This is a genomic window from Paraburkholderia adhaesiva (assembly GCF_021390575.1).
In the GTDB taxonomy this organism is placed as follows: domain Bacteria; phylum Pseudomonadota; class Gammaproteobacteria; order Burkholderiales; family Burkholderiaceae; genus Paraburkholderia; species Paraburkholderia adhaesiva.
The window spans coordinates 2,003,153-2,118,495 of the sequence record NZ_JAJEJQ010000001.1; the positions used below are offsets into that span (position 1 = coordinate 2,003,153).

The 115,343-nt window shown below is 62.5% G+C and carries 103 protein-coding genes, 2 tRNA genes and 2 pseudogenes (2 of these 107 running past the window's edge); 41 read left to right on the forward strand and 66 right to left on the reverse strand.

Annotated features, from left to right (window positions below):
- The 14 genes from astE to hpnI all read right to left on the reverse strand — a co-directional run.
- Window positions 1-281 carry the 5' end (the start) of a succinylglutamate desuccinylase gene (gene astE / locus L0U80_RS09055; protein WP_233863609.1) on the reverse strand. 760 nt of this gene lie to the left of the window's left edge, so 281 of the gene's 1,041 nt are visible here — the first part of the coding sequence; its start codon is at window positions 279-281; its stop codon lies beyond the left edge, outside the window.
- Window positions 265-1,605: an N-succinylarginine dihydrolase gene (gene astB / locus L0U80_RS09060; protein ID WP_233863610.1), complete on the reverse strand. Its 1,341-nt coding sequence runs from the start codon at window positions 1,603-1,605 to the stop codon at window positions 265-267. The genes astE and astB overlap by 17 nt, the downstream gene beginning before the upstream one ends.
- A 9-nt stretch (window positions 1,606-1,614) precedes the next feature.
- Complete coding sequence (gene astD, locus L0U80_RS09065) at window positions 1,615-3,078, reverse strand: succinylglutamate-semialdehyde dehydrogenase (protein ID WP_233863611.1); 1,464 nt, start codon at window positions 3,076-3,078, stop codon at window positions 1,615-1,617.
- 11 nt (window positions 3,079-3,089) lie between these two features.
- Window positions 3,090-4,115, reverse strand: a complete 1,026-nt coding sequence (astA, locus tag L0U80_RS09070) for an arginine N-succinyltransferase (RefSeq protein ID WP_233863612.1) — start codon at window positions 4,113-4,115, stop codon at window positions 3,090-3,092.
- Window positions 4,112-5,191, reverse strand: a complete 1,080-nt coding sequence (aruF, locus tag L0U80_RS09075; RefSeq protein WP_233863613.1) for an arginine/ornithine succinyltransferase subunit alpha — start codon at window positions 5,189-5,191, stop codon at window positions 4,112-4,114. The genes astA and aruF overlap by 4 nt, the downstream gene beginning before the upstream one ends.
- A gap of 47 nt (window positions 5,192-5,238) precedes the next feature.
- On the reverse strand, window positions 5,239-6,453 hold the full coding sequence (locus L0U80_RS09080) for an aspartate aminotransferase family protein (RefSeq protein ID WP_233863614.1): 1,215 nt from the start codon (window positions 6,451-6,453) through the stop codon (window positions 5,239-5,241).
- Between the two features lie 168 nt (window positions 6,454-6,621).
- Window positions 6,622-7,593 (reverse strand): GlxA family transcriptional regulator, encoded by a 972-nt coding sequence (locus tag L0U80_RS09085; RefSeq protein WP_233865798.1) that lies wholly within the window; start codon window positions 7,591-7,593, stop codon window positions 6,622-6,624.
- Between the two features lie 175 nt (window positions 7,594-7,768).
- Window positions 7,769-8,590 (reverse strand): ABC transporter ATP-binding protein, encoded by an 822-nt coding sequence (locus tag L0U80_RS09090; protein ID WP_373322129.1) that lies wholly within the window; start codon window positions 8,588-8,590, stop codon window positions 7,769-7,771.
- A gap of 108 nt (window positions 8,591-8,698) precedes the next feature.
- On the reverse strand, window positions 8,699-9,679 hold the full coding sequence (locus L0U80_RS09095) for a patatin-like phospholipase family protein (protein WP_233863615.1): 981 nt from the start codon (window positions 9,677-9,679) through the stop codon (window positions 8,699-8,701).
- Between the two features lie 16 nt (window positions 9,680-9,695).
- Entirely contained in the window at window positions 9,696-10,265 is a 570-nt protein-coding gene (gene bamE / locus L0U80_RS09100) for an outer membrane protein assembly factor BamE domain-containing protein (protein WP_233863616.1), read from the reverse strand.
- Between the two features lie 113 nt (window positions 10,266-10,378).
- Window positions 10,379-11,440, reverse strand: a complete 1,062-nt coding sequence (locus L0U80_RS09105; RefSeq protein ID WP_233863617.1) for a lysylphosphatidylglycerol synthase domain-containing protein — start codon at window positions 11,438-11,440, stop codon at window positions 10,379-10,381.
- Complete coding sequence (hpnK, locus tag L0U80_RS09110; RefSeq protein WP_233863618.1) at window positions 11,437-12,345, reverse strand: hopanoid biosynthesis-associated protein HpnK; 909 nt, start codon at window positions 12,343-12,345, stop codon at window positions 11,437-11,439. Before hpnK ends, L0U80_RS09105 begins: the two co-directional genes overlap by 4 nt.
- Window positions 12,345-13,766 carry a hopanoid biosynthesis associated radical SAM protein HpnJ gene (hpnJ, locus tag L0U80_RS09115; RefSeq protein ID WP_233863619.1) on the reverse strand — a complete coding sequence of 474 codons (1,422 nt, stop codon included), beginning with the start codon at window positions 13,764-13,766 and terminating at the stop codon, window positions 12,345-12,347. The genes hpnK and hpnJ overlap by 1 nt, the downstream gene beginning before the upstream one ends.
- Window positions 13,767-13,872: 106 nt before the next feature.
- Entirely contained in the window at window positions 13,873-15,120 is a 1,248-nt protein-coding gene (gene hpnI, locus L0U80_RS09120) for a bacteriohopanetetrol glucosamine biosynthesis glycosyltransferase HpnI (protein ID WP_233863620.1), read from the reverse strand.
- Between the two features lie 727 nt (window positions 15,121-15,847).
- Between hpnI and L0U80_RS09125 the strand changes: the two genes are divergently transcribed.
- Entirely contained in the window at window positions 15,848-16,843 is a 996-nt protein-coding gene (locus tag L0U80_RS09125; protein WP_233863621.1) for an LLM class flavin-dependent oxidoreductase, read from the forward strand.
- A gap of 763 nt (window positions 16,844-17,606) precedes the next feature.
- On the opposite strand, the gene L0U80_RS09130 is transcribed toward L0U80_RS09125, so the two are convergent.
- Window positions 17,607-18,635: an alpha/beta fold hydrolase gene (locus L0U80_RS09130; RefSeq protein ID WP_233863622.1), complete on the reverse strand. Its 1,029-nt coding sequence runs from the start codon at window positions 18,633-18,635 to the stop codon at window positions 17,607-17,609.
- Between the two features lie 528 nt (window positions 18,636-19,163).
- On the opposite strand from L0U80_RS09130, the gene glgC reads away from it, so the two are divergent.
- The 4 genes and pseudogenes from glgC to L0U80_RS31650 all read left to right on the forward strand — a co-directional run.
- Window positions 19,164-20,429: a glucose-1-phosphate adenylyltransferase gene (glgC, locus tag L0U80_RS09135; RefSeq protein WP_233863623.1), complete on the forward strand. Its 1,266-nt coding sequence runs from the start codon at window positions 19,164-19,166 to the stop codon at window positions 20,427-20,429.
- A 213-nt stretch (window positions 20,430-20,642) separates the two neighbouring features.
- Window positions 20,643-22,115, forward strand: a complete 1,473-nt coding sequence (glgA, locus tag L0U80_RS09140) for a glycogen synthase GlgA (RefSeq protein WP_233863624.1) — start codon at window positions 20,643-20,645, stop codon at window positions 22,113-22,115.
- 175 nt (window positions 22,116-22,290) lie between these two features.
- Window positions 22,291-23,154 carry a pyridoxal kinase PdxY gene (gene pdxY, locus L0U80_RS09145; protein ID WP_233863625.1) on the forward strand — a complete coding sequence of 288 codons (864 nt, stop codon included), beginning with the start codon at window positions 22,291-22,293 and terminating at the stop codon, window positions 23,152-23,154.
- 135 nt (window positions 23,155-23,289) lie between these two features.
- Window positions 23,290-23,739: pseudogene (locus tag L0U80_RS31650) on the forward strand (hypothetical protein); the annotation flags it as partial.
- Window positions 23,740-23,791: 52 nt separating this feature from the next.
- Here the strand turns inward: L0U80_RS31650 and L0U80_RS09150 are convergent.
- Complete coding sequence (locus L0U80_RS09150; protein WP_233863626.1) at window positions 23,792-25,720, reverse strand: DUF3857 domain-containing protein; 1,929 nt, start codon at window positions 25,718-25,720, stop codon at window positions 23,792-23,794.
- A gap of 300 nt (window positions 25,721-26,020) precedes the next feature.
- Window positions 26,021-27,271, reverse strand: a complete 1,251-nt coding sequence (locus L0U80_RS09155) for an aspartate aminotransferase type Ic (RefSeq protein ID WP_233865808.1) — start codon at window positions 27,269-27,271, stop codon at window positions 26,021-26,023.
- Window positions 27,272-27,390: 119 nt separating this feature from the next.
- Here L0U80_RS09155 and L0U80_RS09160 point away from each other — a divergent pair, with 119 nt between their 5' ends.
- Window positions 27,391-28,260, forward strand: a complete 870-nt coding sequence (locus tag L0U80_RS09160; RefSeq protein WP_233863627.1) for a LysR substrate-binding domain-containing protein — start codon at window positions 27,391-27,393, stop codon at window positions 28,258-28,260.
- A 14-nt stretch (window positions 28,261-28,274) separates the two neighbouring features.
- Here L0U80_RS09160 and L0U80_RS09165 read toward each other — a convergent pair whose 3' ends face one another.
- The 3 genes from L0U80_RS09165 to hutH all read right to left on the reverse strand — a co-directional run bounded on the left by L0U80_RS09165 (window position 28,275) and on the right by hutH (window position 31,405).
- Window positions 28,275-28,931, reverse strand: coding sequence for a hypothetical protein (locus L0U80_RS09165; RefSeq protein ID WP_233863628.1), 657 nt, complete (start codon window positions 28,929-28,931; stop codon window positions 28,275-28,277).
- A 232-nt stretch (window positions 28,932-29,163) separates the two neighbouring features.
- Entirely contained in the window at window positions 29,164-29,859 is a 696-nt protein-coding gene (hutC, locus tag L0U80_RS09170; RefSeq protein WP_233863629.1) for a histidine utilization transcriptional repressor HutC, read from the reverse strand.
- A gap of 19 nt (window positions 29,860-29,878) precedes the next feature.
- Complete coding sequence (gene hutH / locus L0U80_RS09175; protein ID WP_233863630.1) at window positions 29,879-31,405, reverse strand: histidine ammonia-lyase; 1,527 nt, start codon at window positions 31,403-31,405, stop codon at window positions 29,879-29,881.
- A gap of 366 nt (window positions 31,406-31,771) precedes the next feature.
- Here hutH and L0U80_RS09180 point away from each other — a divergent pair, with 366 nt between their 5' ends.
- Complete coding sequence (locus tag L0U80_RS09180; RefSeq protein ID WP_124153898.1) at window positions 31,772-31,954, forward strand: hypothetical protein; 183 nt, start codon at window positions 31,772-31,774, stop codon at window positions 31,952-31,954.
- Between the two features lie 30 nt (window positions 31,955-31,984).
- On the opposite strand, the gene L0U80_RS09185 is transcribed toward L0U80_RS09180, so the two are convergent.
- Genes L0U80_RS09185 through L0U80_RS09195 form a run of 3 tightly spaced genes read right to left on the reverse strand, consistent with a single transcriptional unit; the run spans window position 31,985 to window position 33,573 of the window.
- A complete protein-coding gene (locus tag L0U80_RS09185; RefSeq protein WP_233863631.1) occupies window positions 31,985-32,725 on the reverse strand; it encodes a DUF899 domain-containing protein in 741 nt (246 codons plus the stop codon).
- A 48-nt stretch (window positions 32,726-32,773) separates the two neighbouring features.
- On the reverse strand, window positions 32,774-33,232 hold the full coding sequence (locus L0U80_RS09190; protein WP_233863632.1) for an SRPBCC family protein: 459 nt from the start codon (window positions 33,230-33,232) through the stop codon (window positions 32,774-32,776).
- Entirely contained in the window at window positions 33,118-33,573 is a 456-nt protein-coding gene (locus L0U80_RS09195) for an ArsR/SmtB family transcription factor (protein WP_308444850.1), read from the reverse strand. The genes L0U80_RS09190 and L0U80_RS09195 overlap by 115 nt, the downstream gene beginning before the upstream one ends.
- A 169-nt stretch (window positions 33,574-33,742) precedes the next feature.
- Between L0U80_RS09195 and L0U80_RS09200 the strand changes: the two genes are divergently transcribed.
- Together L0U80_RS09200 and L0U80_RS09205 are read left to right on the forward strand one after the other, a co-directional pair.
- Entirely contained in the window at window positions 33,743-34,759 is a 1,017-nt protein-coding gene (locus tag L0U80_RS09200) for a PRC-barrel domain-containing protein (RefSeq protein WP_233863634.1), read from the forward strand.
- Entirely contained in the window at window positions 34,756-36,009 is a 1,254-nt protein-coding gene (locus tag L0U80_RS09205; RefSeq protein WP_233863635.1) for an MFS transporter, read from the forward strand. The genes L0U80_RS09200 and L0U80_RS09205 overlap by 4 nt, the downstream gene beginning before the upstream one ends.
- Window positions 36,010-36,274: 265 nt before the next feature.
- Here L0U80_RS09205 and L0U80_RS09210 read toward each other — a convergent pair whose 3' ends face one another.
- Window positions 36,275-36,748 (reverse strand): DUF3331 domain-containing protein, encoded by a 474-nt coding sequence (locus L0U80_RS09210; protein ID WP_233863636.1) that lies wholly within the window; start codon window positions 36,746-36,748, stop codon window positions 36,275-36,277.
- A gap of 752 nt (window positions 36,749-37,500) precedes the next feature.
- Window positions 37,501-38,394, reverse strand: a complete 894-nt coding sequence (locus tag L0U80_RS09215; RefSeq protein ID WP_233863637.1) for a LysR family transcriptional regulator ArgP — start codon at window positions 38,392-38,394, stop codon at window positions 37,501-37,503.
- A 98-nt stretch (window positions 38,395-38,492) separates the two neighbouring features.
- Here L0U80_RS09215 and L0U80_RS09220 point away from each other — a divergent pair, with 98 nt between their 5' ends.
- Both L0U80_RS09220 and L0U80_RS09225 read left to right on the forward strand, forming a co-directional pair.
- Window positions 38,493-39,110: a LysE/ArgO family amino acid transporter gene (locus tag L0U80_RS09220; protein WP_233863638.1), complete on the forward strand. Its 618-nt coding sequence runs from the start codon at window positions 38,493-38,495 to the stop codon at window positions 39,108-39,110.
- A 594-nt stretch (window positions 39,111-39,704) separates the two neighbouring features.
- Window positions 39,705-40,706: a ferritin-like domain-containing protein gene (locus tag L0U80_RS09225; RefSeq protein ID WP_233863639.1), complete on the forward strand. Its 1,002-nt coding sequence runs from the start codon at window positions 39,705-39,707 to the stop codon at window positions 40,704-40,706.
- A gap of 95 nt (window positions 40,707-40,801) precedes the next feature.
- Here L0U80_RS09225 and L0U80_RS09230 read toward each other — a convergent pair whose 3' ends face one another.
- Entirely contained in the window at window positions 40,802-41,647 is an 846-nt protein-coding gene (locus tag L0U80_RS09230; protein WP_233863640.1) for an HTD2 family dehydratase, read from the reverse strand.
- Between the two features lie 150 nt (window positions 41,648-41,797).
- Entirely contained in the window at window positions 41,798-44,137 is a 2,340-nt protein-coding gene (locus L0U80_RS09235; protein WP_233863641.1) for a cytochrome P450/oxidoreductase, read from the reverse strand.
- Window positions 44,138-44,260: 123 nt separating this feature from the next.
- Between L0U80_RS09235 and L0U80_RS09240 the strand changes: the two genes are divergently transcribed.
- Window positions 44,261-45,166 (forward strand): IclR family transcriptional regulator, encoded by a 906-nt coding sequence (locus L0U80_RS09240; RefSeq protein ID WP_233863642.1) that lies wholly within the window; start codon window positions 44,261-44,263, stop codon window positions 45,164-45,166.
- A gap of 243 nt (window positions 45,167-45,409) precedes the next feature.
- Window positions 45,410-46,768 (forward strand): NYN domain-containing protein, encoded by a 1,359-nt coding sequence (locus L0U80_RS09245; RefSeq protein WP_233863643.1) that lies wholly within the window; start codon window positions 45,410-45,412, stop codon window positions 46,766-46,768.
- 228 nt (window positions 46,769-46,996) lie between these two features.
- On the opposite strand, the pseudogene L0U80_RS09250 reads toward L0U80_RS09245, so the two are convergent.
- The 5 genes and pseudogenes from L0U80_RS09250 to L0U80_RS09270 form a co-directional block, all read right to left on the reverse strand.
- Window positions 46,997-47,272: pseudogene (locus tag L0U80_RS09250) on the reverse strand (hypothetical protein); the annotation flags it as partial.
- A 77-nt stretch (window positions 47,273-47,349) separates the two neighbouring features.
- Window positions 47,350-48,174: a bestrophin-like domain gene (locus L0U80_RS09255; protein ID WP_233863644.1), complete on the reverse strand. Its 825-nt coding sequence runs from the start codon at window positions 48,172-48,174 to the stop codon at window positions 47,350-47,352.
- 86 nt (window positions 48,175-48,260) lie between these two features.
- Window positions 48,261-48,848: a LutC/YkgG family protein gene (locus L0U80_RS09260; RefSeq protein ID WP_233863645.1), complete on the reverse strand. Its 588-nt coding sequence runs from the start codon at window positions 48,846-48,848 to the stop codon at window positions 48,261-48,263.
- A complete protein-coding gene (locus L0U80_RS09265; RefSeq protein WP_233863646.1) occupies window positions 48,835-50,229 on the reverse strand; it encodes a lactate utilization protein B in 1,395 nt (464 codons plus the stop codon). The genes L0U80_RS09260 and L0U80_RS09265 overlap by 14 nt, the downstream gene beginning before the upstream one ends.
- Complete coding sequence (locus tag L0U80_RS09270) at window positions 50,226-50,969, reverse strand: (Fe-S)-binding protein (RefSeq protein WP_124153882.1); 744 nt, start codon at window positions 50,967-50,969, stop codon at window positions 50,226-50,228. The genes L0U80_RS09265 and L0U80_RS09270 overlap by 4 nt, the downstream gene beginning before the upstream one ends.
- Window positions 50,970-51,551: 582 nt before the next feature.
- On the opposite strand from L0U80_RS09270, the gene L0U80_RS09275 reads away from it, so the two are divergent.
- Window positions 51,552-52,298: an SDR family oxidoreductase gene (locus tag L0U80_RS09275; protein ID WP_233863647.1), complete on the forward strand. Its 747-nt coding sequence runs from the start codon at window positions 51,552-51,554 to the stop codon at window positions 52,296-52,298.
- Window positions 52,299-52,441: 143 nt separating this feature from the next.
- On the forward strand, window positions 52,442-52,822 hold the full coding sequence (crcB, locus tag L0U80_RS09280; RefSeq protein WP_233865810.1) for a fluoride efflux transporter CrcB: 381 nt from the start codon (window positions 52,442-52,444) through the stop codon (window positions 52,820-52,822).
- A gap of 52 nt (window positions 52,823-52,874) precedes the next feature.
- On the opposite strand, the gene cfa is transcribed toward crcB, so the two are convergent.
- Window positions 52,875-54,044 (reverse strand): cyclopropane fatty acyl phospholipid synthase, encoded by a 1,170-nt coding sequence (cfa, locus tag L0U80_RS09285; protein WP_233863648.1) that lies wholly within the window; start codon window positions 54,042-54,044, stop codon window positions 52,875-52,877.
- A 203-nt stretch (window positions 54,045-54,247) separates the two neighbouring features.
- On the opposite strand from cfa, the gene L0U80_RS09290 reads away from it, so the two are divergent.
- Both L0U80_RS09290 and L0U80_RS09295 read left to right on the forward strand, forming a co-directional pair.
- Window positions 54,248-54,664, forward strand: coding sequence for an HIT family protein (locus L0U80_RS09290; protein ID WP_233863649.1), 417 nt, complete (start codon window positions 54,248-54,250; stop codon window positions 54,662-54,664).
- 553 nt (window positions 54,665-55,217) lie between these two features.
- A tRNA-Ser gene (locus tag L0U80_RS09295) sits at window positions 55,218-55,308 on the forward strand.
- Window positions 55,309-55,540: 232 nt separating this feature from the next.
- Here the strand turns inward: L0U80_RS09295 and L0U80_RS09300 are convergent.
- Window positions 55,541-55,909, reverse strand: coding sequence for a hypothetical protein (locus L0U80_RS09300; protein WP_233863650.1), 369 nt, complete (start codon window positions 55,907-55,909; stop codon window positions 55,541-55,543).
- A gap of 608 nt (window positions 55,910-56,517) precedes the next feature.
- Window positions 56,518-56,775, reverse strand: a complete 258-nt coding sequence (locus L0U80_RS09305) for a PAAR domain-containing protein (RefSeq protein ID WP_233863651.1) — start codon at window positions 56,773-56,775, stop codon at window positions 56,518-56,520.
- Window positions 56,776-57,428: 653 nt separating this feature from the next.
- On the opposite strand from L0U80_RS09305, the gene L0U80_RS09310 reads away from it, so the two are divergent.
- Window positions 57,429-57,578, forward strand: a complete 150-nt coding sequence (locus L0U80_RS09310; RefSeq protein ID WP_233863652.1) for a hypothetical protein — start codon at window positions 57,429-57,431, stop codon at window positions 57,576-57,578.
- A 151-nt stretch (window positions 57,579-57,729) separates the two neighbouring features.
- On the opposite strand, the gene L0U80_RS09315 is transcribed toward L0U80_RS09310, so the two are convergent.
- The 3 genes from L0U80_RS09315 to acs form a co-directional block, all read right to left on the reverse strand.
- Window positions 57,730-59,748, reverse strand: a complete 2,019-nt coding sequence (locus L0U80_RS09315) for a sodium:solute symporter family protein (protein WP_233863653.1) — start codon at window positions 59,746-59,748, stop codon at window positions 57,730-57,732.
- A complete protein-coding gene (locus tag L0U80_RS09320) occupies window positions 59,745-60,110 on the reverse strand; it encodes a DUF4212 domain-containing protein (RefSeq protein ID WP_233863654.1) in 366 nt (121 codons plus the stop codon). The genes L0U80_RS09315 and L0U80_RS09320 overlap by 4 nt, the downstream gene beginning before the upstream one ends.
- A gap of 99 nt (window positions 60,111-60,209) precedes the next feature.
- The gene (acs, locus tag L0U80_RS09325) at window positions 60,210-62,192 is read right to left on the reverse strand and encodes an acetate--CoA ligase (RefSeq protein ID WP_233863655.1); all 1,983 of its coding nucleotides are present in this window, start codon (window positions 62,190-62,192) and stop codon (window positions 60,210-60,212) included.
- A gap of 351 nt (window positions 62,193-62,543) precedes the next feature.
- Here acs and L0U80_RS09330 point away from each other — a divergent pair, with 351 nt between their 5' ends.
- The 6 genes from L0U80_RS09330 (at window position 62,544) to L0U80_RS09355 (ending at window position 68,002) form a co-directional block, all read left to right on the forward strand.
- Complete coding sequence (locus L0U80_RS09330) at window positions 62,544-63,434, forward strand: DMT family transporter (protein ID WP_233863656.1); 891 nt, start codon at window positions 62,544-62,546, stop codon at window positions 63,432-63,434.
- 278 nt (window positions 63,435-63,712) lie between these two features.
- Window positions 63,713-64,336 (forward strand): TIGR00645 family protein, encoded by a 624-nt coding sequence (locus L0U80_RS09335; RefSeq protein ID WP_233863657.1) that lies wholly within the window; start codon window positions 63,713-63,715, stop codon window positions 64,334-64,336.
- A 51-nt stretch (window positions 64,337-64,387) separates the two neighbouring features.
- A complete protein-coding gene (locus L0U80_RS09340) occupies window positions 64,388-65,911 on the forward strand; it encodes a fumarate hydratase (protein ID WP_233863658.1) in 1,524 nt (507 codons plus the stop codon).
- A gap of 214 nt (window positions 65,912-66,125) precedes the next feature.
- On the forward strand, window positions 66,126-66,605 hold the full coding sequence (gene bfr, locus L0U80_RS09345; RefSeq protein ID WP_233863659.1) for a bacterioferritin: 480 nt from the start codon (window positions 66,126-66,128) through the stop codon (window positions 66,603-66,605).
- Window positions 66,606-66,674: 69 nt separating this feature from the next.
- Window positions 66,675-67,529, forward strand: coding sequence for a glutamate racemase (gene murI, locus L0U80_RS09350; protein ID WP_373322130.1), 855 nt, complete (start codon window positions 66,675-66,677; stop codon window positions 67,527-67,529).
- Window positions 67,530-67,750: 221 nt separating this feature from the next.
- Window positions 67,751-68,002 carry a (2Fe-2S)-binding protein gene (locus L0U80_RS09355; protein WP_233865818.1) on the forward strand — a complete coding sequence of 84 codons (252 nt, stop codon included), beginning with the start codon at window positions 67,751-67,753 and terminating at the stop codon, window positions 68,000-68,002.
- 1,007 nt (window positions 68,003-69,009) lie between these two features.
- Here L0U80_RS09355 and L0U80_RS09360 read toward each other — a convergent pair.
- Window positions 69,010-70,041 (reverse strand): LysR family transcriptional regulator, encoded by a 1,032-nt coding sequence (locus tag L0U80_RS09360; protein ID WP_233863661.1) that lies wholly within the window; start codon window positions 70,039-70,041, stop codon window positions 69,010-69,012.
- Window positions 70,042-70,163: 122 nt separating this feature from the next.
- Here L0U80_RS09360 and L0U80_RS09365 point away from each other — a divergent pair, with 122 nt between their 5' ends.
- The 4 genes from L0U80_RS09365 (at window position 70,164) to L0U80_RS09380 (ending at window position 72,601) form a co-directional block, all read left to right on the forward strand.
- The gene (locus tag L0U80_RS09365) at window positions 70,164-71,045 is read left to right on the forward strand and encodes a pirin family protein (protein ID WP_233863662.1); all 882 of its coding nucleotides are present in this window, start codon (window positions 70,164-70,166) and stop codon (window positions 71,043-71,045) included.
- A gap of 173 nt (window positions 71,046-71,218) precedes the next feature.
- Window positions 71,219-71,617, forward strand: a complete 399-nt coding sequence (locus L0U80_RS09370) for an OsmC family protein (protein WP_233863663.1) — start codon at window positions 71,219-71,221, stop codon at window positions 71,615-71,617.
- Window positions 71,618-71,654: 37 nt separating this feature from the next.
- On the forward strand, window positions 71,655-72,140 hold the full coding sequence (locus L0U80_RS09375) for an SRPBCC family protein (protein ID WP_233863664.1): 486 nt from the start codon (window positions 71,655-71,657) through the stop codon (window positions 72,138-72,140).
- A 194-nt stretch (window positions 72,141-72,334) separates the two neighbouring features.
- Window positions 72,335-72,601: a hemin uptake protein HemP gene (locus L0U80_RS09380; protein ID WP_233863665.1), complete on the forward strand. Its 267-nt coding sequence runs from the start codon at window positions 72,335-72,337 to the stop codon at window positions 72,599-72,601.
- Between the two features lie 286 nt (window positions 72,602-72,887).
- On the opposite strand, the gene L0U80_RS09385 is transcribed toward L0U80_RS09380, so the two are convergent.
- The 6 genes from L0U80_RS09385 to uvrB all read right to left on the reverse strand — a co-directional run bounded on the left by L0U80_RS09385 (window position 72,888) and on the right by uvrB (window position 79,008).
- Window positions 72,888-73,295, reverse strand: coding sequence for a GlcG/HbpS family heme-binding protein (locus L0U80_RS09385; RefSeq protein ID WP_233863666.1), 408 nt, complete (start codon window positions 73,293-73,295; stop codon window positions 72,888-72,890).
- 30 nt (window positions 73,296-73,325) lie between these two features.
- Complete coding sequence (locus L0U80_RS09390) at window positions 73,326-74,681, reverse strand: 4Fe-4S binding protein (RefSeq protein WP_233865820.1); 1,356 nt, start codon at window positions 74,679-74,681, stop codon at window positions 73,326-73,328.
- A 59-nt stretch (window positions 74,682-74,740) separates the two neighbouring features.
- On the reverse strand, window positions 74,741-75,586 hold the full coding sequence (locus tag L0U80_RS09395) for an FTR1 family iron permease (RefSeq protein WP_233863667.1): 846 nt from the start codon (window positions 75,584-75,586) through the stop codon (window positions 74,741-74,743).
- Window positions 75,587-75,623: 37 nt separating this feature from the next.
- Complete coding sequence (locus L0U80_RS09400; protein WP_233863668.1) at window positions 75,624-75,980, reverse strand: cupredoxin domain-containing protein; 357 nt, start codon at window positions 75,978-75,980, stop codon at window positions 75,624-75,626.
- Between the two features lie 80 nt (window positions 75,981-76,060).
- A complete protein-coding gene (locus L0U80_RS09405) occupies window positions 76,061-76,609 on the reverse strand; it encodes an iron transporter (protein ID WP_233863669.1) in 549 nt (182 codons plus the stop codon).
- Window positions 76,610-76,926: 317 nt separating this feature from the next.
- The gene (uvrB, locus tag L0U80_RS09410; RefSeq protein ID WP_233863670.1) at window positions 76,927-79,008 is read right to left on the reverse strand and encodes an excinuclease ABC subunit UvrB; all 2,082 of its coding nucleotides are present in this window, start codon (window positions 79,006-79,008) and stop codon (window positions 76,927-76,929) included.
- A gap of 445 nt (window positions 79,009-79,453) precedes the next feature.
- On the opposite strand from uvrB, the gene L0U80_RS09415 reads away from it, so the two are divergent.
- A complete protein-coding gene (locus tag L0U80_RS09415) occupies window positions 79,454-80,653 on the forward strand; it encodes an amino acid aminotransferase (RefSeq protein ID WP_233863671.1) in 1,200 nt (399 codons plus the stop codon).
- Between the two features lie 170 nt (window positions 80,654-80,823).
- Here the strand turns inward: L0U80_RS09415 and L0U80_RS09420 are convergent, their stop codons facing one another.
- Together L0U80_RS09420 and L0U80_RS09425 are read right to left on the reverse strand one after the other, a co-directional pair.
- Window positions 80,824-82,098 (reverse strand): DUF3734 domain-containing protein, encoded by a 1,275-nt coding sequence (locus L0U80_RS09420; protein ID WP_233863672.1) that lies wholly within the window; start codon window positions 82,096-82,098, stop codon window positions 80,824-80,826.
- Window positions 82,099-82,128: 30 nt separating this feature from the next.
- On the reverse strand, window positions 82,129-82,932 hold the full coding sequence (locus L0U80_RS09425) for a 3-hydroxybutyrate dehydrogenase (RefSeq protein WP_233863673.1): 804 nt from the start codon (window positions 82,930-82,932) through the stop codon (window positions 82,129-82,131).
- Between the two features lie 203 nt (window positions 82,933-83,135).
- Between L0U80_RS09425 and L0U80_RS09430 the strand changes: the two genes are divergently transcribed.
- Together L0U80_RS09430 and L0U80_RS09435 are read left to right on the forward strand one after the other, a co-directional pair.
- A complete protein-coding gene (locus L0U80_RS09430) occupies window positions 83,136-84,107 on the forward strand; it encodes a potassium channel beta subunit family protein (protein ID WP_233863674.1) in 972 nt (323 codons plus the stop codon).
- Window positions 84,108-84,279: 172 nt separating this feature from the next.
- On the forward strand, window positions 84,280-85,125 hold the full coding sequence (locus tag L0U80_RS09435) for a 23S rRNA (adenine(2030)-N(6))-methyltransferase RlmJ (RefSeq protein ID WP_233863675.1): 846 nt from the start codon (window positions 84,280-84,282) through the stop codon (window positions 85,123-85,125).
- Between the two features lie 12 nt (window positions 85,126-85,137).
- On the opposite strand, the gene L0U80_RS09440 is transcribed toward L0U80_RS09435, so the two are convergent.
- The 3 genes from L0U80_RS09440 to cueR all read right to left on the reverse strand — a co-directional run bounded on the left by L0U80_RS09440 (window position 85,138) and on the right by cueR (window position 86,566).
- Window positions 85,138-85,512, reverse strand: coding sequence for a hypothetical protein (locus L0U80_RS09440; protein ID WP_373322132.1), 375 nt, complete (start codon window positions 85,510-85,512; stop codon window positions 85,138-85,140).
- A gap of 188 nt (window positions 85,513-85,700) precedes the next feature.
- A complete protein-coding gene (locus L0U80_RS09445) occupies window positions 85,701-85,847 on the reverse strand; it encodes a DUF3563 family protein (protein ID WP_233863676.1) in 147 nt (48 codons plus the stop codon).
- Window positions 85,848-86,140: 293 nt separating this feature from the next.
- The gene (gene cueR, locus L0U80_RS09450; protein ID WP_233865834.1) at window positions 86,141-86,566 is read right to left on the reverse strand and encodes a Cu(I)-responsive transcriptional regulator; all 426 of its coding nucleotides are present in this window, start codon (window positions 86,564-86,566) and stop codon (window positions 86,141-86,143) included.
- A gap of 154 nt (window positions 86,567-86,720) precedes the next feature.
- On the opposite strand from cueR, the gene L0U80_RS09455 reads away from it, so the two are divergent.
- Window positions 86,721-86,930, forward strand: coding sequence for a heavy-metal-associated domain-containing protein (locus L0U80_RS09455; protein ID WP_233863677.1), 210 nt, complete (start codon window positions 86,721-86,723; stop codon window positions 86,928-86,930).
- A 63-nt stretch (window positions 86,931-86,993) separates the two neighbouring features.
- Here L0U80_RS09455 and L0U80_RS09460 read toward each other — a convergent pair whose 3' ends face one another.
- The 3 genes from L0U80_RS09460 to imuA are packed head-to-tail and all read right to left on the reverse strand — an operon-like array spanning window position 86,994 to window position 92,904.
- Window positions 86,994-90,494, reverse strand: a complete 3,501-nt coding sequence (locus L0U80_RS09460) for an error-prone DNA polymerase (RefSeq protein ID WP_233865835.1) — start codon at window positions 90,492-90,494, stop codon at window positions 86,994-86,996.
- A gap of 15 nt (window positions 90,495-90,509) precedes the next feature.
- Window positions 90,510-92,162, reverse strand: a complete 1,653-nt coding sequence (locus L0U80_RS09465; RefSeq protein WP_233863678.1) for a Y-family DNA polymerase — start codon at window positions 92,160-92,162, stop codon at window positions 90,510-90,512.
- Window positions 92,047-92,904, reverse strand: coding sequence for a translesion DNA synthesis-associated protein ImuA (imuA, locus tag L0U80_RS09470; protein WP_233863679.1), 858 nt, complete (start codon window positions 92,902-92,904; stop codon window positions 92,047-92,049). The genes L0U80_RS09465 and imuA overlap by 116 nt, the downstream gene beginning before the upstream one ends.
- A 519-nt stretch (window positions 92,905-93,423) precedes the next feature.
- Here imuA and L0U80_RS09475 point away from each other — a divergent pair.
- Window positions 93,424-94,335 (forward strand): proline dehydrogenase family protein, encoded by a 912-nt coding sequence (locus L0U80_RS09475; RefSeq protein WP_233863680.1) that lies wholly within the window; start codon window positions 93,424-93,426, stop codon window positions 94,333-94,335.
- A gap of 139 nt (window positions 94,336-94,474) precedes the next feature.
- Here the strand turns inward: L0U80_RS09475 and L0U80_RS09480 are convergent.
- Window positions 94,475-94,578 (reverse strand) — tRNA-Pro (locus tag L0U80_RS09480).
- A gap of 113 nt (window positions 94,579-94,691) precedes the next feature.
- Between L0U80_RS09480 and L0U80_RS09485 the strand changes: the two genes are divergently transcribed.
- The 3 genes from L0U80_RS09485 (at window position 94,692) to L0U80_RS09495 (ending at window position 98,212) form a co-directional block, all read left to right on the forward strand.
- Entirely contained in the window at window positions 94,692-96,134 is a 1,443-nt protein-coding gene (locus tag L0U80_RS09485) for a tyrosine-type recombinase/integrase (RefSeq protein ID WP_233863681.1), read from the forward strand.
- 709 nt (window positions 96,135-96,843) lie between these two features.
- Complete coding sequence (locus L0U80_RS09490) at window positions 96,844-97,095, forward strand: helix-turn-helix transcriptional regulator (protein WP_233863682.1); 252 nt, start codon at window positions 96,844-96,846, stop codon at window positions 97,093-97,095.
- Entirely contained in the window at window positions 97,085-98,212 is a 1,128-nt protein-coding gene (locus L0U80_RS09495) for an AAA family ATPase (protein ID WP_233863683.1), read from the forward strand. The genes L0U80_RS09490 and L0U80_RS09495 overlap by 11 nt, the downstream gene beginning before the upstream one ends.
- A 206-nt stretch (window positions 98,213-98,418) precedes the next feature.
- Here L0U80_RS09495 and L0U80_RS09500 read toward each other — a convergent pair whose 3' ends face one another.
- Window positions 98,419-98,862, reverse strand: coding sequence for a hypothetical protein (locus L0U80_RS09500; protein WP_233863684.1), 444 nt, complete (start codon window positions 98,860-98,862; stop codon window positions 98,419-98,421).
- 99 nt (window positions 98,863-98,961) lie between these two features.
- Between L0U80_RS09500 and L0U80_RS09505 the strand changes: the two genes are divergently transcribed.
- Window positions 98,962-99,588, forward strand: a complete 627-nt coding sequence (locus tag L0U80_RS09505; RefSeq protein ID WP_233863685.1) for a hypothetical protein — start codon at window positions 98,962-98,964, stop codon at window positions 99,586-99,588.
- 34 nt (window positions 99,589-99,622) lie between these two features.
- Here the strand turns inward: L0U80_RS09505 and L0U80_RS09510 are convergent, their stop codons facing one another.
- A complete protein-coding gene (locus L0U80_RS09510; protein ID WP_233863686.1) occupies window positions 99,623-100,108 on the reverse strand; it encodes an HAD domain-containing protein in 486 nt (161 codons plus the stop codon).
- A gap of 12 nt (window positions 100,109-100,120) precedes the next feature.
- Window positions 100,121-100,567, reverse strand: a complete 447-nt coding sequence (locus L0U80_RS09515) for a hypothetical protein (protein WP_233863687.1) — start codon at window positions 100,565-100,567, stop codon at window positions 100,121-100,123.
- Between the two features lie 119 nt (window positions 100,568-100,686).
- Between L0U80_RS09515 and L0U80_RS09520 the strand changes: the two genes are divergently transcribed.
- Window positions 100,687-101,148, forward strand: coding sequence for a hypothetical protein (locus L0U80_RS09520; protein ID WP_233863688.1), 462 nt, complete (start codon window positions 100,687-100,689; stop codon window positions 101,146-101,148).
- Window positions 101,149-101,171: 23 nt separating this feature from the next.
- On the opposite strand, the gene L0U80_RS09525 is transcribed toward L0U80_RS09520, so the two are convergent.
- Window positions 101,172-101,408 carry a hypothetical protein gene (locus L0U80_RS09525; protein ID WP_233863689.1) on the reverse strand — a complete coding sequence of 79 codons (237 nt, stop codon included), beginning with the start codon at window positions 101,406-101,408 and terminating at the stop codon, window positions 101,172-101,174.
- Between the two features lie 85 nt (window positions 101,409-101,493).
- Between L0U80_RS09525 and L0U80_RS09530 the strand changes: the two genes are divergently transcribed.
- The gene (locus L0U80_RS09530; RefSeq protein ID WP_233863690.1) at window positions 101,494-101,724 is read left to right on the forward strand and encodes a hypothetical protein; all 231 of its coding nucleotides are present in this window, start codon (window positions 101,494-101,496) and stop codon (window positions 101,722-101,724) included.
- 71 nt (window positions 101,725-101,795) lie between these two features.
- On the opposite strand, the gene L0U80_RS09535 is transcribed toward L0U80_RS09530, so the two are convergent.
- A complete protein-coding gene (locus L0U80_RS09535; protein WP_233863691.1) occupies window positions 101,796-102,002 on the reverse strand; it encodes a hypothetical protein in 207 nt (68 codons plus the stop codon).
- Window positions 102,003-102,024: 22 nt separating this feature from the next.
- Window positions 102,025-102,480 carry a hypothetical protein gene (locus tag L0U80_RS09540; RefSeq protein WP_233863692.1) on the reverse strand — a complete coding sequence of 152 codons (456 nt, stop codon included), beginning with the start codon at window positions 102,478-102,480 and terminating at the stop codon, window positions 102,025-102,027.
- 917 nt (window positions 102,481-103,397) lie between these two features.
- Here L0U80_RS09540 and L0U80_RS09545 point away from each other — a divergent pair.
- Window positions 103,398-104,474: a replication-relaxation family protein gene (locus L0U80_RS09545; protein WP_233863693.1), complete on the forward strand. Its 1,077-nt coding sequence runs from the start codon at window positions 103,398-103,400 to the stop codon at window positions 104,472-104,474.
- A 62-nt stretch (window positions 104,475-104,536) separates the two neighbouring features.
- The gene (locus L0U80_RS09550; protein WP_233863694.1) at window positions 104,537-104,836 is read left to right on the forward strand and encodes a DUF4131 domain-containing protein; all 300 of its coding nucleotides are present in this window, start codon (window positions 104,537-104,539) and stop codon (window positions 104,834-104,836) included.
- A gap of 705 nt (window positions 104,837-105,541) precedes the next feature.
- Here the strand turns inward: L0U80_RS09550 and L0U80_RS09555 are convergent.
- From L0U80_RS09555 to L0U80_RS09580, 6 genes are all read right to left on the reverse strand, one after another.
- Entirely contained in the window at window positions 105,542-105,919 is a 378-nt protein-coding gene (locus tag L0U80_RS09555; RefSeq protein ID WP_233863695.1) for a hypothetical protein, read from the reverse strand.
- A 99-nt stretch (window positions 105,920-106,018) separates the two neighbouring features.
- Window positions 106,019-108,757, reverse strand: coding sequence for a DEAD/DEAH box helicase (locus L0U80_RS09560; protein ID WP_233863696.1), 2,739 nt, complete (start codon window positions 108,755-108,757; stop codon window positions 106,019-106,021).
- On the reverse strand, window positions 108,757-110,457 hold the full coding sequence (locus tag L0U80_RS09565; protein ID WP_233863697.1) for a site-specific DNA-methyltransferase: 1,701 nt from the start codon (window positions 110,455-110,457) through the stop codon (window positions 108,757-108,759). Before L0U80_RS09565 ends, L0U80_RS09560 begins: the two co-directional genes overlap by 1 nt.
- Before the next feature lie 10 nt (window positions 110,458-110,467).
- Entirely contained in the window at window positions 110,468-112,264 is a 1,797-nt protein-coding gene (locus L0U80_RS09570; RefSeq protein ID WP_233863698.1) for an AIPR family protein, read from the reverse strand.
- Window positions 112,264-115,158 (reverse strand): SNF2-related protein, encoded by a 2,895-nt coding sequence (locus L0U80_RS09575; protein WP_233863699.1) that lies wholly within the window; start codon window positions 115,156-115,158, stop codon window positions 112,264-112,266. The genes L0U80_RS09570 and L0U80_RS09575 overlap by 1 nt, the downstream gene beginning before the upstream one ends.
- Window positions 115,159-115,225: 67 nt before the next feature.
- Window positions 115,226-115,343 carry the 3' portion of a reverse transcriptase family protein gene (locus tag L0U80_RS09580; RefSeq protein WP_233863700.1) on the reverse strand. 782 nt of this gene lie beyond the right edge of the window, so the window shows 118 of its 900 coding nt (coding positions 783-900); the start codon falls outside the window, past its right edge — the gene reads right to left on this strand; it ends in the stop codon at window positions 115,226-115,228.

Consider the following 115,343-nt stretch of genomic DNA (forward strand, 5'->3'; position numbering starts at 1 on the left):
CGGCAGGCGAGCGCTGTGCGCCCCGCCGCAATATCGGCGATAAGTTGCGACAGCAGTTCGATCGGCGCAGTTTCGTCGCCATGGACGCCAGCTGAAAGCAGCACGCTGCGCGTTTGCGTGTCCACTCGTTCGGGCTCGAACTGCAGCACGCCGTCGTCGAGCCACTGCCAGCTGGCGCCTATGCCACATCGTCCATGCGCGTCTTCGGCGCTCGCCGGTCGGGAAAGCGCCAGCGTGTAGCCGAGAAAATCCAGCAGCAACGGTTCAGCGCTGGAAGTCATAGAGCGATCCGAGGCCGAGGATCTGCGTGAGTTCGTCAAGTGCCGTGCGCGACTCGACGAGCAGCGTCGGGTCAGTCAGATCCTGTGGCGCGAGGCGGTCGCGATAGTGCTTTTCGATCCACGCGTCGAGACGCGTGAAGAGCGCATCGTTGATCCAGACACCCGGCGCCACCGCTGCACGTTCTGCCTCGTCCAGCACCACGCGCAGGCGCAGGCACGCAGGCCCGCCGCCGTTCTTCATGCTCTCGCGCAAATCGAACGCCAGCACTTCGCCGATCGGACCAGCCTTTGCAACGAGTTCGTCGAGATAAATGGCCACACGCGGATTTTCGCGGCACTCCTGCGGCACGATGAGTATCTGCGAGCCATCCGCGCGGCTCAGCAACTGACTATTGAAGAGATACGACGACACGGCGTCCGCGACGCTCACCTGCGCATCCGGCACCTCGATCACGTCGAATGCCGAGTCATGTTTTGCCAGCTTCGCGCGCAGTTCGTCGCACACGCCCTTTTGCCCCACGAAGGCACGCTCGTGGCAAAAGAGTGTGCTGCGATTGCCTACCGCGATCACGTCGTTATGGAACACGCCCGCGTCGATAACATCAGGATTCTGCTGGGCAAATACGGCCGTGTCTTCGGTAAGGCCGTGGCGCTGCGCCACGGCGCGGCTCGCTTCGAACGTCTGACGAGCCGGGAAGCGCTTCGGCTCCGGTCCGTGGCGATATTCACTGCGCCCGTACACGAAAAATTCCACACCGCGCGAGCCATATTGCGCGCAGAAACGTGTGTGATTCGCTGCGCCTTCGTCGCCCAGTGCGGGTGTACCCGGTAGTGCCTCGTGCACCACGAAATGCGACGGAGACGCGAAAATCGCGCCGAGCGTGCGGTGGGTCGCCTCGTGCTCGATCGCGCGATGCAGCTTGCTGCACAGATTCGCCGGGGTGAAATGAACGCGGCGGTCGGGCGTGTCAGCGGACGGGCTCACCGTCGCCGCGTTTGCGGTCCACATCGCCGACGCGGAGCTTGCCGCCGCGAGCAATTCGGGCGCCTCTTTCGCTGCCTTCGCGATGGCATCGGCATCCTTACCGCTAAAACCAAGCTCGCGAAGCAGCCGGATCGACGGCCGCTCTTGAGGCGGCAGCACGCCCTGGGCGAAACCGAGATCGGCGAGCTGCTTCATCTTTCGGAGTCCCTGGCGTGCAGCGGCCTTCGGGTTCGCCACGGAATGCTCGTTTTTCTGTGATGCGACATTGCCGAACGACAGACCCGCATAGTTGTGCGTGGGGCCGACGAGTCCGTCGAAGTTGGCTTCAAGGGTTTGCATCGTCGATCCTCAGAAGTGAAGGCCCGGCGAAACATTCGCGGGCATCTGCAATTGCGCGCTTTCCACCGAGGCCATCGGGTAAGCGCAGTAGTCGGCTGCGTAGTACGCGCTCGGTCGATTATTGCCCGAGCGCCCCGTGCCGCCGAACGGCGCGCCGCTCGACGCACCGTTGGTCGGGCGGTTCCAGTTCACGATGCCCGCGCGGATCTCGCGGGAGAATCGCTGCCAGAGCGCATCGTCGTCGGCAAGGAGACCCGCCGAGAGGCCGAATGCCGTGTCGTTGGCTTGTGCGATCGCATCGGCGAAGCTCGCGTAGCGCACGACCTGCGCGAGCGGGCCGAAGTGTTCTTCGTCGGGCAAGTCCGCCACGCCGGTCACGTCGAGAATCGCGGGGCTCGCAATGCCAAGCGACGCGTCGCGCTGCGTCATCGGTAGCAACGCGCGTGCGCCACGCTCCAGCAGCATCGATTGCGCGGCAACGAGCTTCGCCGCCGCGCGTGCCGAAATCACCGCTCCCATGAACGGCTGCGGATCGGCGTCGTATTCGCCCACCGTGATGCGCTCGCTAACCTCGACGAAGCGCGCGAGGAAACGGTCGCCGAACTCGCCGGCCGGCACGAGGATGCGGCGTGCGCACGTACAGCGCTGCCCTGCCGAAAGAAACGCCGACTGGATCGTGTGATGCACGGCGGCATCGATATCCTCGACAGGCGCGACCACGAGCGGATTGTTGCCGCCCATCTCGAGCGCGAGCACGATCTCGGGACGCCCGCCAAACTGCCGGTGCAGCAGCGTGCCCGTGTCCGAACTGCCCGTGAAGAACAGACCATCGATCTGCCGATGATTCGCGAGCGCAATGCCCGTCTCGCGTTCGCCCTGCAAAAGGTTCAGCGCGCCGGCAGGCAATCCCGCTTCGCGCCAGATTTCCACGGTCACGCGCGCAACGTCGGGCGCGAACTCGGACGGTTTGAACACCACGGCGTTACCGGCAATCAGCGCGGGCACGATATGCCCGTTCGGCAGGTGGCCCGGAAAGTTATACGGCCCGAACACGGCGACGACGCCATGCGGACGATGGCGCAGCACAGCCACGCCGTCGGCCATCGGCGTGCGTTTTTCGCCCGTGCGCTCGCCGTAGGCTGCGATCGAGATCGCGACCTTCGCGGCCATCGATGCCGCTTCGGTACGCGCCTCCCAGAGCGGCTTGCCGGTCTCGCGCCCGATCGCGTGCGCGAGTTCCTCCTTGCGCTCCGTGACGAGCGCCGCAAAGCGCTTGACGATCTCGCAGCGCGTCTCGAACGGTGTCAGCGACCAGTCGCCGAACGCGCGGCGCGCGGCCTTCACGGCGCGATCGACGTCGTCAGCCGTTGCAGCGTTGCCACTCCATACCTTCGCGCCGGTGCCGGGGTTGTGCGAGGCAAACGCGAGGCCCGAGGCCGCACACCATTGCCCATCGATGAAAAGTTCGTTCATGGGGATCCCCGTTAATGCTTTTGTGCGGCGCCGAGCACGCGCACCTCGTCGCCCGCCGCGACGTTCAGCGCCAACGCTTCCCGCGCAGTCAGCGTAAATACGCCGTCGTGCACGACGCCCGCGGCGAACCCCACGCGGAAGTCGGAAAGCGATGTGTTCGATACGAGCGACCGCTCGCCATCGTGTGCGTCGCGTTCACCGATCTCGACCGGCACGACCTTGCTCTCGCGCACGGTGCGCAAGTCGGCGATATGGCATTCGAGCACCGGACCCGCGTCGAAGATATCCACGTGGTTCTCGTAGCGCAGACCTTCCGCTTCGAGCATCCGCCGAGCGGGAATCGTGTCGGCATGTGTGAGACCCACGCACGCCTGCGCCTCGTCGGGCAGCAGCTCGACGTACACGGGGTGGCGCGGCATCAGTTCCGCGAGGAAGGCCTTGCGACCGTGCGAACTGAGGTAATCGGCGGCGTTGAAATCGATCTGGTAGAAATGCGAACCGACTGCACGCCAGAATGGAGACGTACCGCTTTCGTCGAAATGGCCGCGCAGTTCCGCACAGATTCGCTCGGGGAAGCGGTCCCGGAACTGCGCGATGAACATGAAGCGCGAGCGCGACAGCAATCCCCCGATGCCGCTCGTGCGGTGACGCGGCGAGAGAAACAGCGAGCACACCTCCGCATAACCCGTGAGGTCGTGCGAGATGTTCAGCGCGCGCATGCGCGTCCAGATGCCGAGATCCTGGCTCGCGTGCACCACCGTGCTCACGCGATAGTTGTAGAATGGCTGCTGCAGGCCCACCGCCGTTTCGATGCCGCAGACGCCCGCCACGTCACCCGTCGACGTGTCTTCCATCACGAAGAAGTAGCCTGCTTCGTGCGGCGCGGCATGTCCCGCCAGCGTGCGCCTCGTACGCTCGACGCGCGCCATCAGCGCGTCGCGGTCCGGCTTGAACGTGGTAAGGCCGGGACCCGTTTCCTCGGCGAGCGCGACGAGCGCGTCGATATCGCCCGTCTGCACGACGCGAACCACGATCATTGTCCGTCTCCCATCGATTGATCTTCCTTTTCCGGCGTCTCGCGCCATAGCGGTGCGACGCGCACGAGGTCGCCATCCTGCACGTCGAGCGCAGCGCGTGCGTTCGCGTCGAGCGGGGCGTCGGCGCGCGCCCTGTGCTGCTCCGGTCGCGGCGCTTGCGCCGCGAGGACACAGCGGAACTCGCCGTCGCGCTGGCTTGCGACCATGTACGACGCACCCGGCGCCGCGCTCGCCGCCTCGCGCACCGTGCGGCTCTCGTTTTCCATCACGGATGTCGTGCGATCGACCTGCGCGGTCAGCACTGGACCCGCGTCGAAGATATCGACGTAACGGTCCGGTTCGAAGCCCTCTTCCAGATGGATCTCGTAGGCGAGCAGCGCACTCGCATCGGGCTCGCCGAGCACGCGCTGCGCGGCTTCAGGCAGCAGCGGCACGTAAATCGGATACGCGGGCATCACTTCGGCGATAAAGGTGCGGCTGCGCCCGCCCGAAGCCATTTCGATGTCCTTGAAATCGCGCCCGAAGAACTTGCGCCCCACGGCCTCCCAGAACGGCGAGACGCCCGCTTCGTCGGTGACGCCCAGCAACAGCGTGAACACCTCGGACGTAAAGCGCCGGCGATTCATCGCCACGTACATCATGCGTGCGCGCGAGATCAGGTGCGCGGCGGCATCGCCACGCAACGACGGGTCGATATAGAAGCCCGCGAGACGGCTTTTGCCCGTCAACTCATGCGACATCTGCAGTGCGTGAATCTTGCGGTTCACGTGCAGTTCGCGCGATGCGTGAATCAACGCGTCATTGCGGAATGCGTAGAACGGCTCGGCGTAACCCGCCGACGCGACGAGACTCGACGTGCCAACGAGCCGCCCCGTAGACGAATCCTCGAGCACGAAGAGATAGAACTCCTCGCCGGGAAAATCGACTTCGGCGCGAAACGAGTCCTCGGAGAGCGCGATGCGCGCCTCGAGCGCCGCGCGGTCGTGCGGGAGCGAATGCAACACAGGCTGCGCGGTGCGCGCCATATGGGCGATGGCATCGAGATCGGCCAGTCGGGCGGGGCGAACGAAGAGCATCGTCGGTCCTGTTGGTTCTGTCGGTCAAAACAACACGCGCTGCTCGCTCAACGGCCGAGAACGTCTTCAAACGCCTGTTCGAGACGCGCGAGGCCTTCGGCCAGATCCGCTTCCGGAATGATGAGCGACGGCGCGAATCGCAATACGTCCGGACCCGCGATCAGCATCATCACGCCGCGATTCGCGGCTGCCGCCAGGAAGTCCTTGGCGCGGCCCGCATGACGCGACGTCAATTCCGCGCCGATCAGGAGGCCCTTGCCGCGCACCTCGTTAAACACGTCGAAGCGCTCGTGCAGTTCGCCGAGCTTCGCGCGAATCCGCTCGCCTCGTTCGCGCACACCCGCGAGCACCGCCGGATCGCTCACGAGATCGACCACCTTGCCCGCGATCGCCGCCGCCAGCGGATTGCCGCCGTAAGTCGTGCCGTGCACGCCCGGCTGGAAGTGCGCGGCGATGGGCTCGGTCGTCAGCATCACGCCGATCGGGAAACCATTGCCGAGCGACTTCGCGCTCGTGAGGATATCGGGCGTCACGCCGGTATCCTGATACGCGTAGAAGTGGCCCGTTCGTCCGACACCGGTCTGCACTTCGTCGAAGATCAGCAGCGCGCCGTGCGCATCGCAGGCCTCGCGCAGTGCACGCAGGAAAGCCGGATCGGCGGGGATCACGCCGCCCTCGCCCTGCACCGGCTCGACGATCACCGCGCAGGTCTTCGCGCCGATCGCGGCGCGCGCGGCCTCGATGTCGTTGTACGGAAGATGGCGGATACCGGCCGGCACGGGCCCGAATCCCTCGAAATATTTTGGCTGCCCGCCCACGCTCACCGTAAAGAAGGTGCGGCCATGGAACGACTGCTCGAACGAGACGATTTCAAACTTGTCTTCGCCAAAACGCTCGAACGCGGCGCGGCGCGCGAGCTTGAGCGCGGCCTCGTTAGCCTCGGCGCCCGAGTTCGCGAAAAACGCGCGGTTGGCAAACGTGAGCGCTTCGAGTTTCTGCGCAAGGCGCAGCACGGGCTCATTCGTGTAGCCGTTGCCGATGTGCCAGAGCTTGCCGCCCTGCTCGTTCAGCACGCGCAGCAATTCAGGGTGCGCATGGCCGAGCGCCGTCACGGCAATGCCGCCCGCAAAATCGATGTAATCGCGGCCCTCGCTATCCCACACGCGCGACCCGAGGCCACGAACGGGCACGAACGGCGCCGGGGAAAAACACGGCACCATCACTTCGTCGAAAGTCTTGCGGGTCACATGCTGGTCGTTCATGACGGATCCTCTCAGGCTCTGAATGCGGGCGGTGTGCACTGGGCTCTCGCCCTGCGCGTCGATGACAGGAGCAGTGTAGGCAACCGTGCGACAAACGTCTTGCGCATGCGCGACACGTTCTTTCGTGGTCTGCCTGTGCGCGGCGCAGGCCGACGCGCTCATTCGCGCTTACTGGCGCTCAGGCGGCTCCATAAGCGCCCCTTCGCGCGAGCCGGACTCCAAAGCGCCATGCTGGCGTTCGATCCAGTTGCGACGGTCCTCGCGCGGCGTCACGCCGAAGCGCTCGCGATACGCGTTCGAAAAATGCGCCGCCGACGAAAACCCGCACGCGAGGCTGATCTGCACCACCGACTTGCTCGTGCGTTGCAGTTGCGACCGCGCTTTCGACAAACGCAGTCCAAGGTAGTACTTCGACGGCACCGCGCCGAGATACTGTTTGAAGAGCCGCTCCAGCTGCCGCCGCGAGATGCCGACGAGCGCCGCGATGTCGTCGGTGGTGAGCGGATCCTCGATGTTCGCCTCCATCAGCTTCAGCGCGTCGTTCAGGCGCGGATGGCGCTCGCCCGGCGCGGTCACGAATGGAATGCGCTGGCGCTCGTCGCCGCTCTTCAGCGTGCTCGCGCCGAGTACGTCGGCGATACGCTCGGCGAGTTCGGGGCCGTGGTCGCGGCCGATCATGGCGAGCATGAAGTCGAGCGTCGCCTGGCCCCCGGCGCAGGTCGCGCGATCGCGGTCGATCTCGTAGATGTGCTGCGTGACGATGGTCTGCTCGAACTGCTCGGCGAACTGCTGATACGTCTCCCAGTTCGCCGCGACGCGATAGCCCTGCAACTGACCCGCCATCGCGAGCCACCAGATGCCGTGATGGATGCCCATGACGAGCGGCGTGCGCTGGCCCACGCGCGCGAGGCCGGCGAGAAAGGCGCGATGCTCGGCAAACGGCTGGAAGCGCTCGGTAACGACGATCAGCCAGTCGCACGCGAGCGTGTCGTCGAACGTGGCATCGGCCGGCCATTGGGCACCGCCCGATAGCGGCACCGTACGCCCGTTCCACGACACCACCTGCCAGCGGTAAAGCGCGCGACCGTCGATCTCATTGGCGAGATTGAGCGCGTCGACGATGGGCCCGACGCCAGACATCGACACGGGCGGCAGCGCGACGATTGCGACCTGTGTCGTACCGCCCGCACGCACGCGAGCGCTGGATGCAGCCGTCTGCGGCGCACCATCGGGTACCGGCGAACTGGAAGAACTGGAGGAATTGACGGAGCGGGTCATCGAGGGCGTGCAGGCTTCTGGCGCGACGGCTGCACCCTCACTTGAGGCTGCCGGAAAGGAACTGTCGCAGCCGCTCGCTCACCGGATTGACGAGCACGTCCGCGGGCGAGCCCTCTTCTTCGGTGCGGCCCTGATGCAGGAACATCACGTGATTCGACACGTTACGCGCGAAGCCCATCTCGTGCGTCACCACGATCATCGTGCGGCCCTCCTCCGCGAGCTTCTGCATGACTTTCAGGACTTCACCCACGAGTTCGGGGTCGAGCGCCGAGGTCGGTTCGTCGAACAGCATCACGTCGGGGTGCATCGCGAGCGCGCGCGCAATCGCCACACGCTGCTGCTGGCCGCCCGATAGATGCGACGGATACTGCTTCTCCACGCGCGGCGCGAGCCCCACCTTCTCCAGATATTCGCGCGCGCGGTCTTCAGCCTCGCGTCGCGGCACGCCAAGAACGTGCACGGGCGCCTCGATCACGTTCTCGATCACATTCATGTGCGACCAGAGATTGAAGTGCTGGAACACCATCGCAAGCTTCGTGCGAATGCGCTGGAGCTGCTTGTGGTCGGCGACGTCGAGGGCGCCGTGGCGATCCACCTTCGTGCGCACGGTCTCGCCGTCCACGATGATCTCGCCCGCATTCGGCCTTTCGAGGAAATTGATGCAACGCAGGAACGTGCTTTTGCCCGAACCACTGGCACCGATGATGCTGATCACGTCGCCCTTTTTCGCATCGAGCGAGACGCCCTTGAGGACTTCGTTATCGCCATAGCACTTGTGGATGTCGCGTGCCACCAGCTTGCTCGAATTGCCTTGCGACGCGGACGGGGTCGCGGTCCGGGTCGGGGTCGTATCGGACACGATCGTCTCCTCTGGATTTCCAGCCGTCACTGTACCGTACCGCCTGGCGGGCGAGTGCCACAGGTGCGCCCGGCTCGGCATGCCACAGCGCCGCATCCTGTACCCGCGTTATTCGATCCCGAGTTGCGCGCGTATTGCGGGCAGCATGTACTGCACGGCCGCGCGTCCTTCCGCGATGGCAGGCCCGGCGCGATGAAAGTCGAACAGACCCATGCCGCCGAGGCGCGGCTGGATCAGCACGTCGGCGGGTTCGCCCGCAAGACGGCTGCGCGTGATCCGCACCTGCATGATGTCGATGCTTTGCGCGACCGAACTAAGCAACGACGGCACGCGTGCACTAGGCGGCGGAGCGACGCGCACGTCGGCGCCGTTCGTCGCGCCGCGTCCCGAGGGCTGGAGCCAGCGAGGAAAGCGCTTGCCGTTGCGGCGCAGCAGCACGTGCGGTTCATCGCTCACCGCCGGTTCGTCCTCTTCTGGCGCCTCGCGCAGCACGGTGTCGATCGCGCCGCCGAGGTCGCGACCGTTCAGGATGTCGTGATTGAGATCGACAGCAATCACACAATCGGCACGCATGGCCCGTGCGGTCGATACGGGAACCGGATTGCTGAGCCCGCCATCCACGAGCCACACACCGTCGTGCCAGATCGGCGTGAAAAGACCCGGAATCGCGATCGACGCGCGTACCGCATCCACCACGCCGCCGTCGCGCAGCCAGACTTCGCGGCCCGTGTCGAGTTCGGTCGCGACAGCCGCAAACGGGAGCTGCAACTCGTCGATGCCGCGCCCGTTGAACTGATTCGCGAACACGTCGAAGACCTTGCGGCCGCCCAGCAGCCCGCCCGAGAGACGCACGTCGAGCAGCCGCACGACCGTCTGCCACGTGAGATGGCCGACCCACTCTTCAAGCCAGTCGAGGTCCCCGTTCGCATAGACAGCGCCGACGAGCGCGCCGATCGACGTACCGCATATGACATCGGGCTTGATCCCGGCCTCTTCGAGCGCGCGGATCGCCCCGATGTGCGCCCAGCCGCGCGCGGCTCCCCCGCCGAGTACGAGGCCAATGCGCCGGTTGCGCCGCCGGTTCATCATGCTTTTCCCCCGCGTGTCAGTGCCCACGGATCACGTCCGAACGCGAAGTCGTAGTGACCCGGCCGTCCGGTCCGAAATGCACGTTGAAAAATGCCTCCTGCTCGACCCCGCCTTCGCGCCACTTCCAGCTCCACACCGTCTCCTTCTTGAGCCGGAACGCGGCCACCTGACCGGGCTTGCCGAGCATCTGGCGCACCTCGTCCTGGCTCATGCCGATGCGGATCTTCGCGAAGTTTTCAGCGACGAGTACCTGGGTGATCGCAACGAGCCGCCCGTTCGGCCCGATGTCCACCATGTAGGTGTTGAGGCCCTCGGGGCCACGCGGATATTCGAGGCGGCGCGAGAAGTCGTCGAAAACGCGCTCGGTTTCAGGCTTGCCCATCTGCCTGCGCACGTCGTCGAGTGTGGACACGCCCGGCGTCAGGCCCTTGAGCAAAAGCACGTCGGGTTTAACGGAGTCGAAGAAGGCCTTGAGTGTCTGCCACATGGAGTCGATCTGGCGGTCCTCGCAGCCGCCGAGCGCGACCGCCGCCAGCATGGCGATGACGACGACGAAAAACCGCGTCGGATGTAATTTGAGTTTCATGGTTCAGCAACCGCACTCACACAAACAAATGCCGATGCGCACCACGACGGCACACCGCAGGCGGGGCGTCGGCCCCGCAGCGCCGCGCGCGCTCCCTGCCTGCAATGTACCGCTTACTGCACTTCTTCGTGTTGCCTGGACGGAACGGTATCGGGTGCAACGGCTTGACCATCACGCGCAAGCGTGCTGCCAGTGAGCAGATTGCGACGCGTACGCAAAATTTCGGCGCCTTGCCAGGAAACGAGCGCGAGACAGCCGAAGACGACTTCACGCATCCGTTTGACGAGTGCAAGCGACAGCGCCACTTCGTGTCCCACGCCGAAAAGCTGCGCGAGCAGCACCACGGCCGCCTCCTGGATGCCGAGGCCCGCAGGCACCATGAACGCCGCGTGGCGCACGGCCTGGGTCAGTGCCTCGATGGCGAGCGCACCCTCGATCGACACCTGGAAACCGAGCAGGCGCAGCGCCAGCCAGGTCTCGAACGCGCCGACCATGTAGCCCGCCAGTTGCCAGCAGAAGGTACGGAACATGAGGCCGGTGCGCGACATCAGCGCGTCGATGTCCCGGTCGAGCTGATGGCCGTCGATGCCGGACACGAGAGGATGCTCACCACCGAACATGCGCCCCGCCCAGCGTTCGATCGCGTGAAAGATGCCGCCGCGCCGCAGAAGCACCACCGCGATAATCGGCATCGGTGCCGAGAGCAGGAGCGCGAGCCCGATCGTGGTGATGGTGCGCATCGAGCTGCCATCGCCGGTCGCGGCGACGATCAGCACGAGGCCGAGCGCCGAGAACGCGTACTGCACGGCGATCGTGATCATCACTTCGACGATCACCGTCGCCGTGACGAAACTGCCCTCGCGCATGCGCCAGCGCGCGAGCCGGATGCCGACGATTTCCCCGCCCACGCCCACCACGGGCAGAAGCCGGTTGACGGCCTCGCGTATGGCGGCGATCCACAAAAGGAAGCCGATCGGCAGGCGCTTCGCGAGCAACAGGCGCCAGCCCTGCGCGTCGAGCAGCAGCGGCAGCACATGGAACGGGATGAGCCAGAGCAGCGCCGGACCCGCCATGCCGATGATGCGGATGACGTCATGCGCGCCGTTGTGGACGACGAGCGCAATCAGGATCGCAATCCCGACCGGCAAGCCGAGCCATTGGACCCACTTCATCACGCGCCTGCCCCTTGCGTCAGCGCGGATGCGCCGGATTGGCCCGGATCGCCGAAAAACACATCGGTGAAACCGCCATGGCGTACACCGGCCGCCGCGAGCGCCGCCGCAACGCGCGGCGAGACGAGCGCGTCGAGTTCGTCGGCGTGACGGTAGGTTTGCATCGACGGTGTAATGGCGCCCTCGCCCGCAACGGCGGGATGGCAATAGATCTCGCCGACGCCCTGCGCCGGCAGATTCGCGATTGCCGAAAGCAGCACGGCCTCGTCCATCGCGCCGGTTTTGGCCATGCCCACGACGAAGTCGTTGTGCGCGATGCCCGCGCGCGCGAGCCGCGTGCGCACGAGATGAAGCCAGGGCTTGAGCGCAAGCGGCGCACCCGCTTCCAGCGGCAGGCGCATCGCACGCAGCCCGAACTCGCGGCCGATCTCGAGGATCAGCGAAAGCACGGTGGGATGCAGATGGAAATGCTTGTGCGTGTTGACGTGATCGAGCGCGAGCCCGGTCGCAGCAAACGCCTCGAACTGCGCGCGGATCTCCTTCGCGAGTTGCGCGCGCACGTGCGGCAGAAAGAAGAAGCGCACGCCGTCGAGCGCCATGTTCTCGCCGAAGCGGCCGTTTTCGTCGACGAGCGCCGGAATTTGCGCGCGCGGCAGCATCGACGCACCGTCCGCCAGCACGAGATGCAGACCCACGCGCAAGCCCGGCAGACGCCGCGCGCGCTCTACGGCATCGGCGGCCGCGGGGGCCGCCACCATCAGACTCGCCGCATCGAGCACGCCCTCGCGATGCCCGCGCTCGACCGCCGCGTTGACCCGCTCGTGCAGGCCAAAGTCGTCGGCGGTGAAGATCAGCGCGCGCTGGTGCGGCCCACTGAGCTGCCCACTGCGGCGAGACGGCCCAACCATCACGCCTCGTGAGCGCGCAGGAAGCGGAAGAACTCCACGCCCTCGCGCAGGCGGCGCTTCATCATGTCCCAGCTCGTGAGCATTTCGCGCACGATTTCCCAGATCTTCGAGGGCCGGAAGTAGAACTCGCGATAGAACTTCTCGAGGTTGTGATAGATCTCGTCGCGCGTAAGGTGCTTATAGCCGATCGCGGCGAGCTGCACGCCTTCGCGGGACACGAGGTTGATGACCTTGTTCTCTTCGAGCCAGCCGTTATCGACGGCCTGCTTGTAGAGCACCGTGCCCGGATACGGCGCGGCCAGCGACACCTGGATCGTGTGCGGATTGATTTCCTTCGCGTACTCGATCGTCTTCTTGATGGTTTCCTGCGTCTCGCCCGGCAGACCGAGAATGAAGGTGCCGTGAACCTTGATGCCGAGCTTCTTGCAGTCCGCGCTGAAGCGGCGCGCGAAGTCCGTGCGCACACCCTTCTTGATGTTCACGAGGATCTGGTCGTCGCCCGACTCGAAGCCGACCAGCAACAGGCGCAGGCCGTTTTCCTTCATGACCTTGAGCGTCTCGTACGGCACGTTGGCCTTCGCATTGCACGACCACGTCACGCCGAGCTTGCCGAGACCGCGTGCGATTTCCTGGACGCGCGGCAGATCGTCGGTGAAGGTGTCGTCGTCGAACATGATCTCCTTGACTTCAGGCATGTTGTCGCGAATCCACTTCACTTCTTCGATCACGCTCGCAACAGAGCGCGTGCGGTAGCGATGGCCGCCCACCGTCTGCGGCCACAGGCAGAACGTGCAGCGCGACTTGCAGCCGCGACCCGTGTAGATCGACACGTACGGGTAGTTCAGGTAGCCGATGAAATAGTTCTCGATCTTCAGATCGCGCTTGTAGATCGGAGCGACGAACGGCAGTTCGTCCATGTTCTCGATCATCGGACGATCTACGTTGTGCTCGATCGAGCCGTCCTTCGCGCGCCAGCTCAGGCCCTTGATTTCGGAGAACGGCTTGCCTTCGGCCACTTCCTTGCAGGTGTAGTCGAATTCTTCGCGGCAGACGAAGTCGATCGCCTCGGTCGCGGCGAGCGAGTTGTGTGCATCGACTGCGACCTTTGCGCCCACCATGCCGACGAGAATCGACGGCTTGCGCTTCTTGAGATCCTGCGCGAAGAGCGCATCGGTCGGGAACGACGGCGTGCTCGTGTGGATGATCACTAGATCGAAGTCGTCGGCGATCTTGAGGGTCTCATCGACGGACAGGCCATCGGCCGGCGCGTCGATCACGCGGCTGTCCGGCACGAGCGCCGCGGGCTGCGCAAGCCACGTCGGATACCAGAACGAACGGATCTCGCGCTTCGCCTGATAGCGCGAACCTGCGCCACCGTCGAAGCCGTCATAGGACGGGGCCTGCAAAAACAGCGTTTTCATGCGATGAAAGCTCCGGCAACCCGGGTTGTATCGGGCAAAAAAGTGAAAATATATAAATTAAACGCGACGCGCGCCGCCCTTGCGGCACGCGCGAGAAACCTGAAGATCAACGGCCGTCCGACACCTCGACAGCCGGACGCTGCCCCGACGCCGCGACGCCGGCATTCGCCACCGGCACCCGCACGCCCCGCCAGACCACATGCGAGCCGAACCCGGCAGCGAGCCATTGCAGCATGAGCAACGTGTCGCGCAACGGGACGAGCGGCAAATCGCGCCAGAACGTGCGCCAGTTGGCGCTGCTTCGTGCGTGCAGCACCGAACGCGCGATGATACCCCCTATCGTGCTGAAACCGAGCGCAGCCATGGCGGCAGAATTGGTACCGGCGCCCGCGAACGCGGATGAGCCGCCCGAGGCCAGCGCGAGCGCAAGCACCGCGCCGAGCACAATCCACGGCGACGTAAACGTAATAAAGAGCGAGGCGAAGCCCGCCGGATTCACCGAGCGGATCGTACGCATCCAGCGCGTCTCGCGCAGCCACAACGAGCCAAAGGTCGGCTCGATGACGTCGGTGGCGACGACGACGGGCGCGAGCACTGTCGCAAGGCCATGGTCGCGCGCGAAGCGGGCGAGCAGATAATCGTCGGCGAGGCAGTCCTTGAGCGACGCGAATCCGCCGATGCGCTCAAGCGTCGCACGCGAAAGCGCGAGCGTCGCACCGAAGCCGAACGCGCGCGAGCCCGTGCTATGCGCGACGCGCACCGAGGGTGCGAACCACTCGTTGATGAAAAGCGCGCCGACGCGCGGCCAAAAGCCGCCGACACTGCGTGCGTAATAGAGACAGGTGACCACGCCGACCGAAGAATCGGCGAGCGGCGCCGTGACGATGTCGAGGTAGTCGGGCTCGACGGCAATATCGCTGTCGGCGACGATCAGCGCGTCGTAGCGCGCACGCGACGCCAGGTTGATCAGATTGCTGACCTTGAGGTTACTGCCGTAGACGCGCGCGTCGATGACGAGTTCGATGTCGTGGCCGGGATAGGCGGCCTGCAACTGGCGCACGACGGCGATGGCTGGATCGGTGGGCGACGAGACGCCGAATAGCAGCTGAAAACGCGGGTGGTTCTGTTCGCAGAAGGTCGCGAGATTTTCGTAGAGACGCGGCTCGGCCCCACATAAAGGCTTGAGCACGCTCACGGGCAGGGGCTTGCGCGAGCGTGCACGGCGCGCCGCCGCGCGCACCTGGGCCGCGGAGCCGTGGCGCGGCATCGTCAACGCGGCGAAGACGGCGTAGAGCGTCACCACGCAGCACAGCACGATCGCAAACCACCAGAGCGATGGCAACTGCACCGTCATGCCTGCCCCCCCGGCAGTTCGATCCGCATGGCCCGCTTCTGCCCAGCAGCGGATCCGGTGGTTCCGGTGGTTCCTGTGGTTCCGATACCCACACCGCTCACGCCACCCACGCTGGTCAGATCAGGCGAATCGCCTAGTACCATTTACACAACCCTGAATTTCGGAAAAAAGCACACGCACAATCGCGCAGCAACGCGCGTTCCCAACCGGAAACTGGCCGCAGAAACGCGCCTTGGCGGATGCATCGGGACTTGACGGATTAACTGATCAAGTGGCAACTGAAATATGCCGTAACATGCGGACTGCTCGCGCCCCGGTTCGACGCGGAAAAAATTGTATCAGCAACCCCCCCGGCCCGCTTCAGGCCACGCAGCAAAACTGCTTCTCACCGTTGCAATTACGGGAAATATTTCATCTTCCGGGCATTTCGCCTCCGTTTAGCGGATTTTTTGAAATGCGATTGAAAATAAATTGAAATATCCATTTGACGAATCCGCGTCAAAACTGCGCGGCAAACGTTGCCGCATTCGAATTTCAGCTACTCCCACTCGCCAACCGCGACAACCCGTCGCATACCGTAACCATGCCGTCGTCATGGGCTCCGGTACGGCGTCGGCAGGCACCGGGCCCCTCGGGCACAATGGCCGCACCTCACGCACGGCTTGCGTCGCCTCAAGGCGGCCACCCGGCCGGCGCCTCGCTGGCGCCTCACCACACACGAAACACCATGATCCCGTTCTCAGTCCTCGATCTCTCGCCGATTCCTGCCGGCTCTGACGCCGGTGCCGCGTTGCGCAACACGCTCGACCTCGCCCAGCACGCCGAACGCTGGGGCTACCGCCGCTACTGGCTCGCCGAGCATCACAACATGGCCGGTATCGCCAGCGCCGCGACTTCGGTCGTGATCGGCTACGTCGCGGGCGGCACGCGCACGATCCGGGTCGGCGCGGGCGGCATCATGCTGCCGAACCACTCGCCGCTCGTGATCGCCGAGCAGTTCGGCACGCTCGAATCGCTGTACCCCGGGCGCATCGATCTCGGGCTCGGCCGCGCGCCCGGCACCGATCAGACCACGGCGCGCGCGCTGCGACGCGACCTGCAGTCGAGCGGTGATGCCTTCCCCGACGACGTCGTCGAACTCCAGCGCTATTTCGCACCCCCAGTGGAGGGCCAGCGCGTGCGCGCGGTGCCCGGCGCGGGACTCGGTGTGCCGCTTTATATCCTCGGGTCGAGCCTGTTCGGCGCGCAGATGGCGGCGGCCATGGGTCTGCCATTCGCGTTCGCTTCGCACTTCGCACCGGACCATCTGCTGACGGCGCTGCGGCTCTACCGCTCGCAGTTCCGGCCGTCGGCCACGCTGGCGAAACCTCATGCGATCGTCGGCGTCAATGTGTTCGCCGCCGATTCGGACGATGAAGCCCGCTTCCTGTTCACGTCGCTCCAGCAGCAGTTCATCAACCTGCGGCGCGGAACGCCAGGGCAACTGCAGCCACCCGTCGAAAAAATCGAGGCGACTGAGATGGAACTCGCGAGTGTCGCGCACTCGCTCGCGTGCTCGGTGGTGGGCACGCGCGATACCGTGCGCGCGGGACTCGCTTCGGTCATCGAGCAGACCAGCGCGGACGAGCTGATCGTCACCGCGCAGATCTACGACCACGCCGCGCGGTTACGTTCGTTCGAGATCACTGCGGAAGTGCGCGAGGAGTTGGGCGCGGGGCGGTGAGTTCCATCGGTGTGGACACTGCTGCCATCGGCGGCAGGTCGAATTCGCTGGACTGGCCGCTACCTTGAGTGAGGAAAACGCTCCCGAAAGACCTAAACTAATATCCGATGCAGCCAGTTTGTGATACTGGCCAGCACCTTGGGCCAGGATTCAATTGACGCGGAAAATGCCTCGGCTGCCGCAGCCCTCGGCGGGGGATGTTCATGAAGACTTTGATAGTACTGGCATGCGTAATGCTGTCCGCGAACGCCTTTGCAGAATGTGCGACGAACGCCCGTGGGGTGACGGCCTGCGGCAACGGACAGACGGCCGGCGGCTATAACCGGAACACGGGTACGGCCTGGACGTCCCAGAAGAACCAGAATGGAGTGCGGACGACTCAGACCAACCGGGGCGTCCAGGCGGAGACGATGAACGGCAAAGGCGTGGTTCACGGCCCGGGCGGAACCACCTGTTACCGGAGCGCGAACAGTCACGGTTGCAACTGACAACCTTTCGACGCCCACTGTTGCGTTCCCCTCAATGGTCCGCTGCGATTGCCTTAACTCCGACGGAGCGACAATCAGAGTGACGTTCCGATGGACTTCACTCGTCATCGAAGCTGGTCATTGGCAGCCCACGATCCGCTGTCCAACGGCAATCCTGATGCTTGAACGCTCACAAGCGGGTTGAGGGGAATGGCCGCTTCTGGCCGTGGATTCAACCGGTCCGCAAGCGCCCTCCCCGGAAAATACGACAATGGGACAGAAACCCGTTTGAACGCTCAGTGATTCGTCGGCGCCGCTGCCAGCCAGTCCATCAGCGCCTTATGAAACGCCTGCGGATCCTGGATCTGCGGCGCGTGCCCAAGCTCCGGGAATTCAACCAGCGTCGCGTGCGGAATCGCTTTCGCGGCCGCCTTGCCGAGTTCCGGGTAATGGCCGATCTTCGCACGCACTTCGGGCGGTGCAGCATCCTTACCGATCGCGGTGTTGTCCTTCTGACCGATCAGCAGCAGCGTCGGCATCTGCAGCTGGCCGAATTCATAAACGACCGGCTGCGTATAGATCATGTCGTAGAGCAGCGCCGAGTCCCACGCCACCTGTGCCTTTCCCGGCCCCCGGTTCATTCCCGCCAGCATCTGCACCCACGGTTCATACGACGCTCGCCACTGTCCCGCGTAGTACGTGGCCTGCTCGTAACGGCGGATGCCATCCGCGCTCGTTTTCAGTTCGCGCGCGTACCAGTCATCGACGGAGAGGGACGGCACGCCCAACGCCTTCCAGTCCTCGAGGCCGATCGGATTCACCAGCACGAGCTGCTCCGTCGCCTGTGGATACATCAACGCATAGCGGACCGCGAGCATGCCGCCCGTCGAATGTCCGATCATCGTTGCGCGCTCGACACCGATCGACACAAGCAGCGCGTGCGTGTTGCGCGCGAGTTGCTGGAAGCTGAACTGATACGCGGCAGGCTTGCTCGATTTGCAGAAACCGATCTGATCCGGCGCGATCACACGGTAGCCGGCATGGGTCAGTTCGTCGATTGTCGCGTCCCAGGTGGCGGCGCAGAAATTCTTGCCGTGCAGCAACACGACTGTACGGCCATTGGGCTTCTCAGGTTGCACGTCCATGTACGCCATATGCAGCGACTGCCCCTGCGACGTGAACGCGAAATCGTGAACCGTATGCGGATAGCTAAAGCCCTCGAGTTCGGGGCCATAGGCGGGACCGTCGTCGGCCAGAGCGGCATGGCAGAACGCAGCCGCAAAGCACGCGGCGGCAAAGGCGGAAAACTTGCGGATCAAGGTCATGAGCGGGTCAATTGGACAGTCGTCGGATCGGTCTGTTGGGAACGTGGCAGGATGCGCTGTACCGGGCAAGCTGCGGCCCCGGTCTGCGACGGCAGGACCGCCGTACGTCGCCGCAAGATGGTGCCGCATGGCCGGATGGCGCGCACGCACTGCACGCGATTCTAGCCCCCAGGGCTTCCGGAGCGTTCACCCGCCGCCGCTAGTGTTCGCGGCGCGCCGCTAACTGATCGCCGACATGTGCTCGCGATTCGCACTGCGCGCCATTCGGTGCTAGAACAGATATTGCAGGTGAACAGCTACGCTGGCGGCGCAGACAGGCATAACGCGAACGCGCCGGCTTATCCGGGGGCATCAGGTGGAACAACGACCATCTTTCATGCGATCGGAGCAAGCACGAAAGCGCTAACTCGGGTCGACAGCTTTGCATGGGACCCAGGTAAGCACAAAAGCGCTAACTTGGGTCGACAGCTTTGCATGGGACCCAAGTAAGCGCTAAAGCGCTAACTTGGGTCGACACAGGAGAGGCCCATGGACACTCCGGCAACCCGCACCGACCTGCAACGCGCAACGCTAGCAATCGTGCTCGCGGGCGGACGCGGCACGCGGCTCGGCCCGCTCACCAACAAGCGCGTCAAGCCGGCCGTCTACTTCGGCGGCAAATACCGCATCATCGATTTCGCCCTGTCGAACTGCCTGAATTCGGGCATCCGGCGCATCGCCGTCGTCACGCAGTACAAAGCCCATTCGCTGCTGCGCCACCTGCAACGCGGCTGGGGCTTCCTGCGCGGCGAGTTCAACGAGTTCCTCGACCTGTGGCCCGCCCAGCAGCGCGTCGAAGGCGCGCACTGGTACCGCGGCACCGCCGACGCCGTCTACCAGAACCTCGACATCATCCGCTCCATCGCACCGAAGTACGTGGTCGTGCTGGCCGGCGACCACGTCTACAAGATGGACTACACGCGCATGATTGCCGACCATGCGGCCAGCGGCGCCGACTGTACCGTCGGTTGCATCGAGGTGCCGCGACTCGAAGCGCGCGCGTTTGGCGTGATGGCCGTCGACGAATCGCGTCGCGTGACCGGTTTCGTCGAAAAACCCGACGATCCGCCCGCGATGCCGGGCCGCCCCGACATCGCGCTCGCCAGCATGGGCATCTACGTGTTCGAGACGCCCTACCTCATCAAGCTGCTCGAAGAGAACATCTCGCTATCGGCGACCGATCACGATTTCGGCAAGGACATCATTCCGCGTGTGGTCACCGAAGGCCACGCGATCGCGCATCCATTCAGCCTCTCGTGCGTCACTTCGGACGCCACCACCGAGCCGTACTGGCGCGACGTCGGCACCATCGACGCCTACTGGTCCGCGAACCTCGACCTCGCGTCGACGATACCCACACTCGATCTCTACGACCGCACGTGGCCGATCTGGACCTACCAGGAGCAGTTGCCGCCCGCGAAATTCGTGCGCGACCTGAACGGTCTTCAGGGCTCGGGCACGAACCTGATCGTCTGCGGCGGCTGCGTCATCACGGGGTCGCAGATTTCGCGCTCGGTGCTCTCGTCGAATGTCGTCGTGAAGTCGTTCTGCAACATTGCCGAGGCAGTCTTGTTGCCACAGGTGACAGTCGGCGCGAGTTCCCGCCTGCGCATGGTCGTGGTCGACCGCGGCTGCGAAATCCCGGACGGCACCGTGATCGGCGAAGACCCGACGCTCGACGCCGAACGGTTCTATCGCACTGAAAGCGGCGTCGTGCTGGTCACGCAGGATGCACTGGCGCGAATGCGGAAATGAAGCATGCGGCGGCGTGCGCGTCGATGTGCGCGACATGACCGCTGGCCGTGTTTCAAGCAGCGCGCGAGCGCGAGGCGCATCGCTGGCACGCGTACCCGTTAGCAACGCGCGGCGCAGGCACCGCTCATCGGGCACGCGGTACGCCCGCGTGTCGGCAGCAAACCCGAACCCGCCCTGAACCGCGTCGCCCAGCACCGAGAGGACACCCGAGCGATGACCATCCGCGTCCTGCATGTAGCCAGCGAGCTCTACCCGCTCCTGAAGACCGGCGGACTCGCCGACGTCACCGCCGCCCTGCCCGCCGCCCTGATCGAACAGGGTGCCGACGCCCGTCTGCTGCTGCCCGGCTTCGCGAGCATCGCGCAGGGACTCGCCGACTTGCATCCCGTGGCGCGGCTCGAACGCACGTTTGGGGCGCCACAGGCATCGCTCGAACTGGGCCGTGTGCCCGGGAGCGATCTGCCCGTCTACATGATCCGGGCCGACGCGTTCTACTCGCGCCCCGGCAACCCGTATCTCGACGACGAGCACGTCCCCTATGGCGACAACGCTCAACGTTTCGCGCTGCTCGGCTGGGCGGCCGCGCAACTCGTGCAGCACGCCGATCCCGCGTGGGCGCCACAGATCGTGCAGGCGCACGACTGGCACGCTGGTCTCGTTCCCGCCTACCTGCGCGCGGCGGCGCGCGAGCGTGGCCTGCCGCAAGGTCGCTCGCTAGCGCGTACGGTCTTCACGGTTCACAACCTCGCCTACCAGGGCATTTTCCCCGCACAGCAGTTCGCGAATCTGGGCCTTCCCAGCGATTTCTTCGACATGCACGGCATCGAGTTCTACGGACAACTTTCGTTTTTGAAAGCCGGCCTCTACTACGCCGACAAGATCACGACGGTCAGCCCGACCTACGCACGCGAGATCCAGACGGTCGCCCAGGGTGGCGGCCTCGAAGCGCTGCTGCGGGGCCGCTCGCACGATCTCGTCGGGATCCTCAACGGCGTGGACTACACGGTCTGGAACCCGGCCACCGATGGATCGATCGCCGCGCATTTTTCCGCCGACCACATGAGCGGAAAATTGCGCTGCAAGACGGCGCTGCAGGCACGCCTGAAGCTGGCCCAGAAACACGATGCACCGGTGTTCGGCGTGGTGAGCCGCCTCACCGAACAGAAGGGCCTCGATCTGCTGCTCGGTGCGCTGCCCGAGATCGTCTCGCGCGGCGGCCAGCTGGTCGTGCTCGGCACCGGCGATGCGAGTCTCGAACAGGGATTCACGCGCGCCGCACGACAGCATCCCGACGCGGTCGCGGTCGAACTCGGCTTCGATGAGGCGCTCGCGCATGCGATCGTCGCGGGCTCCGATGTGATCGCCGTGCCTTCGCGCTTCGAGCCGTGCGGGCTCACGCAGCTCTACGCGCTCGCTTACGGCGCGCTGCCACTCGTGCATCGCGTCGGCGGACTGGCGGACACCGTCGTCGACGCGTCGCTCGAAAATCTTGCCGATGGCTTCGCCACCGGTTTCGTGTTCGAGCGCTTCGAACCGGACGCGCTCACGGCTGCGATCCGCCGCGCCTTCGCGCTCTATGCGCGCAATCACGACTGGCGCGATACGCGCACGCGCGCGATGCAACAGGATTTCGGCTGGGCGGCGTCGGCCCAGCGGTATCTCGCGCTCTACCGCGAGTTGCTCTGAATTCCAGACGCGCCACACTCGCCACACTCGCCGCGAACGCGCTGCCTGCCTCGCGCAACAACACCTGCATAAGCCAGTCGACTACACGCGCAGAATTCGGTTATCGTTGCTGCATTGCACTCAACGCGATCCGGACGCCGTCATCGTCAACGAGAGCGTATCCAGCGGACCAACCATGATCAACGTTCTGAGCATCCAGTCCCACGTCGTGTTCGGCCACGCTGGCAACAGCGCCGCCGTGTTCCCGATGCGCCGGCTCGGCGTGAACGTCTGGCCGCTGAACACCGTGCAGTTTTCCAATCACACGCAATACGGCCACTGGACCGGCAGCGCGATCGACGCACAGCAGATGTCCGACCTCGTCGACGGCATGGGCGCAATCGGCGTTCTGCCGCGCTGCGATGCCGTGCTCTCGGGCTACCTCGGCGCGCCTGAACAGGCCGAGGCCGTAATCGACATCGTGCGCGCGGTGAAAGCGGCCAACCCGCACGCACGCTATTTCTGCGACCCGGTGATGGGGACTACCGACGGCTGCCAGGTGTCGCCAGGCATCGAGACATTCCTCGTCGAGAACATGCCCGAAGTGGCTGACGTGATGATGCCGAACCACGGCGAGCTGCAACGCCTCGTCGGCCGCGAGATCGAAACCGCCGAGGAAGCCGTCATCGCGTGCCGGGAAGTGATTCGGCGCGGCCCCGCGTTGATGCTCGTGAAGCACCTGCTCGACCGCAACAGCCCCGCCGACCGGTTCAACATGCTCGTCGTGACCCGCGACGAAGCGTGGGTCGCGCAGCGTCCGCTCTATCCGTTTGCGCGCCAGCCCGTCGGCGTCGGCGATGTGACAAGTGCCGTGTTCGTCGCGCGGCTGATGCTCGGCGACCCGCTGCGCCACGCGCTCGAGCACACGCTCGCAGCCGTCAACGCCGTGGTCAAGACGACGTGGGACGCCGGCCGCTACGAGCTCGAGATCGTCGCTGCGCAGGATCAGATCGCGAGGCCGCGCGAGTGGTACGACGCGTGGGCCGTCGATACGGTTTGATATCGCCGCGATAAGACGCGGTGCGCCCGGGCACACACCGGCGGCAAACAGCGTGCTGCATTCGGCCCGTTCGCTGAACCAGAGCCTATAATTCGGGCCGCGCGCGTTGCGCACCACGATTGAAGAGATTGACCGATGTCCCACCCCATCCGCAGCGAACAGGAAGAACATTTCGAGCAGCTTTGCCTTGACGTCGACGCTGGCGTTACGCACGAGCAGGAAGCCATCGAATACTTCGAGACGCAAAGCCACGACCCCGATTTCGATGCAGCAATCTGGCTCGACATCGCGCTCTATCACGCGCCCGAAGTGGCGCGCGGCATCATCGACTTCGTCGACGAAAGTGACCGCGCACGCAGCGACATCGCCCAGACGATCGCGGACAACCTCGACATTGCATACGGCGACGACGACTGCGAGCGTTTCGCGGAAACGCTGAGCTTTGCGCTCGCTAACGGCGTGCCGGTCGATCTCGACGTGTTGCTCGACGGCTGCAACCGCGCACTCGACGACCTCGAAGACTGGGCCGACGAAGAAACGAAGGAGCCGCTCGTGCGGCTTCGCGAAACGCTGATGGAAATGCAGAGCGGTCATGGAGCCGCCCGCCGCCATTTCCTTGACGACACGCGGTTACTGATCACCCGCCCTGTGCGCGCACGACGATTTGTGCGTGCGTATCGCGCTGGATGCGCACCAGGGCGTCGCGCATCTGCGCGAATTCCTCCGCCGAGCACATCTGATGGCCGAAGCGCGCCGTGAGGTGGCGCAGGATTTGCACCGTGCGAGAGGCCGGATCGAACACGTACTGCGCCGAATAGGCGAGAGGCACATCAGCCGTGCCCTGCACGCTCGCATCGCGCGGCATGTCAGTCACGCGCACGTTCACGGGCAACTGTATCTGCGACGACTCGTCGAACTCGCCGCCGACGCAGGTCCACGGCTGCGTGCGGCGCGGCTGCGCGAGCCAGTTATCGATCTGCGTGGCGATGCCTCCCGAGAAACTCGAAAGCGCAGGCAGCGCCGTGGTGCCATCGGGCCAGACGAAATGGTCGAGCGTGCCTTCGGTCGTCGTCGAAAACGGGCCTGAGGTCGCGTCGGGCGCGCTCGTCGTGATGCGTGCCGTGCCGTTGAGTCCTGTCTGCCGCAAACGTTGCGTCGCTAACTGGTGCGCCGCCTCGCGCGTTGCGCGGCGAAACGTGTTGCGCTCGATCTCCGCGGTGGCGCCGTCGTCCTCGACGTAATAGCGGTATGCGGCGTTGCCATCACCGCCGACGCCGATCGCGAGCTTCGCGTTGCGCGCACGCGGCTGCGTCGCGGGTGTGCGCACGAGCACGCCGTCGTCCACCAGCAGCGCGGGGCGGTCCATCACGCCTGCTGGCAGATAGCCGAACGCGACACCTCCCGAAGTCGTATCCGCGAACAGCCCGAGATCGGGCAGCCACGCGATCACGTGATCGATCCCCGCGTCGCCGTATCCCGGCACTGCGGCCAGCGTATAGACGGGGCCAATGCTCACCAGCGCGGCCTCTGCACGGATGCCCGCCGCCGCCAGCAGCGCAGTAAATAGCGCGACATGGTCCTTGCAGTCGCCATAGCGGTTGCGCAGGATATCGACGGTGCGATGCGGCACGGTCGCGCTCTCGCCGAGAAACAGCGCCACGTAGCGAATGTTGAAACGCATCCAGTCGTAAATGCGCGCCGCCGCTTCCCGCGGACCGCTCGTGCCCGCGATGAGCGCTTGCGCGAGCGCCGCGATCGACGGATCGGTCGCGCCCGGATCGGCGGCCGCCTCGCGGTAGCGCGTCGCAAAAGCCGCGAAATCCGGCAGGGTCGTCACCATCAGGCGGTCGCCCCAGTTCGCGTAGCCCACCGCGCCCGGTTCGAGCGGCGGATAGGGTCCATGACGGTAGTCGAACGCGTAGAGCGTGCGGCCATTCGCGGTGACGGGCGGGAGCGCGATATAGCCGCGCGCATCGACGTGGAGCGGCATGTCGGCGGGCAAATCGAAGGTGAGTCGCTGGAACTCGACGGGGTCGCCAGTCGGTTCGACGGAGTACGAAAATGCGCCCCTTTCCGGCGGCTTCGTCCGGCGCTTGCCGAAGGATAGATGCACCCGCGATCCCGGCTGCACGCCGGGGAAGATCACGGCGCGCAGCACACCCTCATCGAAAGTCGGCGCGCCCGCTGGGCGCGGTTCCTGCACATCGCGGATGCCCTCCGGACCAACGGGATGAACGGCACCGTCCGGCCCGATGGTTTCGGCCGATAGTTCCGTTATTGCTTCGGCCTCCTTATTGAACCAGACGTAGCGCTCCGCCACCTGATCGACGCCCGCGGTCGTATTCGCACGCATCACATAGTCGTCGTGCTCGACGATCGAGCCGTCCTTCTGGACGATGAACAAATGTACGTCGCGTTCAAGCGTGACCGGCGCTACGACTGTCACGTCGCTCTGCTCGCGTACGCTGGATGTTTGAGCCAGCGCCGGTCCCGCGGCAACCGCCAGCGCGAGGCAAAGTGCGCCTGAACCAGGCGCCGCGACCGTCGCAAACCTACGCCCGAACATACTGTCCGCGCACCGCACCGGGCGGCAAGATTACCGCTAGCCGACGCGCAAGTTGAACTGCACGCCGAGCGTGCGCGCCGGGCCTGCGGGCCACGCTTTCGGCCAATCGGTCGGCGTCGGCAAAAAGTATCCTTCCGGTCGGCGGTCTGACGATTGCGTCGCGCCTTGGCTCCGCGAGCGCGCGTTTCAGTCCAGCGGAGAGTGCGTGCACGTCAACCTCCAACGACGATAACCACGTCTGTCGTTGTAGCACATCGACGCGCGCGGCGCTGATCGCGCCCATCCCCCGCGAATAGCGAATTACGAGGGCGCGCCGCGCCCTTCTTCAATCGCACGCAGCAGTGACAGCGCGATACCCTCGGCGGCGAGCCGCACGTCTTCGAGAGACGGATACGATGGCGCGATGCGCAAATGACTGTCCTGTGGATCGACGCCGTACGGAAACGCCGCACCTGCTGGCGTGAGGATCAACCCGGCGAGCGCCGCGAGTTCGACCGTGCGCCGCGCGCAGCCCGGTGGCGCATACAGACTGATGAAATAGCCACCGCGCGGCACGTTCCAGTGCACGCCCGGCACGCGCGAGAGACGTGCGCGAAACACGGCATCGACGGCGTCGAATTTCGGTTTGAGCAGCGCGCGATGCTGCTCCATCAGCGCTTCGAGCGTCGCCCGGTTGCGAACGAAACGCACATGACGCAACTGGTTCAGCTTGTCCGGGCCGATGCTGCGAACCACCGTATGCCGCTGCCACCACGCGACGTTGCGCGGCGATGCTGCGAACCACGCGAGCGCGCCGCCGGCAAACGTAACCTTCGATAGCGACGCGAACATCAGCAATCGATCCGCGTGACCCGCCTCGGTGCAAACCTGCAACGCGTTGAGTGTCGTGAGCCGTTCGTCACCGAGGTGATGGAAGCGGTAGGCGTCGTCCCAGAACAGGCGGAAATCCGGCGCGGCTGTCGGCATCGACGCGAGACGGCGCACCACGTCGTCCGAGAAGATCGCGCCCGTCGGGTTGCTGTAGAGCGGCACGCACCAGATACCCTTGATCGACGCGTCGTCGCGCACGAGCTGCTCCACCGCGTCCATGTCGGGGCCGTCGTCGCGCATCGGCACGGCGATCATACGAATGCCGAGCGCCTCGCGGATCTGAAAGTGACGGTCATAGCCCGGCGCCGGACACAGGAACGCGATCTCCCCCTGTGCGCGCCACGGGGCACTACTACCCTCTTCCACCGGCACACCGTGCAACAACGCGAACACGAGTGCGTCGTGCATCAGTTCGAGGCTCGAGTTGCCCGCTGCGATCACCTGCGCAGCCGGTACGCCGAGCAACGTTGCGCCGAGTTCGCGTGCCTCGGGCAACCCCGACGGCAGCCCATAGTTGCGGCAGTCGAAGCCGTCACGCGCAAGATGCCCTGCCTCGTTCGCCGTCTCGATCAGCGCACGCGAGAGATCAAGCTGCTCGGGCGCGGGCTTGCCGCGCGACATGTCGAGTTGCAGTTTCAGTTCCCTGAATCGTTCGTAAGTCAAAGTATCCGGCGGCGTCATCAACATGTTGTTCTGGCCGTCACGCGGCGCGCTCAGTGAGTGGAGCCTCAGTATGGGGTCGGGGTTATGTTCAGACAAACGCGTTATATTGATGTTTTGAATCAGTTTTTCTTATACCAATGAAGACCCTCGATCTCGACGTGCTCGCGATGGTCGTCGCCGTGGCCGACGCGGGCAGCTTCGTGCGCGGCGCGACGCTCGTGCATCGTTCCCAGGCAGCCGTGAGCATGCAGATCCGGGCGCTGGAAACGTCGCTCGGCAAGCCGCTGTTCATTCGCGCACCGCGAAATGTCACGCCCACGCAGGACGGACACACGCTCATCGCCTACGCCCGGCGCATGCTCGCGCTGCGCGATGAAGCGTGGGCCACGCTCGCCCATCCGGAGCTGAAGGGACGCGTGTCGATCGGCGTGCCCGACGACTATGCCTCGTCGCTGCTGCCGCCCGTGTTGCGCAAGTTCTCCGCAAGCTGGCCCAAGGTCGAGATTCAGGTAATCGGATTGCCGAGCAGCGCGCTCGCACCGCTAGTGAAGGACAACAAGATCGATCTCGCCTGTGTGACGCGCACGCGTGGGCTGCCGGGCGAATTCATCCGGCTGGAACCCATGGTGTGGGCCGCGCCGCCCGCGGCCGCCAGCGCGGCGACCGGTCGTGAGATCTGGCGCGAACGACCGCTCCCCGTAGCCCTGTTCGGCGCGGGCAGTGTGGCGCGCGCGAACGCCATCCACGCGCTGGAGCGCGCGAAGATCGCCTATCGTACGTCGTACGAAAGCCCGAGTCTGATGGGGTTGTGCAGTATGGTCGCGGCGGGTCTCGCGATTGCGCCCCTCGCGCGCTGCGCGGTGCCGGACACGTTCGTGACGCTCGGCCGTGCACAGGGGTTGCCGAAGTTGCCCGACCTCGAAGTGGTGCTCGCGCGCAGCGCACGCTCAAACCGGGCGCCGTGCGATTTTCTCGCCGAGCAGATCCTCACTGAACTACGCGTTTAGTGCGTGCGCGGCGTTCAGTCGTCGCCGAGGCGCGCGAGCAGCTCGTAGAGCTTCGACACGTGGCGCAACAGCAATTCGCGATGTTTCTCGATCTGCTCGATCCGGCCCATGAGATCCGCGCAGACACGTCCGTCGGGGTCGGTTGCGGCGATCGCGTCTTCGATTCGCGCGCGCAGGACGTTCGGCTCGACCGGCGGCACGCTCAGATGGCGTTCGAGTCTGCGCACGTCCTGCACGGCGAGATCCCGGATCTTGCGCACGCCCGCCATGCGGCGATGCGATTCCATGTCGGCCGAGCCCTCGTCGCGTCTGGCCGACGCGTTCAATCCGAAGATCGGTTCCGCTCGCAACACGGGCGGCTTGCGCACCGGATGCGCCGTGCCGTGAAAGCGCGCCCGCGGCTGCTCGTTGTCGATCGATTCGCGCGCCGTGGACGGTACCTCGCCCGCGTAATGCGGCACGTCCATCCATCCCTCCGGCAGCCCCGTCACCGCTTCGACGCCGCGCACGAACTCGCCGCTGAAGTCGCGCTGCCCCGAAAGGATCAGCTTCATGTAGGTCGACGAGAGCGTCATCATGCGTGCAAGCCGCGTGGCCGCCCCCACCTGGCGGGTCAGTAGCGCAAGATTCGCGCGCCATACGGGCAAGAGTCTTGCGCCGGTATCGTCCATCGCCCGGATCCTCCCTCGTTCGTGCGCACGGCGGCATCCCAGCCTGAAACCGCGCCAATGGCGGGGTCCGGGCGCGCTGTGCCACGATGCGTCGCCATCCGGGCCGGTGAATGAAGGGTAGCCGTTGCACGCGGCAGTACGCAACCCGCGTGAAAAAAAGCGGATCGGCACGAGAGAAAAGGGAACGGATGCCGCTTTACCAGAGCGCTGGTCTGCGGCGTAGCCAGAACGGCTAGAAATGCCCCGTGAACCGGTACCGGCTGCCCGGATGCCAGAGATTCGCGACCGAGGCCACGACCCCGCGCGACCACGTGCGCCGGTGCAGCACGAGGCACGGCTCGGTCTGGTTCATCGAAAGATGCTCGCGCGTATCACCCTCGGGCGCGAGCGCCTCGATGCGGTACTCCACGCGCTGCAAGGGGGCGACGCGCACGAGATACTGGTTAGGTGTGGTCTGTGTGAAGTCCTGCGCCACATAGTCGGGCGCCACGACGGGGCTGACCCAGCGTTCTTCGAGCTGCACGGGCTCGTCGTTCTCGAAGTGCAGCACGCGCGAATGAAAGACGATGTCGTTCGCACCAAGCTGCATTTCTCCGGCGAGCGAGGCGTTGGCGCGCAACGGGCCGATCTCGAGGACGTGTGCGCGATAGCGATGGCCGCGCGCAGCGATCTCGTCGGAAATGCTGCGGATCGCCACGACCGTCGATTCGTACTTCGGCCGCGCAACGAACGTGCCCGCGCCCTGCACGCGCGTGAGCACCTGTTCGGCAGAGAGCTCACGCAGCGCGCGGTTCACGGTCATGCGCGCGACCTTGAACTCGCGCGCCAGCTCGTTCTCGGAAGGCACCTGGTCGCCCTCACCCCACTCGCCCGAATCGATGCGTGCCTGGATGAAGTCCTTGATGCCCTGATACGCGGGTGCGTTCATCGCACGGCTCTCCTGGCCGTTATTCCGCGGCTTCCGATTCGAACTCGAACGGGCTATGCGCCGCGATCGCCCCGCCCTGCACCATCCGCGTGATCGCCGCGATATCCGGTGCGAAGTAACGGTCGAGATCGTAGTGCGGCACCTCGCTGCGCACGGCCTGCATCACGCGCGCGAGCGCCGGGCTCGTCGGATGCGGCGCGCGCAGGTCCACGCCCTGTGCCGCGGCGAGCAGCTCGATCGCCAGGATGTTGGCCGTGTTCTCCGCGATATCGGCGAGCTTGCGCGCGGCGAACGTCGCCATCGACACGTGGTCCTCCTGGTTCGCCGACGTCGGCAGCGAATCGACCGAAGCCGGATGCGCGAGCGTCTTGTTCTCCGAAGCGAGCGCGGCCGCCGTCACATGCGCAATCATGAAGCCCGAATTCACCCCACCGTCCTTCACGAGGAACGGCGGCAGCCCCGAGAGCGTCGCGTCGATCAGCAGCGCGATGCGCCGCTCGGCCAGCGCGCCGATCTCGGCGGCCGCGAGCGCGAGATTGTCGGCGGCGAACGCCACCGGCTCGGCGTGGAAGTTGCCGCCCGAGAGCACTTCGCCGGTGTCCGGGAAGATCAGCGGATTGTCCGACACCGCGTTCGCTTCCACGAGCAGCACCTGCGCGGCGTGGCGCATCTGGTCCAGACACGCGCCCATCACCTGCGGCTGGCAGCGCAGTGAGTACGGGTCCTGCACCTTGCCGCAGTCGCGGTGCGAGAGGTTGATCTCCGAGCCGTCGAGCAGCGTGCGGTAGGCCGCGGCCGCCTCGATCTGGCCGCGATGGCCGCGCAGCGCGTGGATGCGCGCATCGAACGGCTTGACCGAGCCCGCGGCCGCATCCACGCACAGCGCGCCCGACACGAGTGCCGTGCGGTACAGGTCCTCGATCGCGAAGAGGTTGTAGAGCGCGAGCGCCGCCGAGGCCTGCGTGCCGTTGAGCAGCGCGAGGCCTTCCTTCGCCTGCAGCGCGAGCGGCTTGAGGCCCACCGAGGCGAGACCCGCCGCGGCGCTGGCTCGCTCGCCGCGGATGAACACCTCGCCGATGCCGAGCAGCACCGCCGACATGTGCGCGAGCGGCGCGAGATCGCCCGAGGCGCCCACCGAGCCCTTCACGGGAATCAGCGGCAGCACGTCGGCGTTGAACAGCGTGATGAGTGCGTCGATCACCTCGCGACGGATGCCCGAGTGGCCGCGGCCGAGACTCGAGAGCTTCAGCGCCATGAGCAGGCGCACAACCGGACGCGACATCGGCTCGCCCACGCCCACAGCGTGCGAGAGCACCAGATTGCGCTGCAGCAGTTCGAGCTGCTCGCGCGGAATGTGGGTACTGGCCAGCCGGCCGAAGCCGGTGTTGATGCCATAGGCGGGCTCGCCCTTCGCGGCGATGTCGGCGACGGCTTGCGCGCAGGCATCGATCGCGGCAAAGCTGGCCGGATCGAGTTCGAGTTTCACCGTTTCGCGCGCGATCTGGCGCAGTTGCGGGAGAGTCAGGTGGCCGGGCGTGAGTCGCATTGTCGAATCCTGTATATACAAGTGAGCCGAAGTCTAGCCTGGCCGGCTTGTCTATACAACACGTCCGATGTGTCCGGAGACCTGGGATTATCCATGAGTCCCGTCTTTTTCTAGTACTCCAGTCCAGCCCCAATAAAAGCGAAGGTCGGGAGGCATCGAATGCGCGCCATGCGACACGCGGCGTCCGCAACACCTGACAGCCCCACCACACCGCCGCTACGGACTGGCCCCGCCGGAAAATCCACTTATCTCAAACACAAGTGCGCTTCTGCACGTAACTGTTGCGTATCCGTAAGGTCGGTCCGCTAGAATCCCGGCCATTATTCCAACCGCCCAGACGGCCTGAGCCGCGCCACGGATACGCCGATGCTCCTCGCGCTGAACTTCTACTGGCTGACCAATCTGCTCGCCATTCTGTTCATCGTCGCGTGCGTGTACGACACGTTCTACGATGAATACGGCACGCTGACGCTCGCCGCTGGCGCGATGGGGCTTATCGTGATGGCGATCGAGGTTCTGCTGCGGCCAGAGTTCGAGATGGCACTCTAGCCGACCCCACCCCGGCCTTCACGCGTTGCCTCAAGCCTTCTCCTCGTGCGCGCAGCATGCCGCCTGCGGCGCACTTTCGTAGCGATCGTGATGGCGAATCCACTCGCGCATGTCGCTCTGCTCGTTACGTCCTTTCGGCGTGAACTCGAGCATCGCGTAGGTGCCAAGCAGCAATTCCGCACCTCGTGCATACGCCGAATACGTGTGATAGACGTTGCCCTCGTCGTCGCGATAGAACGCGCTCACGCCCGGTAGCTCGTCGCTCGCGTAGTCCTGTTCCACGAAGTTATAGAGCGCCTTGCCGCGTGCCTTGTCGGCTTCGCTGAACGACACGTGATAGTCGAAATTGAAGTCGCTCCCGTTCGACGACACCCACGGAAAACGCCACCCCATTCGCTTTTTGAACGCCTCGATCTTCGCGAGCGGCGCGCGGGACACGGCCACGTATGAGACGTCGTGATGTTCCAGATGCGGCAGCATGCCGTCGATGTGGTCGGAAAGGAACGAACAGCCCACGCAACCCTCTTCCCAGTCCGGGCCCAGCATGAAGTGATACACGATCAACTGGCTGCGTGGGCCGAACAGATCCGTCAACGTTCGCGGCCCATGCGGCGAATCGAACGTGTACTGCTTCTCAAGCTTCACCCACGGCAACGCCTGGCGCTTCGCGGCCAGCGCATCGCGCGCGTGCGTGAAGGCTTTCTCCTCTGCGAGCAGCGCCTTGCGCGCCGCCAACCATTCGTCCTGCGAAACAACCTTGTGCGATTCCATCGTCGGTTCCTCCGTCTGCGTTATCGAGAGTCGAGAGCCGCGCCACCCTCACGAATGACGAAACTGCTCCACCAGGTTATCGAGCGAACTCGACCAGCCGCCTTGATGCGCGTCGCGCGCAGCGTCGTCGAAGAAGCGTTCGTGCTTGAGCGTGAGCTCGGTCGCGTTGCCGTCGGCGCGCAGCATGACGGTCACGAGCGATTCGCGCTCAGGTGTGCTGCGCCACGCCCACGTGAATACGAGCCTCGCGTCGGGCACCACTTCGAGATACTTGCCGCTCACGTCGTGGTCTTCGCCGTCTGGCGCGCGCATGATCACGCGAAAATGCCCGCCCACGCGCACATCGGCTTCGGCGTGAATACAGGTCGTGTCGAACGGGTGCATCCACTGCATCAGTTGCGACGGCTCCGTCCATGCCGCGTAGACCTTCGCGGTGCTGGCGTTGAGGCGCCGCCGGAGCGTGAGACTGGGGCTGCTGGCGAAGCCAGTGTCGGGGTTGGCTGACATGCATCTTCCTCCACGAAAGCGGCAAGGCGATCAAGCTGTTCAGTCCAGAAACGTTGATACCGCGAAAGCCAATGCATCGCCTCCTCCATTGGCCCTGCAGCCAGACGGCACGTAACCGTGCGACCCGTCTTTTCGCGCGTGACGAGGCCTGCCTCGGCGAGGACGTCGAGGTGCTTCATCACCGCGGGTAGCGACATCGATAGCGGCTGCGCGAGTGCGCTCACCGAAAGCTCGCGCTGCTCCGCAAGACGCGCAAGCAGCGCACGCCTCGTGGGATCGGACAGCGCCGCGAAAGTACGCGTCAGAGCGTCGTCTTCATACTTAACCATGCGGTTAAGCATAGAAAACGCGCGAGGAAAGTCAAGCAGTAACGATCGAAACAAGCGCGACGCCAGGGCGGCAGGTAAAACCGACACGGTGCGCCCGCCCGCGCAGGTTAAACTCTCGGGCACCCTACCCGGTTTTCCCTGCCGCGCGCGCCGCGCCGGCCGCTCCCAGGAGTTTCCGTTAATGAGAGGCGGTTTCACACGTCCCGTTGTAACCCTCCCGCACGCCCTGACCCTGTTGCTGCTGCTCGCGCTTTCGGGCTGCAGCCTGTTCCGCTCCCCACCGCCCGTGCAGCCCGAGCCGCCGGTTTCCGCAAGCGAGCCGGAGGCGGCCGCGAGCGAGCCCGAGGCAGCATCCGCGCCAGAGGTAGCGAGCGAGACCGAGGAGACGGCCGGGGCGAAAACCGCGCCGAAGAAGCCGCACCCCTCTCTGATCCACCGCCGCCGCCCCACGCCGACGCCGCCCGCGCCTGCCAGCGCCCCGGCCGTGCCTGCGCCGGCGCCGCTCGTCAGCACGCGAACACTCGAACGCAGCACGTTCCGCACCTTGCTCGACAGCGAAGTCCAAAAAACCGACGGCAAAGTCGTAGGCCGCGCGGTCGATCTCGTCGCCGGGCCGGGCGGCAAGCCGATCGAGGTGGTCGTGAACCTGCAGGGCTTCATGGGAATCGGCGATCGAAAAGCCTGGTTCCCGTGGAGCAATGTGCGCGTGAACACCCAGCCCAAAACGCCCGCGATCACGCTCACGCTCGTCACAGGCCAGTCGCCCGCGCTGGACCGGCCGAAAGCGGGTGGCGCACCCCAGCAGCCCAGCCTCGAAGAGGCAGGGCCGACGCGCCTGCCGATGCTCGATGCGAGCGTCGAACGCCCCAACGGCGCGAAGGTAGGTCGCGTGGTGGACGTGCTGCTCGACGCCAGCGCGGACCCGCTTGCGGTGGTGCTTGATGTGAGCGGCACACTGGAAAAACGTCAAACTATTGCCGCCGACTGGGCAGCACTGCACTTCGTCACGAAAAACCGTGTGCTGACGGCTCAGCTCGATATGACCGATCAGCAGATAGACGCTTCGCCGCGGTACGCGAGCGACGCGTCTGTGCGCGCGGTGAAACCCAACCCTCCGGCGGCGCCGACTGCCCCTGCGGCACCGGCCGCGTCCGCCGCAACCGCTGCACCCGCAGCTTCCTCGCGCGGTGCCCAATGACGGGGGCCACACTACGTTCGATGGCCAGCGCGCGAAGTTTGCGGGCGCTCGACTGGCTGAACTTCTTCGTCGCAAACGTACAAACGGGCTTCGGGCCGTTCATCGCGTCCTATCTCGCTTCGCATAAATGGACGCAGGGCGAGATCGGCCTCGCGCTATCCGTCGGCACGATCAGCGCGATGGTGAGCCAGGTGCCGGGCGGAGCGGCCGTCGACGCGATGCGCAACAAAAAGGCCGCCGCCGCGTGGGCGATCGCCGCGATCATCCTGTCGGCGTCGCTGCTTGCGGTGAGCCCGACTGTCGTTGCGGTGATGGCCGCCGAGGTCTTCCACGGTTTCGCAAGCTGCATGCTCGTGCCGGCCATGGCCGCGCTCGCGCTCGCGCTGGTCGGCCGCCAGAACCTGGGCGACCGGCTCGGGCGCAACGCGCGGTGGGCATCGATCGGCAGCGCGGTGGCCGCTGGCCTCATGGGGCTAACGGGCGAGTACATCTCGCCGCGCTCCGTGTTCTGGCTGACGGCCGCGCTCGCGCTGCCCGCGCTCGTCGCATTGTCGATGATCGAGTATGACCAGCGAGGCGCCGCCGCGGCGGCGCGCCCCGGCAAGGCGGCCACGCCGCACGGCGAATCGCGTGAAAGCATCTTCGACCTGCTGCGCGACCGCCGGATGCTGACGTTCGCGGGGTGTGTGGTGCTGTTCCACCTGTCGAATGCCGCGATGCTCAATCTCGCGGCGGGCGAAGTGACAGCCGGCATGGGCAACAACGTCCAGCTCGTGATCGCCGCCTGCATCATCGTGCCGCAAGCGATCGTCGCGTGGATGTCGCCGTGGGTGGGCCGCACCGCGCAGCACTGGGGACGCAGGCCGGTACTGATCCTCGGCTTTACCGCCCTGCCCGTGCGCGCCCTGCTGTTCGCGGCGGTCGGTAATCCGTACTTCCTCGTGCCGGTGCAGATGCTCGACGGGCTTTCCGCGGCGGTGTTCGGCGTGATGCTGCCGCTCATTGCGGCGGACGTCGCCGGAGGCAAGGGACGCTATAACCTCTGCATCGGACTGTTCGGGCTTTCGGCAGGCATAGGCGCGACGCTCTCGACGGCGCTGGCGGGGTTCATCGCCGATCACTTCGGCAATACGGTCAGTTTCATTGGCCTCGCGGCGGCGGGCGCTGCAGCCGTGCTGCTGGTGTGGCTCGCCATGCCGGAGACGCGCGACGCGCTCGAAGAAGAGGAAACCGGCGATGTGACGGCCTGAGCACCAGCGCCGGACACACGCAAACGAACGGGCGCAGCCGCCAGATCTGGCGGCTGCGCCCGTTTTCATTGCGAGCAGTAATAGTTAGCGGTGCTGCGGTGCACTGCGAGGAGTACGGAAGACAAGGTCCGTGTGTGCAGACAGGGTGGCCCACACACGCCACAGCACCGAAGGCCACCGGCACTCCGCATGCCGTGCGACCGAAGCGCCGGGCGCCAAGGCACCGGGCGCATCAACGCATCAAACGCGCACCAGGCCGCCGCGCTCAGGCCGCGAGAGCCTCGTCGAGACGGGCTGCGACTACGCTATTAGGTAGATTGTCGATCTTGCTCGCGAGAATCATCGCGTCGGCGTTGGCCGGACGATGACGGCGATTGGGACTCGGGCGGAATACGGCGTCGCCACGGCGGATCTTCTCGCCCGTCAGTGCGCATACCGAACTGCGCCTTGCGGTGCAGACACGCCAGAGCTGGTCTGAGTAGCGCCCATACGTGGCGTCGCTCCAGCAGACTGTGATGCTCTCGGGATCATGACGCCGGATCAAGGTGATGCCCTGCGCATCCCACGAGCGCACAGCGGCACGCCGGCGGCTCGACACCTCCGAAGCGCCGCGTGTGACAGGTACCGGTTTGCAGCTTCTGCTGCGCTCCGGGTCGCCCGTGAGGGTCATGGGCTCGGAGGCGGCTGACAGCAGGTCAATGGTTTGTCGCCATACGCTGCCGGTATCTAATTTCGTCATAATGCACCTCGTGCATGTAGAAACGATTCAATATGCCGGTCGAATAAACACGCTGCCACGTCCGGATTATAGCGTGTCCGTCTCGCAATCCACAGGGAAAAGTCAATTTTCACGCGAGACAATCAAAAACGAAAAAATCGAAAGACCTACGCTTTCAGTTCCTGCCACATTCAGACACCAATCGTTTCTTTACGTTTCATAACCTTTTTTCCGATTCTTCTAAAAATTACATCTGCGAACCGGAAAAAATAACCGGCACGGTGCCCTGAGATTCGACAGGCGAACATACTTAGCTCGGCCAGACGTGCCCATAACGGCTGCAGCGCACCGCCTCAACGCCATACCTGACGGGCTTTTGGCGCCACCCGCCGTTCATCGCCGCCTACCTGAATAGTCACGTCAAACGATGACCAGTCAATGAAACTGAATAAACAGTTAGCGAAGTGGATGCCACCGATCCCATATAGCAAATCGTCAGCGGAAATGCGAGGAATTATCATACGGCGCTGCGCGAAGCTTACAGGAAAACGAATCCTCTTCAGCGCGTCAATTCAACGGACATAAATCTGCAATAAATACGTCTTTAGGGTAATTGCTATGTCCAACTTCACCGTGATTGCATCAAAGCAAAGAACACTATGCGGTCAAATAGTTCGACAATTTGACCGCACGTAAACATGAAAAGAATATGCCCGTTTAGTGCATATGAGACAGAGTAACGGCGAGAGTAACGGCGCCCGAAGGCGCCGCCGTTAATCGAGAAATTCGGCAGACCGGCGCCGCAACATCGCACCGAAATCGTCGAGCCAGCCGATCGAGAGACGCCAGCTCTGCCAATAGAGGTCGACGTCGAGCGCGCGGCCCGGCGTGAGTTCGATGAGTTCGCCGCGCGCCAGATGCGGCGCGATCATGCGCTCGGGACACATGCCCCAGCCGAGGCCATTCACGCAGCAGCGCAAAAAGCCCGCGACGTGCGGTATCCAGTGCCGCGGCGCATCGACCGGCGCGCGCGTGATGCGACGAATGAAGCGCTTTTGCAGCTGATCCTTCGGATTGAATTCAACGCACGGTGCGCCCCGCAGCGATTCGCGCGCGACACCCTGCGCGAAATGACGCTCGAAGAATGCCGGCGAGCACACGGCGAGGTAGCGCATGCGGCCAAGGCGTGTCGAACGGCATCCCTGCACGGGCTCCGCCTGCGTCGTGAGGGCGCCCTGCACGCTGCCATCGCGCATGCGCTCGGCGGTGTGGTCCTGGTCGTCGATCACGAGATCGAGCAGGATGCCGCGCTCGACGCAGAAAGGCGCGACGGCGTCGATAAACCAGGTGCCCACGCTGTCGTCATTGACGGCGATGCGCAGCGTCGGCCGCGCCCCGTCGAGCGCGCCCGTGAACGTGGGCATCCCGCCGCCCAGTTCCGCCTCGAGCAGTTGCACGCGTTCAGTGTGGCGGCACAGGAGTGCACCCGATGCCGTCGCGACGCAAGGCTGGCCGCGCTTCACGAGCACGGTGCCGACGCGCTCCTCCAGCAGCTTCACGCGCTGCGAAACGGCCGAGGGCGTGACATTGAGCGCGCCGGCCGCCCGGTCGAACGAACCATGCCGCACCACGGCCGCCAGCGCATCGAGCAATGCATAGTCGAGCATTAGCGTTCCTTAATCCGGTTAAACAAAATCAGCTTTTCTTATGTGCTTGCAGGCCGCAGACTAGCGCCGTTTCCGTACGATGTCCAACGGTGTCTCTTATGAACTGGATCGCTTTTTCCCATGGCGCGGCGCTATGCGCGTCGCTGATCGTCACCATCGGTGCACAAAACGCCTTCGTGCTGCGCCAGGGCATCTTGCGCTCACACGTCGGCAAGATCGTCGTGCTTTGCACGATCTCGGACTTCGTACTGATCGGCGCAGGCGTGGGCGGCGCGTCGGCGCTCGTCGAGCGCTATCCGACATTCGTGCATCTCGTGCTCTACGCCGGGCTCGCGTGGCTTGTGTGGTTCGGTATCGGCGCGCTGCGGCGCGCGGTACGCCCCGGTCATGCGGTGCTCGATACCGCTGCTGCGAACGCGGCGACCGAGCAGCGCGCGTGGCCAATCATCCTGATGACGCTCGCGTTCACGTGGCTCAATCCGCACGTCTATCTCGACACATTTCTGCTGATCGGCACCGCGGGCGCGCGCGAGCCCGCGGGCAGCCGCCTCGCGTTCGCGATCGGCGCGATGTGCGTAAGCGCTGTGTGGTTCGTGGGGCTCGGCTACGGCGCGCGCGTACTCGCGCCGCTATTTCGCCGTGCTGGCGCGTGGCGCGTGCTCGATGGCGCCATCGGGGGCATGGTGTTGTTGATTGCGTTCGCACAGTTGCGCTGAGTTTGCCCATTCCGGCGCCGCAGGACGAATGCCGAACGGACATACGCCATAGCCGTCACGGTCGTTAAGTTGCTGCGCCAATGTTTCGGCGATCGCTACGCGAGTACCGCCGCTTTTTATCGGGCATCACACCTTCCGGATGACGCGCGTTGCTTCTCGCGTTGTCGTACGAATCACGCTTGCGATTGCGTCCGTTGTTGCACGCAGCATCGCCTGATGTTTGGATACCACTCACCCCAATTGCCTACCCGAGCGATATCGAATCGTTCGATTGCGCGGCGCACACGCGACGGCGAAGCCGCGCTGTTGCGCACGCAACTCAAGTGCGTGTAATCGTTAGCACGAGCGCGTTAGGCCGCTGCCGGGCGACGCTATCGGATCGCAGAGTCGACCTGGCGGCTTTCACGTACTCAGCGAGCCCTCGTCATCGCAATACGACGGTTAGTGCGCCGCCGCAATTTCACCTTCTCCCCTTTCTGCAGTCGATACGGGTCGCGTGCGAAGCGGAACACCGAACCCGCTGCACCCCAAACGCGCGCGAAACGAATCCATGCCAGAATCGCAGCACCGTGCATTCGACTGGGACACTACCCGATGAGTGATCAGGTTCTGGACGGCTTCGATGCGGCGCAACTGATACCTGGCTTCACGGCGCCGGAGTTGCCGCGCGATCAGCCCGACCGCGCGACACTCGACGCCGCCGAACACAACACGCGCGTCTGGACGAGCGCTGTGAGCGGCGCCATAGTGCCGGGCTCCGAAGTTCACCGGCGCGAGATGTGCCGCATGTTCCGCGACACCTTCAATCCGTACCGTCCATCCACGCTTGAATGGCCGAGGCTTGAACCGGGGGCGCTCAAACGCATCGTCGAATTGCCGATCTGGGACATCGCGGTGCAGACGGAAGGCAAGGCACGATTGCGCATGGCCGCCTATGCCGCGACGCTCGACGACGTCGACCTGCGCGACGCCCTTGCCCTGAACGCGTGGGAAGAAAACCGCCACAAGGAAGTGCTGTCGCGCCTCGTTGAGGCATACGGCATCAAACTGGCGAGCGAGCCACCCTACATCCACCCGAAAGACACCGAATGGGCTTATCTCGTGACGGGCCTTAGCGAATGCATCGACAGTTTCTTCGCTTTCGGCCTTTTCGAAGTGGCTCGGCGCTCCGGGCTCTTTCCGCCCGAGTTGATCGATACCTTCGAGCCCGTCATGCAGGAAGAGTGCCGCCACATCCTGCTATTTGCGAACTGGTTGGCATGGCATCGTACGCGGCTTTCCTGGTGGCGCCGTCTGCGCTTTGAACTGAAAGTGGCCGCTGTGTGGGTCTTTCTCGCTTGGGAGCGCATCGGCCTCTCGCGCACGATTGATGCCGAGGGCAACGAACACCATCAGGACTCCAAGTTCACGATGAACGGCGCGAATTCGGTCACGGATATCAATATCAGCGCGTCTGAAGTGATGCGCCTGTGTCTCGCCGAGAACGAGCGCCGCTTCTCCGGCTACGACACGCGCCTGTTGCGGCCCGAAACGATGCCGAAACTCGTGCGTTTCGCAATGCGCTTCATGCGCGACAAGACGCCGTCAATGTCTTGAGGCGTCCCGATTTCAGCCACTCGCCATGCAGATGTCCTGACGATGCCCTGATTGCCTTGTGCACTTGACGACTCAACAGGCGAAAGCGGGCAAATTCACGCGAGCGTCGCCGTGGCCTGCATCGCCAGGTGGCCATCGTGATCCTTCGCCCACAGTTCCACCGTGCGAGCATCAGCCGAAGGCTGGCCGCACAACGTGAACGCATTGCCCGCGAAGACCGGCCGCACGGCGCGAAACGCAAACGTCTCGACAGCCGCGTCCGGAAGGTGACGATGCACGAGATCGAGCAGCAGTGTCGCGATCAGCGGACCGTGCACGACGAGCCCCGGATAACCTTCTTCCTGAGTCACATACGGGAAATCGTAGTGAATGCGATGGCCGTTGAAAGTCAGTGCCGAATAACGGAACAGCATGACTGCGCCAGCCGTGAGCGTACGCGACCATATTTCACCGGTCGGCGCGGCAACGGGCTTCGGCGCTGGCGCACCTGGCTGCGGCGCGTCGCGATACACGATGTCGTGCTCTTCCTCCACGCAAAGCGTACCCGCCGACTCATAGCGATGCTGCACCGTCACGAAGACGAGCCGTCCGCTGCGTCCCGTCTTGTCCTCGATGCTGGCAATAGTCGACGTACGCTGCGCCTGCGTGCCCACACGCAACGGCGCGTGGAATGTGAAGCGACCGCCCGCCCACATACGCCGTGGCAGCGCCACAGGCGGCAAGAAACCACCGCGTTTCGGATGCCCGTCTTCGCCCACGTCCGCAAGCGGCGCTATAGGCAGGAAATACAGCCAGTGCCACAGCGGCGGTACGGCAACGGCGGGCGCCGCGCGGACGAGTGTCGCCGCGAGCGCGCGCAGTGGAAACGACGTGATCTCGTCGGACAGCGTTTCAGTCCTGTCCAGCCACGCTTCGAGTGGCGGCGTTTGCGAATCTGGCACGGCGGTTCTCCTGTTTCGTCGTACGAACGCACTATGAACGATACGCGCGACTCCGCGAAAGTGTCCTTTCCGGAGCGGACGTTTTATTTTCGTTCACGTTTATGTGCGGACAGTCGATAGCCGGAATTTGATCCGCTCGCGCTGTACGACCTACAGTTCGAGTATCAATCGCCGCCCTTTGGCACGCGAACAGCAGGTCATCATGCGCTGATTCGTCTCGCGCTCCGCTCGCGTGAGCACCACGTCGCGGTGATCGATCTCACCCGCGAGCACGCGCACTTCGCACGATCCGCACAAGCCTTCTTCGCAGTCGCTCTGAACATCGATATTCGCGCGGCGAAGCGCGTCGAGCACAGTCTGGTCCGCAGCCACGTTCAGCACGAGTCCCGAATCCTTCAGTTCCACTTCGAACGCGTGCTCGTTGGCGGGGTCGAGCTTGCCCGCGTTCGCCGCGAAGTACTCGACGCGCAGCGCGTCCTCCGGCCACGTCTCGCTGCACGAACGCAGCGCATCCAGCATACGTGTCGGGCCGCAGGCATAGACGCGCGTCTCGTCGTCCACGCGTAGCGCGTCGAAATCGTTGCGCGTGCCTTCGTCCGTAACGTGCAGCGAGAGTCGCTCCCCGTGCAGTTGTGCGAGTTCGTCAATGAAAGCCATCGTTGCACGCGAACGTCCGCTGTAATGCAGTTCGTAGTCGATCCCGAGTTCGCGCGCGCGACGCGCCATCGCACTCACGGGCGTGATGCCGATGCCCCCTGCGATGAAAATCGCGCGGCGCCCTTCTTCGTCGAAGCGAAAGTGATTGCGCGGCCCGCGGACAGTAAGACGCATGCCTTCGCGCACGGCCTCATGAATCCACGCCGAACCACCGCGGCTCGCCGTGTCGCGCAGCACGGCGATTTCGAACGCCCGCGTGTCGGCAGGATCGCCGCACAGCGAGTACTGGCGCGAGAGGCCCGTGTCGCCACATTCAATGTCGATATGCGCGCCGGGCGCCCAGCGAGGCAGTACACCGCCATCGGGCGCGACGAGACGCAGCCTCGCAATGCCGTCGGCGGCAACGCTCACGCGCTCCACGATCACCGGACGGCTCAACGCATGACCTGAAGGCTCGCCGATGCGCACCGGCACTTTCGCATCGAGCAGCGCGGGCGCTTTGCGCTCCGGGTTCTGTGCGGGATCCCACTCCACCCACACATGCTCCGGCCCGCGAAACGACGTGTTCGGCACGTACGTGAAGGACTGCTCCGCGAGGCGCATATGCGGCAGGCGGCGCGTGAGTTCTTCGAGGAAGATCTGCATCTCCATGCGCGCGAGATTCTTGCCCATGCATTGATGCGAGCCGTAGCCAAACGTGAGGTGATCGCTGGCGTTGTCGCGACGGATATCGAAAAGGTCGGCGTCGGCGAAATGGCGCTCGTCGTGATTCGCCGACGACATGACGATCAGGAGCTTCGCGCCCGCCGGAATGTCAATGCCGCCGACCTGGACATCCTTCGTCGCGAGCCGGCGCCATGCGGCCACCGAGCCGTTGTGGCGCAGGCACTCCTCCACCGCGTTCGGGATGAGGCTCGGGTCCTCGCAGATTTCGCGCCACGCGTGCGGGTGCTGCAACAGCAGCTTCATCGCGTTGGCGGTCGCGTTCGCCGTGGTTTCGTGGGCGGCCACGATGCCCGCCATCATCATCGAATGCAGATAGGAGTCCGTGACGATTTCCGGATGTTCCTTCTGCTTGCGGATACCGTATTGCATCCAGCCGGGACCGTCGGGGTTCTGGCGCATCTTGTCCAGCACCTTGCCAGCGAACTGCCAGAAGTTGCCGACCGCGTGCGCAACGGCGACCTGCTCCTCCGGCTTCGGACGTCCCCACGTGTTAACCGTGTGCGCAATCGAATACTGGCGCAGCAGGCCCATGTCCTCCTCGGGCACGCCGAGGAAATGCAGCGCCACCGTGAGCGGCACTTCCCAGAGCATCTGGTCGACGAGATCGGCGCGGCCTTCGTCGATAAAGCGGTCCACGTATTCGCGCGTGAGGCGGCGCACCATCGGTTCGTGGTGCTTGAGATGCTCGGGTGTGAACGGCTCCATCAGCACGCGGCGACGCGGCATGTGGGCCGGTTCGTCCTCGTTCACGAGCGTGCGGTTCATCGCGTAACCGTATGACGCCAGCACCGCATTCGCCTCGGGTCCCGTCGGGGTGATCTTTTCCAGCGCGATCGATGGACTGAACGTGAGGTTGTCGCGAAAGATCGCCTTGATGTCGTCGTAGCGCGTCACCACCCAGTAGCCCAGTTGCGGACTGTAGAAGACAGGCTCCTGCTCGCGCGCCCAGCGCACGTATTCGGGCGGCTCCTGCTGATAGCCGTCGCTGAACGGGTCGAACGCCGCAGCGTTGGTGCTCACCGGGCAACCGGAACCGGCGCTGGCGGCGCCAACGGTGCCATGGGGAAACGGACAGCGTCCGGTTGTCGTGGCGGCAGTCTCGCTCATCGTGCGACCTCATCGAAATTACGTTTTGCGTAACTCTAATACGCATTGCGTAACTCAGAGATTGGGGTTAACGTGCAAGCACGCGGCCGCCGCCCGGCCCATCTGCCCGCTTAGAATCGCGCCATGAAAACCGTCCCTGATTCCGCCGTTTCCCTCGCTCGCGCCAGTGACGCGAAGAAGCCGAAAGGCAGCACATCCAACGCCGGCGCAGCGCGCGAGCGACGTCAGCGTGTTCAGTCGGCGCAAACCGGTATGGCCGTGCTCAAGGGCCTCGCGCGCCTCGGCGGCCGCGCGAGTCTCACGGGCCTTGCCGCTTACGTCGGTGAGAGTCCAGCGAAGGTGCACCGCTATCTGGCTAGCCTGATCGACGAAGGTCTCGTCGCGCAGGACACTGGCTCGCAGCAATACTTGCTTGGGCCGGAGGCGATGATGATCGGCGTCGCGGCGATGCGTCAGGCCGACCCTGTGCGGATCGCCGAGCCTGCGCTCATGCGCCTGCGCGAACAGCTGGAGGTCACGACGTTCGTCGCGGTGATGGGCAACATGGGGCCGACGATCATCCGCTTCGAGGAACCAGGGCTGCCCGTGACGGTGAACGTGCGCGTGGGCTCGGTGATGTCGCTGCTGTGGTCGTCGACGGGGCGCGTATTTCTCGGGATGCTCGACGACGCGCGCGTGCTCGCACAAGCCGAAGACGAACTCTCGCAGGCCGAAGCCTCGCTGCGCGCGCAGCTCGACAGCGCCGATCCGATTGGCGCGTTGCGGCGCAGCGTGCAGGCCACGCAGTGCGCGAGCGTGAAGGACACGAACCTCAAGGGAATCAGCGCGGTCTCCGCACCGGTTTTCGATCACACCGGCAAGCTCTGCGCGGTACTCACAGCGCTCGGCGCGACGGGTGGATTCGATGCGTCGCCCGATGGGCCCGTCGCCGTCGCGCTGCGCCGCGAGGCTGCCGCCGCGAGCGCCCTGCTCGGGTACGCAACGCCTGGCACGAGCACCGAGCCGACAGGCACCGTGCGACGCGGCTAGACGAGGGCTCTGCATCGGCGGCGCGCAGGGGCAATCGCTCATCGAACGCGATCTGTTTCGCAGTAAGGGGCGAGGGTTGTCTACGGGTCGTGCTTGCATCCGCAACGGCTCAATGCGTTTAGTGGCCCCGCGACATGAACAAAATATGTCGCCGACCACGCGCGCTGCGCCGCCGATCCCGTCCCGCACGCGCTCGACGGGCTATCATGTGCGCTCAAACTGTAGATGGAACGAACGAATCACATGGCCTCCCCCCAGGAAAACGTCAGCATGGCGGTGTTCTGCGACTTCGAGAACGTCGCACTCGGCGTGCGCGACGCGAAGATCGACCGCTTCGATATCAAACCCGTGCTCGAGCGGCTCTTGCTCAAGGGCAGCATCGTCGTGAAGAAAGCCTATTGCGACTGGGAGCGCTACAAGGGCTTCAAGGCGTCGATGCACGAGGCGAGCTTCGAGCTGATCGAAATCCCGCACGTGCGCCAGTCGGGCAAGAATTCCGCCGATATCCGGCTCGTCGTCGACGCGCTCGATCTCTGCTATACGAAGTCGCACGTCGATACGTTTGTGATCGTGAGCGGTGACTCCGACTTCTCGCCGCTCGTCTCGAAGCTGCGCGAGAACGCGAAGAAGGTGATTGGCGTCGGCGTGAAGCATTCGACGTCCGACCTGCTCGTCGCCAACTGCGACGAATTCATCTTCTACGACGATCTGGTGCGCGAACTCGCTCGCGAGCCATCACGCGGCGCCGGAAAGCGTGACGGCAGCGCGGGCTCAAAGCGCCCCGCCGGCGAAGATCGCCAGCCGAAGGCCGACACGGAAGAGCGCAAGTCGGAGGAACGCAAATCGAAGGCGATCGCGCTCGCTGTCGAAACGCTCGATGCGCTCGTGCTGGAGCGCGGCGACAGCGGCAAGATCTGGGCGTCGGTGTTGAAGAGCGCGATCAAGCGGCGCCGCCCCGATTTCAACGAGACGCGCTACGGCTTCCGCGCGTTCGGCAATCTGCTCGACGAGGCGCAAGCGCGCGGGCTACTCGAAGTAGGCCGCGACGAGAAGTCGGGTGCATTCGTATCGCGCACGAGCCAGCCAGCGCCCGCCGCCATCGAGGTGCCGGTGACCGTGGCCCCTCCCGCCGGTGAAACCGGGCCCGCGCGCAGCGAAGAATCGCGCGGCCGGGGCAAGGGACGCGGCAAAGGGAGGCGCGGCGGACGCGAAGCGGTGCAAGAGGCGAGCGTCACCGAGCCTCACGACCACGCGGAAACGCCTGCGAGCGAAGCAGCGGGCGAAGCGCACGCGGGACAAACAGCCCTGCCCTTTGGCGAGGCGGCACACACCGCCGCGCACGTCGAATCTGAAGTGACCAGCGCCGCAGACACGGCCGGACAAGAGCAAAGTGGCACCGATACGGCCACCGCCCCGCGCCGTGCCCGCAAAGCGGCTCCGCGCAAGAGCGCCGCGCGCAAGAGCGCCGCGCGCAAGAAACCCGCGCCACAGCCGGTGAGCGACGCGCCCTCTCCCGAGCCCGCAGCCGAAGCTCCCGCAGCGAAGAAAACCACCTCGCGCACCCGCCGCACGCGTGCCAAGGCCGCTGCTGACGAAAGCTGATCGCGAAACGACGCGCGCCATTCTCAACGGTGGCGCGCGTCGCCCCGCCCGCGTTCAATCGTCTCCGAAGGGGTTACCAGAGCGCTTCGGCGCGGGACGAGACGCGTCCTCTCCGCCGCCGAACGGATCGCCGGACTTTGCGGGCGACGAATCGCCAAATGGATTCGATGCTTTCGAAGGCCCCGCAGCCTCGCCGAACGGATTCGCCGAGCCAGACGACTTCGATCCGCCGAACGGATCGCCGGCACCCGCGTCCATGTCGTCGTCCACCGTCAGGTTGTACTCGGCCTGCACCTTCGCGAGTACGCCCGCGATGCTCGACTCGAAACCGGCCGCGTTGCCGAAATGCTTCATCGTCCAGTTGCAGCCCGCGCGGTCGGCAGGCTGAAGTTGCGGACGCGGCACGGTGAACTTCACGCCGTCATCGATCACTTCCTGCAGCTTGTGCAAGCGGCGGCTCACCTCTTCCTGCAGCCGCGATGCATTGAGCGTCTTGCGCAGCATCCGCACCTCCTCGTTCTCATCGATAACCGGACCCGGGAGTCTAGCGCAACGAACGTCTGATTTCGGAATACGCCGCCTCACTGCGTCGACGGCAACGGCGCGAGCGGCTCGTTCATGTGCGCGAGCGCCTCGCGCATCGAGTCGCTTGGAACCGCGATGATTCCCTCAAACGGCGTGTCGAGACAAACGATCACAAAGATCGCCGACGAAATCGATATCGCGCCAAGCAGGATCGTCACTGCCGCAAGCGCACCGCGCGGCGCGACCAGGCCGAAGCTCAGAAAGATCAGAACGAGCCACAGCGCGAGCATCGTAAAGAACGGACCCGAAATCGAGCCATGAGCTTCTTCGATGAGCCGCCAGCGCGTGTCGGTGACGCGCAGGAAATGCTGTTCGAGATCCGCGGCGAGGATCTGGTGAAAATGATCACGCGGCACGAGGCTGTTGATCGAGCGTCCCACGGAATTGAGCAGTGCGCCAAGCTCGCTGCTTTCCAGCTTCGAAGGGTCAATCTGGGCAACAACCGGATAGTAGTCGCCGGGCGGGCGCGCCTCGCGCGGCCACGTCGAGGCGATAGCCGCCGCCGTGTAGGCGCGCAGCGCGAGACGCGGTGGCTCCGCCGCTTCGCCGTATTCGCGCAGACGCAGGTCGAGCTGGATCAACTGGGCCGCGTACGTGCGCAGGTCGCTGGTCACCGTATCGAAGCTGCTTTTCGCCGACGCCGTGAGCAGGCCCAGCACGAGCGCAGAGAACGTCACGAGCATGCCGATCACGAGCTGCACGAGCTGGAGCGTCTCGTGTCTGCGATGCTCGTCGGGCAAGAGCGGCCGCAACAGTGTGCCGAGGCCCGTGCCGCCCAGCAGGAGCACGAACACGAGGATCGCGGATTCCACTGCCGTCATGGCTCACCTGTGTACTCAGCGGACCTTCGTGGGATTGCCCTGGCAGGCGCATCGCAAGTGATGCGCACACGGGCGCGACTACGCCGTCACGATGCCAGCAGCCACACCACCGTCAGCGACCGCACCCCTTGCGCGCCCTGAATCAGCACGCCCTCGATGTCCGCAGTGGCCGACGGTCCCGTCACGAGCGCCGCATAACGCGCGCTGCGAAAGTCGTCGCGACGGTACGCATCCTGCAGGCCCGCGACGATCTGCGCGGGATCGAGCAGCACGATCAGATGCTGCACGATATAGCCAAGCGCATTGACGACGTATTCGCGCTCGCTCAGCCACACAGAGCCCGTCTCCGCGACGCCGAAGCGTGCACGCACGACGCCCACGTCGACGTCTTCGAGCGATGCGGGCACCGTGGCCGCGGCTATAGCGCGTGTGCCCGGCACTTCCGGTGCCGCCGAAGCGATCTCCGCGCGCGCGCCGAAGCGTTCACCGATCAGGGAGAGCACCGCCTCGCCGGAAGTCGCTTCGGCTACGCGGCCGCCCATCAGCTTGAGCGCGGCCTCGAAGCGCTCACGCAGGTCGCCAGCAGGCGCTTCGAAAAGCGGCACATCGGGCAGTTCGAGTGCATCCGGTTGAGCTTCACGCACACGCGCGAGGAAAGCTTCACGATTCGCCACGGCCGCCTCCTTCGCGATTTTTCTTGTACCACGCATGAAAGGTGGTCCTCGGCGCGCGCGGCAATTCGCGCTGCCGCCCCCAGATATTGAGCGGGTTATACAGCACGAAATGCGGCAGACGACGCAAGGCGCCATCGACGGAAGCCGTGGCCGCACGATAAAGCGTGGGGCTCGACATCAGGCGCGACGCCATCTTGATCACTTCCCGCTTGACGAACGGCACCTCGTGTTGCTCGGCGATCACCTGACGCCATTGATAGATCTGCTCGTGGATATTGATCTTCACGGGGCAGACGTTCGTGCAGCTTCCGTTGAGCGTCGAAGCGAACGGTAATGCGCTGAAGCGCTTCAGGTCGAACGTGGGATTGATGATCGCGCCGATCGGCCCCGCATACGTGCTCCCATACGAAAGCCCGCCGCTGCGCCGGTAGACCGGGCACGTGTTCATGCAAGCGCCGCAACGGATGCACTTCAGCGAGTACCAGAACTCCGGCATCCTGAGCCGCTCCGAGCGGCCATTGTCGACGATGACGAAATGCATCTGCGCGCCCTCGCGCGGGGCGCGAAAGTGCGACGTGTACTGCGTGATCGGCGAACCGAGCGCGCTGCGCGAGAGCATGCGGATGAACACGCCGAGATCCGAGACGCGCGGAATCAGCTTCTCGATACCCATCGATACGATGTGCAACGGCGTCATGTTCGACGACAGGTCGGCGTTGCCTTCATTAGTGCACACCACGACAGTGCCCGTCTCGGCCACCGCGAAATTGCAGCCGGTCATGCCGGCCGTCTTCTCGCGCACGAACCAGGGCCGCGTGTTCATGCGCTGGCTTTCGGCGAGATAGTGGATGTCACTGTTGTGCGGATCCGTACCAATCGTGCGGCTGAAGACCTCGGCCACATCGTCGCGCAGCTTGTGAACGGCGGGCACGACGATATGGCTCGGCGGCTGCCGGTCGAGCTGCTGGATGCGCTCGCCGAGATCCGTTTCCATCACCGAGATGCCGCGCGATTCCAGATACGGGCGCATCGCGCATTCGTCGGTCAGCATCGATTTGCTCTTCACGAGGCCCGTCATGCCGCGCTCGCTCAGCAGGCGGTAGACGATCTCGTTGTGCTCCTCAGCCGTATCGGCCCAGTGGACCTGCACGCCGTTGGCCTCGGCATTGCGCGAGAACTGGTCAAGATAGTCAGCCAGGTGCGAGAGCGTGTGTTCCTTGATCGCCGATGCGAGCGAGCGCATCGTTTCCCACTCGGAGATGGCATGGGCCTGGGCATCGCGTTTCGTGCGCAGGTCCCACAGCCGCTTGTCGTGGAACTCGACGTGCTCCGGACGAAGCAGAAAGTCGCCGGCCAGCTTCGCATGTTCGACGCGTTTCATTCCCGGGCTCCGTTGAGCACCTGCGCAATGTGGATGAAGCGCACGTCGGCGTTCATGCGTTCGGCGCAGCCTTGCTGATGCATGAGACACGACATGTCGCCCGAAACGATGTATTGCGCGCCTGCGCCGACATGATCGACGACCTTGTCCTGACCCATGCGCACCGAAACGGCTTCCTCGGTCACCGCGAACGTGCCGCCGAAACCGCAGCATTCGTCAGGCCGCTTTGGGCTCACGAACTCGATGCCCTTCACACCGCGCAGCAGCGCAAGCGGCTTGTTGAAGGGCTCGCCGGCCACTTCCGAAACAGATGCCTCGTTCAGGTGGCGCAGCGCGCTGCAACTGTTGTGCAGTCCCACGCGCCAGGGAAACTCGGCCCACGGAAATTCGCGTACGCCAAGCACATCATGGAGGAATTCGACCAGTTCGTAAGCCGACGCGCGAACCTTACGCACCTCGTCGGTCTGCTCGATGGCCGTGAGATGGTCGCGCACGTGGTTCACACAGCTCGCCGACGGCGCGACGATATAGTCGTAGCCCGCGAAGTTGCGCGCGAACACGCGCTCGACACCGGCGGCCTCGGCCTGCGCGCCGGAGTTGGCCATCGGCTGGCCGCAGCAGGTCTGGTCGGGCGGATAGTCGACCTCGCAGCCGAACCGCTCCAGCAGTTCGAGCGTGGCGATTCCCACCTCGGGATAGAACACATCGATGAAGCACGGAATGAAAAGAGCGACTTTCATGCGCAGGCCGGCACCGTGAGTGGACGGGGCCATTCTACAGCCTATCCGCTTCAGGACTCCACCGAGCCGCGAACACGCTGAAGGACGTCATGACGCGACGCATCATGAGGCCCCGGGTCATTGCTCGCGGAGGTTCTGCACCGGGCCGAGTCCTCGCCGTAGAAACTTTGCGACGTTAGTGCAGCCCGGCGCAACCGTCATTTTGTCGAATCCATTTCGCACCGTAACGTCCCTGGCGGTTTTAAATTCGGCATGCGAATCATATGGAATCGACCAGAGTGACGATTCCAACGTGCCCTCTCGCGCCGACCGCGTAACCTGCAACGGATCGCACGACACGGTGTGCCGACCGGAACAGGTCAATTGAGCCGGCGGGAGTCCCCGTGGTCGAATCCGATGATTGCGATCCGCAACGCACCAACACACACGCGGCCAACGCGGGCTTCGTCGATCATGGCTTCCGGGCGCGAAGCACCATTGTTAATCAGAATGGAATAATGAAGCCAACAGCCGCACGATGATCAATTGCGCGATTCGGTTCATGATCGGCTCCGTTACTCCACCTCACACAGGAAACCGATCATGAACTCCTCCTCGATTACCCACAGCGTTGCCATTGTCACCGGCGCCTCGCGCGGCATCGGCGCGGCGATCGCCGAACGTCTCGCACGCGACGGCCACGCCGTCGTGATCAATTACGCGTCGAGCGCCGCGCCAGCGGAAGCGCTGGTCGCGAAGATCACCGCGGAAGGCGGGCGCGCGATCGCGGTAAAAGCCGACATTTCGAACGCCGCTGACGCACGGCGCCTGTTCGAGACGACGACGGAGCAACTCGGCCAGCCCACGGTGCTCGTGAACAATGCGGGCATCATGAAGAACGCGACGATCGCCGAATCCACCGACGCCCTCTTCGACGAAACATTCGACATCAACGTGCGCGGCACGCTGAACACGATGCGTGAAGCGGCGACCAGGCTCGCCGACGGCGGCCGCGTCATCAACTTTTCGACCAGCGTGCTCGCGCTCAATCGACCGACCTATGGCATCTACTGCGCGAGCAAGGCCGCCGTGGAAACCCTCACGCGGATCTTCGCGAACGAACTGCGCGGTCGCAACATCACCGTGAACGCCGTCGCGCCGGGACCGACCGCCACGGCGCTATTCCTCGAAGGCAAAACCGACGAACAGATCCGCCAGTTCACGAACATGCCACCGTTGCAGCGCCTGGGCCAGCCGGAGGACATTGCCGCGGTCGTATCGTTTCTCGCAGGGCCAGACGGCGCATGGGTGAACGGCCAGGTGCTGCGCGCAAATGGCGGTCTGGCCTGACGAGCGCACGGGCGGATCATGAAGGGAGAGGTTGCGCCGGGCGGGTCATGGTGCCAGGCGCGCCGGAGGCGATGCTAAACTCCGTGCTCGAAACGAAGCCAGCCTCGCGCTGGCCTTCATTGCGCCTTCAACCTCTTCACACCATGTATCTGTCCATTCTTGCGGTCGGTATCGGCGGAGCGCTCGGTTCGCTGTTGCGCTGGGTGTTGGGCCTGCGCCTGAACACCCTCTTTCCCTTGATGCCGCTCGGTACGCTCGCCTCCAACGTGATCGCGGGCTATGTGGTCGGCGTCGCCGTCGCATTCTTTGCGCGCGTCCCCAACGTGGCGCCCGAATGGCGGCTCTTCGTCATCACGGGCCTCATGGGCGGCCTATCCACGTTCTCGACCTTCTCCGCCGAGGTCGTCTCGCACCTGCAGAATGGCCGCTTCGGCTGGGCGGTCGCGCAGATCGCCATTCACGTCTGCGCGTCGCTCGTCATGACGATCCTCGGCATCGCAACCGTCGCAGCGGTATTGCGCTAATCCGACGCCCGTCTTGCTCGCGGCTTGCCCCTGCGGCGGCCGCGCCTGGCAGTCAACGAAGCTCAGGCCGCCGATAGCCGCCGGGCAGCCCCTTCTTCGAGAACACCCACTGCCAGAGCTGGATATCGCGCGCGCGGAACGCGCCGGCGCACGAAAGCAGGTAGTACCGCCACATGCGATAAAAACGCTGCCCCATCTGCGCCTCGAAACGCGGCCACGCCGCCTCGAAGTTCGCGTGCCAGGCCATCAGTGTGCGGTCGTAATCGGCGCCGAAATTGTGCAGGTCCTCGGTTACGAACAGACCACCCGAAGCGTCGGCAATCTGCCCGATGGCCGGCAACTCGCCGTTTGGAAAGATGTACTTGTCGATCCACGGATCGGGTGTCGTATCGCGACGATTCTTGCCGATCGTGTGCAGCAAAAAGAGGCCGCCATCCGCGAGACAGCGGTGCGCCACTTCCATATACGTGCGGTAATTCTTTGAGCCGACGTGTTCGAACATGCCCACGCTCGCGATGCGATCGAAGCGCTCGTCGAGCGCCCGGTAGTCCAGCAGACGAAACTCGACAGGCAGCCCCTTGCAGCGCTCGGCACCGAGGGCCGCCTGCTCCTTCGACACGGTCACACCCACACACGACACGCCGTAGCGCTCCGCCGCAAACCGCATGAGGCTACCCCAGCCGCACCCGATGTCGAGCAGACGCATGCCCGGTTCGAGACCGAGTTTCCGGCAGATCAGGTCGAGCTTCGCTTCCTGCGCCTCGTCCAGCGAAGTCGCACCGCCGGACCAGTAGCCGCACGTATAGGTCATACGGCGGTCGAGCATCGCCTCATAGAACGCGTTGCTGAGATCGTAGTGCTGCTGCCCCACCCTCCACGCACGGCGGACGGTCTGACGGTTCATGAGGCGCGCCTTGAGCGCATGAAAGACGAGCCGCGCCGGGTCGATCTTTTCGTCCAGATGCGCGCGCAGCACGCGCGCGAAGAATTCGTCGAGACGGTCGCAATCCCACTGCCCGTCCATATAGGCCTCGCCAAGGCCGAGATTGCCTAGCGCGAGCAAACGCTCGGGCACGTGCTGGTCGTGGACGCGCATGTCCCACGCACGCGTTCCGTCGAGCTTCACGTCGGCCTGCGCCAGCAAGCTGGCGACCAACCGCCAGGCCGAGGAACCGGTGGCCTTGCGGACGGAATGGGCTGACTCGATATCGGTCGTAGCCATGGGTGCTCCGTGTCAAAGCGTTCGTCGTCGCGCGCGCTGTGAAGCCCGCTGCGCAATCCGCTATGAAACCCGTTGTTAAGCCTAATGATGCACCCGGTCGAAAAATCCTGCAGGAATGCACTCCGGAGGATGGTGCGTGAGCCATAATCGTCGGTTGTTCTCCCCGTACCCCCGCGCGCTTGCGCGCGTCACCCGAGAAAATCATGGCTTACGATTCGAACAACATCTTTGCGCGCATCCTGCGCGGCGAAGCGCCCTGCATCAAGGTATGCGAGAACGAGTCGGCGCTCGCGATCATGGACGTGATGCCCCAGGCCGACGGCCACGTGCTGGTTCTGCCGAAGGCGCCGGCCGAGCAGATTTACGATCTCCCGATCGAGGCCGCCGCGGCGGCGATCGCAATGGTGCAGCAGGTCGCCGCCGCGGTGCGCGCGGCGATCGCACCCGAGGGTTTGCTGATCGCGCAGTTCAACGGTGCCGCGGCCGGACAGACCGTGCCGCACGTCCATTTCCATGTGATTCCGCGTCGCGAGGGTGAGCAATTGCGTCCGCACGCACGCGAGATGGCCGACATGGCCAGGCTCGAGGCGCTTGCCCAGCGTATTCGGGCCGCGCTGTAATGGACGGCGCCAGGCGGATGCCGCGGAGTGATCGGAGCTGGTGCGGTTTCGTCGCTGTGGCGTGCTGATTGCGGGTCCGTCTGCGTGCGTAAGTGGCTCGCGCGTACGCGCGTTGTTGTGTTTGTCGCAATCGCGGATTGCGACGATGACGTAGCAGAACGGAACGTCCTGCGTGAAAGCCGGCGCATGCTGCGCTGCAGCTATCGTATGGCCCCTCCACGGATAACGTTCTTTTGCCGCGGCTTTATCTGGAGTCCATATCAAATCACGGCGCAAAGTGTTCCGTGCACACGACTGCTAGCGGCAACTGTTCGACCAGAAAACACGCTATGAATGGATGCACGGAGAGGGTGCAGGTCGAAAGTCAGCCGGTTGAACCCGCAACCGCGCGCGACCAGCCGACGACGGCCGCCTCGTAGAGTGAACCACGGCTCGTAAAAGTCACCGCAGTCTCACCTGGTGGCTGAACGAACGCGCGTAAGGGCGACTCGCCCGGCTTTGCCAACACCACCTCCCCCTACCGCCAGGATTCTGCTATAATTCGCGTCCCTCAGGAGAGATGGATGAGTGGTTTAAGTCGCACGCCTGGAAAGCGTGTATAGGTTAATAACCTATCGGGGGTTCGAATCCCCCTCTCTCCGCCAGGACACCACATACGGCTTCGAGCGATTTCGCTCCTCGTGGCCGCACCCTGGAAACGGCGTCGCACCTTTGCAACGCGAATTCCAGCCGCGAAAACTGCTGCCGGAAAGCAGCAGAAGCGCCAGACGGCACCCGAAGACGCCACTCACCGCAGCCCTCGAAAGCCCGCAAGACTAGCGCGAAGGCACCGCCCTCGGCGACACAGCAGCACTAAAAGAAGAATCGAAGAAACGCTCAACCGCCCGAAACGTCATCGAAGATTCGATCATCGAATTCGATCAGGAAGGGATTGTTCCTTCCCAGCGTTCCGGCGTCACGCGCATCCTGGTAGTCAACAAGACGCGCCGCAACGACCTTCCGGATTTGATCCCCCACGATGGCGGATTGCTTCGGCCCCAGCGCTTCAAGGCGATCCAGCAGGTCACCGGGAAAACGTAGCGAGATGTACGGAGTGTCATTTCCGACCGGATTACGGACGATCAGCACATTCAGTCGTCCGTCCGCTGCAGCTTGCTCGCTGTATATGGCGTCATCGTGAAAGGAACGCGATACCGCCTGAGCAACACGCTCCAGAACGCCGCGAGTGATCTGATAGATAGGCATCTTCGTCTCCTGCGTAGACGTCGAGACATCGTATCACTTTGAATTTTCGCGGTAGTGCTCGCCGGCCGAACGTCCACTCGTCGTCTGCCCTCACCCCGTCAAGCGTTAGGCGGGAGTGAGCAAGCTCAATCTAGTATGCCATCATCGCCTGACAGTCTCGGTCCAACGGGCCTGACGGATAATGCGCGGCGACGAGCCTTTTCAGGTCGGCCGTCAATGCCCCCACCGAACACCGCGTGTCGGCCAGAGTGCCGCCAATGCGGCACCCGCCTCGCCAGTCATGCGGCATCCATTTACCCAGGCGTCTACCGACCCGCTCGCCCGACAGCGCAGGGGCACGGGCAGGCTGCGTATTGACGGTCTATAGCTTTGCACAGTGGAGAGGACGGCCTGCTCGATGGCCGTGCCAGCAGGAGACCACCGAGACTGCGTGGGACGCGCTCTATGCGAGGGCGTTGTCGGTGCACGGTGAGTTCTGGTCCGTTTGTGCATTTCCAGACGAAAAAGGGGTTACGGATTCGCGGCGAACGAATTTGCACACCGCGCCCGGACATATCGAAGTGCTGCCCGCTGATATCCGCACGCTGACACGCATAATTGCCAAGGATTTATTCGACCATCCAGTTGCTGTCCCCTTCCTCCAGCACGCCACCATGATCGGTCCGGTCACCCTGACGGGCGACCGCCTGACCTTCGATTTCACAATTGGCCGATCCGGTGATGATCGCTGCACCACAGCTGATGCGGTCGGTCACCCGGGCAATGGCCCTGCCGTTAATCTTTGCTTCAGAGGCGCCAGAGATAACCGCACCAGAGCCGTGCTGCGGGCAGGAGTGACGGTGGCCTACGAGAACAACAGGTTTCATAAACAGATCCTCTATGGGCTGGGAGAAAAATGTAGCGAGGTCGCTGCCGGAGAGTTTGAGCCTCGATTCAAAGCACGCCGGGGGGCTTCGGCAAGTTCGAACGCTACTTCGTCGAAAATCCCGCTGCAGGCGCATTCGACGGCAAAACGCAGGTCGGGCTGGCGTGGCATGAATGGTTCCCGGCGGGTGGATCAAAAGAGGTTCGTGGGGTCGACGGAATGCACGGACAGGATCTCTGCGCGCCAGGCGATCAGTTCGCAGACTCAGGACTTGATCAGCTCGCGCCAGTCGTCGGAGATTCCCGTGCGGCACGGCCATTCCGGCAGTCGAATAACGCAGCACGCAAACCGGACTGCGCACAACGCGTGGCGTCAGATCCACTGTTGTGGCGGCTATTGCTGCCTATTGCTTAAGCGCGCGTTGAGCACCCCACGAATGAGCGAACACTCTCCATCAACTCCGACGACATCAACAATCGGACTGGCCTGAAACAAAATAATTCTGCAATCCATACGATTTCACTCAACAAGCTCGCCATGGTGATCTACCTGATTGGCCTGATTTTCCCAACCGAAAATTAGCAAGAGGAAACCGAACGCTGTCGGCTGACAGGAGCGGCAATTGACACGCTGGATCGAGACACGCTTACGGCGATGCGACAGTTTCAGACCGCCGCCGCGCAGCCGGCTGCAGCGCCGGTCGAAGTCCTTTGCGGTCTGCGCTTTGATGACGAATGCGACAGCACACACGAGGACCTTGCGGGGTGTCCGCTCGGACTGGCGTGGTCCGACGTGCTGTATTGATCTGTTCAACCGGGGGGGGGGAATTCGAAATGCCGCAGAACGAGGGCTAAACCAGCGTTGTTGGCAGTCGCTAGAACGCGCGTCGACAAACGTCGGCGAGTTCTCTCGACACCTGCCCCACCCAGCCCTCTGACCCACTGCACCCAGCACGTCAAGGATGGCGAATATAGTCCACGAGCGCGACCGTATACGCATCCGGCCGCCTGTCCAGCAAGCTCACGCCGATCGCCACAAGAAAGCCCGCCGGTACGCCGAACACGCCCGAACTGATCGGCTCGATGCCGAACCACCGCCCACCTTCGAAGCCGGTCAGTTGCGTAAAGAACGGATACGTCGAAACGATGTAATAGACGCACACCACGAGTCCCGCAATCATCCCCGCCACTGCGCCGAGCCGTGTGGTGCGCTTCCAGAAAACACCGAGGACGAGCACCGGAAAGAGACTCGACGCCGCGAGCGAAAACGCGGCACCAACGAGGAACAAGATGTTCCCCGTATTGAGCGACGCCACCCATGAAGCAAACAGCGCGACACCGAGCAGCAGGATCTTCGACATCGTCACGCGCCGCTGACTGGACGCCTCGGGATCGACCATGTGGTAGTACACATCGTGCGAAAGCACGTTTGAGATCGTGAGCAGCAGACCATCCGCGGTGGAGAGCGCCGCGGCCAGCGCACCCGACGCAATAAGTCCCGACATGACATACGGCAGTCCGGCAATCTCCGGCGCTGCAAGCACGACCATGTCCGGCTGCATTTGAATATCGCCCCAACGCACGATGCCATCGCCGTTCACGTCAGCGATGCTGATGAGATACGGCTCGATGCGCCGCCACTGCATCACCCAATGCGGCAGATCGCCAAAGCGCTGCCCTACCAGATGCGTGAGGATCTCGTACTTGATCATCACCGCGAGCACCGGCACGGTCAGGTAGAACAGCGCGACGAAAAAGAGCGTCCACCCCACCGAGCGCCGGGCCGACGCCACTGACGTCGTCGTGTTGTAGCGCGTGAGGATGTGCGGCAAGCTCGCCGTGCCGAGCGACAGGCACAGCAGCAGCGAAAGAAAATTGCGTTGGTGGATGCGCCGCGCGTCGTCGTCAACAGCGGGAAACGGTTCGCGCATCGGCACGGGCGTCGCCGCGCGCTCGAGCAGGTCGTCGCGATGCTGCGTCCACACGATACGCGCCGCATCCGCGTCGTGCGGAAACGATTCAATCTGGCGTTCGAGCGAGTCAATCTCACGCAGCGGACCGTTGTGGCGGCGCAGGTTGACGAGCGTGTCGTTGAGGCGTGTTTTCTCTTCGACAAACGACTGCGGCAACGCATCGAGCCGCGTTTGCCAAACCCCCGCGCGGTGCCGGAATTCGTCGCGTACGCTCTGTTCAGGGGCCGCGTCGCGTACGTTGCCCTCGAGCGCTTCCACGCGCTCCATCAGCCGGCCGTAATTGAATTGCGGCAGCCACCCCAACCCGTCGCGATGCGCGATCAACGAGACAGGAATCAGGATCGCGGAAATGAGAATGACGTACTGCGCGACCTGCGTCCACGTCACCGCGCGCATGCCACCGAGAAACGAACACACGAGAATACCGGCAAGTCCGCAGAAGATGCCGATGGCAAAATCGACGCCGATAAAGCGCATCGCAATCAGCCCCACGCCCTGGATCTGCGCGACGAGATAGACGAACGAGCAGAGGATCGTCGCAAGGACGGCGAGTGCGCGCACGAGGTTGCTCGAATAGCGCGTGCCGAGAAAGTCGGCGATGGTATAGCGCGCGAGTTTGCGCACGTACGGCGCGAGCAGGAACGCAACAAGGCAGTAGCCTGCGGTCCAGCCCATCATGTAGGCAAGGCCGTCGTAGCCGCTCGCGTAGAGCGAGCCCGCAAGACCGATGAACGACGCAGCCGAAAGCCAGTCCGCAGCGGTTGCCATCCCATTGAAGAACGACGGCACGCGGCGCCCCGCGACGTAGTACTCGACGAGATCGGATGTCCGCGAGAGCAAGCCGATCACGGCGTAGACGGCGATCGGCACGAACAGGAACACGTAGCCGATCCACACGCCGGGTCCCGTGAACAGCTCGATGCGCCACATCACGTAGACAAACGCGAGGAAACCGATCGTATAGAAGGCGTACGACCGGATGAGCCGATGCGCGAGCTTCATCGTTGGGGCGCCTTGAAGGCCTCCCGGATCGCCAGGTCGGCTTCGCGGGCGGCCTGCAATTCGCGGTCGGCGCGCTGCATCAGCACGATATAGACGGCAATGAGCAGCACGTACACGATAATCGCGCCCTGTGCGCCGACGTAGAACGGCAGGCTGAAACCCGCGAAGCGCACACTGCTGAGCGAGCTCGCGAAGAACGGAACGACGAAGGAAACGATAAAGCCAATCGTCATGAGCACGGCGATCAGCACGATGTTGAAGCGCCAGTAGCGCTTATGGGCGAGCGCCATCGCCTCGCTCACCCGTGGAGGCTCAGGCAATGGATTGACGTTGTTCTGGGGTGTGGACTGTGGCGCGGCCATGCGCCTATGTAACAAAAATGCGCCACGCCGGCAATCGGGATCGACCGCTATGGAGGAGCAGCGCGGCGCCGTCGAGCGAGCCGCGCTGCTGGGAATCGCTTACACCGACTCGCCGAGCTGATCGAGAATCGCCGGATTTTCCAGCGTCGAAACGTCCTGCGTGATCGCCTCGCCCTTCGCCAGCGAGCGCAGCAGACGCCGCATGATCTTGCCCGAGCGCGTCTTCGGCAGGTTCTCGCCGAAGCGGATGTCGCGCGGCTTGGCGATCGGTCCGATCTCCTTGCCCACCCACGCACGCAGATCGTTGGCGAGTTTCACGGCGTCGTCACCGTGCGGACGTGCGCCCTTGAGCACCACGAACGCCACCACCGCCTCACCCGTCGTGTCGTCCGGACGACCCACCACCGCCGCCTCTGCCACCAGCGGATTGGCCACCAGTGCCGACTCGATCTCCATCGTGCCCAGCCGGTGACCCGAGACGTTCAGCACGTCGTCGATGCGGCCCATGATCGTGAAGTAGCCCGTGTCCTTGTCGCGCACGCTGCCGTCACCGGCCAGGTACAGACGCCCGCCCAGTTCCTCCGGGAAGTACCCCGTGCGATAGCGCTCCGGGTTGCCCCACACGTTGCGGATCATCGCCGGCCACGGGCGCTTGACCACCAGAATGCCGCCCTGACCGTTCGGTACGTCCTGGCCCGTTTCATCGACGATCGCCGCCATGATGCCCGGCAGCGGCAGCGTGCACGAACCCGGCACCAGCGGCGTCGCGCCCGGCAGCGGCGTGATCATGTGGCCGCCCGTCTCGGTCTGCCACCACGTGTCGACGATCGGGCAGCGCGCGCCGCCCACGTTCTCGTAGTACCACATCCACGCTTCCGGATTGATCGGCTCGCCCACCGTGCCGAGAATGCGCAGCGACGACAGGTCGTAGCTCTTCGGATGCACCTTCGCATCGGCTTCCGACGCCTTGATCAGCGAGCGGATCGCCGTGGGCGCCGTGTAGAACGTGGTGACCTTGTGGCGCGCGATCATGTCCCAGAAGCGGCCCGCGTTCGGATACGTCGGCACGCCCTCGAACACCACCTGGGTCGCGCCGATCGTCAGCGGTCCGTACGCGACGTAGCTGTGGCCCGTGATCCAGCCGATGTCGGCCGTGCACCAGAACACGTCGTTCGGCTTCGAGTCGAACGTCCACTTCATGCTCTGCGCGGCCCACAGCAGATAGCCGCCCGTGCTGTGCTGCACGCCCTTGGGCTTGCCCGTCGAGCCCGACGTGTAGAGGATGAACAGCGGATGCTCCGCGCCCACCGGCACCGGCGCGCAGGTGTCGCTTTCCGCCGCCGAGACTTCATGCATCCAGTAGTCGCGGCCCGCGTGCCACGCGACCTTGCCGCCCGTGCGCTGGTACACGATCACGCTGTGCACCGCCTCGCAGCCGCCCATCGCGAGCGCTTCGTCGGCGATGTTCTTCAGCGGCAGCGCCTTGCCGCCGCGCATCTGCTCGTCGGCGGTGATGAGCGCCACGGCGCCCACGTCGACGATGCGCTCGTGCAGCGACTTCGACGAAAAACCGCCGAACACCACCGAGTGCGTCGCGCCGATCCGCGCACACGCCTGCATCGCCACGATGCCCTCGACGGACATCGGCATGTAGATCACGACGCGGTCGCCCTTTTTCACGCCGCGCTTCTTCAGCGCGTTGGCAAAGCGCGAAACGCGCGCGAGCAGGTCCTGGTAGGTGATGTGGGTGACGGTGCCGTCATCGGCTTCGAAGATCACCGCGACGCGTGCGCCATTACCCGCTTCGACGTGACGGTCGAGGCTGTTGTATGAAGCGTTGAGTTCGCCGTCCTCGAACCACGTGTAGAACGGTGCGTTCGATTCGTCGAGCACCTTCGTGAACGGCTTCTGCCACGTCAGGGTTTCGCGCGCGAGGCGCGCCCAGAAGCCCTCGTAATCGCGTTCGGCTTCCGCGCACAGCGCCTGGTAGGCGTCCATGCCGGACACCGTGGCATTCGCTACGATTTGTGCGGACGGCGCGAAAACGCGGCGCTCCTGAAGTACCGATTCAATCGCTGACATCGACAACCCCTTCGTGAAGGTAAAACATCAAACTCATGGACACACGCAGCATCTCCGATGCCAGCATGCGCCGTCTCCGAATGCCGCCCCGCCTTGTGAGCGGTTGCGACGATTATTTTTCCTGCTTTATTCCTGCTATTCGTGTTGCTGCTTTCAGATGTGCACTGCGGCACCGCAGCAAAGCCGCGCGTGCAATATTGCTCTCCGTCTGTGCGGACTAGCGTAAGCGTACCAACTTACCTGCCACTTACGTGCAATGTGCGCAGCCTTGCACACACGCCTTTCAGGTGACGTTCAGGTAAGCGGGCATTTAGAATGCTAGCTGAAAACTTTGCGCGCCCGGATTCCAGCTTGAACCGATATTCTATTTTCCTCGTCGCCGCGATGCTCCTCGTGGGCAGCAATGTCGGCATCGGCAAATCGATCGTCGCCTTTATCCCCGTTCCACTCTTTGCGCTCCTGCGTTTCGTGATCGCCCTCGCGGTGCTCGGGCCGCTGCTGCGTGTCGCGAAGATGCGACTCGTGACGCGCGGCGAGTGGATCAATCTCTTCCTTCAGGCGCTCTTCGGTACATTCGGGTTTACGCTGCTCATGCTTGACGGCGTGCATCGCACGAGCGCTGTCGCTGCAGGCGTCATCACCAGCACCATCCCCGCGGTCGTCGCCCTCTTTTCGTGGATCTTCCTGCGCGAGCGGCCAGACACTCGCGCGCTCGCGTCGATCGCGCTCGCCATCGCGGGCATTGCCGTCATCAACCTCGCACACGCCGACGACAGCGGTTCGCCGCAATCGCTGACCGGCAATCTCATGGTGCTCGGCGCCGTGTGCTGCGAGTCGCTCTACGTGATCCTTTCCCGCCGCCTCACGCAGACGCTCGCGCCCATCGACATCTGCGCGTACACGCACCTCTTCGGCTTCCTGTTGATGCTGCCGGTGGGTCTGCCTTTTGCACTGTCGTTCGATTATGCGGCCGTGCCCGCCGGCATCTGGGGACTCTCGCTCTGGTACGGGCTCGCCGCCAGCGTGTTCTCGTTCTGGCTCTGGATGAAGGGAATCCGGCACGTTCCGGGCAGTGTCGCCGGCGTATTTACGGCCGTCCTGCCCGTGGCCGCGGCAGTCTACGGGATCGTGCTGCTCGGCGAGCGGCCCACACCCGCGCACGGCATCGCGTTAGCCTGCGTGATTACCGGCATCGCGCTCGCCAGCCTGAAGACGAAACAGGTGCCGCCCGTCGCATCCTGACTTGCATTGCGGCGCGGTGAAGAATGATGCGCGCGCCGGGTCTGGCCCCGCGTTGCACGCTGCAGCCCGTGGCGCCCGCCGCGCGGCGACCGCAAGCCCGGCCCGCCCGGGCCGAACCAGCCGCTGCCGGTGTTAGGGCGAGGCCAGCCGCCGACACTGTACAATTACGCGCGCCCGGTCCAGGCGGCGCGCACCCGCCGGCGGCGCACCCGTTGCGTTGCCGGATGCGGAAGGCGCGGCGCTTGAACCCCGCCCGATTTTCGCCATCGCAATTGCCTATGTCCGCAGCACGCCCTTCGCCGTCCAGAGCACCCACGCCCGCCCGCACCCCGCGCGCCAGCCGTCTGCTGCCGCGCGTGATCTTCATGAGCCGCTGGCTCCAGGTGCCACTGTATCTCGGCTTGATCGTCGCGCAGGCCGTCTACTGCGTGCTCTTCCTGAAGGAAGTCTGGCACCTCGTCAGCCATTCGACGACGCTCGACGAAACGAGCATCATGCTCGCCGTGCTCGGCCTGATCGACGTGGTGATGATCTCGAATCTGCTCATCATGGTGATCGTCGGCGGCTATGAGACGTTCGTCTCGCGCATGGGCCTCGAAGGCCACCCCGACGAGCCCGAATGGCTCGATCACGTGAACGCCGGCGTGCTGAAAGTGAAGCTCGCGATGGCGCTCATCAGCATTTCGTCGATTCATCTGCTGAAGACCTTCATCAATCCCGATGCGGTCTCCACTCACACCGTGATGTGGCAGGTGATCATCCATGGTGCGTTCCTCGTCTCCGCGCTGATCATGGCGTGGATCGACCGACTCACGACGCACACTCATTCCGAGCATTACCAGGAATTCGCCGCGCGCCATCCGGTACCGGCCGACTCCGTTGTCGCCGAAGCCGTCGAGTAAGGCGGCACTCACAACAAGATTTACGACATTCCGTCCCCACTGAAGCTAGCCATGACAGTCATCAAACAGGAAGACCTGATCCAGAGCATCGCGGATTCGCTGCAGTACATCAGCTACTACCATCCGCAGGACTACATCGAAGCACTCGGCCGCGCGTACGAGCTTGAAGAAAGCCCCGCCGCGAAGGATGCGATCGCGCAGATCCTCACGAACAGCCGCATGTGCGCCGAAGGCAAGCGCCCGATTTGCCAGGACACCGGCATCGTCACGATCTTCGTGAAGGTCGGCATGGACGTGCGTTGGGATGGCGCGACGATGAGCCTGACCGACATGATCAACGAAGGCGTTCGCCGCGGTTATCTGAACCCGGACAACGTGCTGCGCGCATCGATCGTGAACCCGCCCGAAGGCGGCCGCAAGAACACGAAGGACAACACGCCGGCCGTGATCCACTACGAGATCGTGCCGGGCGACAAGGTCGACGTGCAAGTCGCGGCCAAGGGCGGCGGCTCGGAGAACAAGTCGAAGTTCGTGATGCTGAACCCGTCCGACTCGATCGTCGACTGGATCCTCAAGACCGTCCCGACGATGGGCGCTGGCTGGTGCCCGCCGGGCATGCTCGGCATCGGCATCGGCGGCACGGCTGAAAAGGCGATGCTGATGGCGAAGGAATCGCTGATGGAGCCGATCGACATTCAGGAGATCATCAAGCGCGGCCCGACGGACTGGATCGAAGAGCTGCGCGTCGAACTGCACGAGAAGGTCAACGCACTCGGCATCGGTGCGCAGGGCCTGGGCGGCCTCGCCACCGTGCTCGACGTCAAGATCATGGCCGCGCCGACGCACGCCGCGTCGAAGCCCGTCGCGATGATCCCGAACTGCGCGGCCACGCGCCACGCGCACTTCGTGCTCGACGGCTCGGGTCCTGCGAAGCTCGAGGCACCGTCGCTCGACGCATGGCCGAAGGTCAACTGGGAACCGAACACGGAAACGAGCAAGCGCGTCGATCTGAACACGCTCACACCGGAAGAAGTCGCTTCGTGGAAGCCGGGCCAGACGCTGCTGCTCTCGGGCAAGATGCTCACGGGCCGCGACGCCGCGCACAAGCGCATCGCCGACATGCTCGCCAAGGGCGAGAAGCTGCCCGTGGACTTCAAGAACCGCGTGATCTACTACGTCGGCCCGGTCGATCCGGTTCGCGACGAAGTGGTCGGCCCGGCAGGCCCCACCACCGCCACGCGCATGGACAAGTTCACCGAGACGATGCTCGCGCAAACGGGCCTCATTTCGATGGTCGGCAAGGCCGAGCGCGGACCGGTCGCGATCGAGGCAATCAAGAAGCACAAGGCTGCTTACCTGATGGCTGTCGGCGGCGCAGCGTACCTCGTGTCGAAGGCGATCCGCGGCTCGAAGGTCCTCGCATTCGAAGACCTCGGCATGGAAGCCATCTATGAGTTCGACGTCCAGGATATGCCGGTGACGGTCGCGGTCGATTCGTCGGGCACCTCGGTCCACCAGACCGGCCCGAAGGAATGGCAGGCGAAGATCGGCAAGATTCCGGTCGCAACGGTTTGATGCGCGACTCGAGGCTGTTGGCCGGTTCGTGCCGACTACGCTGATACACAAAACCGGGGCCCTGTGCCCCGGTTTTTTTATGCACCGCAAAACGGCTCGAGGCTGGGTATCCATTGCAAGGACCGGCTTTGGGTCCGCAGTCAGCCTTGGCTTTTGCTGGCACAGCGCTTATTGTTGAAAACCAGAGCCCGCCCCACACACCAAGGAAAAGATCATGCAAGGCGACAAGAAGGTGATCGAATATCTGAATGCGCAGCTCAAGAACGAGCTGACCGCCATCAATCAGTATTTCCTGCACGCGCGCATGTATGACCACTGGGGCCTCGACAAGCTCGGCAAACACGAATACGACGAATCGATCGGCGAAATGAAGCACGCCGACATGCTGATCGAACGCATCTTCGTGCTCGACGGCCTGCCGAACCTGCAGGACCTGCACAAGCTGCTGATCGGCGAGGAGACGAAGGAAATCCTCGAATGCGACCTGAAACTCGAACAGATTTCCCAGGGCACCTGCAAGGAAGCGATCGTCTATTGCGAGTCCGTGCGCGACTTCGTCTCGCGCGAAATCTTCGTAACGATCCTCGACGAGACCGAAGAGCACATCGACTGGCTCGAAACGCAGCTTGATCTCATCGACAAGGTCGGCATCCAGAACTATCAGCAGTCGGGCATGGGTTCGGTAGAATCCTGATCGCTGTCTTGCTGTTTCGACGCATGCGCCCGGCGGCGAATGCGTCCCTACTATCCTGCCCGGACTATCTTGAACGTTTCGCCTCCTAGCGGCGCCGCGCCCGTCGGCATCTTCGACTCTGGCCTTGGCGGCCTTTCCGTGCTGCGCGCGGTGCGCACGCTCCTGCCCGCCGAACGTCTCGTCTATGTCGCCGACTCGCGCTACGCGCCTTACGGGCAGCGCGACGACGACTTCATCGCCGACCGCACGCTCGCCATCGGCGAATGGCTCGTGGCGCAGGGCGCCAAGGCACTCGTGGTGGCCTGCAACACGGCCACCGCGCAATCAATCGAATTCGTGCGCGAGCGGCTGCCCATCCCGTTAGTCGGCGTGGAACCCGGCATCAAACCCGCTGCGCTGCAGTCGAAAACGCGCGTGGCGGGCGTGCTCGCCACCCAGGTCACGCTGCGCAGCACGCGCTTTCAGGCTCTCGTCGAACGTCATGCGGCTGATCTGCGCGTGCTCTGCCAGCCCGGTCACGGGCTAGTGGAAGCCGTGGAGCGCTGCGACACAGGCTCTCCCGAACTGCTCGCGCTGCTGCGCGGCTATCTCGCGCCGATGCTCGACGCCGGCGCCGATACGCTCGTGCTCGGCTGCACGCACTATCCATTTCTGGACACGGCGATCCGCTCGATCGTCGGCGAGCGCATGACGCTTGTCGACACCAGCGTCGCCATCGCGCGGCAGCTCGAACGCGTGCTGGGCCATCACGGCCTGCTCGCAGACGCAGCAGGCGACGCGCAAGCGAGCGCACGCTTTTGCTCGACGAGCGATGGCACCCATCTGCGCGTGCTTGCCGCGGCGCTGCTCGGCATCGACGCGCAGGTCGAAGCCGTGCGGATTCCGTCACGACGCACGCTCGAACTGGAAACCGACGCGGTCTGACGTCGCACCCTCGTTGTAGCGCCCGTCTGGCGAGCCGAGCCTTTCTGGCTGCCGAACCGCCGTCAGCCCCCGTTTCGCGCCTTCCTCACGGGCCGGGGCTCCAGCGAAAATCCATGCTAAGTGTCCGGTTTTGTTACAAAAAATCCGTCAAGGCGCTTGCCAAGCGCACCAAAGATAATGATAATAATTCCCATTACTGATCTCTGTTGCGCTACACCATCATGATTGTCTGCGTGTGCAAGTCCGTCTCCGACCGGACGATCCGAGCTTCCATTGCCGAAGGCACGGATTCATTCGATGAACTGCAGTTCGAACTCGGCGTTGCGACCTGCTGCGGCAAATGCGAAGAAACGGTTCGCGACGTGATGGCCCAGAGCGGTGTTTGCGCGAGCCGTTGTGGCGTCGCCCACGCCCATCCGGCGGCCGCGCCCGCCGCTGCCCCCGTCGTGTTCTACGAGCTTCAGGCCGCCTGAACATCCCGGCGCGCCCCGTTCGCGCCGCCAGCAAGCCAGTTTCACGACGAGCCAGCGACCGCTCACCCCTCTATCAGGAGATTGGGATGGAATTGCTGGCCGGATTCGTGACGACTGTGTGCATCGCGCTGTGGATATTCCGCGAATGACGCGGTGAGACACCACGTAGATCATCTCTCACGCACTGCTTACGATTGGCGCCGTCGCTGGTCCATCTAGTCAGGCGCGTGTCATTGCCATTTTTTCGGTTTCTTCGTCGCTCCCCATCGTGCACAGCCTGCACTCGATCTTCGTAACCGACGGGCGCGTCACCGCACGCACTCTAACGCGCAGTCTCACGATGATCGGATGAACGATATCAACGCGTGCACTGGCACGATTTTATGTTCGGTATCCTTATCAATTTCCTGATGACGATCACCGCAATCTGTCGCTCCGTGAAGATCGGCCTGCTACACGCAAGCAGCCAGATGGAAGAAGCGAAGCCACATAGATCAACGTATTGACCACTGCGCATGCCGTGCCGCACGTGAGCACGCACTGCAAAGTGACGTCCGGGAAATTGGCACAAGCACAATCGGAGGCATGCTGCGCTGTCCTGCGATACCGGGTTGACCACCGATCCCGCGCGCAATTACGGAAGTGCGGAACGGCCGGGCCACTGCCGCGTATTTCGCGTCCCTGGTCTGTACAAAGTAAAAGGCCCTCATCGTCAGATGAAGGCCTTTTTTCGAGCGCACGCGGCGCATTCGGGCGGTCTCGACGCTCACCGTCGGCCAGTTCGCGTCAACACATGCGACATACCGTGGGCAACACGGATAGCGCTATCAGCCCTGAAGGCTCGCTATCATAGCGGCCATCAATTCCCGCACAAGACCGGTCTTGGCGAGAGGGATTTCAATATATTCCTCTCGCCGCTCGCATTCAAGACATTGCCCATTGAAAGTAACGATTGCTGGCGACGCTTAAATGCAAAAAGGCATAGGCAGAGCCTGCCCTGCGATTCTTCATGCAGTCTCAATGTTGCGCCGGGACTTCGCACGCAACGCTGGCGCCACTGGCTGCGTCTCACGATCGCGTTCGAGCAGCGGCGCGATTTCGCTGCGCAGCGGACACTCCTGCTGCAAGCTCTGGTCGGCATCGAGCACTTCGACGAGGTAATCGACGAACGCGCGCACCGCCGGCACCATGCCCTGCCGCGAGAGAAACACCGCGTAAAGCTGCGGCACCGGCAGCGTCCAGCCCGGCATCACAGGCGAAAGCTTGCCCGAGCGCAGCGCGGCGCCATACATCATCTCGGGCATCGCCGCGATGCCGAGGCCCGCGAGCGCGGCTTCGCGGATGGTCGTGAGATCGGCCGAGATGAGGCGTGGCTCGTGTTCGTGCGAATGGCGCGTGCCGTCCGGTGCGATCAGTTGATACACGTGGCGGCCGTCGCTCGTCGGTGTATCGAGCGTTTCGAAACGTGCGAGATCGTCGGGTGTGAGTGGCGGCGCGTTCTGCGCGAGCAGGCTCGGCGCGCCGACGAGCATCTGCTCCGTACGCCAGAGCGGACGCACCACGATGTTCGCATTCTGCGGCGGCTCCGAGCGCACACGCAGCGCGATATCCACCGAATCCTCGAAGAGGTCGATTACGCGGTTCGTCACGCGCATCACGACCCGCACCTCGGGGTAGCGAATCATGAACTCCGGAATGATCTGCGAAAAGATGGTCTGCGAAAGCGTAACCGGTACGCTCACTCGCACCGTGCCGCGCGGCGACGAGCGCAACGACTGGACGACGTTCACGGCGGCCTGCGCTTCGGAGAGCATGGCGCGGCAATGCTGATAGAAAAGATCGCCGGCTTCGGTGAGCGCCAGCTTGCGCGTCGAGCGCTGCAGCAGGCGCACGCCGAGCGATGCTTCAAGCTCGCTCACCCGCCTCGACAGACGAGACTTCGAAATGCCGAGTACGCGTTCGGCCGCCGAGAAACCGCCGTGCTCGACGACCTGTGAGAAGTACATCAAATCGTTCAGATTATGCGAGTCGATCTTCATGTGGTCGTTCCACTGATGGGACAATCCATTGCGTCTGGGCCGTCAAACTTGGCAAATCGGCTACCTATAATAGCGGTTTGTTTCGTATATAACGCAATTCCCCCTGTTCGGAGGTGACATCCATGACGACCACCCGCACGATCGAACGCGTCTTTCCCGCCGTTCGCACCACCGAGGGTGCCGGGTTCATCGTCCATCGACCGTTCCCGACGCGGCAGTTGATGGACTTCGATCCGTTCCTGCTGCTCGACGAAATGGGTCCGACCGACTACGCGCCGGGCGCCGCGAAGGGCGCACCGGATCACCCGCACCGCGGCTTCGAAACCGTCACGTATGTCCTCGAAGGGCGCTTCGGTCACAAGGATTCGGCGGGACATTCGGGCACGCTTGGCCCTGGCGACGTGCAGTGGATGACCGCCGGCGCGGGCGTCATTCACAGCGAGATGCCCGACCCCGAGTTCGCCCGCAGCGGCGGCCGCATGCACGGTCTGCAGTTGTGGGTGAATCTGCCCGCGCGCGACAAGATGATCGCGCCGCGCTACCAGGAAATGCCGACCGCGCGCATTCCGGTCGGTCGATCGGCGGACGGCAAGGTCTCGGTGAAAGTGATCGCGGGCGAATCGCTCGGCGTAAAAGCCGCAATCGAAACGCGCACGCCGATCCTCTACCAGCACTTCACGATCGCACCGGGCGGACGCGTCGAACAGGCTGTGCCGCGCAACTGGCGCGTGTTCGCGTATGGCCTCGCGGGCATCGGACACTACGGGCCTGACGGCGAGCGTATCGAGGCACAGCAGATGATCGCGTTCGCCAACGACGGCGACTCGGTCGTCCTCGCCGCACCGGACGATGCAACCGAGGCGCTGGAGGTGTTGCTGATTGGCGGCGAACCGCTCAACGAGCCGGTCGTGCGCTATGGCCCGTTCGTGATGAATACGGAACAGGAAATCCGCCAGGCCGTGCTCGACTACCAGGCGGGGCGCATGGGGCACATCGCGCACTGACGCGTTATTTGCGGCGCGGCGATGCTGCATTGCAGTGCCGGGTAATCGCCCATTTCCTCCGATACTTTCCACAGCTTTTTTGGCTTTCCGTCACAATAGGGCCTCCAGGGAAGCGCAGGGATTCACCGCTCGCTTCCCGTCCCCTATCAGCCCGTACCGTCCGCGAGGAGCGCATGGCCGAACCCGCCGTCATTGCCCACATCGGCTCAACCGACTACCAGGTTCAATTCAACGATGGCACCCACACGTGGGTCGCCGACGAACCCGCCTCGCTCGGCGGCGGCGACACCGGCCCGACGCCGTTCTCGCTCCTGCTCTCGAGCCTCGGCGCCTGCACGTCGATCACGCTCAAGATGTACGCAAAGCGCAAGGAATGGCCGCTCGAAGGCGTGCGCGTCAAGCTCTCGATGGAAAACGGCGCCTCCGGCGCGACCATCGACCGCCAGATCGCGCTCGAAGGCGCACTCACGAGTGAACAGCGCGAGCGTCTGCTGGAGATCGCGAACGTATGCCCTGTCCACAAGATCCTGACCCAGTCGGTAACGATCCGCTCTGGTCTGGTGGCCGCGTGAGCGGCGCTCACGGACAATGCCACAGGAAGCCTTCGACTTGAATTTCGAACATCTCATCCAGATCAACGACCCACAGAACCCGCTCGTCCCGGCAATGACGCGCGAGCAGTTGTGGGAAGGCCTCGTGCTGCGCGCGGAGCAGCCGCAACTCTTCGTGCTCGGCCTCGATAGCTGCACGATCCTCTCGCGCGAGGAAAACACGCTCGAACGGGAGCTGCACTACGGTAACGCGACGGTGCGCGACCGCGTCACGCTCACGCCCGGCCAGAGCGTGCGCTACGACATCCTTGCGACCGAGGAGCACGTGGGCGGCTCGCTCACGATGACGATCGAAGAGCCCGACGAATCGGAGCTGTTCCTGCGTTTCGAGTACCGCACGACGTTGCCCGCCGCCGTTACCGATGACGACCGGCAGACCTCGGAAATCGTGAAGTCCGCGTATCGGGAGTCGGATATCGACACCGTGCGTCTGATTCGCGAGTTCGTGCTCGGACCCAACGGCCCGGGCGCGCTGCACCATTGAGTCGCTTTACGTGTGAGGCGGGTGCCGTGCGGTGAGCGGCCGCTTCGCGTGGTAACGCACGACCTGCACAGTGGGACCACCCCGCGCTCCGCCAAAAACTATCGTTGCTCCGATCCGATACATATTTCGCGGTTGCAAATAGGAATGATTATCATTTAATATTATTCCATCGAATCGAAACAGACACCACGCTCATGACCGACTTCAACCGCTCGTCAACGCTCAGCCTGCGCCGCGCTGGCGGCCCGGCGTCGAGCGCCACGCGATCGAAACCGGCCGCGCAAACGCAACCGTGCACGAGTGCGGTAACCGCAACCGCAGCGGCACCAGAAGTCGGCGCCGGGTGCGCGCTCGACAGCACGACGCTGCTGCAAGGCCGCAGTGTCGTGGACATCAAGCACAACGGCGAGACGTACCAGCTGCGAGCCACCCGGCTCGGCAAGCTGATCCTCACCAAGTAGTTCGTACCGGGTATTGTGGGGACCGCCTCCTTACGCGAGGCGTTGGGGCACTAGCCAGCCACGACGGCCTGCACGCGAGATCTAGACCCCTTCGTGCAAACATTATTCAAGCCGGCCGTTGCAGTCAGCCATGCCATTTTTTTGTTCTCACCGTGATAGAGGCGGCGCCGAGGCCAGGCGCGGCTCGAGCCTAAGGCCGCAGCATTGTCTGCGGCCTTAGCTTTTTCCAGTGCTAACCGATGTGCTCGTGTCGCGTAGCGATCACGCGCACCGGCAAAGCGATGTATTACTCGACGCCGAGCGCCGCGATGCCCGCGCGGGCCACGGCTGCATCCTGATCGGACTTCACACCCGAGACGCCGATCGCGCCGATCACATCGCCGTTGACGACGATCGGCACCCCGCCCTCCAGCATCGCCGTCAGCGGCGCGCTCAGAAAGGCGGTGCGCCCCTGCCGGATGACGTCCTCATAGATCTTGCTTTCGCGACGGCCGAGTGCTGCGGTGCGGGCCTTCGATGTTGCCATTTCGGCCGTGCCGGGCGACGCGCCGTCAAGACGGCGCAGCCACAGCAGATGCCCGCCATCATCGACGATCGCAATCGTCACGTTCCATTGATTGGTGCGTGCATGTGAGACGGCCGCATCGCCCATCGTCACGATGTCTTCGTCAGTCAATACCGCTCTGGTTCGCATGGCTTGCTCTCCGATCGGTTGAACCGCCGATCAGTGCGCCCAGCCCCAGAACATGAGCCACCACGCACCGTCGATCACGGCGAGCGCGGCGGCGAAACAGAGCATCGCGAAACCACGCTGCCAGAGCCGCTGACTGTAGCGGCCTGTCACCCGCCACGCAAGCCAGCCGCTCCACAAATTGAATATGACAAGAATCGCAATTCGCGCGCCAGTTGCCCAGTCGAGCTGCATGTGCTCGGCGCGCAACAGCGAGAGCGTCGTGGCCGAAAGACCCAGAAAAACTCCCGCACCCGCTAGCGGAATCAGCGCCTGTGCAAGGTGATGCAGACGGCGCATCTCGAAGCGTCCGAGCGGCACGCACGCGAGCGCCAGAATCGCGAGGAGCGTGGTGCCGATAGCGAGCCCGGTCGCGACGATATAGCCGACGATCAGCGTCCCGTCGAGCCACGAAAACACGTCGTTCTGCTCAGGATAGTGCGTGAGCAGGAACCACGGCGCGTTCGTGTCGAGCGGCCAGGTGATGTCGCGATCGATGAGCCAGCCTGCAATCGACTGCTTCAGATCGACGAACCACGGTGAACCGCTCCAGTGAAAAGCGCCGATCGCAATGCCGAGCAGACCATAGAGGATGAGCGCGGTGTCCCAACCCTTTGCCTGCCGGTCACCGAGTTCGACGACCTCTTGCGCAGGCGAGCGCCACGTCAGATCGATCGCGTCGCGGTGGCCCGCGCAGCGGCCGCACATGTGGCACGAAGCGGCGCCCTTCATGTTGCGCAGCGGCACGAGCGGCGCGCAATTAACCGGAATCACGCGATGTCCGCCGTGCTCGCCCGATTTGTACGAGCGGCGCCAGGCGTCCTCATTGACCTTGTAGTGGAACGGCGCGAGGCGCGCCAGAAGCGAAAACACCCCGTTGACGGGGCACAGGTAGCGGCACCAGATCCGCTTCTCGCGGCCATAAAGAAAGCCGATCACCATCGCGCCGAGCGTCGAGCCACCCAGCACGAGCAACACCGCTTTCGGGTATTGGTAGACGCTCACCATCTGGCCATAGATGGTCGTCATTCCGAACGCGACGAAGGGCCAGCCACCCCAGCGCATCCAATGCGGAATCGCACCACCGCGACCGAAGCGACTCGCGAACTCAGTGAGCGCGCCCTCGGGACAGAGCACGCCACACCATACGCGGCCAAGCATGATCATCGACAGCAGCACGAACGGCCACCAGATGCCCCAGAACACGAACTGCGCCGCGAGCGTGAGATTGTTCCAGAGGTGCGCGGTATCGCCGGGCAGCGGCATGACCGCAGGCACGAGAATCAGAAACGCGTAGACCGCAACGACGATCCACTGCACGCCACGGATCACCGCGCCGTGCCGTTGCATCCATAGCCCAGCCTGGGCGAGCTTGCCGCGCCTCACAACCGGCTGCGCCGATGCGCAGCTCACGCCGCACGCCTCTTGCCAATCGCCGCCGCACGGCCATTCGCGCGACGCACGAGGAGCCACACGACACCCCAGTACGCGGCAAACGCGATCAAGTTCATGAGCGCCGGGTGCGCGCGATAGCCGGTGAGCGTCGCCACGAGCGAGCCGAAGGTGCTCGAATCATCAAGCAGTGCGGATGCGTTCCACACCTGGTCGATGAGGGTCGGCAGGATTTCCTTGTCGATCAGCTTGTCGACGCCGGTCTGGAACAGGCCTGCGCCGAGCAGGAGCAGCATGATCTCGGTGATGCGGAAGAAGTGGCGCCACGAAAACACCTTCCCGCCCAGTTGCAGAACGTAGAACGTGAGGAACGCGAGCGCGAGGCCGGTCACCACCGCGAAGTACTGGCTTGCGTCGACATGGCCCGACTGGCCGAAGCCAAGGCCATAGAGGAAGATCACCGTCTCGCTGCCCTCGCGCGCAATGGCGAGCGCAACGAGCGCCGTCACGCCCCACCACTTCGCGTCGCGCGCACTTGCTTCGAGCGAATGTTCCATCTCGCGCTTGAGCGTGCGCCCGTGCTGCTTCATCCACAGCACCATCTGCACGATCAGCACGCAGGCGACGAGCACCATTGCAGTCTGGAAGTAGTCCTGCGCGTCGCCCGAAAGCACTTCGGTGAATCCCACCAGCGCGGCTCCCAGTGCGACTGCCGCGAGCACGCCAAGCGCCACGCCGCCCCACAGGTACGGCAAACCGCGCCGCGCGTCGGCGTCGCCGTTCTTCAGCCACGCATAGAGAATGCCGACGACGAGCAGCGCCTCGACGCTCTCCCGCCACACGACGAACATCACCTGACCCATTCGAACCCTCCTGCTGACGACGCGAATTCCGCCGCGATCACTTCGCCACGATCAGGCCTTGCGCCTGCTGGTGGAAATCGTCGAAAAACTTGTATTCGCCCGGATCGAGCGGCGCGATCACGACGAACGACTCCGCACCCGGCGCCAGGACCTTTTCCTTGCGCAACTGGACGCTCTCGAACTCGGCCGCGCCCTTACCCGTGTTTCGCACGTCGATCTTGATGCGCTTGCCCGCGGGCACCTCGATGCGCGTCGGGTTCAGCTTGCCGTCGGTCATTTCCAGCTTGAACGTCGGCAGATCCTCTGCGTGTGCGGCCTGCGCAAACAGCCCGGCGACCGGGGCAACCAGCACCGCAGCGAGCGCGAGCCCCGCAATCTTCCTTGTTCCAGTCATTCGTTGTTCCTGCTTCGTTCTGCGTTTTCAGGCGGCGGCGCGCTCCAGACACCACGCCGCGCTCTCCGCTCATTGGCCGCTTAATAGCCGCCCTTCTTGCCGATGCCCGCGAACGGGAAGTCGTATTCGACCGTAATCGGCTTGAACCACGGACCCACACCGGTTTCCTTGTCGACGTGACGGCCGAACGCCATGTGGCCCGACTGCATCGGCGCCTCCACGATCAGCTTCAGGTGATACTTGCCCGGACCCGCGAGCTTGACGTTGTCGCCATAGTGCGGGCCATCGTCCGCGACCATAGGCATGAGGTCACCCTTTTGCACGTAGCTCGAACCCGGCTTCGTCAGTTCGTAGCGAACCTGCAGGTACGGCATCCAGTCGCCCTCGGCGAAGCCGGTCGGGTTGCCCTTGACCGCGTGGATGTCGCTTTCGAGGTGGATATCGGAGTCCGACGCCTTGCGCATCATGCCTTCCGGATCCATGGTGATCGGCTGCAGGTAGACCGCGCCAATTTCCATGCCGCCCTGAATCTGTTGTTTGCCGATCGGGTATTCGGCCGCGCTGGCTGCACAGGCAGCCGTCGCGGCGGCGATCAGCGTCATGCCGCGCAAAAGGGAGTGAATCCGCATCGAAACTCCTGATTTTTATGGGAGATACAACACCACCAAAGGCACAATAACGATGTAAACGTTAATGCGAACAATTCTCACTATGGTGTGCAGTTTAGCACCGATGCGGAGCCATCACAAAGACGTGTTCGCGTAAGGCCTTAAGGTGACAGGGTTTTGTGCGATGAGGGCCGGGCGCGATGCGCCGTCTTGCGGCCAGGAGGGAGGGAAATCGGGCGTCCGGCCTGGGACGCCCGTTGGCGGCACGGGTGGTCAGGTGGTCAACTGCGGGCGGCCTGTGCGTGCCGCCCTCCTGCTCCCGCTCCGCGCGGAACTGCTCAGGCCGGATGATCGCCGACGTTGGCTCCGAACACGCGCTGACGCAGCAGGGCAAGCTGGTCGCGGGTCTGAGCGGCCTTTTCGAATTCGAGGTTCTTCGCGTAGTCCATCATCTGCTTTTCCAGCTTCTTGATTTCCTTCGCAAGCTGCTTCTCCGACATGTCCTCGAACTTCGCGCGCTCCTGCTCCTCGCGCAGTTCGGCCCGTGCTTCGTCGACGTTGTAGACGCCGTCGATGATGTCCTTGATGCGCTTGACCACGCCGCGCGGCACGATGCCGTGCGCCTCGTTGAACGCCATCTGCTTGGCGCGGCGGCGCTCCGTTTCGTCGATCGCACGACGCATCGAATCGGTGATGCGATCACCGTAGAGAATCGCCTTGCCGTTCACATTGCGCGCCGCGCGGCCGATCGTCTGGATCAGCGAGCGCTCGGCGCGCAGGAAGCCTTCCTTGTCGGCGTCGAGGATCGCGACGAGCGACACCTCGGGAATGTCGAGCCCCTCGCGCAGCAGGTTGATGCCGACGAGCACGTCGAACGTACCAAGCCGCAGGTCGCGGATGATCTCCACGCGCTCGACCGTGTCGATATCGCTGTGCAGATAGCGAACCTTCACGCCGTGATCGGCGAGGAACTCGGTGAGCTGCTCGGCCATGCGCTTCGTGAGCGTCGTGACGAGCACACGCTCGCCCGCGGCCACGCGTTCGTTGATCTCGCCGAGCACGTCGTCGACCTGAGTCGATGCGGGCCGCACCTCGATCACCGGATCGACGAGACCCGTCGGCCGCACGACCTGCTCGGCAATCTGGCCGGTCACCTTCTTCTCGTAGTCGGCCGGCGTCGCCGATACGAAAATCACCTGGCGCATCTTGCGCTCGAATTCGCCGAACTTGAGCGGCCGGTTATCGAGCGCGGAAGGCAGCCGGAAGCCGTAATCGACGAGGTTTTCCTTGCGCGCACGGTCGCCGTTGTACATGCCGTTCAACTGGCCGATCAGCACGTGCGATTCGTCGAGGAACATCATGGCGTCGGGCGGCAGGTAGTCGACGAGTGTCGGCGGCGGCTCGCCAGGCTGCGCGCCCGAGAAGTGCCGCGAATAGTTCTCGATGCCCTTGCAGAAACCCAGTTCCTGAAGCATTTCGAGGTCGAATCGCGTGCGCTGTTCGATCCGCTGCGCCTCGACGAGCTTGCCTTCGGTGTGGAAGAACGCGAGCCGGTCGCGCAGTTCGGTCTTGATCGTCTCGACGGCACGCAGCACGGTCTCGCGCGGCGTCACGTAGTGCGACGACGGATACACCGTGAAGCGCGGAATCTTCTGGCGCACGCGACCCGTGAGCGGATCGAAGAGCTGTAGCGTCTCGACCTCGTCGTCGAACAGTTCGACGCGCACGGCCATTTCGGCGTGCTCGGCCGGGAAGATGTCGATGGTGTCGCCGCGCACGCGGAACGTGCCGCGCTGGAAGTCCTGCTCATTGCGTGTGTACTGCATCGCAATGAGGCGCGCGATGACGTCGCGCTGGCCGAGCTTGTCGCCGTGGCGCAGCGTGAGAATCATCTGGTGATACTCGGACGGATTGCCGATACCGTAAATCGCCGACACAGTCGCGACGATCACGACGTCGCGCCGCTCCATCAGGCTCTTGGTCGCGGACAGGCGCATCTGTTCGATGTGCTCGTTGATCGACGAATCCTTCTCGATGAAGAGATCGCGCTGCGGCACGTACGCTTCCGGCTGGTAGTAGTCGTAGTACGAGACGAAGTACTCGACGGCGTTGCGCGGGAAGAACTCACGGAATTCGGAGTAGAGCTGCGCGGCGAGCGTCTTGTTCGGCGCGAACACGATGGCCGGGCGGCCAAGGCGCGCGATCGCGTTCGCCATCGTGTAGGTCTTGCCCGACCCGGTCACGCCGAGCAGCGTCTGGAACATCAGGCCGTCGCCGACGCCCTCGACGAGCGTCTCGATGGCCGTGGGCTGGTCGCCGGCCGGCGGATACGGCTGATAAAGCTCGAACGGCGAGCCGTCGAAGCGGATGAACTTCGACTCGTCGAGCACGGGTGCATCGGCAACACTGTGGTCGGACATGGGACGACATCCTCTGCCAGGAGCAAACGACTATTCTAGCGTTTTGCCGCTGGCAAAGCCGGGGGCCGAATCGGGCGGGAAGCGGGACCAAGGTGGGACGAAAACCGGCCCGAAGCGAATGGGCTGCGGCGCGCAGGCAGCCGATCGCGCCGGGCGTACGGCGTTCGGGCACCCGTTTTCGGGAACAGGATCCACGCTTGTCGCCCCGGCAAACAGCACGTGGGCGACACACGTCTCAGGAAATGTGCAGCGGCGCCCCGCTAGCAAAACACGCCCGAAAACCGCGCAATCCGACCGCCGCGGGCGAAAACGATTCACAGATTCGCTACAATAGCGAGTTGCGTGGCCGGCCGGCTGCGTTGCCGGGATAACACAACTCCCGGCGGCGCATAAGCCAGCGCAAGCGGCCAACAGAGTGTCCATCCCTGACTATTGCCGAACCATCATGTCCCTTTTCTCCGCTGTCGAACTCGCCCCTCGCGACCCGATCCTGGGTCTGAACGAAGCCTATAACGCCGATGCCCGCACCAACAAGGTGAACCTCGGCGTGGGCGTCTACACCAACGAGGAAGGCAAGATTCCGCTGCTGCGCGCAGTTCGTGACGCGGAAAAGGCCCGCGTCGAAGCGGGGCTGCCCCGCGGCTATCTGCCGATCGAAGGTCTCGCCGCCTACGACGCCGCCGTGCAAAAGCTGCTGCTCGGCAACGACTCGCCGCTGATCGCTGCTGGCCGTGTCGTGACGGCGCAGGCGCTGGGCGGCACGGGCGCACTGAAGATCGGCGCCGACTTCCTCAAGCGCGTGAACCCGAACGCGAAGGTCGCCATCAGCGACCCGAGCTGGGAAAACCACCGTGCGCTGTTCGAAAGCGCAGGCTTCGAAGTCATCGCGTACCCGTACTACGACGCGCAGACCAACGGCGTGAACTTCGAAGGCATGCTGAGCGCGCTGAACGGCTACGCCGCAGGCACGGTCATCGTGCTGCACGCGTGCTGCCACAACCCGACCGGCGTGGACCTGACCGTCGACCAGTGGAAGCAGGTCATCGAAGTCGTGAAGGCGCGCAATCTCGTGCCGTTCCTCGACATCGCCTACCAGGGCTTCGGTGACGGCATCGCGGAAGACGGCGAAGTCGTACGCCTCTTCGCCGCTTCGGAACTGAACGTGTTCATCTCGTCGTCGTTCTCGAAGTCGTTCTCGCTGTACGGCGAGCGCGTCGGCGCGCTGTCGATCATCACGAGCAGCAAGGAAGAATCGGCGCGCGTGCTCTCGCAGCTCAAGCGCGTGATCCGCACGAACTACTCGAACCCGCCGACGCATGGCGGCTCGGTAGTCGCTGCAGTCCTCGGCTCGCCGGAACTGCGCGCGCTGTGGGAAAACGAACTGGGCGAAATGCGCAATCGCATCCGTGCAATGCGCACGGGTCTCGTCGAGCGTCTGACGGCCGCTGGCGTCGACCGCGACTTCAACTTCATCAACGTGCAGCGCGGCATGTTCTCGTACTCGGGCCTGACGGCAGCGCAAGTGGACCGCCTGCGCGAAGAGTTCGGCATCTACGCCGTGAGCACGGGCCGCATCTGCGTGGCCGCGCTGAACACGCGCAATCTCGACGTCGTGGCTAACGCCGTCGCGCAAGTGCTCAAGTAAGCAGCTTTGAACACGCGCCGCTTTAACGAGCGGCGCGCAGCTTCGCTGCCGCAACGAAAAAGGCGCCCGTCTTAACGACGGGCGCCTTTTTCATTTGACGCTCTGGTTTTGCGAGTACGTCGCGTCCTTTCGAGAGCCGCCTGTTCGCGCTACCGCAGGCAACGACCGCCTTACACCACGCCCTCGCCTTCTCCCTTGCGCGAATGCCCGCGGCCATCGCGGTGAATGTCGTGCGTGACGAACCCAGCATCGTTATCGGGCTTGTCGAGCCAGCCCGGCTGCGCGAGCGATGCGCGTATGTCCTGCAAGCCGCTTCGCCAATGCTCGTGCATGGTCGAAGTACCGAACTGATAGTCCTTGAAGTGCCCCTCGTACTCCTTTTGCCGGTAGATCAGGTGGATCACGTTGTACTTCTTCGAGCATGACAATTCCTCCGCCAGCTCGACCCACGAATCCTGCTGATGCTCGGGCGCGACGCGCTCGAGCACCTCGCGCAGCACATGGCGAAAGCGCTGCGAACGTTGGAGCATGTCGGTCACGAGACGCGTGCGACTCGAATACTGGATGTCCTTCATGCGGCCCTGGACATCGGTGAGATTGTCGGGCACGGGACCGCGAGCGCTCCAGAGATCGACCTGGAACGCGAGTGTGTCGCGCCGCGGCGTGGTCTGGATCACCTCGTAGAGCGGCGTGTTCGACATGAGCCCGCCGTCCCAGTAGTACTCGCCGTCGATCTCGACAGCCGCGAAGCCGGGCGGCAACGCGCCCGATGCGATGAAATGCTCGGGCCGCAGCTTTGTCGTGGTGTTGTCGAAGTAGACGAAGTTGCCGGTGCTCACGTTGACCGCGCCTACGGAAACACGAATTTCCTTCGAATTGATGCGATCGAAGTCGCACAGACGCGCGAGCGTCTCCTTGAGTGGCCGCGTGTCGTAGTAACTCGCGCGCTCCGGATGGCCGGATGCGTTCGGCATGGGCGGCGGAAAGCGCGGCACGAAAAAGCCCTTCTGCCCTTCTACGAGCGCGCCTGCGGCCTGGAACGCCGTGAACGTCTTGCGGATCGCGTCGCCCGAATTGAAGAGCGCATGCTCGACGAACGCTGGCATCGGCAGACTATAGGCGGGCTGGCAGATCGTCTCCCAGAACTCGCGCAGCCGCGCGACGCGATGTTCGGGCGGATTGCCCGCGATGATCGCCGTGTTGAGCGCGCCGATCGAAATACCGGCGATCCAGTTCGGCGCGATGCCGGCCTCCGCGAGTCCCTCATAGACGCCGGCCTGGTACGCACCCAGCGCGCCGCCGCCCTGCAACGTCAGCGCGATGGTCTCCCATTGCGCCGACTCGCCACCACAGTAGTCGGGACGCGGCCGCGGCGCGGCGCCGGTATGGACGCCGGTCTCATCGACGACGGCGCTGGACTGGACCTGCTTCTTGCGTTGAACCATGGCCGCGTTCCCTCCCAGATTTCACTGCTGTTACTGCATGAACCATCCGTGGCTGACGACGAACGATTGACCGGTGAACGCCGCGGTCGGGAACGCCGAAAGGAACAGCACCGTCTGGGCAACGTCCTCGACGGTCGTAAATACTCCGTCCACCGTGCCGCCGAGCATGACGCGCCTGACGACTTCCTCTTCGGAAATGCCGAGCTCCCTGGCTTGCTCGGGAATCTGCTTGTCGACGAGCGGCGTGCGCACGAAGCCCGGGCAGACTACGTGCGAGCGCACGTTGTGCTTCGCACCCTCCTTGGCGAGCACGCGAGCCAGACCGAGCAGCGCATGCTTCGCGGCGACGTAGGCCGACTTGAGCGGCGACGCCTCATGCGAGTGCACCGAACCCATGTAGATCACGACGCCGCCGCGATCGTCCTTGTACATGTGCTTGAGCGCCGCCTTGGTGGTGAGGAACGCGCCATCCACGTGGATGGCCTGCATCTTCTTCCAGTCGGAATACGCGTAGCTTTCGATCGGATTCACGATCTGGATGCCCGCGTTCGAAACAAGGATGTCCACGGAGCCGAGTTCGGCCGCAACGCGGTCCATGCCCTGATTCACGGCGTCCTCGCTCGTGACGTCCATGGCAATGCCGATCGCCTTGCCGCCGGCGGCCTTGATCGCCTCAGCGACGGCGTCGGCGCCGCTCTGGTTGAGGTCCGCAATGGCGACTGCGGCACCCGCCTGCGCGAACGTGAGCGCGATCTGCTTGCCGATACCGCTGGCCGCGCCGGTGACGACGGCAACCTTGCCGTCGAGCTTGGTGTTCAGGGAAAGAGACGACATCGAGCACCTCCAGGTAGTAGTCGAGATCAGACCTCGGTACGCGAACGCTGTCAAACCGGCCATATGGCCTATGCCGTCCAGCGGATTGTTGCACCGCGGCCAACCGCGCTATTGTGCATGAACCCGCCCGCACCTCGCATCTGACAGGACGCCTGCTGGCTGCGCCGGCGTTAATATTCGGGTTCTATTCAAAGGAGACGTTCATGAATTATCGGCGACTGGGCCGTTCCGGCCTGCAGGTGAGCGAGTTGTCCATCGGCTCGTGGGTCACGTACGGCAGCCAGATCGATCGCGGCCTTGCACGTGAGTCGCTCGCCGCTGCGCGCGACGCGGGCGTCAACTTCTTCGACAACGCAGAGGGTTACGCAGGCGGCAAGTCGGAGGAAATCATGGGCGAGGCGCTCAAGGAACTCGCGTGGCCGCGTGTGAGTTACGTTGTCTCCACCAAATTTTTCTGGGGCTTGAGCGAAGGACCCAACCAGTACCACACGCTCAACCGCAAGTACCTGCTCAACGCTATCGACGGGTCGCTCAAGCGCATGCAGCTCGATTACATCGATCTCGTGTTCTGCCACCGTCCTGACCCGAACACGCCGGTCGAAGAGACGGTCTGGGCGATGAGCGACATGATCTCGCGCGGCAAGGCGCTCTACTGGGGCACATCGGAATGGAGCGCCGACGAAATCCGCGCGGCGTGGGACATCGCGGAGCGGCACCACCTGCACAAGCCGGTCATGGAGCAGCCGCAGTACAACCTGTTCCATCGGCGCCGCGTGGAGGACGAATACCGGCGTCTTTACGAGGACATCGGTCTCGGGCTCACCACGTGGAGCCCGCTCGCATCGGGCCTGCTCACGGGCAAGTACCGCGACGGCGTGCCCGCCGACAGTCGCGCGCAATTGAAAGGCTATGACTGGCTGCGCGCAGCGCTCACCGACGCGGACAAGAACGCCATCGTCGCAAAGCTCGCCGAGCTTGCCGCGCAACTGGGCTGCACGGTCGGGCAACTCGCCATCGCGTGGATCCTGAAGAATCCGCAAGTCAGCACGGTGATCACCGGTGCGTCGCACGTCGCGCAGATCAAGGAGAACATGTTGGCGCTCGACGTCGCCCAAAAGATCACGCCGGAAATCAAGGCGCAGATCGAGGCGATCGTCGGCGACGCTTATAACTAAACGCACCGCGGGGCCGCGTGCGACTGTGTGCGGCCGGGTCGCGTACGCGTCGAGTACAATACGCGGCCTTGACGTCGCTCACTGTCCCAAAAGGGCAACGCGACGCGCACCACAGGCGCCTGGCCCCACATTGCGCCACCCCGTTTTTTCCTGGCTTTTCGTCCCGCCCATCATGCTGAGCTACCGCCACGCCTTCCACGCAGGCAATCATGCCGACGTCCTGAAACACGCCGTTGTCGTGCAATTGCTGCGCTATCTCAGCAAGAAGGACAAGGCGTACTGGTACATCGACACACATGCAGGCGCCGGCGCGTATGCGCTGCGCGAGGGCTACGCGACGAAGACCGCTGAATTCGAAACGGGCATCGGCAAGCTCTGGGGCCGCACCGATCTGCCGACGGTGCTCGCCGAATACGTCGAAGAAGTCGCGGCGCTCAATCCCGATGGCGAACTGCGCTTCTATCCGGGCTCGCCGTATCTGGCGTGGCGGCTGATGCGCGAGCAGGACCGCATGCGGCTCTTCGAGTTGCACAGCACTGAAATCGAAGTGCTGCGCCACCGGTTTCGCGACGCGGGCCGTCGCGTGATGCTTTACGAGGGAGACGGCTTCGAAGGCATCAAGGCACTGCTCCCGCCGCCGCCGCGACGCGCGCTCGTTCTGATCGACCCGTCGTTCGAGGACAAGCGTGACTATGCGCGCACGCTCGCATGCGCCGAGGAAAGTCTCAAGCGGTTCGCCACCGGCACGTATGCGATCTGGTATCCGCAGGTGACGCGCCCCGAATCGCAACGATTCCCCGAGCAGCTCAAGCGTCTGCAGGAGAAGAACTGGCTGCACGTCACGCTCACCGTGAGTCAGCCGCCGTCGGATGGCTACGGCCTGTACGGCAGCGGGATGTTTATCCTGAACCCGCCCTACACGCTCGTCGCCGCAATGAAAGAGACGCTGCCCTGGCTCGTCAAAACGCTCGGACAAGATCAATCCGCGCAATTCAAGATCGAATCGCGCGGCGACTAAGCCAGTTGCAGCCTATTGCGCCGGCGATACCTGCGGCGTGATATGTGGCGTCGGCCGTGGTCGGGGATGCGGCGGGCGCGGCCGATTGGGCTTCGTTCCGGCGCCCGGCACTGCGATATAAGGCGCCACGATATAAGGCTGTGAATAGTCATTCGCCAACCCGGCCGGCTCAGCGGGCTGATGCGCCGCAACGATCGGCTCGTGTGAAAGCGGCGCGTTCTGCAGCACCACCCCTTTCTGTCCGTCGATAATTCCGTGCTGGGTATCGAGAATCAATGGCGGGCCGTCCGCGTGCGCGGCGGCGTGAGTCAGAGCCAGTACACCACCCATCGCGGCGGCAGTTAGCCAGACGGTCAAAGGCTTGCGGAAGATGTGGTTCGACACCATGGACGCCCCCCCGAAATGTGCGGTTTCACTGCTTTGTCGGCTTATCTCGAAAAGACTTTACCTCACTGCGGCGTCACTGATCGGACTACAGCGCCTGTATTGGCGGTGACCGCCTCCCAAAGAAGCGGCGCCAGAAATGACAAAGCCCCGCAAGGCGGGGCTTGAGACAACGTGGCGTAGCGCGTCGCTTATCGCGAGTAGCCGTCCGTTTCGAGCGCCCGGATACGTTGTTCGAGTTGCACAACGTCCGTCGAGGACGCGAGATACGATTCGCGGCGGGTACGCTCAGCGACTTCAAACCAATTGCTCACTGCTTCAAGAATGTACGCAAACATGATGTTCCTCTACAAGGATCTTTATATCCCCGGTAGATTCTCTTCAGGGATTACCCTACCTAGGGATAACCCGCATTATAGCCATGTTTTTAAGATTTGCCACTGAATTGCACGAATGAAGTGCATTCCAGAATGGAATGCATCAACGCGAGCGCTCGGCAAAAGTTTGATTTATAGGCACATTTTTTTGTATGCGCGCCAAGCGATGCGGCGTAAGCACAAAATACGCACCACCTTGGGGCATCAACCAAAGCAAGGTGCGGCGATTTGCTCCGTACTGGCCGCACTGTGATTCAATGTGCGCCGACACACGGCTCGTGCACGGCAGGCTGCGGATCGGCAAGCTGCTCAAGGATCGGACAGTCGGGACGGTCGTCGCCATGGCAATGCGCCGCCAGGTGACCAAGCGTGTCGCGCATCTGGGTCAGTTCCGCGATGCGCTGGTTCAACTCGGTCACGTGCGCGAGCGCAATCGACTTGACCTCTGCACTCGCCCGCGAGCGGTCGTGCCATAGCGCGAGGAGGCGGCGGATATCGTCGACGGAAAATCCCAACCGCCGCGCCTGACGTACGAAGCGCAGCGCATGCACTTCCTCCATGCCGTACACGCGATAGCCGGACTCAGTGCGCCCCTTGGGCGCCAGCAAATCCACGCTCTCGTAATAGCGGATCATCTTCGCCGTAACGCCCGATTCGCGTGCCGCTTCGCCGATGTTCATGCTGCGCTCCCTCCCGTACTCAAACGATGTTTCCATCGTATACCTTCCAGCGATGGGAAGGTCCAGCGCCCGTACCACTAACGACTGGCATAATCCGGCCGCGGCCCCATATCAGGTTAGTGGTTGAGCCCTCCCCTCTGCAAAAGGAAGAAAGATGATCCAGTTCAACGTCGAAGGCATGAGTTGCCAGCACTGCGTGGGCGCTGTCACCCGCGCGATCCAGGAGCATGACGCCGCAGCAAAGGTCGAAGTCGATCTGGCCGCGGGCCGCGTGAGCGTCGAATCGAGCCAGAGCGCCGACGTGCTGAGGGCGGCGATCGACGACGCAGGCTACACCGTCAAGGGCGTCGTCACGGGCGCGTAGAACGGTTGACGCGCCCGGCATTGTGCAAAGTCGGCGAGTGTCGGCCGCCGGGACGCGTCCTGCTCAGTGAAAATTACGGCTCTCGGTCGCGAGCCGCCCGAGCAGGCGGCTGTGATCTTCGAGCCGTTGCGCGACGAGGTGCACTACCTCCCCCTCGCGCTGCACGACACCTGCCACCGCCATCAGCGACGACCCCAGCAGTTCCTTGCGCTGCCGCTCGACGAGCGCCGCGTGCACGATCACGTTGACCGAGCCGGTCTCGTCCTCCAGCGAGACAAAAATCGTCCCATTCGCCGTTCCAGGCCGTTGCCGCACCGTCACGATGCCGCACACGCGCGCGAGCGCGCCGTGGCGGCACTGCGCGAGTTGCGCTGCCGTGCGAAAGCGCTGCTTCGCGAGGCCGGGCCTCAACAGTTCGAGCGGATGCCGGTTCAGTGTGAGCCGCAGGCTCGCGTAATCGGCGACGATTTCCGCACCCTCGGATGCGCACGGCAACGCGAGCGGCGCTTCTGCGATGCTCGCATCGCGCAGCAGCGCCGGCACCACATGTTGCGCGGTCACGGCCCACCACGCCTCGCGCCGGTGCCCTGCGATGCTTGCAAGCGCGTTCGCTGCCGCAAGCGCTTCCAGGTCGCGCCGCGTGAGCGCCGCGCGACGTGCGAGATCGTCGACGTCGGCGAACGGTGCGCGCACGCGCGCCTCCATCACGCGCCGCGCGGCATCCTCCGAAAAGCCCTTGATGAGTCTCAAACCGAGCCGCACCGCTGGACCGCCACGGCCGTAGAAACGCGACGCCAACTCGATCCGCGCGCGCAGCCTGCGCGCAAAGCGACGCGCAATCCGGCCTGAAAATCGCGGCCGGTCGTGTGGCCACGCGGCACGCAGCCGGTCCTGGTAATGCGCCGCGCCGGCACGGTGCGCGCGGGCCGCATCGGCATCGATCCGCACGCCTGCCCTGTCGTGCATCTCCAGCGCGCAATCCCAGTCGCTCAACGCGATATCGGGCGGCAGCACCGTCACGCCATGGCGTTTCGCATCCTGTACGAGTTGTGACGGCGAATAGAACCCCAGCGGAAAACTGTTCAGCAGTCCTGCCAGAAATGCGGCCGGCTCGTAGCGCTTGATCCACGCGCTCGTGTAGACGAGCAAGGCGAAGCTCGCCGCGTGACTCTCAGGAAAACCGTAATCGCCGAAGCCCTCGATCTGCTTGCAGATGCGCGAAGCGAACTCCTCGGTGTAGCCCTTCTTCAACATCCGGCGCGTGAGATCCGCCTGGTACGGGCGCAGGTCGCCGTCACGCCGCCATGCGGCCATCGCGCGGCGCAGCTTGTCGGCTTCCTCGCCGGTGTAATCGGCGGCGACCATCGCGAGGTGCATCACCTGCTCCTGGAAAATCGGCACCCCGAGCGTACGTGCCAGCGCCGCGCGCAGTTCGTCCTTCGCGTACTCCACCGCCTCCAGCCCCTGGCGCCGCTTCAGGTACGGATGGACCATGCCCCCCTGGATCGGCCCGGGTCGCACGATCGCCACCTGGATCACGAGGTCGTAATACGTGCGCGGCCTCAGGCGCGGCAGCATGCTCTGCTGCGCGCGCGATTCGATCTGGAACACACCGACCGTATCCGCGTGACAGCACATCTCGTAGACCGCCGGATCCTCGACGGGAATGTCCTGCACACGAAATGCCGGCAGCCCGCGCCGCAACGCGACGAACTCCAGCGAACGCCGGATCGCCGAGAGCATGCCGAGCGCGAGCACATCGACCTTCAGGAGCCGCAGCGCGTCGATATCGTCCTTGTCCCACTCGATCACATAGCGGTCCTTCATCGCGGCATTCTCGATGGGCACGAGACGCGAGAGTTTGTCCTTCGCGATCACGAAGCCACCCACATGCTGCGACAGATGACGCGGAAAGCCGCGCAACTCGCGCGTAAGACGGATGAGCTGCTGCGTGACATGCGAATCCGGCGAGAAACCCGCCTCCTCCAGATGCCCCGCGATCGAATCGGAGCCGTCCCACCACTGGTGCGCGCCCGAGAGCTTTTCGACGAGCGCGGCGTCGAGCCCGAGTGCCTTGCCCACGTCGCGCAACGCGCTGCGCGAACGGTAGGTGATGAGCGTCGCGGCCAGCGCGGCGCGGCGCGTGCCGTATTTGCGGTAGATGTACTGGATCACTTCTTCGCGGCGCTGATGCTCGAAATCGACGTCGATATCGGGTGGCTCGTTGCGCGCGCGGGAGATGAAGCGCTCGACGAGCATGTTCATGCGCACGGGATCGATCTCCGTGATCCCGAGGCAATAGCAGATGACCGAATTTGCCGCCGATCCGCGCCCCTGGCACAGGATGCCCTGTTCCCGCGCGTAGCGGACGATGTCGTGGACGGTCAGGAAGTACTTCTCGTACTTCAGCGCCGCGATGAGATCGAGTTCCTTGTCGATCTGCTTCTGCCGCTTTTCCGTCATGCCGTCGGGCCAGCGCCCAGCCGCGCCGCGCATGACCAGCTCGCGCAGCCACGTGGCTGGCGTCTCGCCGGCCGGCACCAGCTCTTCGGGATACTCGTAGGCCAGTTCGGCGAGCGAGAACGTGCAGCGACGCGCAACGTCGAGCGTCGCGTCGAGTGCATCGCGCGGATACAGCGCGCCGAGCCGCACGCGCGAGCGCAGATGACGCTCCGCGTTCGGTTCGAGCGCACGGCCGCACGCCGTGAGCGGCCGGGCGATGCGGATCGCGCTCAAGGTGTCCTGCAGCGGCTTGCGCGAGCGTGCGTGCATCAGCACGCCGCCTGCCGCCACGAGCGGCAGGCCCGTCTCCTGCGAGACAAAACGCAGCGCTTCGATCTGCGTATCGTCGCCGCCCGTCTGCCATAGTTCGAGCGCGAGCCACGCGCGCTCTGCCGCGAAACCCGCGAGCCAGTGTGCGGCGCGCAGCGTATCCGCAAGCGTCGCAGCGCGCTGCGGCACGAGCAGCAGCACGCAATCGCGCAGATGCAAAAGGTGCGTGAACTCCGGATCGGGATCGGTGAAATCATCCGGGTGCACGCGGTAATGCCCCTTGTCCGCCCGCGAGCGCGCAAGCGTGATCAGTTCGCACAGGTTCCCGTAGCCCTCGCGGTTCATCGCGAGTGCGACCAGCGTGCAGAACGGTGCATCGCTGTCCTTTTCGACGAGATTCAACTCGCTGCCGATCAGCAACTGCAGCGACGGCACGAACGGCCCCAACGCCGACGCGCCCGCGTTGCCGACGCGCCTTTGCGCTTCGCGCACGGCTTCGTCATGCGCTTTCCTGAGCGGCTCGTCGTGATCATTCAGTGCGCTGAACGCGCGTACGACGCCGGCGAGCGAACACTCGTCGGTGATGGCGAGCGCGCGGTAACCATGGCGGATCGCCTGCCCGACCAGTTCGTCCGGGCGCGACGCGCCGCGCAGGAACGTGAAGTTGGTCAGGCAGTGCAGCTCCGCATAATTGGGCAAATGCGTGGGCAAACGCGCGGATAGCGCGCTGCCCGGCTGCAAGGATGGACGAGACGGCGACGGCACGCGCGGCACCTCGCCGGAACCGGACATCGACATGATCGCGGCTCAGCCAAAGAGTCCCTGCAGATACCACTGCCCGCCGATGCGCTCGCGATAGAGCCAGAACATACGGCCCTGATCGTCGGCGGCGACGTAGTAGTCGCGCCCGACACCCTCGCCGTCCCACCAGCCCGTCTCGATACGCTCGGTGCGCGTGAGCGTCTTCAGCGGGCGGCGGTAAATCGGGCGGTCGTCGCGCACGGCCAGCTTCAGCGGCTTTTCGAGCAGCCATGCCGGGCGTGGCTGCGACGGCAGCGGCATGTCCGGCAAATCGAGCACGGACTGCATGGACGCCGCTGCGTCCTTCGACTGAGTCTGCGGCTGACTGCGCGGCTTGCGCGAAGACGCCCGGCGCGCGCTCGAGCGAGACGTGCGATATGCACGTGCCGCCATCGCGTGCTCGGGCCGATGATCGTCTTCGACGAAAAGCTGCAGCACATTCTGCTCGCCGAGCCGCGCGCCAATGCGCTCGAACAACTGCGCGATCGATGCATCCGATGTTTCCGGCATCGGGAACAGCGTGTCGTTAGGCGCGGCATACTCGCTCACCCCGGACGCGACGAGCGCAAGCCCGATCACCGGCGCGGCGAGTTCGGTCTGATTGAGCTTCTCGCGCAAGAGCCACAACAGATGCGCGGCATCGCGCGAAGGCGCTGCCCACGCGAGCGTCAGACTCGACGTGCGCGGTGCGTGGCGCGAAGCCAGTTCGTGTTCGAGCCGCAACTCGAAGGCCGTGAGCGCAGCATGTTGCGCGGCGAGCCAGCCCGCCAGCTGCATCACGAGCCGACGGGCGGCGAAGAGCAGTGCCTCGGCGCTTTCCACACGCGCCTGCAATTCGAGTTCGGCGCGAAACGACGGCGGCGCGCTGAACGACACGCGCGGATCGGGCGCCTCGCCGCGCGCCTGCGCGAGCCAGGTCAGCACACCGTCACCGAAGCGCCGCGCGATGCCATCGCGCGGCAAACGGCGCAGATCGCCAAGGCTCGCGCAGCCAATCTGCGTGAGCGCGTGATCGTGCTGCGCGGCGAACGGAGCCAGCGTGACCGGCAGCGTGTCGAGCACGCGCGCAAGCGTCGTCTCCTTGAGCACGCGCCAGCGACGCGACGCACGCGTGGCGCGTGCTTGTGCAAGCGTCCACGCACCCCAGGCGGTGGGCGCGCAGGCGATGCGCGCGATGTGACCGCAGTCGGCCACCGTCGACGCCACTTTCGCCAGCAGCGCACGCACGCCGCCGAAAAGGCGCAAGCCGGAACCGACCTCCAGCAACAACGTATGCGACTGCGCAAACGACACCTTCGGCGTATAGGCAAGCAACGCGAGCGCGAGCGCTTCGAACGCGCGCGTCTCGCGCGCCGGATCGGGTTCGAGCAGCACGAGCCCTGGCGCGAGTGCGAGCGCATGCGCGCGCGTGTTGCCGGCGCGCACGCCGAGCGCGAACGCATCGGGATCGGGGATCAGGACACGCGCGTGGTCGGCCAGCGCATAGCAGCGGGAGTCCTGCGCATCAGACGCATCGGGCACACCCAGCGGCTGCGCCCGGGCCTCAGACGGATGCCCATGCGGCTGATCCGGCAGTTGACCCGGCAATTGACCTGGCAACAGCAGCGGCCTCACGGCCTCCAGCGGCAAGAGCGGCAAGGTAACGGCGATCCACAACATGATTGACCCCGGGCCGCGGCACGGCATGCGCCGACCCTGTGAGGGGCAGCACGGCGTCCTGCAGCGGCAACGTAACGACGAGTGGCTGGGCGGGCGGCGGCCCGCGGCGTTTGAAGATATCGACGGACACGGCGGTGAGCTGCATCCACTGGCGCCGGTTGAGACTGGCATCGACGGGCGGCGGCACCGGCGTGCAGACCATACGCAACGGCGCCGGCGACGATTGCCTACGCGCCGCGAGCGGGCGGATCAGGAACGCGAGCGAGCCCGAATCCTGCGCGGCGACCTGCAAACGCCGCACCGCATCGGCGCGCGCCCTCGTCTGCCAGAGCAGCACTGCGCCCATGCCGTCCTGGCGCAGTGCCTGCTCGGCGACCCAGGGGGCATCGTCCTCGCCCGCGCGCACCCAGACCACGCGCTCGAGCGCGAGTCCCCACGCCCCGAGCGCGCACGCATACGGCTGCCAGGGCGGCGCGACGAGCAGCACATGGCGACCGGCCGTGGCCGTGAGCGTTCGCAGCGCGGGCGCGATGAGACGCATCTCGCCGATACCGCCCTGCTCGACCAGCAACTCGGTCAGACTGCCCGTTGGCCAACCGGCGCCGGGCAGGAGTGCGTCGAGCGCAGCATGGCCGCTCGGTACCGTGCGAGCGCCCGCATGCGCGAGCTGGTCACCCGCCCAGATCCGGCTTTGCAGCCGGGGCGGCAGATGGGTTGCCGCAAGCTGAAGTGCTGCTGCCATGGTTGTGCTCGGTCGAAAAGGAATGGATCGCCCTGCCCAAGCCGAAAACGGGGCATGACGAAATCACTGACTGGAGCTGTTATCGCGCCGGTACCTGTATATTTATACAGTATTTTACGCAATTTTGGGAAGCGGGATGGAGCGCGCTGGGGCACCCGCGTCAGCTGCTGCTGATCTGGCAGCGATCGCTGAGGTCATCGACTTGAGGCCAAGCCGAAAGGGGGATGACCCGCGATGCTATGATTGCCAGTCCCGCGATGCGTGACAGCGCGCGGGCTGCCCGTCTCACGGCATTGATTCACTGAACGCTTCGCATTATTTGCACTAACCGCGCTCGATCCGCAATGTACGCAGCCGCCTGGCCTCCTTCGAAAACGCTCTGAACAGCCTCCGTCACCGCACCCCTATGCGCTGACGCAGCTATTCGTTCCGGACTCGCGTCACAAGCGATCCGGCAATGCCGTTCGACTCCGACACAACTCGTCAGGAATCGCACGGCGGCTTTTTCGTGAGACCAACATGCGTATTCTCAATACGATGGCGGCACGCGCCATCCCGCTCGTACCCCGTTCACTAATCCGCAAAATCTCGCGCCGCTATATCGCTGGCGCGACGCTCTCCGACGCGCTCGACCGCGTGCGCTCACTGCATGCAGCGGGCTACCGCACGACGCTCGAAGTCCTCGGTGAAACCGTCTACTCGCTGGCAGAAGTCGAAACGGCAACGCGCGAATACCTGGCCCTGATCGACGCACTGCATACCGCCGGCGTGTCTGCGGAGCTGTCGATCAAGCCATCCGCCCTCGGCTTGCTGTTCGATGAAACCCTTTGCAAAGAGCACGTACTACGCATCCTCGATGCTGCGAACGCGAAAGGCGTGACCGCTTGCATCGACATGGAAGACGCGAATTGCACACAGAAAACACTCGACCTCTTCGGGAAGGCAGAAGCGGCAGGGGCAGACGTGGGTATTGCTCTGCAGGCGTATCTGAAACGCACATACGATGACATCGTCCCGCTTCAACTTCGGATGAGCCGGCTGCGAATCTGCAAAGGCATCTATGCCGAAGCCAGGGAGCATCTTGTATCGGGCGCATCGCTGGACCGACGTGCAATCAACGAGCATTTCGTGCGACACGTCTCGAGCGCATTACAGGCTGGATCGTTCGTTGGTATTGCGACGCACGACGAGGCGTTGATCGACTCGCTGATCGAGTGGATCCGGCACGAGCAGATCGAGCCAGGCCGCTTCGAATTTCAGATGCTGCTCGGCGTTTGTGAATCGTTGCGGGAGCGTCTGCGTGCAATGGGGATGCAGGTGCGTGTGTATGTTCCCTACGGTCACGACTGGTATGGATACAGCACGCGGCGCATCAAGGAAAATCCACGTATCGCAGGCTATGTTCTGCGCGCGCTGTTGAGCGGCGGTTAGCGGTGCTGTAAGTTGCCACGAATCGCTGACTTGGGCAAAAACTAACCTGCGCCCCATCCGTTGGGGTCAATGTACGGGCGCAGCAGCAGAAAACGAAAAAGGGGTTACAGGCCAATGGCTTGTAACCCCTTGAATTCGTTGGTCGGAGCGATAGGATTCGAACCTACGACCCTCTGATCCCAAATCAGAAGTATTCGATTCTGATGATGTTCGATGTTACACCAAGATGCATTCGACATCCTGCCAAAATACTTTACTGTATTGAGTTTCATGGATTTCTTGGTCACCTGTTGTAACATCATGTCTCATCCGCTATCGGCCAATTTTGTTACCTGGCCGTTACCTAAGGAGGGACTGTGACTCGAATCGTATTGACCGACAGGAAGGTCAAAAACATCGACAAGCCTGCAGAGGGCCAGGAGGAGCACTGGGATGCCCTGGTGCCCGGTTTGGCGTTGCGAGTGACTTACACGGGTACTCGATCTTGGGTCGTAGTAAAGCGCGCGAGTGTCGGCGGCAAAAAGAAGCTGCATCGGGAAACGCTCGGACGCTATCCCCAGTTGTCACTTGAAGACGCGCGGGAGCGTGCTCGCGAGATCCTTGTCTTGATCGAAGCGGGGGATGATCCAAAGGCGACCAAGGCAGCCCAAAAAATTGCGAAGGTGGCGGACAATAAGAATACTTTCGAAAACGTCAGAAATAGGTTCCTGGCCGCCAAAAGCAAGAAACTGAAGCCGAGAACCCTTGAATTCTATGGCGCAAATCTCGGCGATACCCATTTTGAAGGCTGGAATAATTTCCCCTTGAAGGCCATCACACGTGCTCAGGTTCGTGCCCAGATCGATGGCATCGAGGAGGAAATTTCCGCATCTGTAGCGTTCGCCGTGTTCTCGTCTCTACGAGCGATGTTTAATTGGGCAGTAGAGAAAGACATTTTGACTACGGCACCTACTGATCGAATGGAGGGCCCGGATGGATCTGACAAGCGGAAACGGGTTCTTTCTGACGACGAATTGCGGATTGCATGGACAGCATTGTCCAGCGCCGGAATTTTCGAGATTCCATACAAATTATTAATATTGACCGGACAAAGGCGGGAGGAAATCGTTGCTCTTCGTAGAGATGAGCTGTATGACCTGGATACCGATGCCCCATACATTCTTCTCTCAGAATCCCGGACAAAAAATGGGTTGCCCCATACTGTGCCGCTTGCACCCTTATCCGCAGAATTAGTGCGTCGTGCGCTTACCAATTGTCAAAATTCAGATGGAAATCCCTACGTATTTAGTACCACAGGAAAGACACCTTTGTCTGGATATAGCAGGGTTAAAAATTCAATAGACAAGGAAATCGTCAGAATTACAAATGCGGAATTGACAACGGTGCGCAACGCTGGCGATATGCAACGACTAGTTCAACTAGGGAAAGCATTTCCCAGCGAGAGGCGAGAAGCTCGAATTCTCAGTGACATCGCAGCAGCTGAAGCGGCCGGAGACGCCGGGGCGGCAGCGCGTTTGGCTACCGAATTGGAGATGCTGGATGTCGATCCGACCCGCTGTTCATGGCGTCTGCATGATTTCCGGCGTACGTTAGTGACCGGAATGAACAATCAAATGATTGATCCTCATATTGTTGAGATCGTAGTAAATCACGTGAGCGGCTCAGTAAAAGACAATGTCGCAGGCGTGTATAACTACGCTCAATATCTTCCCCAACGTCGGTCGGCACTTGAGGTGTGGGCGAAATATATCGAATCTTTGGTGCAATCTGATCAGGTAGTGGAAGTCACATTGAATTGACGACCAACCAAGAAAAAAATCCTTCCGCACTCTCGTACGGGAGGATTGTCCCCGCTAACGCCGGGGATGTGCTGCTACTGCAAGCCGCCTATTCGGCGGAAATACAGTCAATCCATCAGAATTAACATCGTCCGTTCGGCGCGTCATCTGATTTATGATAATACTCAGATTGATTTTTCGTAAAGCTATTTTTAATGAAAATGTACTTTTTCATTTTATACGTTTAAATTTTACGGACGATCTTGTTCGTATAGATATTTGAGCAAGAATACGTTACTTCGATATAAATTATTTTTGAATAACGGTCTTTCTAAGATGGCTTTAATCGAATGCATTTGGTTGGCGATTCCATAGGGGGCAGTCACGAAGTACGAAGTCGCGACACGTTCGCCCCACCCCCTCTCCCGACACGCTGGGCTTTGGCACTTCGCATGCCGTTGTCTGTGGGGTGAAAAAAGTTTGGCAACGCCCAGGCACAGAAATTTGCTGAGGCCCTAAAACTTGTTGACGTCGCAAATTTCCTCACGTATCGTTGCTCCAACTTGATGCGCTAGGTCTCGCCTAGATCAGGTTGGAGGGCTTAGGCTCTCAGTTTTTTACACGTCCTTCGGACGAACACATTTACCCATCAGGCCACGGGTCCGTCTTTTTTTCGGGCTCGTGACGATGAACCTGATGGTCCTTTTGTGTTCGCGTCCTGGAGGACAGCATGTTCGTAGTACCCAACACCGCAGCGTCCGCTGCAAATCCCCATCGCCTTGTGCTGCTGCCGCAGCTTAAGACTGAGTTTGGCGTCCCGTATAGCCGGATGCATCTGTATCGTCTGGTCAAGGCCGGACAATTCCCCGCTCCGATTCGCATTTCGTCGAACCGCATCGCATGGCGTGCGAGCTCGATTCTTGCCTGGATCGATGCGCGCGAAATGGCCTCGCTCGGCATGGAGGTTCGCCATGCTGCCTAATCTCGCGCTCCCCACGCCCACTATCAGCGCTTCCGACATCGCTGAGCCGATTAACTGGCTCAATCTGTGCGGTAAAGAGCCGCCTGAGCGGAGCTGGCTGATTGACCAGCTGATTCCGACGGGGCACGTTACCAGTCTCTACGGTCGCGGCAGCGTTGGCAAAACGTTGAGCGCGATGCAGATGGGCGCTTGCGTTGCGCTCGGCAAACCCGCGTTCGGTATCGACGTGACGCGCGGGCGTGTGCTCGGCCTCTTCTGCGAGGATGACCACGACGAGTTGTGGCGCCGTACTCATCGCCTTGCACAGGGCCTCGACTCCAGTCTGCGCGACCTGGCTGGGTGGCTCGATTTCCATCCGCGTATCGGTATGGATAACGTGCTTGCTACGCGAGGCGAAGGTGGAATTGTCCGTCCAGAGCCTCTCTATGCAAGTCTCGTCGAGACGCTGATGACCGCGCGTTCGCAAGAACGGCCGTACTCGTTCATCATCCTCGACAACGTGGCGCAAATGCTCGCTGTGCAGGAGAATGACCGCGCACAGGTGACGCAGGCCGTCAATCTTCTGTCTCGTGTGGCAAACCAGTTTGACTGTGCCGTGCTGATGCTCGCGCATACCGCCAAGGTCGGGACGAGCGAGTTCTCCGGCTCGACAGCGTGGGAAAATTCCGTGCGCTCGCGCCTGCTTCTGAGACGTAAGGACGACGAGGACATGGACCAGCCCTCGGACGAGGTGCTTCTGTCCAGCAGAAAGGCCAACTACGCCGCGCGAGGCACGGTATGCCTGCGCTATGACGAGGGGTTCTACCGTCGCACGGATGGCGAGAATGCGGACGCGTTCGAGCTCATTCGCCAGGAGAGGCTGGATGAACATGCGCAGAGCGTGCTGCTGAACGGGCTGATGCACCTCCAGGGCCTGGGTATCGACGCGAGTCAGTCTTCCCGTTCGGTGGAGCGTTACCTGCCGAAGCTGCTGATCGCGCAAGGTCTGAATGACGGGTGCCAGCTCGTGGAGCTGAAAGCGGCCCTGACGAGAGCGCTGTTGGACGGGACGATCATCGTCCAGACGAAGCGTGACCGCCGACAGGCGCGTGAGGTCGAGTACCTCACTCTGGCATGAGGCATGACCAGCTAGCTTTCAGCCAGTTTGGGTGTGAGAAGAGATCGAGAGGCAAACGCCTCTTTGATCCTCCTCGCCTCAACATCCCCTTATATAAGGGGATGTTGAGGCGAGGAGGATTTCGCCACGGATCGCGCATAAGAAAACAGGTCCGGCCTATCGGCACGGACCTGACAATCATGACTACTGCGTCACTCTGCCAGTACTCAGCAGAGCGGATACAGAATCGAGCGGTTGCGCTTTCTTAACTCCTTGCGAAAGCATTTCGGTTCGGGACCGACAGGCCACCTTCGGATCAACTTGATCGGCAGGTGATGCGTAGCCGTTCTGAAATGGATTTCAGCGTGGCAGTCTGGATCATCCGTGTCGTCGAATTTGACCCAACTGAGCCTCCAGAAAACCTTCAGCCACTGCTGCATATCTACGTCCATCGACAGTTCCTTGATCTGACACAGCAGGTACGGACTCGCCGGAAGCTGCGCGTCAAGAACGCCTGCCCCGGTGTCAATCACGTACTCTGGCACATCCATTGCAAAGATCGCGGCGGCAATCGTCGCCGGGTGTGCAGTCTCCAACAATCGCACGCCATCGCCTGACAGTGCACCGATCAATACGCCGTTGTCGCAACGGTAGAACGAAACTTTCAGCATCTTGACCTCCTTGGTTGTCCTGTATTTCGCGTATAGCGATCTGGAGATCGCTATACGAAGGACCCGGCGCACTGCCCGGGACTTTTCGAAAAGGACATCATGGAAAACATCAATCTCGACACTGTGCTTCACTCGATTCTCGTGACCGATGGCAGGCTCCTGTCGCCCGACGATCTCATGCAACGCGTGCAAAGTGGAAAGCCTTTTCCCGGCCAGGCAGCGGACTGGTGCCTATGCGGGACATCAAGCGACGCTCTGTATCGAGATCTGTGCACCGACCGGCTCTTTGAAATGACGTTGACGCCGGTAGATCGCGGCGTACTGGGCAACCATCTGATCATCAGTATGGACACCTCGCATGCGCATCATGCGTTTGTCGTTCCGATGTTTGACCCTCATTGCCGAGCGTGGGCCTCTACCGTCGCTAGTCGCGGGATTCAGTTCTCAGTCGGCATGAAGGACAACGACTCGTCCATCGTTTTCCGTGGAAATGCGCCGGATGAGGCCGAAGAAATGGTCGGAAAACTGTTTCAGAAGGTTGACGAAATCGACGTATCGGCGTTGCGTGAGAGTCTGCCGCTGCTCGCGATTCATGCCGCAGCATTTACGCCGGATGGCATGCGCAGCAGAAACGAACGCGAACTCATCAGAAGTATCACGCTAGTGGCACCTCACTTGATTTTCGACGTCGAGCGGGTAGGTTCCATGCAGGACATGCTGCATTGATTTGGGACCTGCTCATCGCGAGCAGGTCTTTTTTCTAAGCGGCGAGATTAAACAGTCGCTGTCGAAGCAAATCGGTCACAGCAGGATCGCCCAATCCTGCATCGGTCTGGCAATGAATCAGTCGCTGTGGATGCGTCGCAAATCCGTCTCGCCGATCATCAATGGCCAACCATTTCGATATCCGGTGTCGCGCTACATAGCCCAGGACCTGCGCGCCCCGCGCGAGCGTCGTCCACGCGGCAAGATCCTCTCCGGCATAGGTTGTGCCGATCACTCGCCGAACCAAGCTTTCCAGCGGCAAAGCTGCTTTGGCTTGCTCGAATCCGAATCGCACGCACCAGTCGGTGGACAGGACGATCCTGATGTCGGGGTACGGCAACAGCAGCTCGTTCAGTATCGGCGCAAATTCAAATAGGTCGATCACGCTAGGGGCACTGCTCACGATCCCATCTGGCGTGGCATACGAATTACCCCGATGCAATGTGCCGTCGTAGTCGAGAAAGATGGTCGGGCTAGGCATGGTGTACCGTTCTCAAGATGCGTAATCGTCGTGCTCGCGATATGCGGAGACCAATCGGTCATACACCCGATGCGCGTGGTGATACGCAACCAGGCAGGACCAGTCGTCGTCGAGGATATGCACCACGGCTTGTGCATATGGCGCATAAAAGCGCTGGATGAAATCCAGCTGGATATCCATCGAACAATCATCCAGGCTGTTGCGCACGATCTCCGCGCAGGCTTCCGCCTCGGTGATGTAAATCTGCACAGCACGAAATGCCTGCCAGGTTTCCGGCTGCGCAGGAAAGCCGTAACGGACGAACACCTCTCGCACCTGTCGCGCAGTCTGCGGCGTCATTGTGATTCGATCCAGTGGCGAGTCGTTCGCGGCCGTTCGATGCCGTGTAATACCGCCTTCATCGATCTCGGAAAACGCCTCGCGCTGCTGGCGTTCGATGCGCCTGAACACGAGATCCATCGACTCGCTGACTTTTCGGGGTCTAGCCATCTATCTATCTCCCTGCGGCCGAACACCTATGGCCGTTTAAAAGGCAGTTCTACACGGTCATGCAACGTCACATGAAACCGAGGAACCCCATGAATATTCAAGAATTTATACAAACAGAAACGCCAGCTATTGCCGATGCCGAGGACATCGCGACTGCCGCACGCAGCATCGGATTGACCAAAGTCCACGCCTGGGTCGAAGACGAATCGGCTGTTGTCTCGAATACAGCAGAACGGTCGAAACGTTGTCGCGCCCGTGCGGAAGAGAAAGGGCTAAAACAGGTCAGCATTACTGCTCCCGTTGATCATCACGCCGTGCTCAAGGCCATCGCTGCGCGGACTAAAGATGGCGAGCCTCTGGCCAACGTACTCGAGTCCATTCTTGCCGCGATTCGACCGCAGCTTTCTCCGGCACCACCGAAGCAAGAGGCGCGTCCCGCCAAGACAACATGGCTGTCGATAACACGATCTGTGATGCAGGGCTGGCGCAAATGGTTATCCATCCATCGCACGTTCCATATCGGGACAGCTATCTCGCCACCGCGCCAGTAGACTTCCGGGCCTATTGGCCAGTCCTATCGGATGCCTTTCGTTTGCAACTGTGCGCGCATGACCGCGATTCGCATGATCACGAACGCGAATCGCTCGGCATCCTTCAAGACCAGCGGAAATAGCACGTCGAGTACCGCATGTCGCGCACACAGTTCCGTCAGAGTATCGATGTGTGTGGTAATCAGCTTTCCACCCTGCATATACGTTAGCAGCGAAAGCACCTCGAACTCTTCAAGTTCATCGAGTGTCAGGTCATCCATATCGAGCTCTCCCATCATCAGGTATACGTGGCTATACGTTCTGAGCGCCCCTGCTCATCAGGACACCATCCATGGAGAGAAACCAATGATTTTTCGAGCCATACTCGCTCGCAGTGCAGGCTATTCAGAGATGGTCAATGTGTCGGCACCCGATATCGAACTAGCCAAAAAAGGCTTGCTGGCCGCCCATCCTGGCTCAACCGTCGAGTGGATCTGGCCAGTACGCGTAGATGAGATTCCAGCCGATTTGATCGATTCGGATGACAACCGAGCCGTACAAGCACTACTGGATATCGAGCGTCTCGCCAGAAGCTGATGCTGATCGTTGATTGATTCCTGCCCCGCCTATGCGGGGCATTTTCTTCTCACGCAGGTGGTCAGCATCCTTCATACGTGCCGAACATACCGCCCCCGACCCACCGGCCAGAACACAAACACAGCAAGTGGGATCGCAGCGAGATACGACCAGTGCCACGAGAAATCCGAGATGCCGTTCCAGAGCAGATAGATCACCTCCGCACACAGTACGATCTGCAAAATCGTCGCGATGTAGCTCAACACCCGGCGCATCGTCTTCAAATTGACTTTCATCATTTACCCCCTGATCGATACCTGTTCAGAATGGATCAGTAGAGCCGTAGGGGCAGCCGTGAATATCCACGCTACCGCACATCGGACTTCCATCGATGTTGACCATTGGCTGATACGGGACGGAATGCCCGGACGATGATTCCTCATCATCACCTGCGACGTAATACCCTCCATACGACGCAGACGACCCATTCAGCAGACACACGCCACCAGGCGTTTGGGGCAGCCACGGCAGTAAATCCCCGCCCAGTTGCAGCAGTCGAATAAACGCTAGCAGAGGCAACAGCCACCAACCCCAGTACGACTCAAATTTATTGATGCCGTCGAGTGCGGACGGGATGATGTCGATGTCCGAAAATATGCCATCCTCGTCGATGTGTATGCCGTAGCCGTGCCAGATCCCGAGTGCTGCGCTGATCGTCACCAGCAGGAATTGAATTACGATGCAGTAGCGCATCGCATCACGTAGTCGATAGAGCATCGTATTCTCCTATTTGCTCAACCTGAAACGTATTCAGGGTCGACCAATCTACTGCGACGTCGTGCGGCAATCAAGTGCATATTGAAAATATAATTCAGGCATACATACTAAATAGAACATGTTTTTTTCAGTGATAAATCTTCATTTCCCGATTCGTGTTGCATGACACAGCTGAATTGGTAAAACGTAGTCGAATTCGGCTGATCGACCACTTTGAAAGCGCTCTCGCCATTGGATAGCAGGCCATTTCGAAACGCTAGGCCGGATGGCACCCGACAGTTCGCCTCGACGGGGCCCGCCGATCACGACATGGCGTCCAGCCGTGGACCTAGCTGAGACAGTCGTGCGGGTATGGGTCCCGCTCAACTTCGGGAGCACGCCAGTGAGCATGCAGCTGCTCGCGACCGGAGACGGCGAAGCCGGTGCGCACCCCCGCCGTCGAAGCGCATAGCCATCATTGATGGTCTCGGATGCGAAAGCATCCGGGCTAACTGGCAGGGGTCCCCGTGCAGCGATGACGGCACAGCTGATCGCTGCACGGGGCAGCCAGTAGATGCACGGCGTGCCGGATCAGTGTGGCACCGCGATCTGACGAACAGTGGCCTCGATAGTGCGTACGTGATCGGCGGCGGGGGTGCGCACCGGCGCAGCCGGTCAGGATCGCATTCACTTTGATGCACGTCGCGATGAAGACGTCGTTGCGGCTCGCCCCCGGCGAGCCAGGCTGGATAAGGGGATGAGGCAGTTGCCTGTGCCCTGATCCTGCCGGGCAACGATTCCCCGATCACACAAAAACGGTGACCTCATGCGAGGCGTGCGCTACTACACGCCTGGTCGTGCATTCGCTATACGGGAGAAGGGGCAAGCACATCCGATCACACCTCGCAGCGCGCCCCGACTTGCCTCTCGGAGCACCTATGCAATCGACCCTACCCGAATCACCGACCATCGGAAACGATACCGCCACAACACCTGCACGGCGTATTGATCGCGGACTCACGCAATACATTGCGCCATCGAAGCTGAAACTGATCACGCGTACCCAGGCGCTGACACTCATCAATCGGCTGCGCGTCGTGCGGACCATCGATGTCGCTGCAGGCGTATTCCCCGAGCGCTCGTTCAAAGCGGCACTGACAGCTGCGCAGCGCGTCATGGGAAAGCTGGTTCGCGATGGACTCGTCCGTCGATACGTCACAGATCGTCATCAGCATGTATACGGCCTGACAACGGCAGGCGCGCGCTGGCTCAATGAACAGGGCAGCGAGGCATCTGCATCGATACGTCGCGTCACCGAGATGTCAAACCCCGAGCATTTACTTTGGGCCGGATTCATCACGCTTTGTTGCGAAGCACGTGGCATTCCGGCGATGACGGAATCCGAGGCCTTGCGAGAGATCGCGGCAGCCTCAGGTAACCGACGGCATGCTGAGTTCCTCAGCGTTGAAGTACACGGACTCCGTCGCGCCCTGCGTCCGGATGCACTGGCATTCGAAGGTGATGGGGTCACGTGGTTTGAGATCGACCGTAGCAAGCGCGGCGCAGATCGCGAAGCGGCTCTGGTTGCGCTAGCCATGAGCGTAGGGACACTACTGACGAACGGCATGGCGCTGCGCCGTGTCGTCGTGACCGCGCGCAATCCGCGCATCATGAACCGTGCGATGAGCCTGTTGCGTGAGCGAATACGCGCTAATGCGGGGCGTACGATGAACTCTACGAATGAGCGACGGATGATCGAGCACGAAGCGGGCAGCTTTGACGTTCGCGCACTGGTATTTGACGACGCTCGGCAACAGTTTGTCGAGCAGACTGTTGGACAGGTGATCGTGCAGTTGTTGCCGACCTGGCTGCCTCGATCTGGGCAGTCAAGCAATTCATCTACGGAGACATGCTGGCTGAACGAACACGACCTGCCGTATCGACGCCCTGAACGAATCGGAGCCTGGCCTGTGCCGCAATCGCCGCTCATTGATGCGATTGAAGCCGATCAGTGAGCGAGGTTGCTATACGTTTTGCATATTTGCACTATGCCATTCATTTCACGAGGACACACATCATGCAGGTTTACGGAAACGTCGCGACACCACCGCAAAGACGCGTATCTAAAACAAGTCAGCGGGCGTATTACGAGTTCAGAATGTGTGAATCGCAACGAGGGGTTGATACCGATCCCTCATGGTTCACGGTCCGCGTCATGAAAGACCAAGATCCTCGGCTCCAGCTTGGCGATTTTGTCAAAACGACGGGGAAGCTGAAAGCCGACTATTACCTGTCGAGAGAGGGTACGCCGACGGGCACGCTGCTGATATTGGCGTTTGAAGCGACGAAGATTTCGAAGCGAGAACCGGCGGCATAGGCGTCTTGAATTAAACCGGTCATGGCAGACCACCTCACTGATTTGGGCCTCCACTGCGGAGGCCCGTTTTTTTGCAGTGGCTGTACGCTGAAGCGTACAGCTAGAATTTCACCATGTAAAGCCTCGCTGCCGGTGAAACCGGCGAAAGGAAAACCCGCTTCTAATCAGGAGTACTTTTGTATTTTTTACAACAATACTTTTGAATTAGAAGAGTGCAGTGTTGGTGAGATGGACTCTCGGAGAGCAAAGCATCCCTAATCGCAGGCGACCTGCGATCCGTGCCTTGCTCCCCGGGTGTGCAGCGTCGGAGCCGACGTCCCCCATCGAGCACACGAATCGCGACGATACGTTCGTGCATGACCAGACTATTAGCGGATTCGTCCCGCCCTCGTCGCCCTCTGGTCACTTGCACCCAGGCTGCGCCTATGACTGTCCGCTCGGCGCCAAACCCGAACAGGCGCGGCGGTTATCCCTCCTCCACTGTCCGGGAGCCCGATCCGTTGGACTCACGAACATGTAGCGAATCGCTTTAAACGACGTGCATTTCACCGTACAATAGCCATGTTATTAGTATGGTTATTGGGCGGTGAACTCATCCCTCAGGTTCCGCCCGGTTATAGGTTACATGGTGTGCCATGCAACCGTCTGAGACGAGAAGCGATTGCGAAAATACCGGCCGCCGCCAATCACGGGGCCCCAGGCAGCTTATTTCTCGAGATCTGCGACAAGCTTACGGATCGGATGATCTTCGGGGAGATCCGTGATCTCTAACGACTGCAAGACACCCTCACCGGGAATGCCCATCGCCTCGTATTTCGCGTGTGCAGCCCCCACCAACGACAGATCAAACGGGGGCTGAAGCGTGTCTACGCCATCAAGTGCCTCATCGAGTGCAACCTTCAAAGCTTTTTCAGCACGGACATCGCCTTTGGATTCCGCGCTTTCTTGCAGCGCGCCGAGAACAGAAATCGCATAGCCCAGGTAACCCAGCGCTCGCGCGTCCTGTCCGCCGCGCAAATTGCCGTACGCATCACGGCACAGAGCCAAGGCTGCTTCAACCGCCTGACCATTCAATGCATTCATATTGCCTCGTGAGGAAAGTTATCCGTGTCGGAGCCACGTTCAGCATGGCTCCGCGCTGGATATCGGCACCGGTTCAAAAAACTTAATGATGCTGCCGCCTCACGCCTTTTGTTCGAAGCGAAGGAATGCACGCATCTGATGCGACTCAACGACCTCATCGTGCGGTACCAGGATGTACTTCCATGGCTTCCCGCCGACACTCTCAGTGTGCTCTGAAGCGAACTTGCACCAACGGGCTGCTGCAGCGGCCTTGGCCTTGACCTCGTCGGTTGTCAGATCATCCCGTTTTTTGGTCTCTGCCATGATGATTTCTGCGTCGGTCTCGACTACGAAGTCCGGAACGTATTCTGGCTGCTCGGTACCAAGCTTGTAATAGATCAAGAACTGTCCCTTCGCTGGCTTGAACCACCTCAGGGCATCGCGCTCCAGGATGACCGAGAAGCGCCGCTCCGTGTCCGAATCGAACTTCTGAAGCGGATACAAGCACTTCATGAATCCGCCAAATAGCATCGTCTTGATGCGGCTCACGTCTTCCACAGTTTCACGGAAATGGCGCGGAGCCTGACCAGTCGTTACCGTGTAGTTGCAGGACTTGAGTTCCGTAAAACCACGGCTAACCTGTACCTCGAAATCCGTCGCCTCTTCATAGAAGTGCGCCATCATCTGGGAGTGGATTTCATTGGCGATGGTCTTACGCTGGCCATCCAGAACATTGAGCGCATCCGCCTCCGACAGATAGCCGCTCAGGTGCTGAACCATCTGTCCAGCAAGGTCATAGAGCAGATCGGCTTGCGTGAAGTAGTCGATATCATCAAAGTCCACCAGCGCGTGAACAATATAGTCCTCCGGACGCTGCTCCTTCAGATTGACTTCAGCAGCCAGTGTGTCCTGCTCGTTAGTGCGTAGGTTTTGGATAATGATTTCCCGCTTACCCGGTTGCAGGTGGAGCTGACTTATATCCAACGTGAACGGACGGAAGCCCGTCGTAACCTCTCCCTTGGGCACCACAGCAATACGCGGGATGTCGATGGTTTGATCCACCACGATTTCCGTCGTCTTCGCCACAACGGCCGATAGATCCAGAGCGGGAGCAGCCGCGTCTACGCCCGCGAGCAGGTTACCTTGGGTCGGCTTCAGCCGTTCCTCGACCGCCACCAGAATTTCCCGCTGTACCTCCGGCTTGAGTAACGCGCCGCTGGTCGGCACTAGATCACGCTTGACCTCGTATTTGCCGATGACCTCCATAACCACGCGTGCTGCCTGCTTTTCGGCTTCAGTCGTAAAGATTGGAGCACGTGCAGGGCGAGCTTCGCCATTACCATTGGCAGTGACCGAAATAAATGTCGACGCCGAGTCTACTGCTGGTGCCTCTGCGAGTCCGAGGCGTTCCGCTGCCCCAGAGACTACCTGCACGCTGACCTTCTTGTCGTCCACGTTCGGTGCATCAAGGATGAGCTGCTTCAAGCGGATCGGAGAGTCGCCACGGTTGGCCTCGTCAATGATCTCCTGAAATTTGTCGTGTGCGACGATGTTCAGGCGATCCACTGCCGCCACGCCAGTGCGCTTGCCGTAGGGCAGACGCAGGCCTCGCCCGATACTCTGCTCGATTAGCGTGCGTGCATTGGCCGCACGCAGCGGGACAATGGTGTAAAGGTTGGTCACGTCCCAGCCTTCCTTGAGCATGTTGACGTGAATCACAATTTCTGTGGGTTCATCCATGCTCTCCACGGCCAACAAGCGCGTAATCATTTCCTCCTCTTCTGCGCCGGACCGACTGGAGTCCACCTGAATCACCTTACCCGCGTAACGTCCTTCGTAGAACTGTCCTGACTCGATCAACGCCTTGAGTTGTGCGGCGTGAGTCGTATCGCGGGCAATGACAAGCATGAAAGGCTTCACTGCCTTGACGCCGTTCTCGCGAGCATAGGTAAGCAGTTCGACCTTCGTGGTTTCATGCAAACGCACACCGTCTTCCAGCTTGATCTGCTCGACAGCTTCTGGGGTATGGTCACTAGCCTTGAAGTTACGCTGTGTGACGACTGCTGGTTCCTTGACGAAACCATCCTCCATCGCGCGTGCCAATGGGTAGTCCATCACCACGTTCTTGAACGGCACAGGCCCCTTGGCGGATTCCACGAAAGGCGTTGCCGTCACCTCCAGCCCAAACAATGGCTTCAGCTCATTAATGGCCCGCACACCCGCGCTAGCACGGTAGCGGTGAGATTCATCCATCAGCATCACAAGGTCTGGTAGGTTTGCCAGATGGTTAAAGTAACTGTCACCCAGAACTTCGCGCATTCGCTTAATACGCGGCTCCTTACCACCACGTACTTCGGAGTTGATCTTGGAGATATTGAAAATGTTGACGCGAACCTCTCCAAGCAGCTCACCACCCGTAATGTTCTGTTGATCGTAGTTATCGCCAGTGATGATGCGCGGCGGCTGTATCGCTAATTCACCGATTCCCCTGAATACGTACTTCGGCGTGTTAGGGGTGAAGTCAGCAATCAGCTTGTTGTAGATAGTCAGATTGGGCGCGAGCACAAAGAAATTGTTGATACCGTGCGCCAGATGCAGATAGGCGATGAACGCACCCATCAGTCGCGTTTTGCCCACGCCCGTGGCCAGCGCGAAACACAGCGATGGAAATTCGCGTTCAAAATCTTCTAACGTGGCAAATTCGCCCTTCAGCGAGGAAAGAACAGATGCGACATCCCATTCATGGCCGAGCAATTCGGGCGCAGCATCGAGCGCACGCACCAGTTTAGCGAGAGATTCCGCTTGAGGTGGGCGAAGAGACAGACGACCGGTGACAGCATGTAAGGTGCGGTCGTTCATTATTCGTTCTCCCCAAACAAGCCGCCTTGTTCAGCAGCCACGTTTCTGTCCTTAGATTTTTTGGGAGCTTTGCCCATTGCCGCAGGCTCGACCGGTTCAGGCTCAGCCATCGGCAGGTTCGCTACGTTGAGGCTATAGTCGTCGTGGCCCCATTCGCAACGAGTTAGCACCATCTTTGGAATCTTCTTCAGTGTCAGGTGCGGCCAACGTTCTACCGCCTTTGCCGCCGTTACGCCATGGAAGGCTGAGCAGCACACCAACAGGCTCTGGTCAGCGCCGACTTCCTCAGAAAGTGCCTGTAATTGGTCCACGGACAGATTCTGTGTAGTGACGTAGATGAAGTCCCTCTCGCTGGAATGGCCATGCTGCCACCACTGCACTTCGGAGGGCGCATAGTTGAAGCCTTCCAGCTTGCACAATGCCTCGGCAAGATGTGCCGCGTTGTAGTCTGGGTTGACAACCGGATTACCCCAACGATCATTGACGATCAGACTCGGTGCGAGATGATGGTAACGGAATCCGCCACCGCCTTTCCAAGCCGTACTTTCCGTAACACCACCCTTATCCTCACCGTCAACAACCTTTTTCAATCGGGGAATGATGTGCGTGTGAATATGCTCGCCCAACTCCACCATGATCCAGCGACGGCCCATTTTGTGAGCAACAGCGCCGGTTGTGCCGGAACCCGAGAACGAATCGAGAACAAGATCGCCCGGGGCAGTGGCGATTTCCAATACCAACTTCAGCAATTTTTCTGGCTTTGGAGTATCAAATTTTTCTTCAATTCCTGCTAATTCAGCCAGCAGTTTTGCCTCTTTGTTTGCCTCACGGTTGTCGCCTGCTTCCTCATAGCCCCACCAAGTCCATGGAACCATCTTATTTTCTGATTCATTCCAAAATTTTTTACGCTGAGCCATGCCATTGCCATCCAATCCGAAATAAATTCGATTGTCTGCATACAATGCCTCAAACTGCTCTTTCGTAGTACTCCAGCAGCGGCCTTTCGGCGGCCACAATGACTTCCCCCCAGGAGTAATAATCTCATACGTCAAATTCGGACGTATGTTCGGAGCATGAAATGGTACTGGCAACCAATCGCCTCGTGGATCTTTATCCGGATTCCGATAGGTGGCACGCTGTTTTTCACCGGCATCTAATTTATTGACGACGAAATACTCATGATTTTTTGCGTAAACGAGAATGTGATCATGAGCGGTCGACATCGCGCGAGCATCATTTCGCCGAGTCAGTGTTTTCTGCCATACGACATTCGACACAAAATTGGTTCGACCGAAAATTTCGTCACATAAAACTTTTAAATAATGAGCCTCATTATCATCAATGGTAATCCACAGCGAGCCATCATCGGCCAGCAACCGCTTAATGATTTCCAACCGGTCACGCATCAGGCCCAACCAAATCGAGTGCTCTAGCCCATCGTCGTAGTGCGTGAAAGCGCTACCCGTGTTGTAGGGAGGATCGATGAAGACACACTTTACTTTCCCGGTGAATTCCTGTTCCAGCGCCTTCAACGCCAGCAGGTTATCGCCAAAGATAAGTCGGTTATCAAAGATGTCATCGTCCGTCACGCGATGCTTGGCGTGATATGACTTTGCCGGATCTTCAAGCAGAATACGCGGCTCCAATTTGGGGCGCTTCTCTTTCCCGATCCATGTCAGTTCTAATTTTCGCTTGCTCATGGCATGGTTCTCACAATTGCGGCGCTCTGCTCGACAGATAGTCAATCAGGCGCTTGCGCGGATATGCATCCGTCGCATTATTGACATTACGCAGGTTGGGTAGTGCCGGGTCAGCGGTCAACACGAAGTGTGTTTCCATCAGATCGGCTAGAAAGCCCGCGACGCTACCCTGATTGCGGAAATAGGCCAGCGGCCCCTCGACCAACAGGTGCTGTCTCCCCAGGTCGAAGGTCTGCTGCCGAAGTTGATCGAGTGGTTGGCTGATTAACGCGGGGATTGCGGTCGAGTCGATGACTGTTGTCGCGCCAATGCGTTGGCGCAGGCGCTTCATCATTACGGCCATGATGACATGCAAGGCGTGTCGGTAGATTAGTTTTTCTTGGCTACGCGCAGCCGCGTTCTGTTCATAGTCCACTACGAAAGTACGGATGGCTCGGTGACACAGAACAGCGTTGATCAGCGTCGTTCCTGACAACACTCCGGGGAACAACGCTTGGTATTCGGCGGACTCTGGGTCAGCAAGTCGCGCTGGTTCGCTCTTGAGCCAGACCACGTAACGTGGATCGTCTTGTCGCGAGGCAAGCGCGCGCAAGGCTTCGTCAAGCGAAATGGCATGGGGGCCGGTCGCCGACGCTTCAGGGCGGTAGTGATAAACGAAGCCGAGGTGGGCAACCTCCTGACGCAACTGTTCCTGATTTTCGTCCAGCGAGGCGAAGTTTGCCGTTTGTACTGGATTTTGGTGGTTGCGGGCCTTGGTGACACGCTTGCCAAACAAGCCGTCCGCCGGTGCCTTGATCAGGGTGAACATCACCTTGGCATCATCGATGTTGCTATGAGGGTGCTGGGCTACGAACTCGGCCGCCGACGCAACCGTCTGCGCGCCATTGATAATAGACAAGCCGCGAACCTTGAATTTTCTAGCCCCATTGCTGGGGTTTTTACCTTTCGGTTCGATCTCGTCGCAGACCGCCGTCACGCCGTTATTGAGGTAGAAGAAGCTGTTCGGGTCATCGCGCAGGGTTGTCTTGATAGCCTTATTGACGTCCGATCTACCGCTTCCAAGGAAATAGCGGATGTTACGTTCGTATAATGCCTTGCCCTTGTCCTTGTGCAGAGCAACAAGATCAGCCAAGCGGACAATACCGTAGTACGTCGTGCGTGGATTTTCAACCTTGGCGTGCTTCTGTAAGACGATATCGGTGTGCACAGGCTGGTAGGCCTGTTCTGCCAACAAGTCGCGGACGACCTCCGACGCGGTATAGTATTCGACCTGTTTGTCGAGCCGTTCCTCGTCGAGATCTTCATCATTGAGCAAGGCTTGCAAGGCATCACTGGCCGTTTTAGAAATTCCGGCGCCGGTATAAGGCACAACCAACTTGATATGGCTACACGCATCAAGGGCGGCTTCGATATCAGCCGTCCGGGTTTTGAAATTCTCGTTAAATCCGGTGAAATCCTGCCTGAGCAGTAAGCGGATTCCGTCGCAGAATGGCAACGCGTCCTCTTGTTTAAACTGCTCGGACTCCTTCAACTTGGTTTGCAGCAGGTACAGGGTTTCCGAATCCTCCGCGTAGTAGATGGCATCGATTCCCTTGTCGTTGAAATCATCCACAACTGATGCGGCGGCGACCTGTGGAGTGAGGTCAAGCAGCTTGTGCAGAGCGAAGGCGCTGAAGGCTCGCGAGAGTTGCTTGACTGCCTGATCTTCTGGTTTTGCCGCACCGAGGAGCGGCGGAAGGAATGGCACGAAGCGATCCGCCAGAATTTTCTTCAGAATGACCATGTATTGCGAGGAAAGCGCAGCCATTACACCAACTCCCATTCGATGGTGAACAACGTGTGCTCCTCGACTTGTTGCTGGAGCTGCACCTCCAACTGGCTAATGAGATCGTTACGCTGCGCCTCGACCTCATCCTGCCGGATGAACAGTTCACGGCGCAGTTTGGTCCGTTTGCCCTCTAGCTCACGCTGACGCTTCTGGTGTGCCAGCTTTTCTTCGAGTGTGGGCGATATGGCCGCCGTACGGCGCACTTCCTTGATTTCGCGGTCGATCTCCTTGATTTCCTGCTCAAGGCCCAACTTAAGGTCGTCCGCCCACGCATCCAGTTTCTGCACTTCCTGTTCGAAGTAGCCTAAGTTGCGCTGATTAATGTCGCGCAGAAGTTCCGTCTTGCGGGCTGTCACATCGGCGACCAGTGCGGCATCGCCTGCATCGTTGAACAGGCTTGTTGCCTGCGTCGTGGCAGGCAAGCGCAATAATTTTTCCGGGTCATCCTCGTCCAGCGCGATTCCGTCAACGGTGCTGGCCACGACCAGCAGGTGCTGTTCCTGGTTGCCCAGGGCCTCCACCGAAACCAGCTTCAAGGTAAGCCATCCAGCCTTGCCACGATACGGCTCGAGCGTGCTGACCTTCGTACCATAAGCGTCGTAGTTGAATACGAGCTTGGCCCTATCGAGCGCGCGGGCCTTCGCCTGATCTGCGATCCACAACGCCAGCGGATGATTGATCCGGTACAGATGAGCGTCGCCAGATCGGCGTGGTAGCTCATAACGGCCCAACTCGATGCCTATCTGGCCGCTCGCCTCAATGTCGTCAGGCACACGCTGTAGATTGAATCCGCCATCATCAAAGCTGGCGCAATCGCCCAGTTCCGCCTGGCTCAAATCCATCAGCATTCGCTCAAAACGGCTGCGAGTGCTGCGGCTGTCTTCGGCACGGACACGAAGCTTGTCCTGTACTTCTTCGTCGAAGTTTTCCAACAGAACCTGACGCGTTTTGACCATCGCTTCGTTGATCTCGCCGGAAAGATCGAGCTGAAGCTGCTCGAAACTGGCCTTGATCTCGGCCGGTTCGCGGCAATTCTGGTAGATGTCAGCGATGCGACGCTCGAAATCGACGCCGGAGCCAATAGCCCCGAGCACTTCATCGCTAGCGCCGAACACACCTTCGAAAAGCTGGAACTTCTGATCCAGCAGTTCATACACGCGAGCATCAGCCTCGTTGCTGCGATCCACGAAATTGACGACCACTACGTCATGTTTCTGCCCGTAACGGTGGCATCGGCCAATGCGCTGTTCGATGCGCTGTGGGTTCCACGGCAGATCGTAGTTAATGACCAGAGAACTGAACTGGAGGTTGATACCCTCGGCCCCGGCCTCCGTAGCGATCATCACAGTACCGCGTTCCTTGAAATGCTCGACCAGTGCCGCACGAGTGTCTGCAGTCTTGGAACCGGTGATACGGTCACTACCTTCGTGACGCTTCAGCCAGTCCTTGTAAATAGCTTGCGCACGCGCATCGCTGTTAGTGCCATTGAAAAGGACGATGCCATTGCCGTAGGTTGTGTCGGCTAGCAGGGTAAGCAGATAGTCCTGTGTGCGCCTGGATTCGGTAAAGATGATGGCTTTCTTGGCCGCACCAAGTCGATCCAGTTCAGCAAATGCCTTGTCCAGGGCCGTTAGCAGTGCCTTGCCTTTGGCATCGTCACGGATGCTGGTAGCCAGAGTCTTGAATTGACGTAACTCATCGATTTCACTCGAAATGGCATCACGTTCACCCTGATCAAGCGGGGCATCTTTTGCGCCCGAATCGCTATCGTCAGAAGAGAACTCCTCGGCGGTTTCGTCGAGCGATTCGTAGTCTTCGTCCAATTCATCGCTCAGATCAACCACAGGCGAGTTTTCCAGAACACCCTGGAGTCGGTTCGCCATCGTTTCCAGCGCACCGGCAATCGCGTGAGTGCTGGAAGCCAGCAGCTTCCAGAGGACTAGCGAGATCAGCTGCCGTTGCGCATTGGGCAGCGCATTCAGATTAGGGCGTCGCAGATAGTCCGCGACGAGCCGTGAAAGCTCTTGCTCCTCGTCCGACGGAGTGAATTCCTGCACGATTGCCTTACGTGCCGTGTATGACACGTAAGGCTGGACTTGCTTGCGCAGCGTGCGCTTGCAGACGGACGAAAGACGATTCCGTAAAGCACTGAAGGCCTGGTCGCGCGCCTGTCCGGTGAACTGTGAGCGAAAGCTATCGAGGTCGCCGAAGACGCGGTCATCGACAATACTGACTAGGCCATAGAGTTCCAGTAGAGAGTTCTGTAACGGAGTCGCGGTGAGAAGCACCTTGGACTGTACATGCGCCATCGCATCTTTCAGCGTCTTGCCTATGACATTGCTAGTCTTATAGACGTTACGTAGGCGATGTGCCTCGTCGAGCACGACTAAATCCCACGCAATATCCTTGATGTCGTCGGCCTTGGCCTTGGCGAACTGATACGAGCAGATGATCGGCCCTGTCGTCATCTGGAACGGGCTCTGTTGGTTCTGTTTGCGAATAGCGTTGTAGCTCTTGGCTTCCAGAATTACGCCCTGAAGCCCAAACTTGTCTTGCAGTTCTTGATGCCACTGTTTACGCAAATTAGCTGGAACGATGATGAGAATCTTGCGTCGGCGCTCAGCCCAGCGCTGCGAAATGACCAGTCCAGCCTCAATGGTTTTGCCAAGTCCCACTTCGTCGGCAAGAATAACGCCCCGCGACAAAGGGTTACGGCAAGCGAAGAGAGCGGCATCGACTTGATGCGGATTCAGATCGACCTGGGAATCGACCAGGGTCGAAGCCAGCGACTCGACTGAGTCGCCAGCGGCGCGACGAGTAAGCAGCCAAGCAACATACTGGCTTTGATGTGGTGTCAGCAACTGTTGCGTCATCTTATGTGTTTGTCCGACTTCTCGTTTTATTTACCCCATACACCACTGCAGATGCATTGCTTATGCGCTACTGGCTTCCGGTTTTCAACGCGGGACTGTGATCCGCATTCCACGTCTCGATTTGTTTGGCTTCCTGCAATCGACCACGCAGTGATGCTAGAAGTGGGGTGCGCTCAGCGTCAGGC

Coding starts and splice junctions, on each gene's coding strand:
- astB (WP_233863610.1), bottom strand. CDS start 1,605: ATGCAAACCCTTGAAGCCAACTTCGACGGACTCGTCGGCCCCACGCAC.
- astD (WP_233863611.1), bottom strand. CDS start 3,078: ATGAACGAACTTTTCATCGATGGGCAATGGTGTGCGGCCTCGGGCCTC.
- astA (WP_233863612.1), bottom strand. CDS start 4,115: ATGATCGTGGTTCGCGTCGTGCAGACGGGCGATATCGACGCGCTCGTC.
- aruF (WP_233863613.1), bottom strand. CDS start 5,191: ATGCTCTTCGTTCGCCCCGCCCGACTGGCCGATCTCGATGCCATCGCC.
- L0U80_RS09080 (WP_233863614.1), bottom strand. CDS start 6,453: ATGAACGACCAGCATGTGACCCGCAAGACTTTCGACGAAGTGATGGTG.
- L0U80_RS09085 (WP_233865798.1), bottom strand. CDS start 7,593: ATGTCTGGCGTCGGGCCCATCGTCGACGCGCTCAATCTCGCCAATGAG.
- L0U80_RS09095 (WP_233863615.1), bottom strand. CDS start 9,679: ATGATGAACCGGCGGCGCAACCGGCGCATTGGCCTCGTACTCGGCGGG.
- bamE (WP_233863616.1), bottom strand. CDS start 10,265: ATGAAACTCAAATTACATCCGACGCGGTTTTTCGTCGTCGTCATCGCC.
- hpnK (WP_233863618.1), bottom strand. CDS start 12,345: ATGGTTGGGCCGTCTCGCCGCAGTGGGCAGCTCAGTGGGCCGCACCAG.
- hpnJ (WP_233863619.1), bottom strand. CDS start 13,766: ATGAAAACGCTGTTTTTGCAGGCCCCGTCCTATGACGGCTTCGACGGT.
- hpnI (WP_233863620.1), bottom strand. CDS start 15,120: ATGACGGTGCAGTTGCCATCGCTCTGGTGGTTTGCGATCGTGCTGTGC.
- L0U80_RS09125 (WP_233863621.1), top strand. CDS start 15,848: ATGATCCCGTTCTCAGTCCTCGATCTCTCGCCGATTCCTGCCGGCTCT.
- L0U80_RS09130 (WP_233863622.1), bottom strand. CDS start 18,635: ATGACCTTGATCCGCAAGTTTTCCGCCTTTGCCGCCGCGTGCTTTGCG.
- glgC (WP_233863623.1), top strand. CDS start 19,164: ATGGACACTCCGGCAACCCGCACCGACCTGCAACGCGCAACGCTAGCA.
- glgA (WP_233863624.1), top strand. CDS start 20,643: ATGACCATCCGCGTCCTGCATGTAGCCAGCGAGCTCTACCCGCTCCTG.
- pdxY (WP_233863625.1), top strand. CDS start 22,291: ATGATCAACGTTCTGAGCATCCAGTCCCACGTCGTGTTCGGCCACGCT.
- L0U80_RS09150 (WP_233863626.1), bottom strand. CDS start 25,720: ATGTTCGGGCGTAGGTTTGCGACGGTCGCGGCGCCTGGTTCAGGCGCA.
- L0U80_RS09155 (WP_233865808.1), bottom strand. CDS start 27,271: ATGACGCCGCCGGATACTTTGACTTACGAACGATTCAGGGAACTGAAA.
- L0U80_RS09160 (WP_233863627.1), top strand. CDS start 27,391: ATGAAGACCCTCGATCTCGACGTGCTCGCGATGGTCGTCGCCGTGGCC.
- L0U80_RS09165 (WP_233863628.1), bottom strand. CDS start 28,931: ATGGACGATACCGGCGCAAGACTCTTGCCCGTATGGCGCGCGAATCTT.
- hutC (WP_233863629.1), bottom strand. CDS start 29,859: ATGAACGCACCCGCGTATCAGGGCATCAAGGACTTCATCCAGGCACGC.
- hutH (WP_233863630.1), bottom strand. CDS start 31,405: ATGCGACTCACGCCCGGCCACCTGACTCTCCCGCAACTGCGCCAGATC.
- L0U80_RS09180 (WP_124153898.1), top strand. CDS start 31,772: ATGCTCCTCGCGCTGAACTTCTACTGGCTGACCAATCTGCTCGCCATT.
- L0U80_RS09185 (WP_233863631.1), bottom strand. CDS start 32,725: ATGGAATCGCACAAGGTTGTTTCGCAGGACGAATGGTTGGCGGCGCGC.
- L0U80_RS09190 (WP_233863632.1), bottom strand. CDS start 33,232: ATGTCAGCCAACCCCGACACTGGCTTCGCCAGCAGCCCCAGTCTCACG.
- L0U80_RS09195 (WP_308444850.1), bottom strand. CDS start 33,573: ATGCTTAACCGCATGGTTAAGTATGAAGACGACGCTCTGACGCGTACT.
- L0U80_RS09200 (WP_233863634.1), top strand. CDS start 33,743: ATGAGAGGCGGTTTCACACGTCCCGTTGTAACCCTCCCGCACGCCCTG.
- L0U80_RS09205 (WP_233863635.1), top strand. CDS start 34,756: ATGACGGGGGCCACACTACGTTCGATGGCCAGCGCGCGAAGTTTGCGG.
- L0U80_RS09210 (WP_233863636.1), bottom strand. CDS start 36,748: ATGACGAAATTAGATACCGGCAGCGTATGGCGACAAACCATTGACCTG.
- L0U80_RS09215 (WP_233863637.1), bottom strand. CDS start 38,394: ATGCTCGACTATGCATTGCTCGATGCGCTGGCGGCCGTGGTGCGGCAT.
- L0U80_RS09220 (WP_233863638.1), top strand. CDS start 38,493: ATGAACTGGATCGCTTTTTCCCATGGCGCGGCGCTATGCGCGTCGCTG.
- L0U80_RS09225 (WP_233863639.1), top strand. CDS start 39,705: ATGAGTGATCAGGTTCTGGACGGCTTCGATGCGGCGCAACTGATACCT.
- L0U80_RS09235 (WP_233863641.1), bottom strand. CDS start 44,137: ATGAGCGAGACTGCCGCCACGACAACCGGACGCTGTCCGTTTCCCCAT.
- L0U80_RS09240 (WP_233863642.1), top strand. CDS start 44,261: ATGAAAACCGTCCCTGATTCCGCCGTTTCCCTCGCTCGCGCCAGTGAC.
- L0U80_RS09245 (WP_233863643.1), top strand. CDS start 45,410: ATGGCCTCCCCCCAGGAAAACGTCAGCATGGCGGTGTTCTGCGACTTC.
- L0U80_RS09255 (WP_233863644.1), bottom strand. CDS start 48,174: ATGACGGCAGTGGAATCCGCGATCCTCGTGTTCGTGCTCCTGCTGGGC.
- L0U80_RS09265 (WP_233863646.1), bottom strand. CDS start 50,229: ATGAAACGCGTCGAACATGCGAAGCTGGCCGGCGACTTTCTGCTTCGT.
- L0U80_RS09270 (WP_124153882.1), bottom strand. CDS start 50,969: ATGAAAGTCGCTCTTTTCATTCCGTGCTTCATCGATGTGTTCTATCCC.
- L0U80_RS09275 (WP_233863647.1), top strand. CDS start 51,552: ATGAACTCCTCCTCGATTACCCACAGCGTTGCCATTGTCACCGGCGCC.
- crcB (WP_233865810.1), top strand. CDS start 52,442: ATGTATCTGTCCATTCTTGCGGTCGGTATCGGCGGAGCGCTCGGTTCG.
- cfa (WP_233863648.1), bottom strand. CDS start 54,044: ATGGCTACGACCGATATCGAGTCAGCCCATTCCGTCCGCAAGGCCACC.
- L0U80_RS09290 (WP_233863649.1), top strand. CDS start 54,248: ATGGCTTACGATTCGAACAACATCTTTGCGCGCATCCTGCGCGGCGAA.
- L0U80_RS09300 (WP_233863650.1), bottom strand. CDS start 55,909: ATGCCTATCTATCAGATCACTCGCGGCGTTCTGGAGCGTGTTGCTCAG.
- L0U80_RS09305 (WP_233863651.1), bottom strand. CDS start 56,775: ATGAAACCTGTTGTTCTCGTAGGCCACCGTCACTCCTGCCCGCAGCAC.
- L0U80_RS09310 (WP_233863652.1), top strand. CDS start 57,429: ATGCGACAGTTTCAGACCGCCGCCGCGCAGCCGGCTGCAGCGCCGGTC.
- L0U80_RS09315 (WP_233863653.1), bottom strand. CDS start 59,748: ATGAAGCTCGCGCATCGGCTCATCCGGTCGTACGCCTTCTATACGATC.
- L0U80_RS09320 (WP_233863654.1), bottom strand. CDS start 60,110: ATGGCCGCGCCACAGTCCACACCCCAGAACAACGTCAATCCATTGCCT.
- acs (WP_233863655.1), bottom strand. CDS start 62,192: ATGTCAGCGATTGAATCGGTACTTCAGGAGCGCCGCGTTTTCGCGCCG.
- L0U80_RS09335 (WP_233863657.1), top strand. CDS start 63,713: ATGTCCGCAGCACGCCCTTCGCCGTCCAGAGCACCCACGCCCGCCCGC.
- L0U80_RS09340 (WP_233863658.1), top strand. CDS start 64,388: ATGACAGTCATCAAACAGGAAGACCTGATCCAGAGCATCGCGGATTCG.
- bfr (WP_233863659.1), top strand. CDS start 66,126: ATGCAAGGCGACAAGAAGGTGATCGAATATCTGAATGCGCAGCTCAAG.
- L0U80_RS09355 (WP_233865818.1), top strand. CDS start 67,751: ATGATTGTCTGCGTGTGCAAGTCCGTCTCCGACCGGACGATCCGAGCT.
- L0U80_RS09360 (WP_233863661.1), bottom strand. CDS start 70,041: ATGAAGATCGACTCGCATAATCTGAACGATTTGATGTACTTCTCACAG.
- L0U80_RS09365 (WP_233863662.1), top strand. CDS start 70,164: ATGACGACCACCCGCACGATCGAACGCGTCTTTCCCGCCGTTCGCACC.
- L0U80_RS09370 (WP_233863663.1), top strand. CDS start 71,219: ATGGCCGAACCCGCCGTCATTGCCCACATCGGCTCAACCGACTACCAG.
- L0U80_RS09380 (WP_233863665.1), top strand. CDS start 72,335: ATGACCGACTTCAACCGCTCGTCAACGCTCAGCCTGCGCCGCGCTGGC.
- L0U80_RS09385 (WP_233863666.1), bottom strand. CDS start 73,295: ATGCGAACCAGAGCGGTATTGACTGACGAAGACATCGTGACGATGGGC.
- L0U80_RS09390 (WP_233865820.1), bottom strand. CDS start 74,681: ATGCAACGGCACGGCGCGGTGATCCGTGGCGTGCAGTGGATCGTCGTT.
- L0U80_RS09395 (WP_233863667.1), bottom strand. CDS start 75,586: ATGGGTCAGGTGATGTTCGTCGTGTGGCGGGAGAGCGTCGAGGCGCTG.
- L0U80_RS09400 (WP_233863668.1), bottom strand. CDS start 75,980: ATGACTGGAACAAGGAAGATTGCGGGGCTCGCGCTCGCTGCGGTGCTG.
- L0U80_RS09405 (WP_233863669.1), bottom strand. CDS start 76,609: ATGCGGATTCACTCCCTTTTGCGCGGCATGACGCTGATCGCCGCCGCG.
- uvrB (WP_233863670.1), bottom strand. CDS start 79,008: ATGTCCGACCACAGTGTTGCCGATGCACCCGTGCTCGACGAGTCGAAG.
- L0U80_RS09415 (WP_233863671.1), top strand. CDS start 79,454: ATGTCCCTTTTCTCCGCTGTCGAACTCGCCCCTCGCGACCCGATCCTG.
- L0U80_RS09420 (WP_233863672.1), bottom strand. CDS start 82,098: ATGGTTCAACGCAAGAAGCAGGTCCAGTCCAGCGCCGTCGTCGATGAG.
- L0U80_RS09425 (WP_233863673.1), bottom strand. CDS start 82,932: ATGTCGTCTCTTTCCCTGAACACCAAGCTCGACGGCAAGGTTGCCGTC.
- L0U80_RS09430 (WP_233863674.1), top strand. CDS start 83,136: ATGAATTATCGGCGACTGGGCCGTTCCGGCCTGCAGGTGAGCGAGTTG.
- L0U80_RS09435 (WP_233863675.1), top strand. CDS start 84,280: ATGCTGAGCTACCGCCACGCCTTCCACGCAGGCAATCATGCCGACGTC.
- L0U80_RS09440 (WP_373322132.1), bottom strand. CDS start 85,512: ATGGTGTCGAACCACATCTTCCGCAAGCCTTTGACCGTCTGGCTAACT.
- L0U80_RS09445 (WP_233863676.1), bottom strand. CDS start 85,847: ATGTTTGCGTACATTCTTGAAGCAGTGAGCAATTGGTTTGAAGTCGCT.
- cueR (WP_233865834.1), bottom strand. CDS start 86,566: ATGAACATCGGCGAAGCGGCACGCGAATCGGGCGTTACGGCGAAGATG.
- L0U80_RS09455 (WP_233863677.1), top strand. CDS start 86,721: ATGATCCAGTTCAACGTCGAAGGCATGAGTTGCCAGCACTGCGTGGGC.
- L0U80_RS09460 (WP_233865835.1), bottom strand. CDS start 90,494: ATGTCCGGTTCCGGCGAGGTGCCGCGCGTGCCGTCGCCGTCTCGTCCA.
- L0U80_RS09465 (WP_233863678.1), bottom strand. CDS start 92,162: ATGTTGTGGATCGCCGTTACCTTGCCGCTCTTGCCGCTGGAGGCCGTG.
- imuA (WP_233863679.1), bottom strand. CDS start 92,904: ATGGCAGCAGCACTTCAGCTTGCGGCAACCCATCTGCCGCCCCGGCTG.
- L0U80_RS09475 (WP_233863680.1), top strand. CDS start 93,424: ATGCGTATTCTCAATACGATGGCGGCACGCGCCATCCCGCTCGTACCC.
- L0U80_RS09490 (WP_233863682.1), top strand. CDS start 96,844: ATGTTCGTAGTACCCAACACCGCAGCGTCCGCTGCAAATCCCCATCGC.
- L0U80_RS09495 (WP_233863683.1), top strand. CDS start 97,085: ATGCTGCCTAATCTCGCGCTCCCCACGCCCACTATCAGCGCTTCCGAC.
- L0U80_RS09500 (WP_233863684.1), bottom strand. CDS start 98,862: ATGCTGAAAGTTTCGTTCTACCGTTGCGACAACGGCGTATTGATCGGT.
- L0U80_RS09505 (WP_233863685.1), top strand. CDS start 98,962: ATGGAAAACATCAATCTCGACACTGTGCTTCACTCGATTCTCGTGACC.
- L0U80_RS09510 (WP_233863686.1), bottom strand. CDS start 100,108: ATGCCTAGCCCGACCATCTTTCTCGACTACGACGGCACATTGCATCGG.
- L0U80_RS09515 (WP_233863687.1), bottom strand. CDS start 100,567: ATGGATCTCGTGTTCAGGCGCATCGAACGCCAGCAGCGCGAGGCGTTT.
- L0U80_RS09520 (WP_233863688.1), top strand. CDS start 100,687: ATGAATATTCAAGAATTTATACAAACAGAAACGCCAGCTATTGCCGAT.
- L0U80_RS09525 (WP_233863689.1), bottom strand. CDS start 101,408: ATGGATGACCTGACACTCGATGAACTTGAAGAGTTCGAGGTGCTTTCG.
- L0U80_RS09530 (WP_233863690.1), top strand. CDS start 101,494: ATGATTTTTCGAGCCATACTCGCTCGCAGTGCAGGCTATTCAGAGATG.
- L0U80_RS09535 (WP_233863691.1), bottom strand. CDS start 102,002: ATGATGAAAGTCAATTTGAAGACGATGCGCCGGGTGTTGAGCTACATC.
- L0U80_RS09540 (WP_233863692.1), bottom strand. CDS start 102,480: ATGCTCTATCGACTACGTGATGCGATGCGCTACTGCATCGTAATTCAA.
- L0U80_RS09545 (WP_233863693.1), top strand. CDS start 103,398: ATGCAATCGACCCTACCCGAATCACCGACCATCGGAAACGATACCGCC.
- L0U80_RS09550 (WP_233863694.1), top strand. CDS start 104,537: ATGCAGGTTTACGGAAACGTCGCGACACCACCGCAAAGACGCGTATCT.
- L0U80_RS09555 (WP_233863695.1), bottom strand. CDS start 105,919: ATGAATGCATTGAATGGTCAGGCGGTTGAAGCAGCCTTGGCTCTGTGC.
- L0U80_RS09560 (WP_233863696.1), bottom strand. CDS start 108,757: ATGAACGACCGCACCTTACATGCTGTCACCGGTCGTCTGTCTCTTCGC.
- L0U80_RS09565 (WP_233863697.1), bottom strand. CDS start 110,457: ATGAGCAAGCGAAAATTAGAACTGACATGGATCGGGAAAGAGAAGCGC.
- L0U80_RS09570 (WP_233863698.1), bottom strand. CDS start 112,264: ATGGCTGCGCTTTCCTCGCAATACATGGTCATTCTGAAGAAAATTCTG.
- L0U80_RS09575 (WP_233863699.1), bottom strand. CDS start 115,158: ATGACGCAACAGTTGCTGACACCACATCAAAGCCAGTATGTTGCTTGG.